Raw genomic sequence first — 115,343 nt, forward strand, 5'->3', positions numbered from 1 at the left:
TTAATACCACAACGGTAATATCATTTTGACCTGGTTTTATGTAGGCCGTTATATCAAATTCGCTGGTAGAATGCGATACCTGGCTGTAGCCTGCCAGTGTGCTGTTGATATAAACATAAAAACAGGAATCCACTCCTTCAAAGTTCAGATAGTATTTCTGACCTTCGGGCATCTGTTCCACAGGCAGGCTGCGATGGTAAACACAGGTCGGATTATCCAGCGGAACATGCGGAGGATCATAAGGAAAAGGAAAATTTATATTGGTATATTGATGGCGGTCATAGCCATACATCTGAATACATCCCGGAACCGGTATGGTATCGTAATCCTTATAAAGATATCCGCTCTCTGTAAAATCCTCCAGCTCAAAGGGGTTATTATAAAAACGGAAATCCCATTCTCCATTCAGAAGTTCCACCCGGGAGCTGTTCTCCCTTTCACCGGGAGCAAAGGGAATATAGTAGCTGCGGTTTTCTTCACAGCCTGCATGAAGAACAGAAGTATCTTCATGATATAAAGGTAATTTCAACTCTGACTTTAACATGATTATTCCTTTCATCAGCATAAAATTTATTTTCTTTCTAGAATATATCAAAACGGCATCAATATTACCATACATAAAATTGATATCTACATGCACAAAGTTTTCATTTTCGCTTTGACAGGAAAGGAAAATAAATATAAAATATATTTGCAGGATTTTACATCCTGGCTCCCATTGCATGCCGCAGCTGTTTGCAGATACGGCACTGCCACAAATCAGGGTGTGAAAGAAAATGGCATTAATGCCAGGAAAAGAGGACTTATGCTGACAGTAGTAGGATATTATGATTGGCAGTCCGATGAGAAATCCGTATCGGACCAGGATTTTTTCGTGCATTGCAGCGGCAGATACCGCTTGATCCGCAAAGAAGAATTTCAGACAGAAAGGCCTATGGGCGCTGCCAATTATCAGCTTATCTATATAGCTGAGGGAAAGGCCCATTTTAAAATAAACGGAAAAATCCAGATATTAGAGAAAGGTAATTGTGTACTTTTCCATCCCGGAGACCCTCAATTCTACTATTATTATCTGGAGGAGCATCCGGACATTTACTGGGTTCATTTTTCCTGTAAGAAAGACAATATATTTTTAAGCCAAACAGGATGGGGTGAAGAAAATATCTATTATGTAGGAGCTCATAGCAGCTATCTCCATCTGTTTGACGGAATTATCCAGGAGCTGCAATTAAAGCAGCCCCTTTGTGAAGAGCAGCTTAAATTGATGATGCAGGAGCTTCTGCTGAAAATGGGCAGAAACCGTATCAGGGAAAATAAGATTTTTGAAAATTACAATAAAGAAGTTGAGGAAGCACTGCGGATATTCCATAATTCTCCAGAAAAAGATTTTACGATCAAAAACTTTACCCAAAGCCGGGGATTGAATTATTACCGTTTCATTGATACCTTTACTAAACAGGTGGGAACCTCACCAAGGCAGTATATTATCAATATACGGATGACTACAGCTAGGGAGCTCCTGACTAACCCTCTCTTCCAGGTATCCGAGGTAGCAGAGCTCACGGGATATGAGAATCCCCTTTATTTCAGCAGGCTTTTTAAGAAAGTCTGGGGCGTTTCCCCAACGGAATTCAGACAGCAGAACAAAGGAAACTAGTGCCCTGTAAAGATTAAAACTGTATCAAAACAGGGCAACCTAAATAAATTCATTTATCCAATACCTATTCTTGAAAAAGAGGTTTTTGATATAGACGTTTTAACTTAATTCGGGCATCATCTGCTGTAAACTGCCAATTAACTCCGATTTGCCTTCGGTTCCTTAAAGTTTCCCAGTTGGCTATAGTAAAATTTAGTTCATCCACTGTATTGATTCTTCTATTTCCAAGACATTGAATACTCAATGAGCTGAGTTCTGTCTCAGCTATGTTCAGCCAACTGCCATGTTTTGGTGTGTAATGCATATCAAATTTTTGTGATAACCAGTATGCAGTTACTGGCGAAAATACCTCATAGAATGCAGCCTTGCTATGTGTATTTATATTATCGGATACCAGAATGATTTTTTCACAATCCGGATAATATTCTTCTGCAATTTGCTTCATCATCCTGGCATAATCACCCTTAGTACGATGCTGGAGTGCAGATACATGCCTCCATCCACCTAAGGGTTTGTCCCACATCTGACATATTCAGAGTCAATTTTCTGGCAATAACCGGGTCTGGGTAACTGAGTGTCAGCATCCAAATGCAATGGCTTGGCTGAAATTCGTTCTCTAACTTCACCAAGGAGTTGAAGTAAATATTTTGATACAGTTTTAATAATTACAAGGCACTAGTTACTTTAAACCCACCCTTATAAATTGCTCAGTCGGACAGCCTTAACTACTTTTTTCATTCATAGTATTTTAAGTATCTTCATTAGATGATGCATGGGAGATAATTCCTACCCATGCCACATCTTACTGATTTCTCTTGATACAAATTTCTTTTATGCTGCCTTGCATTGATAAGCAGAAAAACATTTCACATAGGTGGTAAATCTTGATTTCTTACCATCTGCATTTACTGCCAATAGTTCTGGTTGATATTTTATTTCTTTCTCAATATCTCGCAAAATCATAGAGCTATACTTTTTCGGCTATAAAACTTTTTGTATTATCTATATACTAACTGTTTTCAAATTTTCCGATAGAAACCAGGCTGGTGCATTTTCCTTTTTTTAAACCAGTTTTGGCGTTTATTCTGATTATAATTTCTGTAAATATGAACAATTTTAGTTTGATAAAGGGTGAGGAGAACACGGAAAGATATGCAATAGCGACGTCGCCGTCCTATTGCATCTTGTCAGGTGCTAAAATCCCCTGAAACCCCTAATATATTTTATATGGCTACACTTTCTATAGTCAAGTCGATAAAATGACTATACCAGTTGTAGCCAGATCATTTATTGATAAACTGAAATATTTATGGCGTTATGCTGTTGGCTTTTTATAGTTGCTTATTGACATTTTGTCAATAAGCAACTATAATCAAAATACTCAGTTAAACTACATAACGCATAAGTAATTAATGGAGGTATACAATTATGAGAATACTAGTTTATGGTGCTGGAGTATTAGGATGCAATTTAATCCATCTACTCAATAAATCCAATAAGAATGTAACTCTTCTTGCAAGAGGATGTTGGTATGATGAAATCAATCTAAACGGTCTAACAATTAGGCATAAATTTAGAATTAAAACTACAAATGACAAATTACATGTGATTAATTCTTTGACGAATGACGATTTTTATGACATTATTTTTGTAACCTTGCAATATACACAACTGGATAGTATCATTCCTGTTTTGAACGATAATCAGAGCAAGAATATTATTTTTATTGGAAACAACCCTAATGCGACAGGTTATTTAGAACTTATGAAAGATAAAAATGTATTTTTTGGTTTTTTTAGTGCGGGTGGGCAAAGAACCAGTAAATATGTCGATTCTTTTTATTTAAATGAAATGACTATTGGACGTATTGATAATTCTCACGAAAGTGATGAATGGATTAAGAACATTTTTCAGGGAACACGAATGAGGCTAACTATTGAAAACAGAATGGATGATTGGTTAAAGAGTCATGTCGCATTTATACTTCCGTTTGTATATGCAGCATATTACACAGGATATAATTATCGAAAAATCAAGAAAGATAAGGTCTTTTTATACACCATCATCAATTCTGTAAAAGAGTATTATGATGCCTTAAAAGAACTTGGATATGAGATATTACCTCATAGTGACTATGAATTCGTTACCTCCAAAAAATTAAGGTGTTATCTGTTTTTAAAATTGTGTTGCTATACTACGATAGGAGATCTTTGTGTCTGCGATCATGCAAAAAACGGAATTAATGAAATGATACAATTAAATGAAGAGTTTCGAAAATTAATCGCAAATGTAATAGTGAAAACTCCAAATGCGGATATTCTTGAAACATATATTCCATGTAAATAATTAGGAGTTTCTATGGCAAAACGAATTAATGATACCAAACAAAGAGAAAAACAAATAATACAAGCTGCTCAAAAAATGTTTCTAAAAAACGGATACTTTAGAACGACAATTGATGATATTGCAGCAGAAGTCGGAGTAGTTCGGGGAACAGTTCTTCACTACTATAATAGCAAAGAAAAGCTAATGGAAGCAGTTCTAAACTATGACGATGATCCTTTTATCCCATATATTACAAAGATAATTAAAAATCAGGATGTTTCTGTAACAGATCGCTTAAATAAAGTATTAGAACTATGCTCTGAGCAATTTTCAAATGTCAAACCGCAATTGATAAAATATCAGAACGATTATGAAAAATTTCGTTTTCTTCTCGACAACATGAGACTTCAGACATTTTATCAATTGTGTGAACCATTTCAACAGCTACTAGATGATGGTTGTAAAGAAGGAGTTTTTTCTATCCACGATACTCGTGCCAGAGCAAACAGTATTTTGTTTGCAATATTTGGAGTCACCAGCGCCGACATCTCAACGGAAGCACTCCTTGCGGAACTTCAAATTATCATTAAGCAATTTACTCAGTAATATATGTTAATTACTATAAACATGAACCAACGGACAACCCCAAAAGTGCCGACCTAAATTTTTATTATCCGGATTGTGAAAAAATCATTCTGGTATCCGATAATATAAATACAAATAGCAAGGCTGCATTCTATGAGGCATTTTCGCCAGTAACTGCATACTGGTTATCACAAAAATTTGATATGCATTACACACCAAAACATGGCAGTTGGCTGAACATAGCTGAGACAGAACTCAGTTCATTGAGTATTCAATGTCTTGGAATAGGTATTGGATAAATGAATTTATTTAGGTTGCCCTGTTTTGATACAGTTTTAATCTTTACAGGTCACTAGTGTGAAAATCAAAAAGAAAGAATCCCTTAAATCATTAAATGGTTTAAGGGATTCCCTCATTTCTTATAAATAAACTATATCCTTCAGTACAATGTTTTAATTACTGAAATACATTATCTGTCATTCATATTATCTAATGCTCTTCCAGGTTTCATACTGTTGCTGAGCATCTTTTAAAACATCCTGGTAACCGGCATTATCAAGTGCTTTCTGATAGTCTGTAATAGCTTTGTCTACATCACCGGGTTTATATCCACCATTTTCAAGAGCAAATCCGAATTCGTTAAATACCTGCTGGCAGGCTGCATATTTTGCATCAACTTTGGACTTATCAAATCTGAAGCCATTGGCAATTGAATCCTTTGAACTGTCATTGAAAGTAGTATATAGCTCAACCTTATTATCCGGTTCGCCAGCTTCAAGAGAAAGATTTGTTATAGATGTTGACTCCCATGCACTGTGGTTATACAGACCTGCATCTGATTTCTTAACCTTTCCGTCTTCTCTTGTGTAATCTGTTCCTTCAATACCAAAGGTATACAGATCTGCTAAAGATTTATCTGTGTATAAAAGACCTAAGAATTTCAGGCAGGCATCAACCTGTTCGTCCGTACAGGTAGAAGCAATGGTATAGCAGGAACCTAAAGTAGTATTGGACTGCTTCCAGTTATCTGTAATCTTAACCATTTCAACGTCTTGTTTATAACGTGTATTTGCTTCATCGTTGTTAGGAACGTCGGTCCACCAGGAAATTCCCCAATCCTTTGTCTGAGTGGTAGTATCTGTTGTTGTCTTTGTAAGGTCATCTTCACTGATATAGCCCTTAGATGCCCAGTCACCCATTAAGCTGCTAAATTCCTTGTACTCAGGTGTAGAAAGGGTATCAACAACCGCATCCTTATCTTTGTCAACAGCGATAAAACTATCCTGGCTGAAGAAATCAAATTTGTTCAGATAATAACGAAAGAACATAGATGTTTTCTGAGTTAAATAAGGATATTTCAGACCTTCTGTTTTACAATCCTTCAGCATAGGCTCAATATCTTTCAGCGATTTAACAGTGGATAAATCCCATTTATACTTATCAACTAAATCTTTACGGAACATGAGGTTATATCCTTCTGCTGATTCCTTGTAGCAGGGAATAAAATAATTCTTTCCGTTAAATGCTGAGGATTTCCATACCCAATCTGGCATAGCTTTGTAAATATCATAGTTAGGAAGTTTCTGTGTTATGTCGTAAACAGCGTTTTGCTTTACAAGATCATCTGTTCTGATTGTTTCAATCCAGTTTGCAGTCCAAAGAAGATTGATTTCACCATTGGCAAGTGCAAGGTTTGCTTTGTCTTTGTACTCACTGTTACTAATGTCATTGAGCTTAATCTGAACATTAATCTTATCCCCAATATAAGCATTGATTGCATCCTGAACTGCCTGTACCTCTTTTGTATCAGGCACTCCGACGTTAAAGCAATCCCTGTATACAGAAATGGTTGTCATAGCGGTATCTTTCTTGCCGCTGTCCGGTGTTGCCGCTTCTGTTGTTTTTGCCCCCGCGTCCTTGTTACCGCCTTCAGATGTGGTTTTTGTATTATTTGCACCACAACCTGTTGCAGTCAGCATTACTGTTGCTAATGTTACTGCAAGAACTTTTTTCCCAAATACCTTAACTTTAAACATATAATCCTCCCTTAATGATTATTATATTTCAAGATGCATAGCATCATGAATATCAGCCCTTTACAGAACCAACGGTAAGACCTTTAATAAAATACTTCTGAAAAAACGGATAAACCACCATAATAGGACCTACAACCGTAATAACTGTCGCCATTGTACAGGAATATTGTGGAATGCCTTGCTGTAATACTGCTAAAGCAGATCCTGTTATATTCTTATTATTGAGCAGGAACTCAATACTTCTTTGAATACGAACCAAAAGTAATTGCAAGGGCATCTTGTTTTCACTGCTAATGTAGAGCAATGCATTCTGCCAATCATTCCAGTATGCCGTTGCCAGCATGAAACCAACGGATGCAAGAGCAGGTTTCATTAACGGCAGAACAATTTGGAAAAATGTCCTGTATTCACTGGCACCATCAATTCGGGCAGATTCCATTAATTCATCCGGAATACTTGTTTGTATGTACGTTCGCAAAATGATTATATTCATGGTAGAGATAGTCAGCGGTAAGACGAGCAGCCAGATGCTGTCTTTTAAGTGGTACATAGAGGTATATACGATATAACTTGCAAGCTGACCTCCCGAAAAAAGCATTGGTACCATTACGAATATCGATAAAAACCTTCTTAAACGAAAATCTTTTCTGCTCATTGCATAAGCTAATAAGCTCATAAACATAAGGCCCATTAATGTTCCTGCTATGGTAATGAAGATAGTCACACCATAGGACACGGCAAGCTGCTTACCATACTTAAATACGTATTTAAAGCCTTCCAGCGAATATTTTTCCGGGAAATAGCTGAAACCGTTTGAAACAATACTTTTGTCATCCGAAAATGCAACTACAAAAACCAGTATGATGGGCAACAGGCAAAACAAAGTATATAGTCCAAGAAGTGCTGTTAAGATATACTGTCCGATTCCCTTTTTCTTCTTCTTGATCTTAATATTTGCCCTGTTATTAATATTTGATTTTGCTGCTAATGTACTCATTTTCATTCCTCCAGTTTTAAAACAATGCATTTTCCGGTGCTGCTTTACGGACGATACCATTGGCTCCCAAAATTAATAGTAATCCTACAATCGACTGATAGAAGGTTGTTGCAGCCGTGTATCCATAATCTGGTGTTGTCAGGATAGCATTTAAAATATAAGAATCAATAACCTGGGTCGTTGAATACAATATACCGCTGTTTCTGGTCACCTGATAGAACAAGCCTGTTTCCGAACGCATGATACCGCCAACGCTAAGCAAAATCATGATCGTAATCATTGGTACAAGTGAAGGTAATGTTATGTTACAGATTTGCTTCCACTTATTAGCACCATCAATCTGAGCTGCTTCATACATCTCCTGGTCAATACCTGCCAGAACCGACATATAGAGCACTGATCCGTAACCCACGCTATTCCATATCTTCACTACCGTTAAGATTATTGTCCAGTAGCCTGCAGTGGTGTACCAGCGAACGCCCTCTCCGCCGAAGTTCTGAATCATGCCATTGATCATTCCGTTATTGCTTAAAAATGCATATACGATAAATTGAACAGCAGCATAGGAAATAAAAACCGGAACAATCATAATACTCTGAAATAATTTACCCACTTTTTTAAATACAAGCTGGTCAATACCAATTGCAATAACAATATTAAGAATTGTACCAATGATGGTAAATATCAAATAGTAGAGTAATGTATTTTTTGTTATTCTCATGAATGTATCGCTGGAAACAAGCAGGAACTTAAAATTTTCCAAACCAGCCCATGGACTTTTCCATATGCCTAAACTATAATTAAATTTCTTAAATGCCATAACCAAACCTGCCATTGGCATATAACTGAACAAAAATATCACAAGAACTGCGGGAATACACATAACAAGATGTGCTCTGTGTTTCCATGTATTATGCAAAAAATCCTTCATCTTCTTCCCCCTAGTGTAATCTTATATAGTCTGAGTTCTCCTTTTTCCGTACAACTCTGTAACAAGCAGTAAGGTTGTACTTTCTGTGTTACTTATTCCTTCCTTTCTTTCTTATTTATTTCTTCCCTTCAGGTTATACACTGACTGCCCCGGCAATACCACTCCGGGTATTACCACTCGTTCAATAATAGTAGCCTTGGGATTATCAATGAGTGCAATCAGTTTCTCTGCCGCACTTCTTCCCATAGTTTTGGTATCCTGTTGTAAAGTAGTTAATTTAGGAACCAATACCTGAGAAAGGGTAATTCCATCGTAACCGGCAATTGAGATATCCTCCGGTATTCGAAGTCCCTGTTCCTTAATAGCATTAATACCTCCGAGACAGGAAAAGTCATCAGAAAATAAAATGCATGTTGGTCTATCCTTTAACTCCAGCAGCTCCCTTGTCAGAATCGCCGTAGTGTCTGGGTCATGGTAAATTCCGCTTTTTACATATTCATCGGGTACTGTTATTCCAAATTCGCCGAGGGTCTTGTAAAAACTCCCCACACGATTCTGGGTAACCGAGGAATTCGCACCGTGTATGTACGCTATCTTTCTATGCCCCATTTCATAGACATAGGTAATTAATTCTTTTATCCCTTTTACATTATCTGAAATGATTGCTGTCCGGTTATCAAATACATGATCGATGGTGACCACCGGCAGCTCTCCATTAATCAGCTCCACGACCTGAGGATCATTAAAGCGGATACATGCAATTACCACCCCGTCGACACCTCGGTATTTGCTATGTTCATAGTAGGACATATTCATACTGCCGGTGTGCTTGCTGATAAAGGTCATATCATAGCCATTTCTCTCCGCTTCCTGTTTGAAACTGTCCAAAACATTAGCAAAATATTCATGGGTCAAGCCGCTTTGCGCTTCATCCACAAATAAGACTCCCAGATTATAGGTTCTGTTGGTTTTTAAAGCTCTGGCAGAAGAATTAGGAAAGTAATCCATTTCTTTTGCAACTCTTCTTATATTCTCTTTTGTAGCCTCCGCAATATCCTTATGGTTATTTAAAGCCTTGCTGACAGTAGCTACTGATACTCCGCATCTTGTTGATATGTCTTTTAAAGAAACCAATGTAAAATCTCCTTACCCTATAGTGTTTAATTCACTTAATCGTTTTCTAAGATTAGTACAAACAATATTGTATATATTATTTATGACACAATTGCTATATTTGTATATTATGTCATGATTTTTAAACTCGCATAAGCGTTAATGGATATATCTAACTTTTTTGTTTAAATTTACTATATAAACTATATCTCTTTTTTCTAAATATTGCAAGTATTTTTTAAAAAATCTCATTTTTTTCTTAAACGTTTTCTATGTTTTAAAATCCTCTTATTATTTTAGTATTTAAAGGTTGATTTTTAGCATGGCACATATGTCTGGTAAAATGCTGCTTATTCTAGAAAAAAGTCTTTACACAGATTTTACAACCGCTAAAAATAACGATTAAGTACGAATGAGTGTTTTCAAATAGCTTCTACCCGGACTATGTTAACTGGGAATTTACATTAATTACTTTATTAATTACTCTCAACGAATAAGACTTCATAAATCGAGAGGTATTAAATAAAAAGTCCTGCAATTTCCTTAATTAATACGGAATTGCAGGACTTATATTATATTTGCTTTACAAGCTTCTTTCACTGAAGCTAGCTTATACGGCATGGTTATTTTTCTTGCCAATTATAAAACTTAAATAATCGTACTATAAAAGGTAATTTTTTACTAAAACTTAAAATTTCATCCATGATACCTTAGTAAAATTGGGGTTTACATTTCACTCTTTGTCTATTACTATATCCTCACAGCTAATAATAAGATCAAGCATTGCTTCCCCTGCCAAAAGCACATGGGCTTCATAACCGTTATCTCTGCGATACAGCTCCTCATAAAGCCAGACACTGCCCATAATGTGTTCTTCCTGTTTTATAATATCAGGCGAAACAAAAGTAATCTTGTTTAAATCGGTGAAACCTCCCCGGGTATCAAGCCTTATTACTATATTTTTATTTTTATCTATTGTAAACTCTTTTACCCTGCAATCGTGAAAACCGAAATTCTCTTTGATACTTTTAGGAATACTCTCAGCCATCCGGGCTTCAGAATTTTCACTTAAAACATGTTTCATTTTCTTTTCATTCTCATTGCTGTATCTTTTTAGCTGCTTCAGTACTTCCTTCGTGCAGTAACCCAGAGAGAAAACCCTCATATCTGCAATTTGCTGCAAAAGTTCATGAGGAATTTTCTCTTCCGCTTCTCTTATTTTTACCGTTTCCTGAATAGAGCGGAATTCTTCCCTGCATTTTAACACATCAAAGGGCGGGCGAACATCATATTCCTCTATTCGTTTCAGTATGTGCTCTCTTTCATCGGACGGCATGTGATATACTATTTTATCCTCTACGTCTATCTCTTCACCATTTGCAAATATATAAAAGGGAGTAATCGTACATCCGTCCTGCTCCAATGCAAAACGAGGGTCAGCATCGTAAATCTCACGCTGTATTTTTACAAATTCCTTTTCTTTTCTCCTATAGAGCCGCAAATAGAGAGCTTCGTCATAAACAGCAGCGCCATCGTTCACTTTCATGCCAAAATGCAGCCAGGTCCGCTGACATAATTCATACCATTCCTTTGTAAGATACTTCATAGTATATTCTCCTGTAAATTTCTGCTTGGCGGTTATGTGCTCTTCTCAGTTACAATTATGCCTTGTTATCCTGGGAGCAAAGGCAGAATGGATGCCCGGCAGGGTCTAGCATAGTGACCCATTCCTTCCCTCCGGATTGTAATGCCGCCTTCTTCGCACCAAGGGATTGTGCATATTCAACTGCCTCCGCAACATTTGCAACCTGGAAATCAAAATGCATTTGTTTTTGCTGTTTCCCCTCTTCTTCCGGCCATGCGGGCGGAACATAATCCTCTTCTTCCATAAATAAAAATACAATTCCATCTTTACTCAGTGCAGGACGTCCGAACATTATGCTTTTTTCCCATCCCAGCAGTTTGTGGTAAAACTCGCACAGACCTTGTTCATCGTTGCAATCCACCATGATATTTCCAAGGCATATTCCCTTAATCATTAAAATCCTCCTTGTTAATTCTATCCTCTTCTTTAAGCCCTGCCGCTAACGTCCAGAGTTATAAGGAATTATAGTTTTTTATTATAGGTTTTTATATAAATATAGCAAACAATAGTCTGTCCTTCTGCTTAATAAGACTGCTTTTAAGCTGTTTATAGACTGCCCAATAACTGCTTATAAGGCTTATAAGCTGCTTATTATATTACGATATCAGAGGCTATATCATTTCCTCATTTTATTATAATTGTTATATCAAAATATTTCCATTAATATTTAAAAAAGAGGTTAAGTTCATAAGCCTTAGTACCGGCCTATGTTAACTTAACCTGTCTGATTTAATCAGTTTTCACAAAATTGAGTCTACAAAAGTAGAATTTTAGTTTCCTCCAGCCTGAATGCCTCCATCAATCAACAAGGATCAGGAAGAAAAAAGCCGGAAACTATACAATAATCAGGTGCTTTTCTCCGTCATCTGTCAGCAGAACCCTGTTTCCCTGAATTAACAGGCCATCCACAGTAATTGTATCTGTTGTCAGCGTCCCCTTGCTTCTGCTCTCAACGCGGATTTCATAGAGGGAGCTCCCATACTTATATTCAATGGAAAAATCACCGAAGCCTGCCGGTGTTGCCGGATCAATGACAAGCTCATTCCCCTCTTTCCGAATGCCCAAAAACCAGCTTAAAAGCCCCTGATACATCCAGCCTGCGGAACCGGTGTACCAGCTCCAGCCGCCTCTTCCGGTATAGGGCGGACTGAGCGAGATATCCGCTGTCATTACATAGGGCTCCTTCTCATACCGGAGGGCATCCTTCCTGTTTTGCGTAATGTAAATCGGATTAAGTATGGTGAACAGGGTCTGGGCCATATTATAGTCCTGAAGCATCGACGCGGCAATTGCCAGCCAAACCGCCGCATGGGTATACTGGCCTCCGTTTTCCCGGATGCCGGGGATATAATTTTTGATATAACCCGGATTTTTGCTTGTTTTATTAAAGGGAGGTGCCAAAAGCAGGGATAGGGCATCCTCCTCCCTTACCAGATAACGCCATGCCGACTGCATTGCCGTTTTTGCCCGCTCCGTCTTTGCTCCTTTGGATATCACGCTCCAGGACTGGCTGATGGAATCTATCTTGCACTCGTCATTTTCCTTCGAGCCAAGCTTTGAGCCATCATCATAAAAGGCCCGGAGATACCACTCTCCATCCCAGGCATATTCTTCAAGGCTCTGAAGCAGGGCTTCCCGTTTCTGCTCCAGTTCCTGTCCATAGGTCCCGTCGCTTTCCTGATAGCACAAAGGAATGAAGTCGCCCAATACGGTATACAAGAACCAGCCCAGCCAGACACTCTCCCCCTTCCCCAGCATTCCAACCTCATTCATTCCATCATTCCAGTCGCCTCCCCCCATAAGAGGAAGCCCATGCTCTCCGAAGCAGGTCCTGTCGATGGCTTTTTTGCAATGCTCATAAACACTTTCTATACGCTCGGATATTTCCGGGGTAAACATGATATCCTGCTGATTCTCCTGTAGCACCGGGCCTTTGATGTAAGGTACCTGCTCCTTTAAGATTGCAGCGTCCCCGGTGCTTTTGACATACGCAGCAGTGCAGTAGGGCAGCCATAGCAAATCATCGGAGATTCTCGTTCTTACCCCGATACCCATGGGAGGATGCCACCAATGCTGGACATCCCCTTCCTCAAACTGCCTGCTGCAGGCAATCAGGATCTGCCTGCGCAGGATACCGGAGTCCGTAAAGAGAAGTGAAAGGGTATCCTGAAGCTGGTCCCGGTAGCCATAAGCTCCTCCGCACTGATAAAAGCCTGCCCTCGCATTAATACGGCAGGATATGGTCTGATAGAGCAGCCAGCCGTTAACCAGAATATCTAGTGCCCTGTCCTTCGTCTTCACCTGAACTGTCCCCAGCAACCGGTCCCAGTAGTCTTTCACCCTGTCCAGCTCCTTATCGGCAGCGGAGACATCCTTGTACTTATTTCTGATTTGATATATCTCATTTAGGTTGTTGCTCTGTCCGAGCCCAAAAAGCACAGTCTTGCTTTCCTGGGGCTGTATTGCTACGGATACCTGAATTGCTCCGCAGGAATCATAGCACACCCCTGTATTGCAGGATAGCTTGACTTCCGCTCCCCGGGGCTCCCGGATGCTGCCCTTCTGCCCCAGGAATTCCTGCCTGTCACCGGTATAACCGACGATCATCTCGCTGGAGAACAGGTAAGAGTAACTGTTTTGGAAGTTCAGAGTATAGATGTTCTTTGCATATAAATATTCATGCTCATTGTCGTAGGCAGTCAAAATATAGGGGTTGGTACTCTCCCTCTGGGTACCCAGAACCCATTCCACATAATAGGTCAGGCTCAAATATTTTACTTTATCCGAATGGTTTGTCAGCTTAAGGCTCCATAGCTTTAAGGACTCATCCAAAGGTGTAAAAACCGTCAGTTCCTGGTCAAGGAGTTCTTCCTCATGAAGGAACCTGCTATATCCAAAACCGTGTCTTGCCCGGTAAATGCCCCTGTCAGCTCTTCCCAGGGACATGGGCGTCATTACCTCACCGGTTATTTCATCCAGAATATAGATTGCCTCGGAGGCTCTGTCACTTACGGGGTCATTTGACCAGGGCGTAAGCTTATTCTCCCTGCTGTTATTGCTCCAGGTAAAGCCCGCACCCGACTCCGATATCTGAAAGCCAAAGCTCTTGTTTGAGACCACATTGATCCAGGGTGCCGGAGGTCTGTTATTACCCTCCAGCAGAATTTCATACTCTCTGCCCTCACAGGCAAATGCCCCGAAGCCGTTAAAAAATTCATAATTCTCTGTTTCTTTTTCCTGTGTCGTTGGTGCAGATGCTGTGCTCAAAGCCGATACCTCCTTAAAACTTAATCGCTTCCATTGCATATCGCAGACCAGTCTGCGAAAACCTCAATAGAAACCTGATAAATAGAAATTGATAAATGCATCACATTTTTCAACTAATCTTCAAGTAATTCATACTGATTATCTTTTAAATTATTAAAATAAATCCCTGTCTTCTCTGAAAAAACGACCCGCGCTACCGTATACAGCAAATCAATTTCTGCCGGTATCATCTGATACGTATGCAGCATAAAGAAGCTTGGCTTCTCACTTCCGGAATCATAAATCCGAAGAGAGCTTGTCATATCTTTGACTAATTCATCTACCTCCTGCATATAACCGTATTTGGAGTCAATCAGGATAACCAGATCCACCATAACATGGTTGATTCTCAGATATTCGTAGGCCTTTAATACATCCTTCACGATTCTTTCCTCTCCGATGGACCGGACCTTTAAGAGCAGGATGGGGTTATCTCCGGATACGCCGAATTTCCATAAAAAGCTCTGGTTCTTAAAGTTCCGTCTTATATTTTCATCCGGCCCACGGTAAACACCTTCGGAATAGAAGATCGGGCTGATCAGATCCTGAAAAGCGTTCAGCTGGGTTCTGGTAATCTCCAGATACTTTAACTCCAGGTTCTTTTGAAGCCTGAATTTTTCAAGGATATCATCGATCCGGTAGCTTACATTGAAATCACCTGCGATTTTTATTGCTTCCTCCTTGCTGCCGCATACTCCGGTAATGAAAGAAATACAGGCTGTTCCGCCCGGCTCTATGCAAAGCTGGGCCCGAAGGCTCATAATCGGATCATTGCAAAAGCCCGAATTATTGAAAAAGGTAATACTGTTAACCACAGAATCCGGATTCTCCAGAGTATTGTTTCTTCCGATAAACCGTTTTCTGTCATTTTCGTACTCCACTTTTTTGCATAGCTTTGCTCCTGTTCTTACCATATGCATAAGATAAGGATTGTCTTCCTCCTGCTTCCGCCGTCTTTTTGCAAGGAAGATTTCCTGCTCTTCCAGATACTCACTTTCCAGAAAGAGCTTATTGAAGGCAGGATGGCTTAACTCTGCCAGCTGGGCATCATCCACCACCTCCAGATAGCTGGTCACTTCCAGCTGTTTTTCCTCATTTCCGTGATTGGTCAGCGTAACCTTGCGAATCTCAAAATTATGGTCCGCATCCAGGCTGACAATCATGTGGGAGGAGATATCCCCGTCCCTGCGTTTAAATTCTGCCTTGTGGGGACAGAATACGACCTGGTAATCCTCCGGCTCCGTTCTTGTAGGATGATAAGTGGTACTCCAGAGCCTGCCCTGCTTCATATCCTTGATATAGATATAATTACCCGTATTGGCGTAGGTATCCGGCCGCCAGCGGTAAAGCATCCGGTCCTCATATTTACTGAAGCCGTCCCCATCGGAAGTTATCAGCAGTGAATACTTACCGTTTGACAGATAATTTACGACCGGCGAATTCACAGCCGTACTTATGACATACCGGTCACTGTAAATATCTTCTTTAAAGAGGGGCTTTCCGATTTTTATTGTATATCCCTGTTTGGCAATGGAAATCAAATGGGACTGGCGTTTTTCTTCCAGCAGGACTTCTGCGGACTTTATCATCATTTCCTCATGAAATCTCTCCCGAAGAATCCCTTCATTCAGATAATTATTAATCGCAGCCAGATTCATCCCCTGATGATGTGCCATATAGGATTTTACAATGCAATAAGGCGTCAGTTCCACAGAATTCGGCACATTAAAATCAACGGATTCGTAGAACCCATAATCGCCGAAGGCCCCTAATTCCTTCAGCCGCGTAAGGTTCTTCATACATTCCTCTTCTGCGACATCCAGTGCCAGCATCGTTGCATAAGGAGCAACCACCAGGGAGTTCTTGCGGACCGGCTGAAGTCTTATCTTTGGAACACCGAAGGCTTTGTACTGGTAATTTGAGTTCAAGTCAAACCGGTAATACTGGGATTCCGATATGCCCCAGGGTATCTCCGCCTCCTTTGCATACTTCATATGCTGGAGCACCGCTGCCCTGGAGGTCTGTGCGTATACGGAGCCCTCATATTCTTTGAATACAAGATTCGGCATTAAAAATTCGAACATTGTACCGCTCCAGGACACGAAGCATGGAATTCCCTTAACGATGGTCAATGGCCTTCCCAGCTTATCCCAATGCTTGAGCGGCACTTCCCCCATGGCAATGGCAAGGAGGCTTGTGAGGGCCGATTCCGATGCCATCAGGTCATAACAGCCGTCATCCAGGGTATGGGAAGAAACATGATATCCGATGTGGAACAGCATTCTCTTTTCGTTAAATAAAGCACGGAAATCAACACTTGTTAAAATACCGTCTATTTTACTGCTGAGTGCCCTGATTCGGCTGATCATACTATTGGCGCCCTTATTGTCCTCCGCAGCAATATGGCGGAGGGTAGGATAAGAAGAAAAGCTCTCTTCCTTCAGCTTTAAGGCAGAAACTTCGTTTACTATATTGTCAATGAGGCTTATCAGGTACCTGGTGTGACGGTAATCTTCGGCAGGACTGAGCTCCCTGCCGTTTAAGTTCTCCCAGATATCCGCAGCATCCTCCATCAGTTCACCTATCGCCCTGTACCCGTTCTTAAGCTTATTTCCGGCAGGAGTGCCCGTTTTTTGTTCAATTTCCTTATTGCTGTTCTTTACTGCCGCCTTAAGTTCGGACAGAAAGCTGTTAGGATAAACCGGCTTGTCGATTTGCTCCAGAAGGCCGTTTTTCAAAGTAACCAGGTGTCCCAGGAAATTTCCGCTGTCTACGGTCGATATATAGGCAGGCTCCAGCACCTCCAGGGTTCTGATTTGATACCAGTTATAGAGATGTCCCTTCCATTTCGGCATTATCCTTATCGTTTCCAGCAGTTTTTCCGCTGCCTCGACCGTAGAGCTCAAAGTTTCAAACCCCAAATCCCTGGCTGACAGGATTGCAAGAAACTGAAGTCCGATATTGGTGGGAGATGTTTTATCACTGACCTTTTCAACCATTGAAATCTGGTAATTATCCGGGCAGAGCCAGTTATTTTCCTTTACTGAAAGCTCCTTAAAAAACTGCCAGGTTCTGCGGGCAGTATCCAAAAGCAGCTCACTATCCTCTGCTTTATCCCTCGTATGAGGCTCTTTTTTCGGCTGGCTGATTCGGTATGCAATTTCAAAGGCAAAGCCCCAGTCGGCAATAAGGATTGCTGCCAGAATCATTCCTGCCGGAGTCAAATATCCCAAAAATAAAATTACCGCAAGGACAGCCGCCGGAAGAAGGGAACTCCACATGGTAAGAAAATATCCTTTTCTGGAATTGATAATGGAGGAATCCACTGCTTCCGCCGTATTCCAGCGAAGCAGGTTTTTTTTGCTGATAAAGAGCCGGTACATAGTTCTGACAATGGCATCCGAAGCGACATAGGCCCGGTAGGGAGTGATTGTAAACTCCAGGAATGCTCTTTCGAAAATTGTAACAATATCCTTTAAAAAGCTTTTATATACAAGGGCAAGCTGCGGCCGGACAAGCTTCTGGGTAATCACTGCAAGCAATAAAATAACCAGGTTAAAGATATCAGTAAAAAAGACCAGGGGCAGCCAAAGGTAATATGCTTTTGGCATCCAAGCCAGATTCAGCAGGATGAACAGAGTCTTACTCAGAGGGACCAGGCTTCGTCGCAGGTTGTCAAAGATTTTCCACTTTGCCAGGGCACTCAGGCTTTTCCCGTCCAGGGTCTTCTTCATAAACAGCCAGGGCAGCAGCTGCCAGTCCCCGCGCAGCCAACGGTGCTCTCTTTTTGTAAAGGATAAAACACTGTTGGGAAAACTGTCCATAATCTTGGCACTGCTGGAAAAAGCCGTTCGTGCATAACAGCTTTCAAAAAGGTCATGACTCAGAATCCGGTTTTCCGGTACCTTATTACGTAGCACCTGATGGAAGGCCTTTATATCATAGATGCCCTTTCCTGTATAGATACCCTCGTTGAAAATATCCTGGTAGATATCCGATATGACGGCTCCATAGTGGGAAAGGCCCGATTCTCCTTCAAAAATTTTTGTAAACCTGCTGCCGTTCTTACCGACAATATGATTTCTTACCGAGGGCTGAATAATGATATAGCCCTCCTTCACCTTTTGCCCTGCGGAATCCAGAATAGGTTTATTCAAAGGATGATCAAGGAGTCCGACCAGCTTCGCAGCATTGTCACGGATGAGATTCGTATCTGCATCCAGCGTAATGGCATACCGGAAAGTGGTTAGAAGCTCCTCGTCACAATAAATGGAGGAAAAGGTGGTATCCTCTTTTTTTGCTCCATTTAAAAGATTGTTGAACTCTTCCAGTTTTCCTCTTTTGCGTTCCCAGCCCATATAACAGTTCTCCGCCTTATTCCATTTACGGCAGCGGAAGAACAGGGAAAAGCGCTGGTGCTCCGACGGATAGAGCTCATTCAGTTCCTTCATCCGTGCAGCCAGGGCACTTTCAATCACCTGGTCCTTCGGCATAGACTGCTCCGCGGAATCCTCAAAATCAAAAAGTAATGCAAAGTACAGATTCGGCTGCCGGTTTGCCAGATAATGCTTTTGAAGACGGTCCATATATTCCAGTCCCTGTTTCTTCGAGGAGACGATAACCGGCATTACCACAAAGGTTCTTGCTTCCTCCGGTATTTCCTTCAAATAGTCCAGGGAAGGAATCTTCTTCACCTTAATTCTTCTGGTAAATATAAAATTTGTAACCTCTATGGATATACCCAGCAGCAGCGGCATTACCGCCAGAAGGGTAATTACATACCGGCTGGTATGCTCCATGCCTCCAAGGGTCCGGAAGGCATAAAGGAGACAGGCACTCAGTCCCAGAATAATAAGGAAAAGGGAAAGGAAATAAAGAAAGCCCTTTACGTTCCTTTTATTCTTAATGCTTTGGGGGGCTGTTTTCCCTAATGTCTTTGCTTTCAGAATCGGAAAACCCTTGCCCAAAAGATAGGCTCCCACATGATGGGAACAATGCAGGCCTTCCCTTCCCTGAATCGCCAGCTCCAGGCAGTCCTTTGCTATTTTTTCTTCCTGCAGCCGGTAACGAAGGGATAATTTAACGATAACCTCCCGGTACATTCCCCTGGCTTCCAAGTCCATCTTTGAATAGACACCATCCGGATCCTGTGACAAAATATGCTCCAGACAGGAATATTCCTCAAAGAATTTTTCCTCATCCAATTCATTGATATCCCTCAGACTGACAATTAAAGTCCTGATATTGGTCTCAAGAAAGGCTTCCAGCTTTCCCTCCTCCATGAATATGTCGGAGGTCTTTACCTGTCTGCCCAGGGAATTAAAATGATATTCCAGATATCTTTGAATGGAAGCTTCATCAAAGGACATATTCTTCAGCAGATATATTACATGGGCATGGAACGAGAAGTTCAGCCTCTGGTTATCCTCTGTATCACAAAGCAGTGCTGATATATCGTCCAGCCCCTGTTTATTATTAAGCTTATCCCGCAGAAATTTCTCCGCCTTTGACTTCACATCAATCATCTGTAGAATTTCATCCGCAATTACAATGATTTCTTCAAGGAGGCAAAAGCCCAGCACTTCCGGCAAGACCCAGATTTCCTTGTCCGTAAGCGGTATCTTCTGCTGGTAAGCCTTCAGCATCACGGAAATACTTTCTTCATTCAGATGTCCTCCGGAAAGTGCCACCATCTTCTTAGCCACAACATAGATACGGGGAAAGTTGCGGTATTCCTTTGCCTTCAGAATCGGCAGTACGGCATAGCTCGTTCCCGAGGTACGCACTTTTTTAATTTCACGGTACATCATCTGGAAATTGTCAAAGAGCCACCGAGCTGCCGGAATCATGGAAATGATATCGGTGGACAGGGCAGAGATGCTTTTCCTGATTTTATTCAGTTTTTTATAGGCCGCCTGATTATAGTCATTAAGAACAAAGCTGTATCCGATAAGTCTGGCCTGACTGTGGCTTTCCGCCAGATCAAGCATCTGTTTCTCCCATTCCCCCGGGCCCGGTTTATCTCCGTCTCCCAGGGAATAAATCGGAAACTTTACTTTCTTACCAAAGTGATAGAACCGATAATACAGCATCAATAGAACAAAACAGATCAATGCAAGCAGTATCAATAATACAACCAGCAGAAACGGTGAATTTATATAAAAATTTATTCCTTCCAACAAGATCAGCAATTGAAGCTCCTCCTTATTAAGAAATCCATCAGACAGAATGGCCTTTTTACAGATAGCATGTCTGTTTTATAATAAAAAAATAGCACAATATTATATTGTGCCATTTTTCATATTTTTTATTAATTTCCCGTCAGATTTGTTAAATTTTTATGAACTCCTTTTTCTGGAAGCTTCAGCTGCAATTTATATTTACTCCGCGTTTACAATTGGGCTGTATCTATTAACTGCACTTACATTGTTGTATCTGTTACTACCCCAAAACTATTATATTTTAACGAACTTAAGTGGCATTTCAATCTGTGCTTCAAGGTGCAAGGTCAGGTTTTTTCTCTCCTCACTGAAGGCAAATCTGAACTTTGTATTAACAGGAGTCTCATAGTGCCAAATGCTGGCTGCAAATTCTTCATGATTCCATTCACCATAGCAGACAGCTCTGTAATAGGCGCCTGGTTCCCAGAACGGTTTTGCGGTTTCCACCCATTGTTTTTGTACAAAACGAATCACATATAAGGGCTGATGGCTTTCATCGTTATAAATTGCAAGAAGACACTCCCCATTTTCAAAATCAAAATCGACTCTGTTTATCTTGAAATCATCCGGTGCCTTTGTATCGGAAGAAAGCCTGTAAGCCCCCCGGAAGGACGGATAGGGTTCGGCATTTTCGTTCACCTGCAGGTGTGTCTGCCTGGTCCCAAACTCAACCAATTTGCTGTAATCATCACATTGAGGCAAAACATTTCCTCCGCCCAGGCATGGAAGGAGTTCACTCCAGATAAGCTTCATAAATTTGCCCATGTCAACGTTGCTGGTTACGGCAATAACACTATTCTGATCAGGCATGACAATACAGTATTGTCCGTACATGCCATCCCCACGGTATACTCCTTCGGGTACACACCTCCAGAACTGGTAGCCGTAGCCCTGAGCCCAATCACTATCGGCTTCGTCTCCGTTATTGATTTGCTTGGAGGTCGCTTCTTCCACCCAGCTTTCAGGTACGAGCTGCCGGCCGTTGAATTTCCCCTTTTGCAGAAGCATTTGTCCGAAAACAGCAATGTCCTCAGTTTTGATATTTAGTCCAAAGCCGCCAAAACTGATTCCTAATTTATCCTCATCCCAGACAGGATCGATACCCAGAGGCTCAAATAACCTCGGTGTGAGGTAATCCACAAGCTTTTGCCCGGTCAGTCTGGTAATTATTGCAGAGCACATATATGTAGCAAGTGTATTGTAAAAAAAGGCGCTCCCCGGCTCATTTTTGACATGAGAGCTTAAAAATCCGAGAATGTTGTTAGACTTTTCATCATCCCATACCCAATTTTCATAGGTCATTCCAGTTCCCATTGTGAGGAGGTTTTTTACGGTCATTTTCCTCATCTTTTCGTCAACCTTTTCACCCAGTTCCTTCATTTCATCTGCGAAGATGTCAGCAATCAGCGTACCTGTGGTCAGCAAACCTTCCTCGATAGCCAAACCAATTGCCATGGAGGTAAAGCTTTTGCTGAGAGAAAACAATTGATGCCTGTACTGAGCTGCATATGGCTTCCACCAACAATCGGCGATATTTTTACCATTCTTGAGCAGCATAAACGAATGAACCTCAAAACCCTGCTCATTTACCCTGTTTAAAAAATTCAGAATCGCGGAGGATGGGATTCCCTGTGATTCCGGTGTAGCTTTTTCAAGTCTCATATTAATTACCATGCCTTTCTCACTGTTATAGTTCATTTCCTATTCAATTGTTCTGATAAGCTTAAAAGCTTAATTACTTTTATTATACATGCTTCTTCATAATATTTCCATTTATATTTAAATAGTAAATTTAAACACTGGCTTTCCTGCGGTTAAGTCAGCTTAACATCTATCTCATTTTCAAATCTCCGCAATCGTTCTATTTCGTCTCTCACTTCCATTAAAGCAAACCCTAAAAAATTCGTGCCTCTCCAATGATTGATATTACATGCCAAAGCTTCTTCAGCATTCATTCCTATGCCCCATATGGAATCATATGGACTGGCTTCGGCCAGTAAGCTGTCACCTGTGCCAAGCAGATATTTTCTTAACTCTTCCAATTGAGAAAACTTATAATAATTACCAGTTAGAACAATAGGAATCCTAAATCTGCTCCATAGCTCTTCATCAAATCCTTTAACCTCTCTTCCCAATTGTTTAATGACACTTTGTTCTTTCGCTTCCATTATTTTCTGAGATGTTTCATTATCGCCAAACAACAGTGCCTTCTTAGACATCATATACTGTTCCATACAGCAATACGCAATATGTCCCACATAAAATTCTGCCATATACCACTGGCTCAGACATTCCTTGCCTATGACACCCTTCTTATTGGGATGATGTCCCCAGAAGAAAATATTTTCTCGTTCGATGCCGGCTTCTTTTTCCTCCTGTATCCCAGCAGCAGAATATACCATCGAATCGTTGTTATGCCACTTATATGTCCAAAAATCATTGCAGCGCTTTAAGTTATACTCTGACAGGCTCCAGCAAACAGGTGCGGGAAACTTTTTATGAAATTCCGTTTTCTCCTCTTCGCTTAATGAATAAAACCAACTAAAAAATACTTCTCCATAGGATTCCCCATACCCCATTCTCCAGCCAATACTGCCATCTGGAATATGTGGATACTTTAGCCATAAAGGTGCCATAAATTTAGAGTTCATCCTATTTCCCCCTCAACATTCCGCTTGTTATTGTCTCATTTCATTGATAAGTCATTTCATTTAAGCATTCATTACATCTTGGTAAATCATATCCACTGCGCTATCCAGGCTAAAATCAGCAGTTATTATTTTTTCAGGAATTATGCCGATATAATCTTTTTCATTCCACCAATCTTTCATTTCTTCTTTTCCAAACTCATGGCAATTTGGCTTCGTTTGATGGCGTATCAGAGTTTCTTCAAAAGGTATTTCATAATAGTAAGCATAAATACGGAGATCAAATTCTATTTTGATTTGCTCAAACAGTTCTTTATACCAGGCTGCCTTTAAAATCCCTTCCAGTATAACAACATCACAATTTTCCCTGCCATACTTTACGAGTTCTAAAAGTAAAGGAAGTGCTTTTGTTCCTATTCCATCTTTTACCCATAACATTTCTCTTCTAATCACATCCTGTGATAGAAGTAACGTACCCTGTCCAAATTTATTCTGCAGAGATTTTGCTGCCGTTGATTTACCGCTTCCCGAGTTCCCTCTGAGAATGATTATTTTTGACTTATTCATAATTGCTACCTCTATAATAAACATAATGAAAAGTATACCGCTCCCTGCAATTGAAAAAGCTTGCAAATCCTTCAGCTTCTTCACATACTTATTTTCCTTCATTATACACGTTTCTACAAAATACTTCCATATATAATTAAAAAGGTTAAGATAGTCTTCTTAAATGCTATCGTGCCAAAAAAGACAGAACCAATAGAAAATAAACTGGCTCTGCCTTTTATTAAAATCAACAATATCCCTTCTTGACCTGAGAGTATTTGATATTTAATTTACTTCTCTTTATTTACCTAGCTTTTTCGCAGGTGATATTATTATTTCATCTACAGATGCGCTTTCCGGCTGACTTATGGCAAATAGCACTGCCTCTGCCACATCTTCCGGCGATAAACCTTTTGTTTTCGTAAATTCATTTAGTTCATCCCTCAAAGCAGTATCACTGATATGAGAAACCAGTTCCGTATCTACCGGTCCCGGTGCAACATTGGTAATCCGGATATTCTTATCGGTAGACTCTTCTTTCCTGAGTCCGTCAGAGATTGCCCTTACTGCAAATTTGGTGCCCGAATAAACCGCTGAATTTGCCATTACACGATAGCCGGCAGTGGAATTCGTATTTATAATGAGCCCATAATTTTGTTCTCTCATGACCGGAAGCACGGCTGCCATTCCATATAGCACTCCCTTTATATTAATATCAATCATTTTCATCCATTCATCCACCTTTAACTCATGCAAAGGTGACAACAGCATTACACCTGCATTGTTAAACAGCACATCCACTTTCCCATATGCCTTGACAGCTGTTTTTACCATCCGAAGCATATCTTCATACCGAGAGACATCAACTACTTCATAAATCGCCTCCTTACCGGATTTTCTGAGCTCCTCCGCAATCTTCTCCAGCCTGTCTTTTCTCCTGGCACCCAACACTACCTTAGCACCATGGGAAGCCAGCAATTTAGCAGTTGCCTCTCCAATACCGCTGGAAGCACCGGTTATCAGAACAACCTTTCCCTCTAAATCCTTCATATGAACTACTCCTTTGTTAAGTCTTCCCCATTACTGGCAATGACCTTTTTATACCAGTAAAAGGAATCCTTTTTATAACGCTGTAAGGTTCCGTTTCCGTAATCATCCTGATCAACATAAATATACCCATACCGCTTGCTCATTTCAGAAGTTCCCGCACTGATAAGATCAATACATCCCCAGGTAGTATAGCCTAGCAATTCTACCCCGTCTTTTACAGCTTCTTTCATTTGAGTGATATGTTTTGCAAGATAATCAATCCGGTAAGGATCATGTACCTTTCCATCTTCCAGCTTATCATATGCTCCCAGGCCATTTTCTACAATGAATAACGGAACATTATAACGGTCGTAAAGACGATTTAAAGTAATACGCAGGCCGATAGGATCAATGGGCCAATTCCATTCTGACAATTCTAAATAAGGATTCTTTAAAGTACCAATTAAATTTCCTGATGTTTCGGATTTTGCCGGCTCACTACTTGCCAGGTATGTCATATAATAGCTGAAAGCAACATAATCGGCGGTATAGCAGGCCAAAATTTCTTCATCCCCTTTTTCTGTTTGAAGATGGATATTATGCTCCTCAAAATATCTCGTCATATAGTTTGGATACTTTCCTCTTACCATGACATCCGTATAAAATACATTCAGCTGATCTTCCTGTATGGCTTTAAGCATATCCTCCGGTCTGCAGGTAGCCGGATAAGTTTCCAGTCTTGCAATCATACATCCGATTTTTGCATTGGGAGCAGCTTCACGGGCATATTTTGTTGTTAAAGCACTTGCCAGAAATTGATGATGGGTTGCCTGATATTTCACTTCCAGGTTACTTCTTGAGGATTTTTCCGGAAAGAGTCCTCCTCCTGTATAAGCACTGGCCAGCATCATATTAATTTCATTAAAGATTATCCAGTATTTCACTTTATCTTTAAAACGGTCCAGAAGCGTTTTTGTATATTTAACAAAATAATCTACCAGCTCCCGGCTTTCCCAGCCATTATATTTTTTGGTTAATTCAATTGGAATCTCATAATGAATCATTGTTACCAAAGGTTCAATCCCATTAGCTAAAAGTTCGTCAAATACGGCATCATAGAATTTAAGACCTTCCTCATTGGGCTCTTCCTCCATACCGGTCGGAAAAATACGCGGCCAGGATATGGACATTCTAAATGTCTTGAACCCCATTTCTGCCATAAGCTTAATATCTTCTTTATACTGATGATAAAAATCAATTCCTCTTCTTTTCGGAAAATTTATATTGGACTCATCTTCCAGGTATTGATTAAGCTGATCATAGGTTACGTCCATTGTTTGAATGTCATTCCTTCGGTCCTTTTTCTCTATGAATTTTACAAAATCCAGAGTTGATAATCCCTTACCGCCGACATTATAAGCGCCCTCACATTGATTGGATGCGGTTGCACCTCCCCACAAAAAATCCTTTGGAAATCCTTCCACTTTATTAAACATATTTTCTTCCTCCTTACTATCAAACCTTGTTTACTATTCATTTATTTCAAATCCCGAACCGGGATTATCCAACGAAAATTATTTTAAAATTGTTAATAGCTCATCCCCTGCCTGTACTGTTCTATTTTTGTTAGAAGCTAATACATCCAGGTAATCCCAGGTATTTGTAACAATTATAGGTGTCACCAAAGAATACTTTTCTTCTTCTATTGCTTTTTTATCAAATTGGATCAGCAAATCGCCCTTTGCTACCTCCTGGCCCTGTTTTACAAAGGCTTCAAAATATCTGCCCTTCAGATTTACGGTATCCATGCCTATATGGATCAATAACTCTGTACCTTCATTCGAAACAAGACCTATGGCATGCTTTGATTCTACAAGCGCAGCTACCTTACCATCAAATGGTGCGCAAATCCTTCCTTCCTCCGGAAGTACGGCAATCCCTTTTCCCATTTTTTCTTCGGCAAACGTCGCGTCGGGAACTTCCTTTAGTGATACAACCCTGCCTTTTAATGGGCTTGTAATACTAATTTTAGTATTCATACTTGCCTCTTCCAAAACTGCTCCTTTAAAGGAAGCTTCCTTTTTAATTTTCTCTGCTTCGGTATCTTTCTGGGTTTCCTGTACATCCTCAAATCCAAGTATCATAGTTAAAATAAAAGCAAGAATAAAGCTTGCCGCCACACCAATCACGGCAACCATAAGATTTGCCATAGTACCATCAGGGCTTACACATACGGATAATGCAATGAGTCCTGGGGCAACAAATCCATAATATTTAATACCTATGGTCAACGCTGCCGCACTGACTATACCGCCGGATATCATGGATGCAATCAGGGGTTTCTTCAATTTCAGATTTATGCCGTATAAGGCAGGTTCCGTAGTGCCCAGGGTAGCAGCAATACCTGAAGATATTGCCACACTCTTAAAGCTTTTATTTTTAGTCTTAAGTGCTACGGCAAAAGCAGCTCCCGCCTGTGCCAGATTCGAAAACAGACCAATGGGAAAGAATCCGTTATCATAACCATATTTACTGATATTTTGGAATAATACAGGAAAATACGCATAATGCATTCCTGTCATAATAATTAAAGGATAAACCGCTCCAACAATAAGTCCTGCAGCCAAAGGCCATCTGGTAAATAAGTAAGTACTGGCAATCGCAACATAATTACCGGCATAAGAACCTAACGGTCCTAAAATAATAAGCAGAACAGGTGTAGTAATCATCATTGACAATAGCGGAGTCAATACCAGCCTAAGTGCTTTTGGTATAAATTTATCAATTAAGCGATAAACATAACTCATTAGCCAAACGCCTAAAATAATCGGTATAACAGACGTTGAATAGGTTACGATGGGAATCTTAAAAACCCCCAGAAATTTAATAGGTTCCGTGGCATTTATAAGTGTCGGATATAACAGAATACCTGCCAGAGACAAGCCTAAAAATTCATTTAATTTAAACTTTCTGGATGCGGATACCGCCAGCAAAAAAGGCAGGAAATAAAAGGCCGCATCAGAGATCATATTTAAAACGGCATATGTACCGCTCGTATCGGTGAGTATCTTAAAATACAGGAGCAGAGCCATAATTCCTTTCATAACACCAGCTCCAACAACAGCCGGTACTACAGGCGTAAATATTTGGGATATCGTATCTATTATGGCATCCAGTATTTTGCCTTTTTTCTTATACTTTGAAGCATCCGATATATCATGAAAATGCAGTTCCTTATCTAAAATTTCAAAAACATTGTCTACATGAGGTCCTAAAATAATCTGAAACTGTCCATTTTGAAACTGTGCGCCAACTACACCGTCCACCTTTTTCATTCGTTCCACATTTGCTTTTTTTTCATCCTTTAAATACAGTCTGACTCTCGTTATACAATGCAGGCCATTTATTATATTTTCTTTACCGCCCGAATACTCAATTATCTTTCTAGCAATTTCATTATAATCCATATTCTTTTCCCTTCATGATTATTAGCAGCGAGCCTGATCAGACAGACTCAGAATAGTTTACGGGATAAATTTCTTTCAAATCAAAATAAAAAACCCGAAAAACATCTATCAATAAACTCATAGTTGTTTTCCGGGTTAAGCCTGTAAGTGTAACTCCCCTTTTAGCTGTGACAGCATCTTTTGTATATGAAGTACCAAATAAAATTCCTCACTGTCACTATAAACCATATTATATTTTTCTTTTAACAGAGTATTTATTTTCTGAACACAATAATATGCTTTTTCATATTTTGTTTTCACCATATCATACAGTTCAAGCACATCATCATCTATCATTTGCTCCTTGCTTAACTGCCGTATCACAAAATAACGAAGATGTACTACAAATCTGCAATAAGTCGTAGCGGATTCGTCTATTTTGATCCTCAGCTCATCTTTGACTACCTGTATAACTTCCTGCAATATCCTGCTCAGCTTTAAGGTGTCTGAAATATCCTCGTATTCTGTCTGAGAATTGACGAAATGCAAGGCAATAAAGATGGTTTCTTCTTTTGGGAGAATGACGTTCAGTGTACTTTTTATATAATCCAACGCCTTGGAACCCGCTTCATATTCCTTCGGATAAATGTATCTGATCTCATGTCCCAGGGGACTTGGCATCACCATATTTGTATTGGTTCTTTGTATGGCAAAATGTATATGGTCCGCCAAAGTAATCAACAGCATAGGGTTCAATTTTGTATTTAATACTGCCTGTGCCATTTCCATAATCTTATTAGTTACCTGTATTAGATCGATAGGAATATCTTTTAATATTTTAATCATTCTTTCTTCCTGCGAATTTTCAGCACAATAAAATATTTTAGATATCTTAGACTGATCGACCATATCTCCGGCTTTTTTCGAAAACCCTATTCCATTTCCGACAATAACCATTTCTTTTCCCTGTTCGTCAACAGCAGAAACAATATTATTATTGAAAGCTTTCTGAACCCTCAACAAAACCACCTCCACAAAAAAAATCCAAAGCAAATAAATGCACTTGACAGAATACATTTATCACTTTGGTTATGCCTTTCGTAACACCCCAATTTAATTATATATAAATGTTAACACTATATTATCTTTTTGTCAATACCATTACCCCTTGATTTCCTGCAGTTTTACTGTCCAAATCCTCTTACCAGTTACATTGTAAGAAACAACTTTTAGGACTAGGCAGCACAATAAGAACGAATAATAAATCCTATTCATTTTTAAAATGTCCGAGTCCAATTACATCAAATAATTACCCTTACATTTTTTATTACAGAAAAAACCTTCTCCATAGAGGCAGACAGATTCATTACCTGATTTGAAACATCTTCAATATTATCAAATATACTGTTAAAAGCTTCTCCCGCTATTGTAATCTGTGACTGCCCCAATTCCACATCATTGTTTACTACGTTTATAATTTCTCCCGTATGGTTTATTTCTGCCTGTATAGAATATATCAGTTCTCCGATTTCTTTCGCAGCATCGGACGATTGCTCTGCCAATTTTCTGACTTCACCGGCAACAACGGTAAAGCCTCTTCCCTGTTCGCCTGCCCGCGCAGCTTCTATGGCTGCATTAAGCGCTAAGAGATTCGTCTGCTTTGCAATCCTGGTAATCATTTCAACAATATTCATGATACCCTTCGATTTTACTTCCAGTACCTGAATTGCCTCTATGACCGACATGAAATTTTCCCTTATTGCAGTCATTTGATTAATTCCCTTATTAATGACCTGATTACCTTCTTCTGCTTTTGAGGAAGCTTCAACAAATGATTCCACCACCTCCTGTAAATTTGTATCAACTTCTGTTATTAACGAATATACAAGTTCATTTTGCTGTGTAACCTGAATCGATTCCGATTCCTTTGACTCCGCTTCCTCTGTTCTCATCCCGTCTGATACCACTATATTATTTTCAGGACTTTCCTGATTCATAACCTTAGCCTCCCCATTTTTCCACCAATTTATCTGCAGTGTTTTAAAGCTTCTTCTATTTCGTTTCCGGTACGTAATAAAAATATTTTTTTCACTAAATTCTCACAATCCGCTTTTGAAAGCCCTTGGATCTGTTCTCTTATGGGAAGAATAGAAACCGGTGACATACTAAGCTCATCCAGTCCCAGACCCACCCAAATTGGGAGCAGTGCCTTATCCGCTGCAGCTTCTCCGCAGATACCTGCCCATATTCCATTTTCGTGAGCACTATCCACGATCTTTTTAACCAATCGGAGTACCGCCGGATCATACTGGGAGTATAGATGAGCGACCTTCCCGTTCATACGGTCGACCGCCATGGTGTACTGAATCAGATCGTTGGTTCCGATGCTGAAAAAATCAACTTCCTTTGCAAAAACATCCGCCATCAGGGCAGCAGCAGGTGTTTCCATCATCATTCCGACCGGTACGCTTTCATTGAAAGCAGCACCTTCTCTTCTTAATTCCCCTTTTACTTCCTCCAGTATCTGTTTCGCCTGCACCAATTCCTCTATGGATACGATCATGGGAAACATAATATGGATATTGCCAAATTCACTTGCCCGGAGCAAGGCTCTTAGCTGGACTTTCCAGAATGGTACACGGTCCAGGCAGAGGCGGATGGCCCGATAACCCAAAAAAGGATTTTCTTCCTTGGGTATCCTAAGATAATCAACTTCCTTATCTCCTCCGATGTCCAAGGTCCGGATAACAACCGGTCTGCCCTGCATTTTTTCCGCAGTTTCTTTATATGCGGCAAACTGCTCCTCTTCTGTCGGTGAATCCTCCCTGTTCATATACAGGAATTCCGTCCGGAACAGTCCGATACTTTGTCCGTCCTGCTGCTGCACTTTATCCGCATCCTCCGGAGCCCCTATATTTCCTGCCAATAAAACCTCATAACCATCCTTCGTAATGGATTTTGTTCCTTTTAACTTTTCCAGCCGAAGCTTCTTTTGACGGAAAGTTTCCTGTTTCTCTCGGTAATCCTCAAGGATTTCTTCCGTTACCTCCAGCTCTATATTTCCTTCTTCTCCATCGAAAGCCAGCAGCTGTCCGTTATTTACAAGGGAAGTAATCCGGGGACAGATACAGAAAGGAATGCCAAGCATCCTGGCTATAATAGCTGCATGGGAAGTCGGACCTCCGGTTTCATTAATGATTCCCAAAACAAGCTCGGGTTTCATCTGCGCCGTGTCGGAGGGTGCCAAATCATCCGATATCATTATGGAGGGTTCCGTAAGCTTAAGAGAACCCGCATTTACATCCCCTTTCAGTATCCTGATTACCCTGCCGCTGATATCTTTAATATCCATTGCCCTTTCCCGCATGTATTCATCATCCATGGCTTCAAAAATCTTAACAAAGTTATCCCTTACCGTTTTGACCGCCCATTCCGAAGTACAGCCCGACTCTTCCAGAACACTTTCTACGCCCTTAACAAATTCCGTATCATTTAGCATTTCTATATGGGCTAAAAATATAGAAGCCTCCTGCTCCCCCTTCGAATGAAGCATTTCCTGATAAATTTCTTCCACTTGTTTTACTGCCAGCTCTCTGGAAGCCTGGAATCTTTTCTTTTCCTCGTCTTTGCTTTCCGCCTTTGTAAAGGTTATTTCCTCTGAAACTGCCTTTTTTAAATATACCTTACCGATTGCTATCCCAGATGAAATGGGAACTCCCTTTATGGTATTCATATCTGATCTCCTATTCCCCGCAACCACTCTTTACAAACTCTTCAATTGCTTTAATTGCTTCCTTTTCATCTTTTCCTTTCGCTTCAAAGGTCAGCTCATCACCCTTTACCGCTCCTAAAGCCATGACAGATAAAATGCTTTTTGGCTGGTGCTTTTCGGAAGCATTTCCATTTTTATAAAAATCAATATCACATTCAAATCCTTTTACCAGTTTGGTAAGTAAACTTGCCGGCCTTGCATGTAATCCTACCGGATTTGTTACGGTTACTGTTACTTTTTCCATAGTAATCTCTCCTCTTCCTCTTTGTATTAAATAAAGGTAACAACTGTTTCGTTCCTGTAAAATAAGTATAGATAGAAATAAAGTTTCTGTAAAGAAAAAGAAAATGAGTTATGTCCGGTTCGTATATGACATAACTCATTTAATATTGGCATCCAATACTTTACTTTGAATAAAATTATCTAAAATTGCATTTAATTCAATGATGATTTCTTCTCTGCCGCTTTGTTTTAAGGTTAAGGAAAAGTCACTGCTGATTATTTTTCTGGTAATTTCGTTTATTAATTCCAGTACACAACCTTCCGTATCCACAGGCATTGACAGAAAAATAAAGGTGTCCGCTTTTTGTATATTTCCATCTTTACCAATACTTCCAATGGAACTTTTAAGCCTCAGGACAGCCATACCGGGTTCTCTGACCGCCTCTGACCGGAGGTGATATAAAACCATTCTTTTCCTGCTTAGAATCGCAGACCCCTTCTGTTCCTTATTTTCCATGTTCTTTTCCATCTGAAACCTGTCCGCACCCGATACCGCCAGGGACCGGCTGACGAAATGACTTAGCATCTCCTCATTTTCCGCAGCAACCTGTTCGATAAACAGGAAATTATCTATAATCTGTAATATATAACGACTGTATTGTTTCAGTTTATTCAGCTTTTCCTTAAACTGGGCCGTTCTTATCCTGCCGTAATTCACATTTACCGGCAAAAAGTTATCCAATACATCCCGTATATGCCTCTTGTCAGCTTCATTCAGGATAGGATTTACCAGGATAAAAGGAAGTTTTGTAATCTGTAATTCTACCGTGGCAATAATGAGATCGATATGCTTTTGTGTTAACTGGGCAATGTCCATGTCCATAACAGAAATAATGGAGGAAATCCGGATACCAGGAAATACCCGTTCAATTTCTGATACCAGTAACTGCGCCGCACCAATGTCATTCGTGCATACAACTACCGCCCGGTATATCTGAAGAGTATTACTTTTTTCTTCTTTCACAGCTGCACCGATATGAGTGGCCAGATATGCGACTTCATCTTCCGGTATAGCAACCCCCTCTCTTTCTTCGATAAATTGCGCACATTTTCCGGCCGTCTGAAATAAATCCGGATACATGTCCTTAATATCCTCTAATAAGGGATTCATAATATCCAGATGCATTCTTATTCGGTATATAGCCATTTTAAGATGCCCTGCCAGACCCTTAAGCAATTTTTCATTATCCTCAAGATAGATACCGGTTTCCCTTTCGGCAATGTAAATAACTTCCTTGGTCAATTCCATAATCTCAAGGTCCTGCCTGTCCTGCCCGGAATCCATTCCTTGCCTTTCCTGTATTTCGGCACCTTTGATATGGATAACAAGGTACTTGATTTCTTCTTCCGGAACTGCATAGGACAAAGGGTTTTCATGGGAAATGAACCACTCTTTTACCAAGTTATATAATTTATCCTCAGGCACAGCTTTTACCTGCTCATCAATATCATGGATAAACATGCCTATAAAGCATCGGTGGATCGTTACACTGATTCTTATTACCAGAGCGATGTAAGAATTATCAGCGAACTGGCAGCCCATCTGGGTTTCCACCTTCTTAAGGAGCTGTTCGGCCAGTATCAGATTATTGACATCTATTATATCAAGTATCCCCTGGTTTATTCTGGTTTTAATCAGCTCCAGGTTAAAGGCCTCTTTTGCTTTATTAAATATGATATTGATCAACTCCGCTTCATGGACCTGATCATAAATAAGAGTAATGATTGCACTCCTGACAGATATTTCATTTCCTTCCACATACACCCCAAGCCCCGGTTTTTTATTAATCTTTAACCGGAATTTGTCCATCCAGGTATCAAGCTTGTCTAAATCCGCACTGATGGTACCTTCCGTAACCTCCAGTAACATGGTCAGGGTATACAGCTTGGTTATCCCGGGATTTTTCAAAAGCTCTGCTTTTAGTAAAGTGAGCCTTTGCTCCGGCGAATAGACCAGATTCGACTTCTCACTCTTTATTTCACTTTTTAAAGCTTCTCTCTCTTTATCTTTTAGACTGATTCGGATTCCGCTGCCCTTTTTCTTTTCCAGGGCAATGCCCTTGCTGTTCAGCCAGTTCTCTATAGGAATCAATTCCCGGAGGACTGTCCTCGAGCTTACCTTTACAGTCTCAGCAATATACCGTACCGTTATATAATTATCTTCTTCTAAAAGAAGTAATATCAGCTTTTTATTCCGTGGTGTCAGCTTCATGGACATCCCTCCCCTCTTCTTCCGGTCTTAAGTTTCTGAGATTTCTGTTATACTTAATTTCCTATGTTTTAGCGAAATGTTATTCTCTCCATTTTTACTTTTTCCGAATGTCTCCTATGTTACCGTCCAGCAGACAGTTAATCGCATACGCGACTCCGTGCTGATCACAGTCCGTTGTGACGTATTTTGCTGCTTTTTTTAATTGTTCCATAGCATTTTCCATAGCAACAGTAACTCCATAATCCATCGATATCATGGAATAATCATTCATACTGTCTCCTATGGTCATAACCTCCTTCATCTTATAACCACGCTGTTCGATAAAATCCCGAAGAACAAGTCCTTTCTGAGCCTTTGCGTGAGTTATTTCCAAATTTGTTATATAAGAGGACGCAGATGCTATATCTGGAATCTGCCGGATTTCACAGTCCAATTGATTTAAAATTTGTTGATTGCTGCCAATGATGAATAATTTATATACGGGGGCCCCTTTTAAAAACAATGTGTCCAATGTAGATACTGCCACAGTCCTCTTCTTCAGCATTTGAATCAGAGAGCGGCCATCCCTGTGACCTGTTTCCCTTTCGGCTCTCTTTTCTTCATGAAGTGCCATTTCCCGTAAACGCAGGCTTTCTTCCATTTCCAGCTGATTTCCAATCATATAGTCTTGTTCTATCGTATTGAGTATTACGGATACAGGATAAGACGAAGCACATTTCATAACCTTAAATATATTATCCCTGGTAAGTGGAATTGAACTTAGCAGCTCTCCCTGGCTGGATATTGTCTGTGCTCCGCTTAATGTAATATATCCATCTGCCAGATTTTCACTTTCCAATACAGTAATGGCATCCTTATATTTTCTCCCAGTTGAAATCAAAAACATAATTCCCGACTCTCTTGCTCTCATTATGGCCTTTTTATTCTCCAATGACAAACGATGTTCTCGATTTAATAGTGTTCCATCAATATCAGATGCAATAACTTTTATCATGCTTCATCCTCCAATGTCTAAAAAGCTAGTACAAATTGATACGGTATATTATTATTGTAAACTTTAAACTATATATACTGAGTAACGGCTTTACTCCTGACTAACAATATAATTTACCCAGTATAATAGGTTACCGTAAGAAAAGTATAAATAGAAATAACGTTTCTGTAAAGTGGAAGAAAATGAGTTATGTCCGTTCCGTATATGACAAAATTCCTTTTATAATTAAATAAGCCGCCCTTTCGTAGCCAAAAGTTACAAAAAAGCAGCTTTTATTTTATATTTCCTGGGAAGCTCCTGTATATTCGCAGAAACCATTCTTACTTGACAATGCTCAATAACTAAAAACATCCCTCAACTACACATTTGCTTTCAAATTACCAAACAGTTCTTTCAAAATTATTTCTGCACATTCCTCAGGTGTGTTACTATGAGTTTCCACCTTGCAGCTATACGTAATACCTTCTGCCATTATCGCATTTTGCTCCTCTGATTGGTTTTCATACCTATCTCCGCGCTGGATATTCCTTTTACGGCATATCTCTAAAGGACAATATACTTCAACAATATCAAGCGGGTTCTCCTTTAATATCGTTCTTAGCTGTTCATAATGCGGTTTTAGCTCAGGCTGTTCAACCAAAATACCATCTATAATAACATTTTTCCCTTGATCAGAGAATAATTTAGCGGTGTGATACATCATAATAATTACATCACTTAAATACTTCCAGTAATTCTCTCGAAGATATTTTTCACCAACCATTTCCTCAAATAAATCATTTGCCACAACATAAAAAAACACCTCTTTTCTTGATTGTAATGCATCTACAATTGAGGTCTTTCCTGCACTTGTAACTCCATTTAGGAATATAATTCTTCCCTTATCCATAGCATTTTCCCGCTTTCTATTTATGTATCACAAATTTAGAATACTTTTTCATTCCTCGTAATTTTCTTTCATTATACACGTTTTTACAGTACATTTCCATCTATAAATAAAAGGTTAAGACAGGCCCTTTTATCGACCAATCTCAACCCCCTGATTATGATGATACTCTCAAAAGAAGCAGCATAGACTCATTTATCTTCCTCTTCTGTTTTAGAGCTATCCGCTTTAACATCCAATTTATGAGCATTAATTGAAATATCCACTCTATTCATTAAAGCCTGCCATTGCTTTTCAGACATCTTAATATTTTTTTCTTGATCATTTTCTAAATCTTCATGAATCTTTTCCTTGATTTTTAACTTCCAATTCAATACCTCTTTTTTAAATACTTCAGACATATTTGTCTCTGTATCACTGCTATATTTTGTACCCACTTTTTTTGATGATGCATCCGTATAGCAGTATTCATCAAGTCCTGTTATATCCATAGCAATTTTCCTCCCCATATTATTAAAGACTACTTAATTCAAATCATTCTTGAATTAGAAATTTCATTGATTTTTCTTCATATAATATCGGCATAAATATAGTAAATTTTTATAAAACAATTAATTTAATTTTCTAATCCATATGCTTCCGTCATTCATTTTATTTGTATTTTTCAAATTCATCCCTATGCTTTACAAAAAAATCGTAAAAATATCTTACGTTTTCAAGCTCCGTCCATTTTGCAGTTTCCATTTCACTCGAATCCAAATTATATATTTTTGCATTTAAAGTTCCAAGCATGAACGGAGAGTGGGTTGAGATAATAAACTGGTTTCCCAGAAATCTGGCCATTTTATTTATATTCTCTGCCAGTAATACTTGATTGGCTGGAGATAACGATACTTCTGGTTCATCTAACAGATAAAGTGCGTCAGTTCCTATATAATCATCCAGCATCTGTAGTGTTGTTTCCCCATTAGAATACTTTTCCTGCGCAAACTTAAGGTACTCTATTTGTTCATACATTTTTTCTGAAGCTTTCAAGCTATGAATCTGCTCCTTTGCCATTCCCCTTCTAACGTGCTCGTATACATATCCATCTCTTAAAATCTGCTCCTGCTGGATTTTCTTAATTTCATATAAAATATCTTCACTCTTTATATATCTGCTGCCAAGTGGTATTTGTTCCAATTGCTTGCCTGCTTCATCTTCTCCTAATTCATAATCACATTCCTGAATAAAATCAGAAAAGTAACGTGTTATCCCATATTTGTTATTCGTAGCAAATTCGCTTCCTTCTATTTGTAACTTATTTGCTATAATATTAAGTACCGTAGATTTTCCAGAAGCATTATTTCCATACAAAAGAGTGATTGGCTGAAATAAAAATACCTTTTCAGATTTATTTGAAAATACGTTATAAGGATAGATATTGGGATTATTCACTCTCTTCTGAGATAGGGAAAAACTGCTTAAATATCTGATAATCTTCACCTTCCTTTCATCCTAATGGTTCAAGTATATACTATTTTTGCAAGCAGAACAAACCTTCCATGCAAAAATCGCCGGAAACACTGAGTTTTCGGCGGTCAAGCACTCTTTAAAGCATGAAATTAGCTACCCATTGGCTTTGAGAACTATTGAACCCAAATATTGCATATATACGATTGGCGGGATGTTAGATATCTACATAATTGGAATTATCTTTACAATTTCATCTCATAATCCATCAATTTTCCAGCATATTCTTGATTCCATTCGCTTTCACGCTTTTGTATAAACTTAAATCCAACGCTCTCGTAATTCTTTTGTGCAGGCACTAATTGCTCATCAGTCGTCACTATAATTTTTTTAACATTTTTATTAGTCATTCGTTTAACAGCTTCTTGTAACTGCTTTTTTCCGAAATCATTTCCTTTATACTTCGTTACAATGCAATTATGACCAATTTCTATGTATTCCGGAATATGTCTTGGATCCCAACATATAAAACCAATTGGAGTATTATTTAAAGTTGTAATAAAGCCACATTCATCTGCTATTTGTAGATTATCATAAAAAAATTCATCCGCTTCTTTCCAGTTTGTTATCCAATCCCTTTCATATCTGCTATCAAAGGAATATCCATCTTTTAGTAATTGGTATATAATTCCTCTATGAAATTCACTGAATTTTCTAAATTCAATATTCATCCCTATTACCTCCATAGCTTTATATTTGTCTTTACTCAATAGTAAAGCAAGATATATTTGTCTTTCTCTTTTATTATCTAAATATAATGGGTAGTACGTAGTCCCCTACAATATTGGATTTGCTATGAGCTTAATACTCACCATTATACTCATCATAATCAGAAACTGAAACAAAATCTATATGGTATGGGAAATAGACATTTCTACACTTAGGTAAGTTATCATTTAAGAAACCTATAATGTTTTCGGTCATATCTTTTGAAAAATATTTTTCGTTCAAAACTCCACCTAAAACAGCATCGTTACCTATGTATTGCACAAGTAAGAAACCATAACTCGGTTCAACGATTACCAAATCATGCAGGGACTTACCATATTCTTCATTTTTACTATCATAGAAACGAATCATACATGAGTTTTCAGTTTCAAAAAATTCCACATCATATGAACATCCGTGACTTATAAATTTCTTTTGCATTGGAACCTCCACAAATTTTCTCAAATTCACCTTCTTTGAAAATGTTTCTTATATGCTTACCGATTATACTTCTATCACGTTAAAATAATTCTGCCATTTGATCTATGGAGAGCCAAACAGTATCATTATTAAAGGTAGCTTCTATTTTCGTCAACTCATCCCTGGTCTGATATACTACAATTTCAGAGTTCCTACCACACCTTATATTCATGTTCTTTTATTATACATGTTTCAACTAAATACTTCCATTAGTATTTAAAGGAGGTTAGGTTTATAGAAAATATATCTATCTAACTTAATCTCCTGATATTTAGAAAACCGTCGGAAACATTAAGTTTCCGACGGTTAGCATTATTTTAATTATAAAATTACGGTCTACTCTGCTTTGCAATCTTCTCACGAAGAAGTTGCTTGCTACTCTTTGTCTAGTTTCCCATCTGCTTTGCAACTTCTTCGGCAAAGTTTTCGGATTTCTTTTCGATACCTTCACCGGTTTCGAAACGGACAAAGCTCTTAATTGCAATAGGAGCACCGATTTCTTTTGCTACTGTATCAAGATATTTCTGAACAGTTAAATCTCCGTCTTTTACATAAACCTGATCTACAAGGCAGATTTCCTTTAATTCCTTGTTTAAACGGCCTTCGATCATCTTCTCTATGATATTCTCAGGTTTTCCGGTATTCTCGTTCATAGCCTGAGCCTTTAAGATTTCTCTTTCGTGAGAAATGTAGTCTTCCGGAATTTCTGTTCTCTGAACATATTTAGGAGAAATTGCTGCAATCTGCATAGCAATATTCTTAGCTGCGTCTTTTGCGATATCATTGCATACAGTTGTTTCAACTTCAACTAATACACCGATTCTTCCGCCGCCATGGATATAGGACTCAACAAAGCCATTTTCAGCAACAACTTTCTGGAATCTTCTGATATTCATGTTTTCGCCGATTACTGCTATCTGGCTGGATAATTCCTCTTTTACTGTCTTGGAAGCATCAAGTGCCCAATTTTCAGCTAAAAATGCCTCAATATCAGTATTTGCAGTTGACATAGCCTGGTTTACGACTGCTGTAACAAAGCTTCTGAAAGTTTCATTCTTAGCTACGAAATCTGTTTCACTGTTAACTTCTACGATGGCAGCTACTTTACCGTCTTCGCTTACTGCAGTTTCGCAGATACCTTCTGCTGCAATTCTTCCTGCTTTTTTCTCAGCAGCAGCAAGTCCTTTTTCTCTTAAGAACTCAACTGCCTTGTCCATATCTCCATCGGTAGCCGCAAGTGCTTTCTTACAATCCATCATGCCGGCTCCGGTCATATCTCTTAAATCTTTAACCATTGCTGCTGTAATAGCCATGTTTGTATTCCTCCGTTTTTTGATTATATTAAGCTCCTATTGCATTTTTCAAACGAACCCCAAGCATACCGCAAGTCTCCTTGCGGTACTGCTTAATGGGTATTAAAAAATGCACTGCATTTTTATATTATGCTTCTACGAATGTTTCTGAGCTTTCTTCTGCTGCTTCTACTGTTTCGCTGGTAGCTTCTTCGGTATTGTCAGTCATCTGAACACCCTGGTTAGCTTCGATAACAGCGTCTGCCATCTTGGCAACAATTAATTTAACTGCTCTGATAGCATCATCATTACCAGGAATTACATAATCAAGTTCTTCGGGATCACAGTTTGTATCTGCAATACCGATTAAAGGAATACCTAATGCGTGAGCTTCCTGTACGCAGATTCTTTCCTTCTTGGGATCTACTATAAAAATAGCATCAGGAATATTCTTCATATTCTTAATTCCACCAAGGTTCTTCTCTAACTTCTCCCATTCTTTCTTTAACTCAATAACTTCTTTCTTGGGAAGAACTTCGAAAGTACCGTCCTGGGACATTGTTTCAATTTGTTTTAATCTTGCAATTCTGCTCTGGATGGTCTTAAAGTTTGTTAACATACCGCCTAACCATCTCTCGTTTACATAGAACATATCGCAGCGCTCTGCTTCGGACTTAACGGAATCCTGAGCCTGTTTCTTGGTTCCTACAAAAAGAATCTTTCCGCCCTCAGCAACGATATCCTTGATTGCATAATAAGCTTCATCTACTTTGCCAACAGATTTCTGCAGGTCAATGATGTAGATTCCGTTTCTTTCTGTGTAGATGTACTCAGCCATCTTAGGGTTCCATCTTCTTGTCTGGTGTCCGAAATGTACACCTGCTTCCAATAACTGCTTCATTGATATAACACTCATAATTTACCTCCATTTGGTTGTTTTCTTCCGTATGTCTCATTTTTCTGACAGACCGTAAAGGCACCAGGCCAGAAATCAACATACGTGCAATTTAGCATTAGAATTATAACACATCTTTTTCAATATGACAAGTATAATTTTTTATATTTGCCAGCAAATTCTTTATCTATCAGCAAATTATTATTATCTGCAATTCTTTGATTCTTCTGCTATCCGTTATTTCTTCTGCTCTCCTTCTTCCTGCCTGCCTGCATTTGTATTTTGGCCCGGACCGGAAAGCTGTCTCTTTTCTTTTTTATGATATACTTTCATAGTTATGAATATGGATAACCCTATTACAATTCCCCAGAATATGATATAGGGCAGATTAGCAATAAACCAGACAGCTGTTTCAACAAAGCCGTCCCTTATGTTAAAGAGGGAATTCGTAAGGCCTGTTTTCATTCTGCTTCCGGGACTCTTGTTTTCAACCGGTGAAATCCGGAGCACTTCATCCACGTTTAAGGTTATGGTGGCATACTCTACCAGATTATCATAGGTCCGAAGAGTTGATGTGTTTTGTTCCACCTGATATCTTACATCACTTAACCTTTCTTCCAGGGCAATAATATCCTCTATTTTATTAGCTTTCTCCAATAGGGCCAGCAGTCTTTCCTGCTCTATCTCCAAGGCCTTGACCTTGCTCTGGACATCAACATAATTCAGGGTGATATCTTCACTGCTTTCCTCCTCATGAATAAGGCTCATTTTGTTTCCCATGATTTTAATAAAGCTGTCTGCCTTGTCTGCCGGTATGCGCAGAACATACTGTGCACTTCTGGAACCCTTGTATTCCGTGCTGCTTCCGTTGATGGAGGAGCTTTCAACATAGCCGCCAGATTTTTGTATTTCCTCCGTAATAACCTTTAGACTTCCCTCAAATTCAACTGTTTCAAGAATTAAACTGATTTTTCTGATCCGCTTTCTGTTGGTATCGGAATTATTTGCAGCTTCTCCGGCACTGCTCTTTGGTTCTTCCGTAGCTGCTGTTGTCTCCGCTGAGGTGTCTGCAGTAAAGCCATTCCCACTGCCTGCCTGATTTGCCCCGCTTTGTCCTGTTCCCCTGTCATATTGAGCTTCTGTACTGTTTTTGCTGGCACTGCAGGCTGAGAGTAACAGCATCACTGCCATCACTAATGAATAATAAATCCTTCTCTTTTTCATAATTACCTCCTTAAACAATCAAAACACCGGTTGCCTAAACTTAACTTTTCCCCATATTAATATTATAAAGGACCAATGGAACTTTGACAACGAAAGAAAGGGGCATTAAGGAAAATGTAAGGAATTTTAGGAATTACAAAAGGGAACCAGCAGTAAAAATTTCCTTTTCTGCTGACTCCCTTTTATAATTTCGTTCCGTATTGATACCGCTTTTTCACCTTTGAAAATGCCGGTCTGTAAACCTGTCAGAAGTATTTTTTGTTACCCCACAAATTACTCTTCTTCAAATCCAGGTATTCATTGTAAGCGCGCTCCAATATCTGCTTCTCATTAGAGAACTTCAGCATATGGTACGCCTCATGAAATTTATAATATCCGGAATCCATAAAATATTCTTCTCTTTGCGGTTTGCTGTAATAGCTATCAGACATCATTAAATACCAATGAACATCCTTTATTACTGTATTCTGTGGTGTACTGAATGTATACTGGCTTTTTCCAATATATTTAATTATAGAAGCATCCGTCCCTGTTTCTTCCTTCACTTCACGTATGGCTGTCTCCTTAAATTCTTCGCCTTCCTCCACAGTTCCTTTCGGCAGAACCCAACCTTCGTATTTGTTTTTATAGTTCTTATACAGTAGTAAAATCTTCCCTCTGAAAATAACTACACCGCCACAGCTCGTTGCTTCAATCATCGCAATTCCTCCTGTATTATGGTGTGTCAAATAACTGTTTTCAGTATACATCATTTTACATAATTGTTCAACTGATATTTATGCAATACTAACAAATCTCTGTACAAAAAAGGCAAAATGATGATAATATGCTGTCCAAACGACAGGATTCTATCAATTTTTTATCTTATTTGTAGCTAAAATAGGTCTTAAAAATTTTATCTGCTATGGGAACTGCGTAATCACTTCCTGTTCCGACGCTTTCTACTATAATACTTACTGCTATTTCCGGATTCTCGGCAGGTGCAAAGCCTATAAACCAGGCATGGGCCGGCTTGCCCTCCATAAATTCCGCTGATCCGGTCTTTCCTGCTACCGTATAGTGGCTATTTTTAAGAGAACCGGCTGTTCCGTTCTCCACCGTTTCTGTCATAAAGGAGGTCAGTATTTCTGCTTCCTTTGGAGTCATAACGGTTTTATACATTTCCGGCAGGTATTTTTTAACCGTTTCCCCGCTCTGGCTTTCTAAACGGTCCACCACATAGGGCTTCATCATGATGCCGCCATTTGCGACGGAGGATATTATCATGGCATTATGAAGGGGGGAAATCTGCGTCTGCCCCTGCCCGATTACCGTCTGGGGAATCTGGTCCACGGGAGACTTTCCGTTTAATACAAAGCTGCTCTTATTATACAACATATCAACAGGAATACTCTGGTTAAATAAAAAAGTATCACATAACTTTCGAAATGCAGACATATTTAAGGTAATTCCGATATTTGCAAAGGAAGAATTACAGGATTTAGCTAAAGATTCCTTTAAATCCACCTTTCCATGTGCCTTGTTATTATAGCAGTTGATTGTGACACTGTTAAAAATGCCCTTTCCTGTACAGTCGTATTTATATTTCTTATAATCCGGGTTCTCTCTGATATATTCCAGAGCTGTAAGGATCTTAAAGGTGGAGCCCGGAGGATACAGTCCCTGGGCGGCACGGTTTAACAGGGGAGAATCCTTCTCTTCCTTTCCGGTATCCTCTTTGGTAAGCTCCTCCCATACCTTATCTATCTGGTTCGGGTCATAATCAGGCTTTGACACCATGGCAAGTATCCTGCCGGTGGAGGGCTCCATTACAACTACAGCCCCCTTATGGCTTCCCAAGGCATCATAGGCTGCTTTTTGCAGTCTGGTATCCAGGGTGGTCAAAACACTGTCCCCAATGTTTTTTCCTCCTGAGAGCTCTTTTACAATCTTACTGACCGTATTGGTATGGGAGGTTAAGAGGTGGAAGTTCTCGGAGGATTCAATGCCGGTTCTGCCCTTTGAAAACCTTCCCACCACATGGGCATATATATTTTCATAGGGGTAGTTCCTTGTTTCATTCCCCTTGGAATCCACAAGGGTATGGGCAAGGACCTTTCCATCAGCTGAGAGGATATCACCCCTGATTATTTGTTCTGCCAGTAAATCCTGCCGTTTATTATAGGGATTGTTAATTACCTCCTCACTGTCCCTTAGCATAAAATTCACAAAATAACCGATTACCAGCAGGAAAAGTCCTGCAAATACATAAGCAATCAGTATGATTTCCTTATTGCGGGTCTGTTTCTTTTCTTTTGTTATTTTATCCTTTTCTTTTGCTACTTTATTCTTTTCTTCTGCTGCTTTTTTCTTTTTCTGATCAGGCTTGGCTCTCAGTAAGGATTTCTTCTTTTTCTTTTTGTTTTCTTCTCTTTCCATCTTCATTCCTATCCTGACTCAGAACATAAAGTCCCTGAATCACACTAAACATAATCACGCTGCTTAATACCGAGCTTCCTCCGCTGCTGACAAAGGGAAGCGTAACACCGGTTGAAGGAATCAGCTTAATTGCACCGCCAAGGGAGAGGAACACCTGAAAGGCATACATAACTCCAAAACCAAGGGCTATCAGCTTGTAAAATTCCTTTTCAAACCGCATGGCAATATTAATTGTAAGGATAAAATAATTCAGACAAATCAGAACCAGACAGACTGCAAAAAAGCCTCCCATCTCCTCCGCAATGGCTGAGAAAATAAAATCACTGTCAGCAACCGGAATGCTTGTAGGGAGTCCCTTGGTAAGTCCCATTCCAAACCATCCTCCAGTCCCTATGGCAAAAAGTGACTGAGTCACCTGATAGCCCTCCTTATCAATTAAAGCCCATGGATTCTTCCACGCTTTTACTCTGACTCTGACATGGCCAAATAACCGGTATGCCAGGACAGATGCCATACCTATGGCAGCGACACCGGCAGCAAGGTAGAGGCCCTGGGAAGTTGCCGTATAAAGCATCATTAAATAAGTTAAAAAGAAAATGAAGGCTCCTCCCAAATCCTTTTCCGCCACCAGTATGACCACATGAACTGCCGCAAAGGCTGTTACTATTACAATGTATTTAAAATCCTTCCTTCTGGATAGAAGGGAGGCAAAACAGAATACAAACAATATCTTAACAAATTCCGACGGCTGAAAGGTAACTCCCTTAATATTAATCCAGTTGGTGGCGCCGTAATTTTCAACGCCCCAGAAGAGTACCACTAATAACAGCAGAATTCCAAGTATTCCGTATATCCAGCCCAAATGCCTCAAATATTCCAGCTTCTCTATGATAATCGGCACCACAAGACATAAAAGCAGGGCTGCCGATGCAATAATCAGCTGTTTAAAGGCCTTATCATAATAGGTTTTAGCAGAGAGCCTGGCTATCATAATGTATCCGGTTACTAAAAGAAATACCATATTGTATAAAAACGGCTTGGAAAGATTGACATACACCCACTGGTAGAAGCCCAAAATCATAAACAGCGAAATAATTTCCAGTACATAGAGTATTATCAGCCAATTGCTCTGCAGATTGATATATAAAATGGCATAGCTGATAAAATGAAAAACGAAAATCAAAAATATCATATTCGTATATATTCTGCCCTGTCTTTGTTTATCTGAAATGCCAAGTACCCGGTAAGATAAGTAAGTATAAATGGCTACCAGTATAATGATGATGTATTTTGACATTTCCGATAACAGATTAACCATCCTGTGTCACCTTCCTTCTGCCTGCATGCAAATTTAAACTTATTCAATCCCTCTCTTAAAGTGTCCCCTGGTAATGTCCGTCTCTGTCTCTTTCACGGCTCTTCCATATAAGTAAGCATCTATATAATTTTCTAAGACTCTTTTTGTTTCCTCTGCCCCCTCACCGGTAAAATCAAGCCGGATAAAGGCTGTATTCAAGGCTTTTACATCCTCCGCACAGGATAAAAGGGAGAAGGTCTTGCTGTTATAAATCACATTATAGCAATCCCTGCAATGCCTCATTACCGGAAAAGCATTTTGAAAACGGTCAAAAAGACAGGCACTCTTTGCATCCCGTAAACAACAGGCTTCTTCCGACCTTCCAGTCAATGGCTTTTTATCTCTGCGGCTATCCGTCAGATACAGGCACTGTGCAGATATCATGACCGGAAGTCTGGAATATACGGTGATATACTGGTAAATCTCCGAAATCTCTTTCAGCTCCTGGTAATTCAGCTCAAATGGCGCGGTAATCTCTCCCATTCCCAGCTCTTTCAGATACTCTGCTCCCTGGCGGTTCATTGCATAGAGGTAAGTATCCCCTATTAATCTTTTAGAAGTCCTGATATTTCCGCTAAGCAGTTCATATTCTTCCAGCGTTCTGATTAAATATCCGTTTATAGTATTATCTTCCAGAATGGATTTATTCTGCAAATACATCTCATAGCTTTTTCTTCTTAATACATGGGGAAGGGCAAGGATTGCCTGCTTTCCTCTTTTGCTTATTCCCTCTGTGTAAAAGTTCAGCTTATTCAGAGGGACCATATCACTTTCCAGGATGATTTCCTTTACATGCTTATTGTCCCATACAGCCTCCAGCTGCTCCGTTGTCTGTACAAGGACAGATAATGCCAATTCCTTCTGTTCATTCCTTCCGGAAAAGCTGTACTGCTTCTTTTCCAGGTTTCCTTTATCCCCGCTGTCACTGTTATTCCCATTTCTGCGGTAGCTTTCTGTTACTGCCTCAGTCAGGGCCTGCACCCCTTCCCTTCTCAGCTCATTAAGCTTTCCGGCCGGTATAAAGAGCTCTCCCTTCAGCTCTATTGTCAAGATTTCAAAGTAAACTTCACTATCACCCATTCTATTCAGCTGCTTAGAAAGACGTTCTTCTGAAATCGGCTGGTTCTCTGCTCTGTCTGGAATATCGCCATACACGCTGACCTGCTTATCATAACAGCTTAAAGTAAGGCATAAGGGCTTGTCCGATTCAGCCGTAAAGTGCCCCTTCACAGGTATCCTGTTCTTTTTCTCCAGATATTCTTCTTTTAATGTATTTATCAGCGCATTATTTCTGGTACGGTATACCATATCACCGGGACGGATTTTTATGCCCCGTTTATAATTTGCTGTTATTTTCCTGCCCTTCTTTTCTCCTGTTTTTACCGTATATTCGTAAAGGGCCTCCTGGGACTTTCTGACCTCTAAAACATCCTGGGCATTGATATCCTCTGCCAGCTCGATAGTCATTTGGGAATCCGTACATTTTATGACCTTTCCGATCAGGACGCCGCTGTGGTTCGGGCGTTCCGTGGATAGCATGGAAAAGCCATTCTGCAGCTCATAATATCCCCTGGAAAAGCCTCCCCGGTTATAAATATCAGAAAGATTTCTGATATCTCCCTTTAATTCTTCCCCGTGGCTTCTTCTGTATTCCTCATAGCCTGTGTCTCCAAGCTCGTAATACAAATCCTTATACTTCCGGTAAACGGAGGTCACTGCTGCGGTATATTCCGGGCTCTTCATCCTGCCCTCAATTTTGAAGGAGTTTATTCCGGCCTTAATTAACTCAGGCAGTATTTCCAGGGTTTCCATATCCTTTGGGCTTAAATAATAGCCAGTCCCCCTGTTTTCTCCGTCAATCTTCAGCTGATAGGGCATTCTGCAGGGCTGGGCACACCTGCCCCTGTTCCCGCTCCTTCCCCCAATCATACTGCTTAAGAGGCATTTACCGGAATAACAGTAGCATAATGCTCCATGGACAAAGGATTCGATTTCTAATTCTGTGGATTTCCTCAAATCCCTGATTTCCGGCAGGGTAAGTTCCCTTGCATTTACAATTCTTGTTACTCCCATATCCTTTAATACATTAGCACCCTCTCCCATGGTTATGGACATCTGGGTACTGGCATGAAGGGGAAGTTCCGGAAAGTTTGCATGAAGGAAATGCAGTACGCCCAGGTCCTGGACGATAAGGGCATCCACTCCCAGCTCATAGTAGCTTTTGATATATTCAAACAGCTCCTTCTCAAGCTCCGAATTCTTCAGCAGGGTATTCACTGTCATGTAAATTTTCTTCCCATGAAGATGTACGAAATCAATTGCTTCCTTCATGGTTTCGGGCGTAAAATTATCCGCATATGCCCTTGCTCCGAATTTGGCTCCGCCCACATAAACTGCATCACAGGAAGCATTCACTGCTGCCTTTAAGCTGTGGAAAGAGCCTGCCGGAGCCAATATCTCAACTGTATCCATAAAAACTCCAATCCGACATTAACATTTTGATTCTCTGAATGAAAACAGGCTGGTGCAACGATGGGCTTATTCCCCTGATGATTGCAGCAGCCTTTTAATTAACCTTTTGTGTGTTTGTTTCCTAACTCTGTTTCAAGCCTGATGACCTTCTTCTGATTCTCATTAAGCTCTTCCTTTAAGGCAGCTATTGTCTTTTCCGCCTCACTAAGCTTGGTATTTAAGGATACCAGCTCATGCTTCAAATCAAATATTTCCTTGGCTTTTTCTTCGTTTTCCTGTTCGATTTCCCGAACCTGCTCCCGAACCTTAAAGTAATCATCTGCTATATTAATCTCCATCAGGATACTTCTCATTTCGGAATCCAGCATTTTATAAAAATCCTGCTTCTTGAATTCACTGTTTTTATTATTAATATAAGATGCCACTTTCTGAAGATACTCTTCGCTTTCATAGCCGCGCAAGGTATATTTTTTATTATTTAAAATGACTTCAATATTGTTCATCTTATTCATGGGGCTGCCTCATTCTATCTGAACCTGTCCGGTACAGTAACCTTCCTTGTATTTCCTTATCTTCCTTCTATTTGTTTCATTATAATATATCCGCGAATTTAAGGCAAGCTTTTCTTAGCCTCCCCCCACGGCAAACGCATGAGACCAAATAATGGATATGCACAGATGACCAAGGAGGTTGTTTTGGAGTTTTGTCTCAAGAGGTTCCATATGACACTTAAGCGGCAGGAAACGTGACTAGGTAAATCAGTGCCACTGTTTGAGCTTAATAACTCACACAGCCATATTTGTTACAGCGAGTTTGGCACTGATTTACCTGCCAGTTACGTTTTCTGCCGCTTTAGTGGAATAAGGGTTCTCGCGTAACAAAATTCCAAAACAATCACCTTGGTCATCGTCCGTTTCCACATATTTCCTCCCTACATTTGCTGAGGGTGTTTGCCGTGTGCCTTACGGGGTTTCTGACGATTTTTCCGATAAACCGAAATGACGGTAGGCAAGTCCCGATACCATTCGTCCTCTGGGCGTACGAAGAATCAATCCGTTCTGGACAAGGTATGGCTCGTAAACCTCCTCTATGGTTCCCGGGTCCTCGCCTAAGGTAGCTGCCACTGTTTCAATCCCAACGGGACCTCCGTTGAACTTTTCAATCATGGAGAGGATTATGGCTCTGTCCATGTTATCCAGTCCAAGCTTGTCCACCTCCAGCAAATCCAGGGCAAAGTCGGCAACCTCTTTTGTAATGCGCCCGTCGTATTTTACCTGGGCAAAATCCCTCACCCTTTTTAAAAGCCTGTTGGCAAGCCTTGGGGTTCCTCTGGAGCGCCTTGCCAGCTCAAAGGCACCATCACTGTCAATCTCCACTTTAAGCACACCGGCAGAACGGCACACAATTTCCTTTAGTTCCTCGTTGGTGTAAAACTCCAAGCGGTTTACAACTCCAAATCGGTCCCTTAAAGGAGGGGTCAGCATTCCTGCCCTTGTGGTAGCTCCCACAAGGGTGAATTTGGGCAAATCCAGACGGATGGATTTGGCAGCGGCTCCCTTTCCAATCACGATATCAATTGCAAAGTCTTCCATTGCCGGATATAAAAGCTCCTCTACCTGGCGGTTCAAGCGGTGGATTTCGTCTACAAAGAGTACATCCCCTTCCTTTAAATTGCTTAGGATTGCCGCCATTTCTCCCGGCTTTTCAATAGCCGGACCGGAGGTTACCTTCATATTCACTTCCATTTCATTGGCTATAATTCCTGCCAGGGTAGTTTTTCCAAGCCCAGGAGGCCCGTAAAACAGCACATGGTCCAAGGATTCCCCTCTTTGCCTGGCAGCCTCGATATAGACCTTCAGATTTGCCTTTGCCTTCTCCTGCCCTATATAATTATCAAGAAGCTGGGGTCTCAATGAATTCTCTATTCTCTTGTCTTCTTCCGTTAATTCTGTGGTTATGATACGTCTTTCCATTTCCATCCCGCCTTAAAAACCAATATTCTTTAAGGACAGCTTCAGCACATCCTCAACAGTCATATCTTCTCTCAGTTCCACAGACCCTACCGTTTTGGCAGCTTCTGCCGCAGAATATCCAAGTGCCACCAAAGCTTCAATGGCCTCTTTCCGCACTTCATAAATGCCATTGCCTTCCCTTCCGGGGGCAACGCCTGGCTCCAGGTTCTTTGCAAATCTTTCCTCAAAGGCATCGCTTAATTTCAGCTTATCCTTTAGCTCCAATATCAGCTTACCGGCTGTTTTTGCACCGATTCCCGGAGCCTTGGCTATGGTTTTTACATCATCTGAAAGAACTGCAAATCTCAAGTCATCCGGCGTGATGGAGGAAAGGATTCCTAGTGCTCCCTTGGGACCAATTCCATTGACGGTAATCAACAGCTTGAAAATGTTCAAATCCTCCCTCGTTAAAAAACCAAATAGCCCGATATTATCTTCTCTCAGGTACAGATATGTATAAATTGTTACGGTATTTCCAATTCCGGGAAGATTACTTAAGCTGGAAAGAGGCATCCTGATGTCATAGCCCAGACCACTTGCCTCCACGACAACTCCCTCTTCCGTTACCAGAATAAGTTCACCCTTTACATATGCAATCATCGATACTACCCTTCTGTCACCGGCCAGTCATCATGCCGTATCCGGCCCTTTCTTATTATTAAAGGTATCTCAAAAGTCATTTAACCAACCATAATTCAGAAAACTTTTGGTACACCTGCTTCATTCCTTAATATCCTATAAATAATCCGCCAGACAAATCCCGTTTTACTCTACCAACAGGCAGTTTGCACAAAATAGAAAGAATGAATACGCCTATGGAAATGTATTAGAAGTCCTTTTCTCTGAAGCTTTTGTGCTATATCCTCAAACAGATTGTTTGAGCGATAGCGAGTTATCTGTTTGAGGATATGTCCTGCACAAAAGCTTCAGAGAATTAGGACTTCTTATACATTGGAATCGAAGTATTCATTCTTTCTATTTTGTGCAAACTGCCGTCCGATTGCGAAAAACTGCCCCGCAGTTACTCCCCTATATCATAAACTGAACGTATTCTAATCTTCTCCTTCGTGCCGGAAAGGACATCCACACAGACCTCTTCTCCATTGACATCAAAGTAATTGTCAGAAAGCTTTAAGTCCCCTTCTTCATTTGATATCTCCACGGATTTGGCATATGCTTTGGAATTAATATAGAGCTTGTCTCCTTCAACACGGCAGGAAAGCTCCGGATCTTCAAATTCAAAATGCTTTGGAGCGGTAAAGAGACAGCTTCCCTTCGATACCACTTCACCATTTGCAAGGAACTCAAAGGTTAAATAACTGTTTAATTCGTTATAACTGCTAAAATCAAGCTTATCCAGCCACAGGCTAGTAAGGGCAGGCACCTTGACCTCTTCTTCCCCTTTCAGGATAACCTCAGCTCTGGGATTGCGAAGGGCCCAGCGTACTGTTCCTGTGATATCCTTCCTGGTTTCATTGGCAACATTGAGTCTTGCCGTCTTTTCAATAGCATGGGGCTCTTCAATGCAGTGGGGCCTTTGTGTCATTTCCCCTTCTTCCTCACAGGATATCATAACCGGTGCAAAGAAGCGTTTTTCGGAATAATGAAGTGCCTTCCAGCGCCCATAATAATCAATACTTGCCCAGGAAGCAACAGGCCATATATCATTCAGCTGCCATACGATTGCTCCCATACATCTGCCCCTGTGCCTTCTCCAATGCTCCACTCCATAGCGGATGGCATCTGCCTGAAGAAGCTGGGAGGTATAGATCAGATGATCAAAATCCTTGGGATAGAGATAATTATCGGATATATAATTCAGTATCTTTCCGTTAGCGGCCGTATTTCTCTGATGCATCTCCATGACCCTGGAGAAAATATTTCTGTCCTTCTTTTCCGTGAAGCTTTCAATGGTCTTTAAGCATGGGAAGGACTGAAAGCCAAACTCGGAGGCATAGCGGAAATGGAATTTCCGATATTCAGAAAAGGGCTTATTTCCATGCCAGACATCCCAATAATGAGTATCCCCCTTGTCAGGATTCCAGGAATCCTCATAATTTCCGCCCGAGGATGGAGAGGATGGCCAGTAAAAGGTCACAGGGTCATACTCCTTTAAGATATTCGGTATGATATATTCATAAATTTTAATGTAGTCCATTACCTGCTTTGGTGAAGGCTTCCAGGCCTTATCCTGAACCTGGGTCTCCATCTCATTGTTTCCGCACCAGAGGGCAAGGGATGCATGATGTCTGATACGGATAACATTATCTATGGTTTCCTGCCTGATGTTGGCTTCAAATTCGTCGTTCAGCTCATAGCTTGCACAGGCATACATAAAGTCAACCCACACCATAAGCCCCAGCTCATCACAGAAATCAAAGAAAAAATCATCGGGATAGTATCCGCCGCCCCATATTCTGATGGCATTATGGTTCGCAGCAACACAGTCCGAAAGCAAAGCTTTCGTACGCTCTTTCGTTACCCTGCCAAGGATATTATCCTCCGGAATATAGTCAGCTCCCATGGCAAAGACAGGGACACCGTTTACTACATGGCAGAAGCTCTCGCCCCATTGATCCTTTTCACGCTTTACAGTAAGGGTGCGAAGACCGATTCTTCTTTCCCAGACATCAAGTATTTCACCCTTTTCATTCTTTACTTCTCCTCTTACGGTATATAAAGGCTGCTCACCGTAGCCGTTGGGCCACCAGAGCATGGGCTCCGTAATAAGAACCGTTCCTTCTTCCGTCTGGTTATATGCCTTCCCGTCAGGAGCTGTTACCTGAAATACTACTTCCGATAAGGTTTCCTCTCCGAATAATTCAAGGCTCCAGTCAATATCCAGAAGCACACTGCCGTTTTCGTGCTGCTGTCTGACATAGACCTCTTCAAAACGGCACTCCTTTATTCCCAGAATCTTAACGTCCCTGAATATTCCGGCATCCGGAAGCCTTGGACCCCAGTCCCAGCCAAACATACAGTGGGCTTTACGCAGATGGGGAAAGCCCTCCATACACTCATGGCTGCCGCCCGTATAGCATTTTTGCTGCTCTTCCCTGATATATTTTGTTGGTGAAGAAAGCACCACTCTTAAATCATTCTCACCTGCTTTTGCAAGCTCCTTTATATCAAATTCCCAAATGCGGTGCATATTGTCGGTCTTTCCCAGTAAGGTTCCGTTCAGATAAACCGCACCCAGGGTATCGATTCCGTCAAAATGAAGAAGCAGCCCGTCGCTCTCAAGGGCTTCCTGTTCCAGATTGAAAACTGTCTGATAGGTAAAATCCTGCTCCATCAGCTTTAAAGCATCCAGTTCATTATCCCTGTAATAGGGGTCCGGCATTTTTCCAAGCTGAAGTAAGGCTTCATAAACAGAGCCGGGAACCTTGGCTGGCATGAATTCATCAGCAATCCCATATACATTTTCCCCGTTTATCTTCATTGACCAAGAACCATTCAAGTTGATTGTTTTCATTTGTGTCTCCTTCATTTACATTAAAGTTGAAAATAGATTTAATACCTTTTGATGAACCTTTAAATACCATGGACGTGCTTTCCATTCCTCATAGGTTATCTCTTTGCTGATGTCCATTGTACCTACCAGATCTTCCTTTATTCCATTAATGACTTCTCTGTCGCACATCCATAAGCCGCACTCATAATGCAGGAAAAAGCTCCTGTAGTCCATATTAATGGTTCCTACAATACCGCAGTCTTCATTAATAATAGTCTTGGCATGTATAAAGCCGGGTGTATATTCATAGATTTTGACGCCGCCTTCCAGTAACTGCCCGTAATTAAAGTTGGTAAGCTTCTTGACATTCTTCTTATCGGGAATATTAGGCGTTATAATCCTAACGTCAATACCGCTCTGGGCAGCTTCAATCAGTGACTGTTTCATATCATCCTCAATTACCAGGTAGGGTGTTGTGATATATACGAACTTCTTCGCATAATGGATAATCTGCTTATAAATACTCTCAATGGGATTATTGGGTCTGTTGGCCGGGCCGTCAGAAATCACATGACAGTATACTTCATTTTCAGGAAATACCTTTGTGGGACGGTAAGGGGTATAATCCATCCATTCCCCGCTTCTGCAAATCTCCCACATCTGCAAAAAGGTCACCGTAAGTCCCCATACGGAATCACCTTCCACCCTGACAGCATTATCCTTCCACTTGCCAAAGCGCTCAATCAGGTTCACATATTCGTCCGCAAGGTTCATACCGCCGGTATATCCGATATTACCGTCAATTACAAGGATCTTCTGATGGCTGCGGTAATTCATATACAGCTTATCCGTATACCTGTGAATGGGGTTAAATACGGCTGTCTGTATTCCCTCTGCTTCAAGATTCCTCCTGAAGTTCTTGGAGGTACGAAGGGAAGCACCGAAATCGTCATACATAAACCGGATTTCCAAGCCTTCACTTCTTTTTTGGAGAAGGAGCTTTCGCATTCTCTCCCATAACACCCCTTCACCTACTATAAAGAAATTAATGAAGATGAAATGCTTTGCCTCTTCAATATCCTGAAAAATTGCTTCAAAGGTATCCTCTCCCATTGGATAATAGGATATCCGGTTATTTTTAAATAAGGGGAAATTCTGTGACTCCATATACCTTGACATTCTGCTCTTTGTCGGGTACTTCTTTGCATAAGCCTCTGCTGTATCGGCGTCATAGCTTAAAAAGGTATTTCCATGCTCAATGCATGTCAGTATCTTTTTTTCAATTTTCTTAGTGGAACCTGATTTGCCCCAAAGGGCGTACATAATATGTCCGGTCGCCGGAAGCAGGAGTACAATGCAGATCCATGCTATTTTATAGGAAGAATTCCGATTGTCATTTACCAAGCCTACTATTATAAAAATACTTGCGATTTCAATGAAAAGATAGATATAAACACCGGAGCCGCTAAGCCAGTATCCCAGTACAGCTATAATTGCCAACTGGATAAGAACCAGCAAGCCCACCAAAGAAACCCTCAAAAAACCGCTTAAATAGCTTTTCGTGGTGCCGATTAATTTCTCATTTGTACTCATATCTAACCACCTGAAATTTCTTTCTTCCTTCCTGCTCTTATTCTCCGCACTCTGAACTTCACTGCCGGCATTTAAGGACACTGCTTCTTTTCTATTCAGCCTTCTTACTATCTGCAAATCCGGGAATGCCCTTAACAGACGTCTCTGTACATGGCTGGCTGTGCCTGACATAGTCTGCAGCTTAGCAATATATTCCCTGATCTGATGCTCCACTTCCTGTCTTAGATTCTTAAAATCAAAATCCATCTGGTTACGGTTGCGTTCCAAAAGTTTTTCTTTATTATCATCCATGAACTGCCTTATCTTATCGGGCAATTCAAAAATCCTGTATCCGGCCAGCTTCTTTTTAAGCTCTTCCTTTGTTTCATAAATCCTCGTATTTTCAATATAATCGCTGAATTCATCCTTAAGGCGCAGCATTTCGGCAAATATCTTATCCATCTTCAAGGTCTGAACAACGGTTATCCATGTATCTATTATAAACAGGATGGATATAATGGATACGGCACAAATGCCTGCAATTCTTGGAATAATATCAAAAAGCCTGACAACTCTTGGCTGGAGAATTTCAATTACTAATAAGGACATAACTCCCCAGACAGATGCTGATAGCAGGCAGATTCTTCCCTGAATATTTAAACGCCTGCTGCTGTAATCCCACCATCTTGCATGAAAAAGCACTTCCATAATCCAGGAAGTGAAATACTCTAAAACACTGGCAAGTATCATCCCACCAAAAAAAATGACCGGATAGACGCCTCTTACCTGCCAGAAGGATATGTATATCAAGGTAGCTCCCACACCATAAATAGGAATTACAGGACCATTCAGAAATCCCCTGTTAACAAAAGAACCTTTTCTGACAGACACCAGTGTACTTTCATAAATCCATCCGATTATAGAATAAAGAAAAAAATTATAAATGACATCCAATAACTCAACACCAAAAATAGTAACATTCAACATGGCAATCCACCCTTGCATCAATAAGTACTGCTACCATTCTAACATAACCAAATAAGAAAATATAGCCTTATTTTACTCTTCTGCCTTCTAAATCCTACTTGTAAACCAGCATTCTTATGATAAAATAATTACAATAATAAAATTATTATGGCCTTTAACAGAAAATTTTTCACATTTTATTTTGGAAGTTTTACAAAATAATTTGTGATAGTGCATGGTAGTTAGTGTGAAAGTTTTTAAAAAATTCTCACTAAAGACTTATAATTAATTTAAGCTATATATTGACGAAAATCCAATATGGATTGGATTTTCAGGAAAGAGGTAAATATGCAAATAAAGCAATCTTTTCTTCAAATAGAGTACACCTATCCGCTTCATGAACCATATAAAAAAGAAGAAATTCTTTACTTTGATATCGAGACCACCGGATTTTCCCCGAAAACCTCCTATGTATATCTGATTGGCTGTATGTATTACAAGGATAATTCCTGGCAGATAACGCAATGGCTTAATGCGGAACCCCTCAGGGAATCGGAACTGCTTCTTGCATTTTCAGGTTTTCTAAAAGATTACCGGCGGATCATCCATTATAACGGCAGCGGCTTTGACATTCCTTTTTTGCAGAAGAAAGCGGCTGCTTATGGAATTTCCGACCCTTTTTCCCACTGTGAGAGCCTTGATTTGTACAAGCTGATACTGCCGCTGAAAAAGCTTCTCTCCCTGGAAAGCACTCGTCTAAAGGCAATGGAAAAATATCTGGGCCTTGAAAGAGAGGATACTTATTCCGGTGAAGAGCTTATCTCCGTTTATGCCAGCTATATAGGGAGGCTTTCCTATGAAAGGCTGGTAAGCCAGTCTTCTGCCGGAGCTGGAAAAAGCTCCTCAGGTCCAGATGCCAGTGAGCTGGAAAGCACCCTGTTACTCCATAATCTTGAAGATGTAAAAAATCTTCTTCCCCTGTCCGGCATGCTATATTTCAGAGATATTTTGGCAGAGGCATTTTTAACAGATTCCCAATTGCCCGTTTCCTTTCAATTACCCGAAGCGCAGAGCCTGGTATTGCTTACGTATCAATTGCCCTTTTCTTTTCCGGCCTCCTTCACAGTTCACTGCCCTCTGAAAGAAAGGATGTCCCTTAAGAGCGGTCTGGAAGCCATAGAGGATATGGAAATTAGGGCTGTATTTACAGGCAATACCCTGTCTCTTAAGCTCCCCCTATATAACGGCACTTTAAAATATTACCTTACTCCCCCATCCGACTACTACTATCTTCCTCTGGAGGATATGGCGGTACATAAAAGTGTGGCTCAGTATGTGGATAAGGAATACAGAAAGAAAGCAACTCCCTCCACCTGCTATTTAAAGAAGGACAGCCTGTTTGTTCCCCAGGGAGAGGCTTATCTGGAACCTGCTTTTAAAAAAAATTATGCCGATAAGATAACCTATATCGAGGCCGACAGATTAAATGCCATGACTCCCAAGGAACTTGCTGCCTTTGGCAGCGGTCTGCTTACTCTTATAAAAAATAATTACCATTTATAATTCATACATAAAAGCCGAATCACAGGTTATACTATCTTTGTTCGCTCATAAGCGTTTAGCAGTTATTAATAAAAATTATGGCTGATTTGCTGTAAATAATAAAATTTAACGTAGCGTTTATGTCAGGACCGTTCTTTAAAAGAACGTAAAAAGTCTCAGAAGGAGTTTATGTATGACAAACACTAAAAATTCTAAATCTAAAAACAGTACAAAGAATAAGACAACTGGTAAGATGCAGGATGTGGCTGTCAACACAACAAACACCAGCACGGAATCCTCTGCAAAAGACCTGCATACAATGTCTCAGACATCCGGTGTATCTTCGGATGATTCCGAGCGCAGAGACGGCCCGGGAGGAAACTAAATTTCCAACGGGAAAATAGCTTGCCTTTTATGGCAGACTAAAAATATAAGACCTTCAGGGAAACCTGAAGGTCTTATTTCATAGGTTATTATGAATCCAGCTGCTTTGAACAGGAATACTGATAAGGAGGCTCTGTCTGGATATAGTAACCATTCCTTACCTGTCCGACCCAATTCTGGAATATCGATTTCCAATCATTTTTGCTGAAAAAGCTGGTTATTGGATCCGGTACCGTAGAATCCCACTCCAATAGTAAGAACGGTCCGATGCCAAAGGACCAGATTCCATTCTGCTCAACACCTGTTTCTCTGATTAACAGCAATGGTAAACCGTATTGATAAGCCATAGCCGGTTCAATCTGTGCAAAGGGGCTTCCTTCCCAGGTCGTGCCTACCAATGGCTGGTTTAAGTTGTTTTCTATAAAGCTTACATTCCGCTGTCTTAAATTCAGCGCTACCATTCCGTAACTGGATAAAATCATCCGGCGGATATTCGTTAAGGGTGTTTCCGGATATTGTTCCGATATGGGAAGTGTTCTTGGAAATAGCAAAGCTTCCCGGATCTGCATGATTATCGCATCAACAAACATTTGCTGGACCGAATTCAATCGGCTGGGATGGCTTAAAAATACTGGAATACGGAATAAAAGACTGGATGCTTCTTTCATTAGAGCTGTTGGCTCCGTGTATTCACTATAGTTAATATTAGCTTCAATCATGCCCTCACCTCCTTTCATAATAATTTATGATAGGAAGTTAACCTTTGTTCCATATTTCGACAGGTTTCAACGGACGGCTTTCCAATAATTCACACTATCTTCTCCAGTGTTTCTCAGATGCCTGTCAGGTACATGGCGTCTAAAGCCCGGCCATATAAGCCATATCCCGGCCAGCCAGTCTCTCCCCATATCATCCTTCCGTGATTCTGACAAACGTAGCCTTCATAATGATTTTTATGAAGAGCTTTCATAATTTCTACAATATCCAGGGAGCTGCAGATTGAAAAATCGGCTGCTGTTCTGCTATGTATTTATTGCCCTTTGACTTGCAAAAATTGCTGTGATAAAATGGAGATAAATAAAATCCTTGGAGGAAATCATGATTAAATCCCATATTTATTTGACCCGTCAGAAAATGCTCTCCAGTGATTATGAAATCTATTACTACTCCGATACTGAACTGGAAAAAGTCAATCTGCACCATCATGATTTTTATGAATGCTATCTCTTTTTATACGGTGATGTGTCCTATATCATAGAAGGCCGGGACTATACCCTGCGGCCGGGGGATATTATATTAATCAATACCAAGGAGCTCCACCAGCCTATTATACACAGCAAGGCAGTGTCTTATGACCGGATAGTCCTCTGGCTCAATAAGGCCTTCCTGCACGGCTTATCCTCCGAATCGTTGGATTTGAGCAGCTGCTTTGAAGCCAATGAAAAGGGCAATGTCATCAGGACAAATGTGGATAACCAGCAGAATATAAAAACACTTCTTTACAAATTACTTCAGATGGAGGTATACGGCGGCCTGGGCAGGGAGCTGCTGTACAAAGCCTACATAACAGAGCTGCTGGTATTATTAAATACCCTGGTTTTTAAAAGCAGCACCCAGTTGGATATTGAAATAAAGAAAAGCAATTTAATTGAAGACATTATCGTATATATCAACCAGCACCTGGAAGAAGATATCCGTATTGAGGACTTATCCGAGCTTTTTTATATCAGCAAATTTCATTTGCTCAGGGAATTCAAGAAATTTACCGGTACTACCATTCATAAATTTATCATACAAAAAAAGCTCATTCTTTCCAAGGAGCTGATACTGGCAGGAAACCCTATTACTTCTGTCTACAGCCAGTGCGGCTTCGGAGATTATTCCAACTTTTTCAGAGCCTTTAAAAATGAGTACGGGGTAACGCCAAAGCAATTTTATACCATGATGATCACTCCGTGTGAAATCCAGGAATAGGAAACCCGGCTGTCTTATGGCATTGTCCGAAAAATCCATGAAATGCCCCCAGGGCAAAAGTCAGCCCATAGCTGCAATTCATGGATTTTGTAAAGCAGTAATAGAAAAGACTCCAAAGGTACTGCTTATTCCTTTATAGCCAGATATCTAATAATGTTCTTATAGCAAATTCCTTCCACTATTTCTTTCAGGACCTTCTCGTCCTTCCCGAATTCGCCGTTATCCACTAAGCCCCCGATATAGCTGCAGAGAATCCTCCTGAAATAATCATGTCTTACATAGGAGAGAAAGCTTCTGGAATCCGTCAGCATTCCTGTAAATTCTGCCAGCATTCCCTGGCTGGCAATGGTTTTCAGATGCGTGAGGATTCCCTCCTTATGATCACAGAACCACCAGGCCGGTCCAAACTGGATTTTACCGGGGATTCCTCCCTCCGTAAAGCAATGGGGCAAGGAAGCCAGTACCAGATTATCCTTCGGATTCAGGTTATACAGCACCATTTTCGGAAGTCCGCCCTTCTTTTCCATCTCATTCAGAAGATGAACCAGGGGGTCTGTAATTTCAAAATCATTCATGATATCAAAACCGGCATCCACGCCAAGCTTCTTATGCATGAGCTCGTTAGCATTCCGGTATGCTCCGATATGAAGCTGCATGACCCAGCCAGCCTTTTTATATTCTGCGGCAAGAAGTATCAGAGTATACAACTTGTATTTTTCTGCCTCTTCCTTCGAAATCTCTTTACCAAGCAGGAATTTTCGGAATATTTCTTCGGCCTCCTGACAGGAAACAGGCTCAAACTGAAGACTTTCAATGGAATGATCGGACATCCTGCAGCCGGCTTCTTTGAAAAAGCGGATTCTCTCCTGCAATACGGAAATCAGGTCTGAATAACAGGTAATCTCCTTCCCCCCTGTCTTGCCAAGCTTGTCTATATACTCCTTAAAATCCGGCTTTCGGATATTTAAGGCTTTGTCCGGACGAAAGGCGGGCAATACCCTGAATCCCAAGTCTGCTTTCCCAGCCAGCTGCTTATGGTATTCCAGGCCGTCAATGGGGTCATCCGTTGTACAAATAAGCTCAACCTTTGCTTTCCGAATCATTGTTACAGGAGACAGCTTCTCTCTGTCTATGGTTTCCTTGCATAAGTGGTATATTCTTTCGGCATTTTCTTCCCTCAGGATTTCACTTATGCCAAAGTAGGTCTTAAGCTCCATATTTGCCCAGTGATATAAAGGGCTGCCTATAAGCCTTTCACAGACCTTTGCCCAGGCTTTGAACTTATCCAGCCCCCCAGCCTCTCCCGTTATCAGCTCTTCCTTTACTCCTGCATAGCGCATGGCCCTCCATTTGTAATGGTCATGCTCCAGCCAAAGGGATGTAATATCCGTAAATACCCTGTCTTCACAGATTTCCCGGGCGGACAGATGGCAATGGTAATCATAAATCGGTGCATCCTTTGCAATGTCTTTATATAAATGCCCGGCTGTTTCCCCTTCCAGTAAAAAATTTTCTTCCAGCATGTTATACCTCCGATAATATATGATTTTATAATTGATACTCTAATTATAGCAAATGTATATTGCTCATAGTATGTGTTTATTGCTGTTTTACTTGTAGAAATTGCTGTGTAGGCCTGCCGGTTCCATCTATTAAAAGCTGATAGAAATACAGGCATAAAAACAGGTTCACATTACTGTTCTTATGCCATGACGACTATTAACCCTCTATTTTATTATGGGGAAGTACCACCGTAAATACCGTTCCCCTGCCTTCCTCACTATCCACTGATATTTCTGCCTTTATCATGTCCGCGACCCGTTTTACAAGAGAAAGCCCCAGGCCGTTGCCCTCGACGGAATGGGAGGTATCTCCCTGATAGAATCTGTCAAAGCTTCTTTTACAGGCTTCCTTGCTCATACCGCAGCCGGTATCCTTTACCAGGACTGTGCTCTTTTTATTATTCTGCCTTAATTCCACTCCTATCTGTCCATGGGGTTCCGTGAATTTCAGGGCATTGGTCAGCAGGTTATTCCATATGATTTCCAGCAGGCTTGCATCCGTGGTTATGAAGACCTCCTCCAGATTGGCATCTATTTCAATATCCTTTTCCAGGAATTTATCCTCCAAAGCAAGAATACAGCATCGAAGCTGCTCGTCCAGGGAAAAGGTCTCTTCCTTGATAATTTCCTGGTGCTCCAGCTTGTTGAGCTTCAGTACATTGGTAACCAGGGCGGATAATTTGCGGGAAGCATCGGTAATGGTGTCAATATACTCCTGCTTTTTTGACTGGGGCAGATCTTCCCTGCGCAGGGCTGCCGCATAGCTTTGAATGACTGCCAGAGGGGTTTTTATCTCATGGGATACATTGGATATAAAATCACCTTTTAAGATTTCCGTGGTAGCCAGTTCTTCGACCATTTTATTAAAGTCCTCTATCAGCACCTCTACCTCATCCTTTTTGCCGTCCTTTCTCTGAGAGCGGACTCTGACGGTAAAATCTCCCTCCGCTACCTTTCTGGCCGCCTTTCTGATTTCCATAACGGGTTTTGTGTAAGCTGCAAAAGCAATATACCTGGTTATCAGACTTACGATTAAGCCCACAAAAGCTACATAGGTACTATCCACAAAAACCATTATCCAGGGATTCGTATTCTCCCTCATTTGAAACAGAAAGAGCAGGACAGCGCCTGCACAGCAAAAAAGCACCACTGCCCAGATTATGGTGAATTCCTTTATAAAGGTTCTTTTCGCATCAATTCGCTTATCTTCCGGTTCTTCATAAAGGATTTTCATTATTTCAGCACCGCCTTATAGCCAAGCCCGCGGACTGTTATAATCTCCGCATCCTTACAGTCGGCAAGCTTGTCCCTAAGCTTTGTGATGGAAACATCCACGGTCCTTGGATTACTCTCACTGTCAAATCCCCAGAATTCATCCATAAGCTGAGTCCTGGTAAAGGTTCTCTTGGGATAGGACAACAGCTTGAATAATATATTAAATTCCCGGACAGTGAGGGGAATTTCCTTTCCGTCAAGATAGGCGGTCGTTTCCTCTTCATTTAACACAAGGGAGCCTGCCACCAGCTTCTTCTCATTTGCAATGCTTGCCCGCCGCAGCAGGGCGCTCACATGCAGTATCAGTTCCTCCATCTCAATAGGCTTCACCAGATAATCATCTATCCCTATATGGTAACCTTTCTGTTTCGAAGCAATATCATCTCTGGCCGTTAAAAACAGAATGGGAATCTTTTTATCATGCTTTCTCACTGCGGCTGAGAATTCAAAGCCGTCCATTTCCGGCATCATAACATCCGTAATAATCATATCCACCGTTTCCTCTTCCATACGGTCAAAGGCTTCTATGGCATCCTTACAGCTGATTGCCAGATAACCGTTATCGTTTAAAAAGGTGCATACAATATAATTTAATTTTTCATCATCTTCTGCCACAAGTATTTTTATCATCAATACCTCCCGTTAATCTTCCGGTTCAAATACAGTTCTGCCCAGTACTTTCATTATAAAGCCATTCCCTGCCATCCGCAAGCCGGATTGACAGCCAGTCTCCTATTTATACAGCAGCTGCTCTGCTTTTTCACAGGCTTCATAGATAATATCATAATTCCTTTCAATTAACGGGCTCACCTTTGCCATGCTTTCCCTCAGAAATTTTTTATATAGAAAATAGGCAGAGCCCCAGGCTGAAAATCCCGGTATGGCTAATATAACCCAAAGAGGCGCCAGATAACCGGTTATAGCAAAGATGGATACCGCTATAAGTGCAGTCCCTAAGAGCCCCACTCCAAGGGAACCTCCTATTGGTTTTGCCATTTTTATTTTTTCCAGCCGTTCAATCTGAATAAAAGCATCTTCACAGGTGCGCTGCAGTTCACACAGGGAAGAACGGTTTGGAATTTTTCTGTTCCTTTCCAGCTTTAGCGTAACCATATCCACGCCCAAACGTGTATCGGTAATAACCCAGCCCAATGCCTGATAGCAGTCGCTGCATAGCCTGACCAGATTCTGGCTGATTTTTACTTCCAGATAATCATTGATGGTAAATTTCTTTTCACTCACACAGGTTCCCCTTTCTGCCAGTACCCAGACCTTTTGCACGTATCATGTTATACGCACCAATTGCCCCAGATAGCCTCCAATGCAATACCTGAAGAAATGCCATTGTAAAAAGCGCACACCTTATAGGCAATGGAAAATGCCTGTAGGCTATCATACTCATTTCTTCCCAAGGGGATTCACTCCCGAAGCCACTAATCCTCCGTCGCAAAGAATATCCACGCCGGTCAGATATCCCGCACTTTCACTGGCACAATAGGCAAAGAGGCTTGCAATTTCACTTACTCTGCCAAAGCGTTTAATAGCACAGTGCTTTGTGTAGGCATCTGCCTCTTCCTTCTCCAATTCACCCATGGGGGTTTCAAAATTTCCGGGGGAAACGGATAGTACCCTGGCCCCTTTTTTGCCAAATCTGGCAGCGTCCTGCTTAGCAAACCATATTACAAAGTTCTTAGAAATTCCGTAGGCAACTCCGGCCTGTACGCTTTTAGGAAAAAATCCAATTCTTTTCATGATCTTTTTTATAAAAAGCTCCGGATTTATTATGCTGTATTTATATAATCCCACAGGCATAACAAGCTTCGGTGTCAGATAGGCTGACATGGATGATACATCAATGATACAGGAGCCTTCTCCCATAACCTTGAAAAAGGCATTATTCATATAAATAGTTCCCAGAGCATTTGCTTCCATAATGCTCTTTGCATCTCCCATATGGGGAGACATGCCCGCCGCATGAATAACTGCTGCTACCTTACCTTTTTCCTTTGCATAGGCAGCCAGCTTCTCAACGCTCTGATAATCGGATACATCACAGGGAAAGGCTTCTGCCTCGATTCCCTCTGCTTTGAGCTCATGAACCGCGCCCTCCAGCTTCTTTTCATTTCTGCCGCAGATGATAATATAATAGTCCTTTCCCATCTGTCTGGCTGTTTCAAATCCCATGCCGCTTCCGCCGCCGGTGATAACACATACTTTTTTCATATCGGTAATCATGCCCTTTCCAGTCTTATATTTTACCTTCTGCCTTCAGCCATTTAATTTCGTCGGATATGGTCACCTCAAAGGGCCTCACCTTATACCCCAATTCTTTAACTGCTTTGTCATAATTGAAATTATTGTTACGTGCCAGATTATAAATGGCAAAATCCGTCAGCATGGCAGGTTTACCGCTGATCCTGCTGATAACAGCCATGACCTTGGCCAGTACCTTAGCCAGGGGAACAGGAAGGATAGCTGGCTTATAATGAAGTCCTGCCGCTTGGTTTACGATCTGGAACATATCCTTCATGGATACCAGGCTGTTTCCCATGATATAGCATTCTCCCCTGCGTCCTTTTTCACAGCAGACAATTACACCGTCTGCCAGGTCCCTTACATCAACACTGTTAAAGGTTCCTTCTATTCCGGCCTTCATCTCACCCTTTGCATACTGTATCAGGAAGCTGCTGACCGGGCCGAAGGCATAATCATTAGGCCCGCAGATACCACTGGGATGAACAATCGAGGCATCCAATTCCGGATGTTTTTTTACCGCGTCCAATACCAGCTGGGTAGCTTCCGCCTTGGTCACCGAATAATACCCTACAACGGCACCAGGATCAAATTCCGTTACTTCCTTAATCGGCTGGCTGCCCGGCTTCTCCGGGATTGCTCCCGTGGAACTGATATAAACCAATTTCTTTACCTTATATTTCAGGCACATATCAAGGATGTTCCGTGTTCCGTCAACGTTGACCGCATGTACTTTTTTGCTGGGATTTGGATTCAGGGTTACGACGCTGGCTGAGTGGATTACAATGATTTCGCTGCCCTCCTCCACCGAAAAAAATCTGTCAAGGGACTCCCTATCCAGAATATCTCCCATAACAATTTCCGCCTCAGCGGGTATATATTTTTTTGCAGGGTCCCCATTAAGGACCAAGGTCCTTACCTTCTCCCCCCTGTCAATCAACTGCCTTGATACATTGCTTCCCAATAAACCTGCTGCTCCGGTCAATAAATATATTCTCTTATTCATACTTTACTCCTGTCTATTCTTTTTTGATGTTTTGTTGTTAAGGTGTTTTAATAGTAATGCTGATATATTCCTTCATGTTAATATTCTGTTAAAGTTATGTTAAAGTTCCAATCCGATGCATTTCAGCCCTGGCAGAAATCCCAGGCTCCTAATCCGACAGGCGATAATGCAAAGCAGGCCTTCCATTTCACTCTCCCATTGTTCATGAAGCAGCAACAAAGGAAAGCAATCTGAAGGCCTGCTTTTAGAAAGCGATTGAAGTTGAAATGACAGTTCTGGGAGCCACAGGATTATTTTTCAGGAACTCCATTGATGCTTTTTGCAAACTTTCTGGTAACCCGTCTTGTAAATAACCTCGAGCCAATATTCATCAGCCTGGTGGGAAGGCCGTGATATTGAACTGCTTTCCCCTTCATTAATGCCTGATATCCGCAGTCAGCAACATCCTTTGCCCTTGCCGCCCCAAAAGCCGTAAACATTTTGGAATTTTTCATTTCTGCCGCCGACTCGAAGCCTGTTAGGGTAGGGCCGGGACATAATGCTGTAACAGCAACGCCAGTTCCTTTTAATTCCTCTGCCACTGCTTCTGAAAAGGAAAGAACAAAGCCCTTGGTGGCATAATAAATTGGCATATAGGGACCTGCCGAAAACGCCGCTACGGATGACAGATTTAAAATTCTTCCATAGCCGCGTTTTTTCATATCATTTCCAAAGATATAAGTCATATGCATTAATGCCGTAATATTCAAATCCACCATATTTCTTTGCTTTTCCCAATTGGAATCCAAAAATCCGGCATAGTCACCAAATCCGGCATTATTCACCAATATGTCAATTATCAGTTTTCGTTTTTCCACTTCCTCATAAAGCTCCACTGCCGCTTTTTCCGGTATTAAATCTTTTTCTATAATTTCTGCTTTAACTTTATATTGCTTTTCAAGGCTGTCTTTCAGGGAAGATAGCTTATCAATATTTCGCGCAACTAAAACCAGGTTATGCTTTTTCTCCGCAAATACCTTTGCAAGCTCATATCCGATTCCTCCCGATGCACCTGTAATCAATGTATATGTTTCCATATTAACCGTCCTTTCCTTAATAACTGCTGGTCTTCCTGCTATTCCTGTGCTATAGGATGATTTCATGAGGTATCACATCTGGGTCATGGTTGGCCAGTGACTCCAGGCATGCTTCTTTCCGGCTCATCTCTTTAATCCATGCAATTGAAGCCATTGCCCCATCCCTGTCTAAGGCGGTTCCCGGCGCAATCATCTCCTTCCAGGACTTTTCCGCATATCCGCCATCTGCAAAAAGCAGTACATACTTGCCGTTATTATTAATCTTCATTGCTGCAATCCCATTTGTATGCCCCGGTATATTTATAAGTTCAATGGAGCCGTCGCCAAATAGATCATAGGATTTCCCCACCGGCCCCAGCCCTGTGTTTTTAAAACTAAAGGTATCTATTTGAACTCCATCCCACATACGCCTTGCATAGCGGACAGGATGCCTGACCGTATCCTCCATCTCTGTCTTGCTGACCATGATTTTTTTTGCCACCTTTACCAGCTTTAGCCCGGAAGCATGGTCCGTATGCATATGAGACAGGATTACATAATCAAGGTCAGATGGCTTGATACCCATCTCCTCCAACTGTTCATCAATGGCTTTCCCCTTTGGCAGCTTTGCCTGATTCAGCAAATAATGCCTGAGATACATGTGTTTTATTTGTGCTATTCTGCTGTATTTTCCCTCCGGACTTACTTCCCTGTGCCATCCCGTATCATATAAAATCAATCCATTCGGATGCTCAATCAAATAGACCGATACTGGCAGCCAAAGACGGTTTTTAGGATTTCTACCGATTCCCGTATAGGCAATTGGATTTTTGGATTTGCTTTTAAAGGGTAATGCAGGGTCAACACAAACCCTTCCTGTGTGTAATACATGTATTTTTATCTTCTCCATAAACACCTCCATCGCTGCATACCTGTTCGTTGTGGATTCTTTCATAGCTTTTACAGGTTTTTTTCCGCCATTCCATTAGCTTCTTTTATTCTAAGCTCTTTTCCTGCATTTTTCTGCGACAAAAACGGGCAAAGTGTCTAAACTTTGGCGGCGGTACGGCATGGGAAAAAGGGGCTGCCGCAAAAAGGCCATCCAATACCTGATATAGTGTACATAAATGAATTTATGTAAGAAATCTGGTATGAACTTTCTATTTTGCAACAACCCCTTTCGGGTTATCTATTGCTTTGAATATTTGGAAAAAGGTACAAAGTCCCCAGGCTTTGTCCATCCTTTAAAATATCTGCTGTATTTTCTCGGTCTTATAGTCCCATGCACGAATTGTGTTAACGATTATCCTGTTTACTCCTGAAATATCCACCTCATATGGATGCTGCAGCCAGAAAGTATAAGCTGCCATAATTTCGGAAGCCGCCATTTCAAGAAGCAATTTATTATTTTTTATTTCATTCCTTCCAAATCCTCGTTCCCAAACATGGTATTTTATAGCTTCTTTCCATTTTTCTATAAATCTAACATTTGGATAAGCTACTAAGAAACAATAAAATGTTTTTTTATATTCCTCCAGATAGAGCATCGTCTCTTCATAAAATGCAACACTGTTCTCATCATAGCATTTATTAACCATAATATCATGATTGAGTCCCAGTAATTTAATTATATGGTAATTCTCTATTTCCTCCAATAGCTCATCGACATTTTGGTAATACACATAAAATGTACTTCTTGCCACATGTGCCACCTGGCATAACTGTTTAACGCCTATCTCGTATACCGGTTTTTCTCTCATTAACAAGATAAGGCCTTCCCAAAGAGAATTTTGTGCTTCCGTGACTTTGCCGCATTTGATTTCTGTTATTTTTATAAATGGATTTTGCATTTATCTCAGGGTCCTTCCTATGGTAAGTTGCGGTATCAATATGCATCCATTAAAAGTCATGGACTGCCCTGTAATCGGACAGGTATTAACACTGTATTGTTTTTATTATACCATTAAATGGCGTGAAATGAATAACTCCCTGAATAAATTTAATACCCAAAATGCAGCGAATCGGAATACTTAACCCCTTTCCTACCGCTTTCACGTAACTTTCTTTTAATGTCCAAAAATCATAAAACAATTGCATTTACTTATCAATGGGTTCAGCTAGAATGACCTCATATATTAATATTTTCTCCGGCCTGTTCATGAAGCTGCATTTCTAAATAACCTTACTGGATTTCAGATTTATCCTGATAAGCCTTAGTTTCAGGTTTTCCGCCTCCTCATACAGCTTCACCATATCTTCCTTAAACATATCATAATTATTCCTGCATTCCTCCATATTGCACCTCATATACAAAGGCTCAAAATATTCTGCCATACGGTCGGCCAGCTTTACCTTCAATTCCTCCATAGCCTCATCAACCTTACCCAAATCACCTACGGTGGATTTCATACGGTAGAATAGATGGATGGTATCCCAGAACTCCAAATCCCTTACGGTCAATTCCTTTTTATCATGGAAATATTCCCTGGTAAAATCAAACACGGTCTTAACATAGGAATCTTCGAATTTATAATCGTAATATTCCTTGTAATCCATGGAGCCTTCCAGAAGTCCTTCGGATTTCAGCTGATGGAAAATAGGTGTATTATAGAAAATCCGCAGTGCATTGATATAATCATCCAAATGGAAATCCTTATACTTTACTAAAAACTCAAAGTTCTTTTTCATCTTATCCGCAGTTGTATGAGGATTTATCATAATGAATCCATAGATAGGGTCAATTCCGGCCTCCCGGAACAAACGGATGGCTTCTTCATTGTCCTTTGTTCTTGCACGCTTGTTATAATAAATCAAATCCTCATCATTGCCGGCTTCAATTCCAATAAGAATCACACGGAAGCCTGCTTCAAAAAGCAGTTTGATAATTTCCCTGTCTTCCGGAGTATCATGGAAGGATTCTGCACGGATGTAGCCCCGGAACCCAAAACGGACGGGATATTCCAGCAGGGCAAGACAGAGCTGCTTTAAACGTTCCTTTCCGATATCCCCCGGGTCCTCCATGCTGCAGTCTTTCAGGGCAAAGAATTTTACACCCTTTGTTTCATAGATATGGATAATTTCGTTTGCAATATCCTGGGGGCTTCTTCCGCTCCATTTCAGATTATGATTGGAAATTCGGCAGAAGCTGCAGTTGCCTAAGCATCCCTGAGAACCGCACAAATAGGCCGTCATACCATTCTCATATCTCAGATAGCTCCTGTCCGCCCAGGGAAACAAATTAATATCGGTATTGCAAAAGATCTTTCCCTCACGGTATTTCTGAGTCTTAATATGGGGATGCTCCTTGCCCAGCTCCTCTATGGTCTTTCCCTCTTCAATCCCCCTGATTAAATCCAGGAAGGGGTATTCCGGATATTCCATCAGTATAAAATCCATATCCCTGCAGTCATTTAATATGGGGTCTCCGGCTTCTGTGGCAAATCTGCCGGTAAGGCCTATCAAAGCATTGGGCTTTCTCTGCTTTAAATTTTCAGAGATGTAATAAGAGGCTTCCCTGCAGGTATTATCCCCATATAACAAAATGATGTCTGCCTCCGTATCCACCTTATGAAATTCCTCTTCGCAGGTCAGACAATTGATATACTCCAGCTGCACCGGAATGCGGTTCCGCCTGATAAAAGCATAGACTCTTCCGATATCGTTATTGTCAAGATTTTCATAATCGTTGTCAAAATCTTTTTTATCTTTTACTTTTTCGTAATATAAATTGATAATCTGCGTTCTCATTATATCTCTCCATTTCCATCAATATTTTGATTTCCTCCAGTGTTTTTCTTCTATGTACCAGGTCACTGACCCAGGTGACCAGCCTTCCGGGATTTTCGGACTGAAAAACATTTCTTCCTGCGGAAATACCGGATACACCGGCCTTCAATGCTTTATCCACATATTCCAGAAACTGCAGGTCCTCCATCTTTTCCCCGCCGGAGATTATGACAGGAATCTGAACCTTCTCTACTATTTCACCAAGCTCCTGTTCCTGCTTCGGACATGCGATTTTTACAATGTCAGCTCCAAGCTCCTGGGCAATTCTTGCTGCGTGGGCAATTTTCATCCAATCATTTGCATTCTGGTCTTCATCATTTCGGACATACATCATGGCCAGTACGGGCATGCCCCATTGATAGCAGGCATCAGCAATACACCCCAGGTCGGAAATCATTTCTGATTCATAGCGGTTTCCAAGATTCACATGAACGGATACGCCAATGGCCCCCAGGCGAACAGCATGTTCTACCGAGCTGACCAGGCATTTATGAGCGGCCAGACCTCCAAGATCCGTGGAAGCCGATATATGCAGCAGAAAATTGCCTCCCGCCAGCAGCTTCTTATTTCCTTCCAGCTGATAGAGGACTCCCTTATGAACGACAAAAGCATTGGTTTTTTCTACTCCAATCCTCCCAATTGATTGGATTACATGACTAAGGCCATCAATTGGCCCGGAAGTAACCGCGTGGTCCAAAGGAACTATGCAGGTCCGGCCCGTATCCGGCTGAATGATTTTACTGAAACGGATTTCTTTTCCTATCATGACCCTCACCTTCACTTTTCAATAATATCTTCCTCGATTTTTATTCCTACATGTCTTCCCGGCTCACAAACATAAGTCGCTAACTCGGTATTCTCTGTCAGAATGGATGCATTATAGGGCTCCCCCTTCATTCCAAGGACACGGATATGCCAGTCATCCTGTACAATGACATTAAAGAGCTGCCCTTCCGCTTCAACGGTAATTTTCAGCAGCGGCCTGGCTTCAATTTTAATTCTCCCAACAGAAACCTCCCTGGCATTTCCTTCATGATCAACAGCCAGCACCTTGCTTCCGGATTTTAAGTCGGTCAGATATTCCGTATTTCCACCGGGAGTCCATACATAAGAATGTACGGCTCCGGCATTTACACGGAAGGGCCTTAAATTCATGTAGGGCAGTTCATGCATTTCAGAACTGAGCAGGACTCCTCCCCTGGAAAATGAGCCAATGAGCATTCCTTCATTTTTTTTCAGCATGGAGGTCGTGTCAATACAGGCCCGATACCCCATTCCGATATGTTCCACCGCTTTTACCTTTCCCGGTACCAGCTTCAATTTTGTATGTTCCATACTTTCCACATAAGCATCCAATTCCAGTATTTCCCTGATATCCGTGGTGGACAGCAGCACGCCGTCTGCTCCGGCTTCCATTACATCAAAGGCTATTTTTCCATCCTGAGCCTTCTGCACTTCTTTCAACAGTATCGTCCTTTCATTTTGAAATGTGGCTATTAAAAGTTCCAGCGGAATATTGGTCACACAATCAAATTTAATGACGGCATAGTCATAATTTCCGCCCTCTTCATAGGCATAATCCAATCCAGGCCGGTCATTTACCAATACATAAATGGCAGTTTTATTGCCTCTTCTCTTTGCTTCCTCCAGCAATTCCTCCGAGCCGGACAGTACGACATCTCCCTCGGCCACAAAATCCATATCTTCCTGCTGCTCCACCTGAACAATGTAATGCATATTTTGTTTCATTTTATATGCGTTCCTGTTCTTCGCCTCCACCAGGATGTTCTCAATACCGGAATTGGATACCAGGGGCAAAACGGTTCCATCCTCCGGTGATAGCTTCCTTCCGTCAAACCATAATAACTTTTTCATTCTGCCACTCCTTTCTTTTCTGCTTAAAAAATACTGGTTAATTCATCTACAACACTTAAAAAGAATTTCTTTTCTCCATAATGAAAGGACTCAGCCTGAGCGATTGCCTTTAGATGCATGGATTTTCCCCGGTATACATTCAATGCCTCCGTTATTTCCCGGATATGCATGAATTTAAGCTGTGATTTATAATTTTCCAGCATCCTCATCTTTTCCGGAAATTCCTTTGTTATGTTAATCATTAGATTGGCATACAGGGGGCTCATTACCTCATACATGGCAACTGCCACTTCAAATTCCGGAAGCTGCTGCAGCGCTTTCTGCAAAAAGCCCGTTGTGTACTGGTGGTCAATATGCTGGTCCAGTACCCACGGTGTAAATATAATATCCGGCTGAAATTCCTCTATCACTGCCCGAAGGGAATGTATGGAATCGGACTCAAACAAATGGGAGTCCTCATGATTCAGGAAAATCTGCTCCACCTGCTTTCCTTCCCATACCTGTCTGGCTTCCTCATTCCGGATTTCCGGCTCGCCGCTCATAATCCCATAGCGCCCGTCCGTCATATACATAAGCTTTACCTGTGCATCTTCCTTCAGATATGCCAGGACCGTTCCGCCGCAGCCGATTAATTCATCATCCTGATGGGGTGATAGAACCAGAATTTTCTTTGCCGGAGGAAGTGCCCCAATTTTGGCCTGCACCTGGGTAATATTCCGTATCAGTAACTTTCCCTTTTCCATCTCATTCACCACTTTTTCATTATTTGACGTTAATTTAATGCCATATTTTTTATTTGCTTTACGACCTCACAATTGATATAAGCGCAGCTTTTTGTGGGGATGCAGCTCCTGATGGCCTCCTGTTCTTTCCTTCTTGCCTCCAGTATGCTTTCCATGCCATCCCTTTCAACATGTCCCAGTCCGAGGTGCTCCCCGTCCTTTATGTATACACAGGAGGAAGCATAGCCCTGACAATTGATATAAATGGCATCCTCCAGCCATACGCAATACCCTGCTTGTCCGGAATTTACTTTTACCGCTTCCTCAATCCTGGTAAAAAAATGCTCCGCAGTTTTATTTATCTGTATATGGCCCAGTCTGCGGAAATAATCCCTTCTTATCAGAAGCTGTTCCTTCCCGGTCAGATATTCTCCGTTTTCTTTTTCCGTATAGTGCCTGCTATACTCCCTGGAGGCATTTAAAAACTGAATGGAAATACCGCCGTCCATTCCCAGCTTCTCATACAGCATAAAAATATCATCCAGCTTTGAAGCCGTACTTTTTAGAACCGTAACGGAAAATCCAATGACCGGAGTCAATGTGCCTCTTTCTTCTTTTCTTTTTACCAGCCTTCTTATACCTTCCGTAATTTTATTCAAATCACCGCCGCGGATTTTTTTAAATTCCTCCGGCTCCGGTGATTCGATGGAAATATTCAGACTGTCCAGCCCGCAATCCAGCAGCTTCTCCACATTGGCAGCGGTTAAGAGGCTTCCGTTGGAAATACTTGAGACCTGGATGCCATGGTCCTTTGCATACCGGATCATATCGTAAATCCTCGGATGGAGAAACGGTTCACCCTCTCCCTGCAGTTCCATGCACTCAAGTTCCGGCATACGGTCAACAACGGTCTGAAAGCTGTGAAACTCAAGATCCCTCTGTTCCATATGTCTTCCGGAGCAAAAGGCACAGGTAAAATTACATCTGGTCGTCGGCTCAATCTGCACCAGTTTTACACTATTCATTTGCCAGAGCCCGTTTTTCCTCTATATAGTCGGCAATGTTTTTCAGAGTACGGAATAAATCCGTGCTTAAATCCTCGTCATCGATTTCAATATCAAATAAGGTCTCCATACGTACTACCAGTTCAATTGCAACAATGGAATTCAGGTTCAAGGACTCAATAATATCGGTATCTTCTGTAATACCGGTAAAGTCAACCTCCCTTCTTAATACGGAACTGATGGCCTGTTTGATTTTTTCATAGATTTCTTTTCTTTCCATAATTATCAATCTCCTTCATATTCATTTATTGTATGTGAATTTACATAATCCTTGTATTCCTCGATGCTCTTAATTTCTCCTGATAGCAGCTTCGGCAGAAAATATATTTTTTTGTCCGGGTGCATCCGGTAGAATTTATCATTGGATTTCCTCAGTGCATCCTGAAAATCCATGCGTGCATGCATCATGTGAAAATTGTAACCTTCTTCCAGATAAACAAAGGGGGTATGCTGCAGATAAAGCCGGTAACCCAGTTCAAAATCCTCTGCGCCCCACGCCTTACCAAACCCTTCGTCAAACATACCTGCCCTTTCCAGCAGCTCCTTTTCACAGGAAGAATTGGCTCCGGTAAAGGAAAGCCATTGGTATTGCGCCAGGTTATTCTTAAAGATACTTGCTATGTTCTTTTCAATTAATGTCTTTTTACTCAGACTTTTGATATAGGATATATCCTTTATTTCTTCTTTCCTGATACAATACCGCCTTATCAGGACCAGGGACTCCCCGTCCAATTCCTCATAGGCCTCTCCCGTAGAGGGGTTTTTAAAGAATTTTAGAAAAGGCAGATTATAAATCATTCCATGGGCCGCACAGGGCCGTTCCTGATGGGCTGCAATATGTGCTTCCACAAAGGTCGGTGCTGCAATCATGTCATCGTCACAAAAAATTATCAGCTCTGCCCTTGCTTCCTCGACCCCTCTGTTCCTGGCGGCGGAACGCCCTTTGTTATTTTGCTCTATGTAGCGGAGTGAAAATTCTCCTTCCCACTCCTGAAGCATTTCCCTGGTCCCATCCGCAGAACCGTCATCCACCAGAAGCACTTCAAAGGTATCCGGGCTTACGGTCTGATAACGGAAGGATTCCAGTGTCAGAAGAAGCCGTTCCTTTTTATTAAAGGTAGGTATCACAACGGCTGCTTTCAATTTATCCAAATAATCACCTCCTCTTGTATTAACTGCTCGCACTTGAATAGCTGCGAATCGCTTTTTTCCACACCAGCCTGACCAGAATGATACAGAAGACCGGTGCGGTAATTCCCCATAATATTGCCCTCTTATCCAGCTTTCCGACAACGAACAGAAAGGAATTATTACTGATTAATAAGATAGGGAACAAAAAGGTTCCGATGTTCCTCATCCACTTTTTATATATTTGCATTGGCATGGAATTTATATTCCACAGGGAATCCGATAATTCATGGACAGCGGAGCCGTTAATCGTCCAGAAGCACAATAGCTCCGGTATCAGGGTAACGCAATATGCCAGAATGATTCCCGTAAAGAGAAAGCCTATATAGCCCAGCAGATTTACTGCCGTCACCGGAATATGCGCTTTTTGCCATCCTATTACGGTGCAGATAATTCCTGCCAGAATATTCGGGATAGCGGTTGCAATGTCCACATTTCTGAGGGTAACCATAAACTGTAAGGAAACAGGCTTGGTAATGAACATATCCAGGGTTCCTTCCCTTATATATTGCTGTATCATGGAAAAATTGAAAAAGAACAGGGAAACATGAATTCCAGACATGATTATAAATGTTCCGGAATACAGCAAAATATCATCAGGGGTAAATCCCTTTATGGTAGAGCCGGCGTTATAAACAACCAGAACATACAGCAGCTTCGTAAATAAAAATGCAACCTCCACCGCCATGCTCATAAAGAAGTTCGTACGGTATATCATGAGTTTGATCAGGCAATTTTTCACGAATTTAAAGTAAATGGATATATGCCTGCCGATTTCTTTGAATATGTATTTCATCCCTCAGCCTCCTACCGCCTCATATTTTCTTAGCCCGATTTTCCAGAGAAGCTGAAGCATAAAGGCCAATATGACAATCCATGCCACCTGGATACAAAGACTCGGAAAAATATCTCCTATGACAATGTTTCCGTTTAAAATATTAATCGGGAAATATACCGTATACTGAAACGGAAGGAACTTTAGTACCGTAACCACCTTTTCACCGAAGATGTCAAGAGGAAAGACACCCCCGCTGGCAATGTTAATTGCCAATCCCAATATCAGAAAGGCTGACCATGCCTCGGTTATCCAGAAGGCAACGGCACTGACCATAAACCCTAAGAACATATTGATCAGAATCCCCAATACCACTGCTGCCGCAAAGTAGAGCAAGCGTACAGGAGCCACGGAAAAAAAGGAGTTTGCCTTCGCCACAACTAATATAATGGCAAGAATAACGGTAAATACGGCACTCTGCACCGACTTCTGTCCCAGAAAGCAGCAGAACTGATACCTGAAATAGCCAATGGGCTTCACAATATATTTATTCAGACCTCCGTCACGGATATCTGCCGCAACGCTCCACTCACAGCCGGCTGCCATGAGCTTGGAAACAACTCCTGCCAGAATGGTATACATAATCATGGATGAATAGGTATAGCCATAGACCCTTCCGGTCGCTGAGCTTTCAAACATTGCATTCCACAGGAACAGCTGGGTAATGGTAGGCACTATGGTGCTGAATATGCTTAATATAAAATTAAACCGGTATTCCATGGAATTCTGCAGTCCTATCTGAAAGGACCTGAGATACATTTCCTTCTTCTTCACTTATACCTCCTCCTTTTTATAGAGTAAGGTAATTCCTTCTTCCACCGGAATGTCTTCCACATTAAAATCATTGACGGGTAAATCCTGCAGCAGCTTTACAGCGCAGGCCTTTACCTCATCCTTTCCCACCTGTAAAGTAAAATTCATATTTTCATGTTTTATGATCCTTCCGTATTGTGCGATGGTATCCAAAGGGATATCAGAATCCAGCTGGAACTTCAGCAGCTTGTCATCTCCAAAGATACCGTTGACCTCCTTTAATTCCCCGTCATAGACAATGGAACCGTGATTCATGATAATCGTCCGCCTGCAAAGCTTCTCGATGTCATTCATGTAGTGGCTGGTGAGAATAACCGTTGTCTTGAATTCCTTATTGTATTCCCTGATAAAATCCTGAATATTTTTCTGAGAAATAATGTCCAGGCCTATGGTGGGCTCATCCAGAAATAAAACCTTGGGCCGGTAGATCAGAGAAGCAATCAGCTCCATTTTCATACGCTCCCCCAAAGAAAGCCGTCGTACCTGAACATTAAGCAGCTCCTTTACCTCTAAAAGCTCTGTCAGGTAATCAACCATTTCATCAAAATCCTTCCTGTCAATTTCATAAATGCACCGGTTCAATTCCAGCGATTCACTTGCCGGCAAATCCCACCAGAGCTGGTTTTTCTGTCCCATTACAATAGAGAACTGCCTTTTAAAATTTTTCTTCCTTTCCGACGGGCGGTATCCCATGACAGAAATTTCTCCCGCGGTTGGATATAAGATTCCCGAAAGCATTTTTAAAGTAGTCGTCTTCCCGGCACCGTTCGCTCCCAGAAATCCGACCACCTCTCCTTCCTTTACCTGAAAAGATATATCCTTTACGGCTTCTCGGACTAATTTTTTTCTGGTGAACAAGCCTTTGAAAGAATTTTTCAGCCCTGCCTCTTTCTCGTAGTAATTATATTGCTTATATAAATTCTTAACCGTAATAATCTCAGACATATCGTTTTCCCTTCACCCGTTGCTAGATTAGTGCTTTCATCAATTCTTCCATTTGTTTTATCCCCTGCTCCTCCAGTAATATTGCTTCCTCCAGCCTCTTACCGATGCGCTGCTGCAATCCAGGGTCTTTTGAAATACTTAGCTTAAAGGTCAGATTTGTAATTTTCGTCCACTTTTCCTCTAACTCCGCATAAAGTGATGCACAAGCCTGTCCTTCCCGGCTGGGCCATCTTTTTTCAAGCTCCTGTAAAAACAAGTGCAGGTTCCGCCTGGTTTTATATAAGCCTCCGCCCCGGTTCATTTCATAGAAATAATCATATATCACATTAAAATCCCGGCAGGCTTCAAAGACTTTCTTATATTCTCTCATTCCCTCAATGCCAAAATACTGCTCCTCCAAACTGCTGGTCTTCCGTAAATTATCCACCACCTGCCGTAGGCCTTTTACTGCCATTTCCTTCTCCGTATACTTCCAGCCAGGCCTTGAAGGTGCATACTGGATTTCAATTACTCCATCCCGGAATAGCAGCTCCTCCGATTTTTCTTTTTGCATAATACGCTTTTCATTATTAAAAATTTCAAAGCTTGCTTCTGTTTCCTTTTGTATTACCGCCATCACCCAAAGATGGTTCTTCCCATAGTTGTAAGCCAGGGGAAGATAATACTCATCCATCCACATCATAGGTACCATGCCGGCCCGAAGCAATACCCCTGCCCGTACCAGGGCCTCTTCTTTCCCGGTAAACCTCTCCGTTACCAGCGGTTCCTTAAGATATTCCACAAAATGTGCATACAGTCCTTCAAATTCGTCGCTTCTTCCATTGACCACCGAGGGAATCCCGGTCTTCAGGGTGGTAAAATAGAATCCCATGACACCGAGCATTCCACCCAGCCAATATTCTTCCTGCTGCATGTCAAAATTACTTAAAAAGGTTTTCACGTTTGCCAGAAAGCAAAAATCACCTTTCTCTTCACTTTCCTTCTGTGTTTCCATGTCTGCCTCCTTTTATAAGAACCTGGGCTTTCCAAGACCGGATTTTTCAATCTGCTCCACCCAGGTAATGCAGCTGGGCACCTTGTATGCCGCAAGATTCTTTCTGCAGTAATCCGCCAATTCTTTTTCTGTCAGGCTCTCCCGCTTCTTTACAACAAACGCTTCCACTGCTTCCTCGAAGTTCTCGCTCTTTCTGCCCTTTACAAAAGCATCCCCGATATCCGGGTGCTGCTTCAGGCACCGTTCCACCTCAACGGGATTGACCTTCAGCCCGGTTATATTAATCAGACGGTCTGCCCGTCCCTTTATGCGGATATATCCATCCTCTATCACACAGATGTCCTGGGTAAGATATCCTTCCCTTTCAAAGGGAAGCTCTCCCATATATCCGGCGGATATGCCCTTACTGATAATCATCAGGGTCTTATTACCGTCTTCGTCACAGGGTATTAATTTACAGTCTACATTCTGCAAAGGCTTTCCGACATAATTCACCGCTTTTTCCACATCATTGCTTAAATTAATGGCAATGGTTCCTGTCTCGGTGCTTCCATATTCCTGATGGATTACCCGTCCTGTCAGCTGGTTGAATTTTCTGAGGCAATCCGGATTCAGCCTGCTGCCTGCCGATATGCACACCCTGAGGCTGCTTAAATCATAATAGGAAGCATACAGCTGGTCATTCATTAGCTGGTACATAAACGGAACCCCATGAAAAACCGTAGCTTCTTCCTCCTGGATGGTCAAAAGCACCTTCGAGGGTACAAAACTGCTCATAAGCAGCAGCTGCGCTCCTCGGTAAAGGGCCACGAGCATGCAGGAATCAAAGGCATAGGAATGAAAAAAGGGCGTAACTCCAATAAATTTATCCTTCCATGTAAAATCCATGGTTTCCCCATAATTTTTCAATGCCTCTTCCAGATTCCTGTGGGTGTTTAATACCCCCTTGGGCTTTCCGGCGGAGCCTGAGGTGTACAGTACTGTTGACAGCTGGTCCTCCTGGAAATCCTGTCTTTCCAGATAGCTCTGCAGGTCAGCCGGAAACTCCTCCATCCCACCTGCCTCCTCTGCGAAAACAGTCTGCAGGGCATCTGCAACCTTCAGATTATCCCTCTGTTTTCTGGTGGTCAGTAAAAGAGTAATGTTATTATCTTTGATAATATCTTCCATTTCCTGCTTCAGTTTGGTATCTGCCAATACGGCAATACCTCCGATAAGATTTACCCCAAAGTAAGAAACCAGCTGTTCAATACTGTTATTCTGCCATATCAGTATCCGGTCACCGGCCCTGCATCCGCCGGATATCAGATAAGAGGCAAAGGCTTTTATCCTTTTTTTCAGTTCCCCATAGGTTATTGCTTCTTCTGCCGTTTTACAGGCAATCCGGCTGTCGTCAATAGCCGGATTCCTGAATATGATATCGCTAATCATGCCAGCTTCCCCTTTTGCTTAAGGCTTTCTAATACATAATCCGCAATGGCATCCACCGAATTCATCTTATCGTATTCCCAGTAATCATCCTCAATTTGAATCTGGTACTCCTTTTCCACCTCGGTCAACAGCTGTAAGAATACCAGAGAACCGACCTGCAGCAGGTCCCCGGCCGTATCCTTTGTGATTGCGATATCACCGGCCTCGGGTATTTTATGGTTCAATATGTACAGAATGTTTTCTACCACTATCTCTTTCTTCATACTAATAACCATACCTTTCTCATAGCCTGCAAACTTTGAGCCGCAGGCACAAATTTGCTTATGAAAATTGCTTCTTAATTTTCACATTAACTGTTATGCCTTCCCAGCACAATCTTGTGTGAAAATTGCTTCTTAATTTTCACATTAACTGTCATGCCTTCCCAGCACAATCTTGTGTGAAAATTGCTTCTTAATTTTCACACTAACTGTTATGCCTTCCCAGTATTTCTTTGATACATGCAGCAGTTTCCGCATCAAATGTGGAGAATACCGCTTTTTCATAGCCATCCCAGGTAACCGACGGCTCCATTGATTTCATCAACACGGCTCCTTCCAGCATCAGCTTCGGATACCTCTCCTTTTGCTGAAGGTTTGCCGGAGTGACCTCATATTCCTGATTCACGCAGTAACTGCTGCAATCCCTGCCCTTTACTGCCAATTTTCTGTCCCGGACAATCGGGCAGGCTCTTGAAATGGCTGCAATGGTCTGGTCCATATATCCGATAATTTCAAAGCCCTGTTCCTTGATTTTTTTCAGGCTATTTTCTTCCTTCTGAAATACGGTCGTTTCTATCCCTTTTATATTCCAGTTTCGGAACAGCTCCATTTTCTCCTGCTGATAAAAATTATTCTGGGCAAAATATTCCTTGGCCTTATCCTCCTCTTCCGCCACATGGAGGTCCCCCCATACCCAGCGGTTCACACTCTTTGTCAGCAGACGTCCCAGATATACCGGTGAAGCTTTCCCCAAATCCGGGCGCAGCTTATAGAGTAATCCCAGATCGTTAATGCTGACGGCAAGTCCCTGTTCCAGAAAGGATAGGACCTTTTTGTATTCATAATCCATCACTCCCATATTGACTTTCGGGCTGATATAATGAAATTTTACGTCCACGCCGCCGGCTGCCTGCTGTAACTCCTCTAATTCCGGAATCCGCTTATAGCATCCGTAATCCCCGAACATAATCCACTGAGGGTTAATCCCCCTCTCCAATGCTTCCTTCAGCTGCTCTGCACTTTTCACATAAAAGCCAATCTCCATGATTTTCGCTCCTTACAGTTCATCCAATCCTATATAAGAACCGGTCGTTAATCCAGGTAAGTATTTGCACTGCTGCTTCCGGCAGTATACTCTTCTCCACCATTCCGGCAATACTTCCCCTCGCAGGGCATTGTATTCCTCTGCCGTCATTTGCTTTTCCCTCAGGGCATGCAGCAGCTTTGAATAAACTGCCGTAATCTGATAATTCATATCCATATCCAAGTCCCGCCCAACCAGCTTCGTGGCATAGACTCCGGCTTCCTGCAGCCGCCGCATGGAGCAGACACTGCAAGCCAGGGAAGCATTTAAAAATTGGCAGGAATGAGTAAATGTGCCGTTTTCTGTAACATCATAAACATTTCTGCAGGGAACTCCCAATAAATCTGCCGTCTGCTCCCCGAAGTTATGCTTCAGGTTGCAGTCATCATAAAAGGAGCAGCCGTAATGTCCGAAGATTTCTATTTCCAGCTTCGTACTCTCTGTCAGCTCCATGATTTCCTCCATGGTCAGCTGATAAGACAGTACAACCCGGTTTACACCCAGCTCTTCCAGACAGGCAATCTGTTCCTTATTGATAATCTCAAAAAAGGTACTGGCTGCGATATGTATGTTAATTCCTTCTTTTCTTAATATCTGTACCGCACCTAAATCGGCAACAATGACAGAATCCACTCCGGCCTCCATGGCATCCGTAACATATTTTATAAACAGCTTTAAATATTCCCGTGAGCCGTCCGGGTTATTAGCCAGGAAGGGAAGATTGGCCGTGAACATGACCTGGACGTCCTTCTCATGGGCATACTGTACGATATCCTTTAATTCCTTAAAATCCGGACAGTTCCTTTCGCCCTTCGGATTCAATCTGCCCCTGCCGTTGAAGCTGAGATTATGAAAGGTGCTGCTGTCTGCTCCCAGGTACAGCTCTTCGCCTCCTGCTTCAATCTGTCTTACCGTTGATTCAAAATTGTTTACAGGTACCAGTAATTTCATGCTCATTTCTCCTTTCTTCACTGCTTATAGTTTCCAAACGACATAGCCAGAATGATAACATTGGGACAAACAGGAAGCTTGATATTTTCAACAGCTTTTTTCTGTATTTCATATGCCATTGCATATATGCCCACCTCCCAGGTGTGCTCCTCTATATCATCGATTAATCCGCAGCGTCCGCTCCAGATCATCGTCTCTTCCGCAAAGGGATTAGGAAGGGTGGAATCCGGGATTTGCACAGCAATTGCTTCACAGGTTCCATCCTGGTACTGTACCTCGATTTCTTCCTCAAAGAAACACAAATCCCCATAGCCCATTAGCAGTATGCAGTCATGAATGCCGCAATCGGTCTTTATCACCTGTCCATTGCACATGATACTGTCTTTTCCTTTTCCGGAAACCGGTTCATGGCTGAATTCCATGGTCCGAAGCTTCCACTGCCTTTCCTTTGCCTTATCGTTAACAAAGTAAAAATGCTTCATGCCGGAAATGCCCCTTATGGATTTCTTGTCCTGATACACTCCAAAGCACTGGTTATTAAAATAAGCCTCTACGGGAATGCTCTGGATGCTGGCAAATTCTTTTCCGGGCATTTTCTCCGTACTCTGTCTTAAATTTTCATGCTCTCTCTTTTCCTTCCAGTTTCCCAACAGTACTGCCGTTTCTTCCTCCAGGTCCGCCACCATTTCCACCCTTCTGATAATCCGCTTCATCAATTCATCGGTATGTTCCATGTAATGACCTTTTATGAGCATTCCGCGAATCTGGTTCCAGGAGTCTGCGGCCTTATCCATATGCTCCTTCACCTGTATAAGATTGGCATCCTGATTCTGCTCCAAAATGTAACTCAGAAGCCTTGCGAAATCCAGACGGTCTGCTAAAATACCACTGATATTGAAAATGATGGGCTCCACCCATATTCCTCCATGGAGGTCATTAATTTCCTTCTCCAGGTCAAAGTCTTCCTTCATAGCTATCCCAAGGCGCCTGATATCTTCAATATCCTTCCATTCATTGGTATTTCTTCTAAGCTTCCTGAGACAGTACTGTACCATTTCCTCTATGTCTACTTCCTCCGTATATTCCGGAAGGCTGGAAAATATCCAGTACTTTCCGTTATTCCCCGCAAGAAAGTCTTCAAAGGATATTTCCGAGTCCTTCTGGCCATACATATTATCCAGGCAGTAAATACACTGCTTTTCCCTATCCACACCGACAACCATGATTGCATGGGGAATATGGTTTTCGAACTTTTTATAGTGTTCATTCCAGGAATAGTAATAGCAGCTTATAAAAACCATTACCGGATTTTTACGGTTGGTCTCCCTTTCCAGAATCTCTATCAGATCATCATCTTTTCCCGCCTCGCTCCGGAATACATCAATTCCGTGATAACGTTTCAGATAATTCATGTTTAGTATGGCGCGGCTCTTAATCCGCTCTCCCACCATATCCTCGGAAGCCCCTTCCCGGTACTCAAAACCCCAGGAACCGGCAAAAAGCATCTCATACCGCCTCCCCAGTGACATGGCATAACAGGCAATATTCTGATCATAGCAAGGCATATCCTTAATTTTCTGCATAGGTATATCAATCATTTTTTTACCCTTCTTTTCTTATTATTCGGCAAGACAGAACAGCTTTCAGCAGCCCATGCCATCATTCCCCTCTCCTTCAACTTTCTTTACATTTGGAATATTTTGTGTTATTCTGTTAACAGCATACAATTATTTTGGCGCTTAATCTTGAATATTGTTGCTGTTTTCTAACACTATTTTGATAAATTTTTCCAAAAGGAGTTTTCATATGGTTCATGAGAAAGTATATGAGGAACAAATGCATCACAAAACAGCAGAGCTTCCCATTGCCCTTCACCGGCTGGAATACCCAGAAGGCACTGATATTCTGTTTTATCTGCACTGGCACCAGGAATTCGAATTTCTGGTCGTAACCGGCGGATACATAGAATTTACCATTGAAGACCGTACCTATACACTCTCACCAAATGACTGTGTATTTATCAATTCAAACTTCTATCACAGTGCTCGTGCTTCTGCCAAAAGCAAGTGCAGCTTTTTTGCCGTCGATTTTTCTTATGAATTTCTTATAGAAAATCTGAATACCCATTTTGCAAGGGAATATATCCGGCCTGTACTGAACGGCAATATCATATTTCCCGAAATGGTCCGTGGTAAGGCCGCTCCCCCAGACAGCTGGCAGGCACAGGCAATTGGTCATCTCCAGGATATCAACTGCTGCCCGGAAGATGCCCTGGCTGTCCATGAGTTAATGATTAAGACCCGTATCTACCAGGTATGGGAACTTTTTTATATCCATGCTGTCTGTAATAATAAGCAAAGCACAATGGAGCTGATGGAAAAGAACCGGCTGAAACCGGTACTGGATTTTATCCGAGAAAATTACTCATACGAAATCACCCTGTCCGAGCTTTCCGAACTGCTTCCTATGAGCGAAGGGCAATTCTGCCGTGTTTTTAAAGATGTCATGAGGCTCTCACCCTTCCAGTATCTGATGCGCTACCGTATCATGCAAAGCTGCAGCCTGCTCATTGAAACGGACAAAAAAATAGGAGAGATTGCGAATCTCTCCGGTTTCAATAATATCAGCTATTATAATCGGGTTTTTTATAAAATAATCCACTGCACGCCAAAGCAATACCGCCTGTACTACAATGAATAGGGACATTACCTGAATATTTACAGTTCCGCTGCCTCACATAACCATTCCTCCATCCACATGGATGACCTGTCCTGTTATGTAAGCTGCTTTCTCTGAAGCCAGAAATACAATTAAATCTGCTACTTCCTCCGGTGCTCCGAATCTTCGTAACGGAATTTCCTCCAGTGCCGATTCCCTGATCTGCAGGGGCAGGCGGTCGTTCATGTCCGTCTCAATAAATCCCGGTGCAATGGCATTTACCGTAATATTCCGATAGGCAAATTCCTTTGCCGCCGATTTCGTAAATCCGATAATACCCGCTTTGGAGGCGGCGTAATTTGCCTGTCCCGCTATACCTGTAATTCCGGCAATGGAAGAAAGATTGATGATCCTTCCTTTCCTCTGCTTCATCATCTGCTTTGAAACCAGCTTTGTCATATAAAAGGTTCCCTTCAGATTGATATCTATTACCGTATCAAAGTCTTCCACCGTCATATTCCGGATCAGCCTGTCCTCGGTTACTCCGGCATTGTTGACAAGAATATCGATTCGTCCGTATTTTTCCATTGCATATCCTGTCAAAGCTTCACACTGGGTAAAATCCTTCATATCGCACCGGACTGCAGATAGCTCATAGCCTGCGTCATTCATTTCCTTTTGGAACTCTTCTGCCTTTTCCCTGCTGCTGCGGTATGTTACGATTACCTTTCTATCAGCCTTTGCCAGGGCAATAGCTGCTGCCTTACCAATTCCTCTTACTCCGCCGGTGACGATGGCTGTTGTTATATCCGACATGCGGGACCTCCTTTGAAAGTTGATCTGAAATATCGTATTCTGAATTATGCAAGTATCTAGATTGAGTATTGATTATAATTTCCATTATATAGCATTTTAAATTGTTTTTCAAATATTTTACATATTATTCTACATAATTGCATTTATCTTCTATAAACTCATACAGTTGTTATACTTGTTATGCTTCCCGCTGTAAATTGAAAATAGGTTTGCTTTATGATATCCGAATTGCTTTAAGATATCCGGATTGCTTTAAGATATCTGGTTCGCTTTAAGATATCTGGTTCACTTTAAGATATCTGGTTCGCTTTAAGATATCTGGTTCGCTTTAAGATATCTGGTTCGCTTTAAGATATCTGGTTCGCTTTAAGATATCTGAATCGCTTTCAGATATCTGGATTCCATTTAAAATTAAGCTTCCTCTTTCTTTACAGGGTATATTTAAGCATTTGATTATTAATATCATGACAATCCAACAACACAAAAAGCTTATGAGTTCTAATGTATTTACTGAAAATATACGCCTTCTGTAACATTCTTATTTTCATCAATAAGCACCATAAGAACATTCATCCATGCAGCGGATTTTCAGCTTAATATCATATAAAACTCATAAGCTTTGCCTGTATGTTTCTTTTGTAACTGAACCTTACAACATTTCATAAATACCTGAAAATATCTCATTTACCAACACAGCCGCCGGGAAAAATCAGTGTGCTGATATCTGCTTGTCCGATAGGGCCCAGCCTTCTATGACTCTGGCACCAGCCGGTTCCGGATTATCTTTGAAATGAACAAATTCCATAGTGTGCTGTTCTATTTTCTCACCGGTCTGTTTGTTGGTAATGATAACGCTGTACCGGATTGCACACCAGTCATCTTTGATAATCATATTATCAAATTCCCCTAATTCCATATCGAATATGGTAAATAGTTTTCCCATGGCATCCTTATATTCCTGAAGAGTCCATCTCTGGCCATAGACATTATAATGGGCATCCGGCTCATACAGGGTATTACACCATTCCAGCCATCCGTCATAACCGCCGTTCCAATTTTTAAAACCATTCTCCAATCTTTCCTTAATTGCTTCCTCAAAATTCCTGCTCATATTTCTGCTCCTTTCAAAGTCAACTTATTTTAGAGATATTGCAGCCTCCCGGTAACTCAAACTGTTATGTTTACACCAGCCTCCTTCAATTTTCTTGCCAGTGCTTCCATATAGGGTTCCGGTCCTTGCTTAAACGGGCCATGAATGCCAATTGCGGCATCCAGAAAATCATTGTATTCCGGACTGACATGGGTTTCCCAATGTGTTATATAGCCCTGCTCATTGGTTTCTACAAACCCGTAAGAGTAAAAATCCATTAAGGTTCCGTCTTCCTTATGTCCTCCAAAATGGGTCTGCATCACGAAGCCATTATCCGAAGGCCAGCATTTGAAATTTAATGGACCCCAGTCCGGAAAAGTTACGGAATAAGCCTTTGCCTCCATTGTAGCCGAAGCCTTAACTGAAACCGGATGAGTACGAAGTTCTATTACGTTATCGCCAAAATAAGGTGACCAGTATAATGCATCCTCCGCAAATTTCCATTCCTCATAAGTTGCACCGTCTTTTACTGCCTTTTCATCATAGGCATTATAATAGCTTTCTGCCATCTTGCGATGCAGAGCTATTCTTTCCTCCAGACTTAAACTGATATTACTTACAGTACTCATTTTTTTAATCCTTCCTCACCACAGGCTTATCTATGGTGCTGCCGTTCTTACTGTGACTGAAAAATCCCGGCATCCTTTCTTTTATTCTTTCTTACTTTCATTCTTTCACTTTGTACTTTCCTTTGCTTTTTAGCTTAGATGACCCCAATTTACTGCTCTTAATTGCCTTCCTGCCCTTCTATTGTTTTATCTGCATTTTCCTCACCGCTTCCTGCATCACTGCTTTGTGTTTAACTGATAGGGACATTTTATCCTCCTAATATTCCACCAGGTTAATTTTCTGTTAAACTTTTATTAAATTGAAATTTTACTCAAAAGGCAGCAAAAAGCAGGCAGATACCCTTACAATGTATCTGCCTGCCTATTCTTTATAATCTATTAGTCTTTAGTTTTAATTGCTGCTTAACTTGTAAATATTGCTTTCACGCCCTATTGAATTACATAACAATGTCTGCCTCTCATCTATCAGATTGGCAGACAGCATTTGCTTCCTGTTATTTCATTATAGGGGAAGGTCTTTTTTGCAGAACCATGTACTGCCGATTACATATGTAACAACAGCAATTCCTATGGGAAAAATCATTTTGAATATCCAGTCATTGACTCCATATAATACCGATTCATAATCGTAGAAGGAACAGATTGTAAGGTATTTAAAGTTCTCCAGTCCGCCGACTCCAAGCTTGCCAAACATCGCCAGCATATTTGCAAGGACTGTAATTCCAATAAAGGTTCCGCTTAAGCCAACCGAATACTTTGATGCGCTGAATATCCCTGAAAATAAAAAGCAGGCGCCTGCCATTGCAATACATACTATAAGTGCCGATATATTTACCTGTAAAATCATAGTGCCTGATAGGTTTCCGGCTAGATCGGCATAGCCCAGCTTAGCCAAGGCTATGGGAGTAAAATTATTAACAATCAAATGTCCGATTGTCTGAACGGTAAACATAACAACAAGGGAACCTATCAGATATACTATTTGTGTAAATACCACCGTGGAACGTCTGGTCGGCGTTGACAGCACATATGCCATTGAGCCGCTGTCCACCTGGCTGGATAACAGTTTATTTGCCGTAACCAGTACATAGATTCCAGGAAGGATTGTTGTCATCATTCCATAGAATATAACGAATAGCAGCTCCTGTGTCATATCCATGGCTGCAAACTGAATGCACAGCACTGTCATGACCAATGTCATTGCACTCCATATTACGGAATTTGATTTTACTGTCTGTTTGAATAAGGGAAAACTGAACATATTTATTAAACCTCCTGCTTTTCTACAATATTTGTGTAATACCATTCCAGAGTATATGGCTGATAATTGATATATCTAATATTATGCGGCTTCAAGCTTCTAAAGAGCCCGTTCATTTCCTTATCGTTCACTGCAATTGTCAAATGCTTATAGTCATCATTTTTAGTTAGTATTTTATAGCCGCCCTGCAGGAACTGCTGGTATTCCTTTTTCTCCGCGAAACCGATTTTATATTGCTTATCCATATTTGCGTCATACTGTGAGCGGCCTACCGTGTTAATCATTTTGCCATTATGAATAAATACAACCCGGTCACAGGTATCTTCCAGCTCTTTAAAAATATGGCTGCTCAAAAAAACCGTTTTGCCTTTTTTCTTCTGGCGCAGAATCAACTCAATCAGCTTATCCCTCATCATAGGGTCCAGGCCTGTTGACGGTTCATCCAGAATCAGGATATCAGGTTCTGACATAAAGGCTGCAACGATAGCGGTTTTCTGCTTCATTCCTTTACTCATCCGTTTTAAGCCGGCATCCGTATCAAGCTTAAATATGTCGATCAGCTCATTCATATAGGTTAAATCCTTGATTCCCCAGAAATCAGCCTGTATCTTAAGAAAGTTCGTTCCTGTCCCCACATCGGGAAAATCGATTTGCCCGGGAATATATCCGACGGACTTTTTTATTTCAAAGGCATCCTTCCAGCTGTCATACCCATTGATTGTAATTTTGCCATTACGGGGCTTTATGAAACCCATCATATTTCTTATGGTCGTTGTCTTTCCGCTTCCGTTGGTTCCCACAAGGCCTACGACTTCTCCGCGCTTAACATCGAAGGAAAAATCAAATACGCCCCGTCCCTCTCCGTAATCCTTCGTCAGATTGCAGATACTAATGATTTTTTCCATTGGATACACCTCCAAACTTCCTGTCGTTCTTATAAAAATGCATAAAATATTCTTCTAAGGTCACCGGATTCTCCACAAAACTTTCCACCTCATAATCCACGATAACAGCAAGGAACTCATTCACATCAGAATCTTCCATCACGATGTCGACCTTTAATTGTTCCTCAGCCATTCTTTCAAATTCAAACTTTTCATGAAGGAATCTTTTGTAGTCTTCTTTCCCTTTAAATGTAATTTCAACTATTTTCCGCAATCCATGTTTTACTTCGGCTGCCTCAACAACTGAGACAATCCTGCCATCCTTTATAATAGCAATCCGGTCACACAGGGCTTCTACTTCCGCGAACATGTGGCTGGACAGCAGTATTGTTTTTCCCCTTTTCTTTTCCTCCCTTATAAATTCTATAAATTTCTCCTGCATCACCGGATCCAGTCCGCTGGTCGGCTCATCAAGCAGAAGTATCTCCGGGTCATTTATAAATGCGGCAATTACTGCAAGCTTTCTTTTTTCACCAATACTCATCCGCTTGACCTTTTGCTGTAAATCAACTTCAAAAATACAGGTCAGTTTTTTTAAGTTCTCCTGATTTCCGGCTTTTCGAAGTCCCTGCATCATATCGATAAATCCATATCCATTCAGGCCTTCCGGAAGTGTGACCTCTCCCGGAAGATATCCGATATTCTCCAGAATCTTCGCATATTCTTTTCTGCAGCCCATCCCCAATATTTTTGCATTTCCTTTTTGGGGAGCTGCAAAGCCCATAAGATGTCTCATTGTTGTTGACTTTCCTGCTCCATTTGGTCCAAGAAAGCCTAAGGTTTCTCCTTTATTAACTTCAAAGGAAACATCATAGATGCCCCTTCCGTGATCATAATCCTTTGTCAAATTATTTACTTCGATTACGGCCATTTCTTTTCCTCCTTTGTTGTTGATAAACGCATTATATTTGTCCAAAGTAACATGAAGGTAAACATGTCATGACAAATTTAATCCTTTTTGATGTCAAAATACCCAATGGTACAGAACACGAAAGTACCGACGAGATTAAAGAAAAGGTCACCCATGGTATCATACAGTCCAATATCCAGATAACCGCCAAGATTATAATTTGTGCCATCTATCGTCACATTGGTAACATCCTTAAGTACAGTCAGAGAATGCTCCTCCTGATTTAATTTCACCGATTTAATTGTATGTATAATCGTATCCTTCTGCATATCACGATTGCAAAGGCTGTCCATACCAAATTCATAAAATTCCCACATAACACTGATGGTCATGGATAAGCAAAAAGCAAATACCGCTATGTAAATGGGATTTATGTATGCTTTACTGTCTATCTTTTGCCCGAAAATCAGTTTAACCAGCATAAATCCAACGTAAGCACACAGAAATCCGCTTATGGTATGGAGCATGTTATCCCAGAAAGGATATTTTAAATAATAGGAATCTAATTCTCCGAGTATGATTGCCGCATACATAAACACCTGTACACCTGTAATAAATACCGTGGATAGCTCAATTTTTAACTTCCATTCAACCAGCCAGGGTATCATCAATAATATTAAGACCTTTAGGCAGGCCAATACATGCCTGGTGTCGCCTTGAAAGACAGAAACCAGCATTGCAGCCGCCACAAAGATATTTAATAAGAAACAGATTGCTGCCGACAGCTTTCCCCCAGGCTTTGCAAGCTGTGCAGACAGAATGTCTTTTATGATATTTGGGTGTGTCCCTTTCATAATCCCTCCTCTTTTGTTTACCTCAAATTTATTTCACCATATTCTTTCGCACCTAAGGCAGCAGCTATTGTTATAGCTTCCCTGCAGTTCTTAATACGTACTGTCTGCATTTCTCCGCCGAACTCTCCGTCTATGCACCAGGGGATTGATTCTTCCGAGATTATGCAAACATTCTTTATAGGAAGGGCCAGTACCAAGCCACTATTATATTTTCCTCTCAATAAATCCTTTATAATATTCTGCAAATCCAATATATTGCGGGGCATCTTAATAAAAATGCCTTCAAATTCACCGTCATTCAATAATACATTTTTTCCGGTAATTCCCCGAAAGCCCCCTACCGAGTAGGAATTTGCCACCATGCCATAGATAAAGTCCTCCGATATGACCTGATCTTCAAATACCAACTCAAGATGATAAGCTTTTATATTTGATAATCCCTTTATTCCTTCAACAAAATAGGCCAGCCTCCCCAGCGTATTTTTCAAAGACTGGGAGGTTTGATAAGCCGCCTCCGTAAACAGTCCAAAGGAAACGTTGTAGGCAAAATACCTGTCATTCATTAAACCAATATCACAGGAAAACAGGTTTTCATCCAATACTAACCGGGCGGCCTTCAGCATATTCCTCGGAACTTTTAAACTATATGCGTAATCATTCATGGTACCCGATGGAATATATCCGATTTTTGGCCTATAGCAGCAACTCATTATTCCGTTGATTACTTCATGCAAGGTCCCATCTCCGCCGGAGCATAGCACATATTCATACTTCTGGCTCATCAGGCATTCTTTAACAATCGCTTCCGCATCCTGTTTAAATTTTGTGGAGTATATGACAACTTCATAATTCTTACTAAGCAATTCAATAATATTGGATAATATCTTTTTTATCTTTCCTTTACCGGCTTGAGGATTATATATAAATAATATCTTTTTCTTAATCATTATTTTATCTAACCCTCCTTAAGTTGCTGATTTTTTAAATTTCATCTGAATGAAATAAATGAGAACATACCATTATGTATTTATTTCATCTAATCTCTTCATATATATTGCCCTCTTCCCAATAAACTATCATTTTTGAATTATCTTTACGGTAATACCAAAAAGCAAACATGGTTTTCCTGCCCATTTTATACCCTAGTATTTGATACCGGTTGTATAACCGGCTTATTATTTCCGGGACCGTTACAACCTCCCTGTGTTCCATTATTACCTTTCGCTGCTCATTCATTTTAGGATACCTTTCTTATCTGCTGTCTACTTCTCTCTGCTATCACCTTTGAAAGCTTCATATATTATTTCTGACAAGCCTAAAACAATAATATAAAGCTCTATTACATTCAGATATTTTTCTATGCTGTAATAAGGAATTCCCAATATCAGAAGCCCTGCAATAATTGAAGTGACAGTCTGTATCCTGGATAATTTCACAGCATTTATATTAATAAGCTCTCCCCGCTTTTTCAGATTCGTCTTTAATTTCATAATTCCATATATAAAAATACTGAATCCTAAAATAATATTGATGGACAATTTTAAAGCGTTAACATGAACTGCCAGTAAAACAAGCATTAAAACACCTAGAAAATATGCCGTGCTGACATAGAAATTCTTATTTCTGAATTTCGATTTTACCTTATAGTGATGTACCAGCCTGATGATTGCAAAAACAAATACGGCAAAGACAAGCCCTGTTCCAATGATCTGAAATCCATCTCCCGGTAAAATATACAACAGCATTCCAAGGGCAATCATAAACATTCCCAGGAAGGATTCCCGTTTACGGAGTAATTCAACTATATTGATATTTTTGACACTATCGAGTATGGTTTTCATCAGATTATGAAGCACCTTTTTGTCTTATGCCCGGAATAAAGAATCTCAATGATAGCATCTTCAATGCTATTCAGACCATTTGTTACTTCTCCTATTTCATTTGCTCCCGTGGATTCCATGGCATCAAACACCTGTTTCACAAAAATCTCACGGTGCTCCATGTCCTCCTCTTCAATCCATTTATTCAGTATTTTATTTAAATATTGTGCCTGGGGATTTAATTTATCACACAACAGGAATTTCTCCCCTTCGACCTGCCATGAAAATGCATCATGCTGATTTATTCCCTTTTCATTGCTCATTACTATTTGATAAGGCACATCCAGCTCAAACAGCATTCCAATTACACAATACTCCGGTACAATTCTGTGAATCCGACTCCTAATACTGCCCAGCAGTTCCTCCTGCATGATTTCCCTGCAGAAGCCAGGTCCGTCATTATCGTATATTTCAAGAATTTTATTCTGATTATTCCCCTTGCATCTTGCACTGGCATAAACAGCAAGGTTACCGCCCTTACTGTGCCCCCCTATTCTATATCCGATATCCTCTTTCCCTATCACATCATTGATATAAGCCATTGCCTCCAGTTGTGCTTCCGTTTCTTTAAAGCTCATCATAAAGTTTTCACGCCATCCGACAATTGTTTTGTCCGTCCCGCGAAAAGCAATATAAGCAGTACCATCCTCCAGGGAATATTTAATTGCCGCAAACTGGCAGTTCTTCTTTTTATCATAGATATCCCTGTAATCCGAAATGCTAATATTGCCAAATCTTTTGGAATTGCTGATTAAATTTAAGAATTCAGGCTTGATTTCCAATAAGCAATTGGAGGTATAGCCTCTGTCCAGCAGCTCCTCCAGTGCTCTTGAAAGCTGCATTTTATTCCCGCACCTGATTTCCGTCCTTATTTTGTAAAAATCAATGTATATCAGCATTGATAGAATTAAATTATCAATATCATTAAAAGGACGTTCCAGCATCGTAAGATCGCCCCTCCATTTAAGATAATTAATAACAGTTCCCATACACTCATTCATTCCCTTCTAATAGTCCCTTCCTCTTTCGTATCTCTCACTCCTTCTAATATTGTTATCAAATTCATTTTGCTTCAAACAAATCATAGATTAATAAAGTAACACCAACGTAAACAAATAATAAGAAAATAAAGAAAGCCCTGGACAGGAAAGCACTATCTTTGCTGCATAAAATTCAGTATGACAAACTAATGAATGACCATTTTAAGGTTGATTTTATGAAGCAGAATGCTTTTCTTTTCCGGAACTTTCTTTCATTCAATTATGATTCGGGTGTCAGAATGTTATGAATATTGGGATTAATTTATGACGCCTGAATCAATTGTAGTTTTAAACTACGAAAATCTAAGAGTCAGAAGAGATTTTATAGAATTATTCCAGCTGAATAAATGCGAAACCATCAAATCAGAAACGTTATCTTTCAACATCAAATAGGATGAAGATAGCTAATTTCGAATATTTTTAAGAATCCAATACCTCACTATGTTTTGTAAAGTTTTTTCTAACTATCACTGCAATAACACTGAGCAGAGCCAATACCGCTGTAAAAATCGCAAACGTTTTTTTCATAATCACTTCACCTTTCTATTACAACTAAATTTTAAAAAGCTTCTTGCTTAATATAAGCCTGTAAAGTAAACTACCGTCTTATGATACATTCTTATATCTTTTTAACGGCAGCAATACTGAAAAGGTACTGCCGTTTCCTGGCGCACTCTTTACTGAGATTTTTCCCCCGCATAGCTTAACTATCCTTTCTACAATAGACAGTCCCAGACCAAACCCTCTAGTTGCATGGGAATCATCACCCTGGTAATATTTTTCAAAGATGTGGTTTACCGTTTCACTGTCCATGCCGGCACCTGTATCCGATATGTTTACGGTAATATAGTATTTGGCAGGGATTATCCGAATAGTGACTGCCCCGTTCTGCGGAGTAAATTTAATGGCATTATTGATAAGATTCATCCACAGCTGGCACATCAGCTCCTCATTGCCAAAATACTTTACATTTGGAAGGGCCATATTCAGTGTAATCTGCTTTTTTTCCAATTCTCTGAATAACAGAATGGTACATTTTTTTATCTGCTCATCAAGGGCAAATCCTTTTTTATCCGTTATTACCTCCTGGGCATCCAGCTTAGACAGGAGTAAGGTGTTTTGTGAAAGTCCCGCCAGCCTCGCGGATTCATCTGCAATGATTTGAAGATATTGCTTTTTCTCTTCCTCCTCGACGTTCTTATCCAGAAGAAGTTCGGCAAATCCTTGTATGGATGTTATCGGCGTTTTGAATTCATGGGAAAAATCATTCATAAAATTCTGCATTTCTATTTTTGTATTCTTTAATTCCTTGACCATCTTATTAAAGTTATCATAAATTTCTTTATACTCACCTGCATTTTCCAAATCAAGCTCAATATCCAGGTTACCTTCCGCAACATGATTAATGGCATCTGAAATTTTTTCCATGCGGGTATATAAGCTATTAAGTATTAAATTAATTGTAAACCCTACCACGGAGCCCATAATAGGAATCATGCCCAGCATATATATCGCATGATTTCTATCCATATCAAACTCCAAAAAGTTAAGCAGCCCAAATGACATAACCGAACTTATTATTACCACTGCATAGAGCCATGTAACCCAGCGAAAAACTCTTATTTTCGAAAAGGAGGTCAGTCCCCTGGATTTCTTCCTGTCTTTCTTCAGCATTCGTGTACCTCTGCCTTGTAACCTAAGCCTCTGATAGTGACGATATCGAATTCATCATAATCCTCAAATTTATTTCTTATTCGGTTTATATGAGTCTTAATAGTCATCTCGTCACTTTCCGTATCATACCCCCATATTTCATCCAGAAGCTGTGACTTTGTAAAAATAATTCCTGGATAGGACAGAAGTTTATAGAGCAGCTCGAACTCTTTTTTCGCCAGTTCTATGGATTCCTTTCCCCTGCTTGCAGTATACGAAGCAGAATCCAGGGTCAGTCCGCCTACTTTTATCATCTTTTCATTGGCTATGTTAGAGCGTCTTAACAATGCCTTAATCCGCCAGAGAAGCTCTTCGTAATTAATTGGCTTTGTCATATAATCGTCTGTTCCTGAAGCAAAGCCTGTTCTTTTATCATCAAAAGCATGCATTGCTGTCAACATAATAACAGGAATGTTCATACCCGCTTCACGCATTTCTCTGACCATACCATAACCATTTAATACCGGCATCTGTACGTCTGCAATAATTAAGTCAATATGCATCCGGTCTAAGACATCAAGTGCCTTCTCTCCATTTTCTGCTTCTGCCACCGTATAATAAGGACTCAGCCTGGCACTGGTGAGAATCCTTGTATTTTTATCGTCTTCCACTATAAGTATCACAGCCAAAATATATTTGCCTCCTACTATTTATTTCATTTTAATATTAACAACAGCAAGGTAAACTGCATGTAAACTTTTGATGGTTATCAATGAAATCCATGAGATATTTCTTTTCAGAGCATATATTTACTGCAAGCTCTACCTTAGCATTTTACCTCTTTAATATTCCTCCGTGTTAATCCAATGTTAAACTTTTGTTAATGTGAAGATTTCCAGGAATTAAATGCTTTTCTCCACAGATGATAAATAGAAATAAAATAAGGCCGGATATATCATTCTTAAAATGATAAAATCCGACCATTATATAAGTATAGTAATTGCATTTGGTGTAAATCACAAAAAAATAAGGCCCCCGGAATACCGGGAACCTTATATTATCATTACTGTTCTACAGAAATGATTTCTTTCTTGTTATAAGAACCACAAGCTTTGCAAACTCTGTGAGGCATCATTAATTCACCGCACTTGCTGCACTTTACTAAATTAGGTGCAGACATTTTCCAGTTTGCCCTACGGCTGTCTCTTCTCGCTTTGGAATGTTTATTCTTCGGACAGATAGCTCCCATGATTACACCTCCTTAAAATTATTGAATATATCTTGGATAACTGACATTCTGGGGTCGAGTGCCTGCTTTTCACAAGAACAGTCACCTTTATTCAAATCAGCACCGCATATCTTGCAAAATCCTTTACAATTCTCGTCGCACAGAACCTTCATGGGAAAGTCTACTAATATTTCGTCATAGACCAGTAAATCTACATCCAGATTATATCCACTAATATAGTTTGTTTCATCCAATTCCTTAATACGTTCCTCCGAATCCTTCATCAAATCCAATTCCTTGGAAAATTCCAGATTAAAAGAGGTTTTTACGTCTTTAAGGCATCTGTTGCACGGAATTAAAAGAGAGGCCTTTATATTGCCTTCCAGCTTTATTCTCCGGTCACCTAAATGGGTTAACTTCAAGTCTACCGGCTCCTTTTCTGCAAAAGGATAGCACAAGCCTTCCATACAAAACTCCTCTGCTTCGATGGGAGCTTGTATGGAAACGACATTGCCTTTGATAGACATAATCTCGGACAAATTAATAAGCATAACAATCTCCTATCATCAAAAATTCGCACTGTTACTATTATAATCAGTGGTATAAACTTTGTCAACGTATATTTTAACTTTTCCGCATATATTTATATAATATGTTTCTTCCTTATCCGTTTTACGCCGGTAACAATGTAACTGTAAGCTTTCCTGCGGTACATTTTTCTTATGCTAACAGTTCAACTGTCTCTCTTGCAATTGCAAGCTCTTCATTAGTCGGAATGATGTATACCTTCACCTTGGAATCAGGAGTAGAAAGCTCTATCTCTTTGCCTCTGGTGTTGTTATTTTCCTCATTAATCTTTACACCCAGATATCCTAAATAGTTCATGGTGCCTTTTCTTACTGCTTTATCATTTTCTCCAAGACCTGCTGTAAATACAATAGCATCCACACCATTCATGGCTGCAACATATGAACCGATGGTTTTAGCTACATGGTAATTGAATACGTCAACTGCCAGGATTGCCTTCTCATTGCCCTCTGCAGTTGCATCCTCCAAGTCTCTGAAATCGCTGGAGATACCGGAAAGGCCAAAAACGCCGGATTTCTTATTTAAAACTTCCATTACCTGGTCAATGTTCATGCCTTCTTTTTTCATAAGGTATTCAATAATAGCAGGATCTATGCTTCCGCTTCTCGTACCCATGATAAGACCTTCAAGAGGGGTAAGTCCCATACTGGTGTCTACTGACTTGCCGTTTAAAACAGCTGTAACGCTGGAGCCGTTTCCAAGGTGGCAGACAATTACCTTTGAATTATTGGGGTCCAGACCTAATAATTCAACTGCTCTTTTTGACACAAAGCTATGGCTGGTTCCATGAAAGCCATATCTTCTGATTTTATAATTTTCATAATATTCATAAGGCAGGCCATATAGATATGCTCTTTGCGGCATTGTCTGATGGAAAGCAGTATCAAATACGGCAACCATAGGTACTCCGGGCATTAAGTGCTGGCAGGCACGGATTCCGATTAAGTTAGCAGGGTTATGAAGAGGTGCCAAATCGTTGCATTCTTCAATTCCGTTAATCACTTCTTCTGTAATAATTGTGGAGGAAGCAAATTTTTCACCGCCGTGTACTACACGGTGACCTACTGCTCCGATTTCATCAAGATGCTTGATAACACCATATTCACTGTTTGTCAGAGCATCCAGTACGTATTGAATGGCAGCCTTATGGTCCTTCATATCTGCATCCATACGAATCTTCTCACCACCTGCCGGGGTATGAACAAGTCTTCCGTCAATTCCGATTCTTTCGCAAATACCTACGGCAAGAGCCTTTTCTGTCACTGAGTCAATTAACTGATACTTTAATGATGAGCTTCCACAATTTACCACTAATATTTTCATACTCGTTCTCCTTTTTTCTGGTCTATGCCTTAGTTAGCAGCAGCCTGAACAGCAGTAATGGCAATAACACCTACGATGTCTTCTGCCGTACAGCCTCTGGATAAATCATTAACCGGTTTTGCAATACCCTGAGTAATAGGACCATAAGCTTCTGCCTTTGCAAGTCTTTGTGTAAGCTTATAACCAATGTTTCCTGCATCCAGATCAGGGAAAATAAGAACATTTGCCTTGCCGGCAATATCACTTCCGGGTGCCTTCTGAGTTCCTACGCTTGGAACAATGGCAGCATCCAGCTGAAATTCACCGTCTATTTTAACTTCCGGATAAGCTTCCTTTGCAAGTCTTGTTGCCTCAACCACCTTGTCCACATCTGCATGCTTTGCACTGCCCTTTGTGGAATGGGAAAGCATGGCAACAACAGGCTCTTCACCAACTAACAGCTTAAAGCTTTTAGCTGAGCTTCCTGCAATAGCAGCCAGTTCTTCTGCATTAGGATTCTGGTTCAATCCGGAATCGGAGAAGATGAAGGTACCATTTGCACCATAATCGCAATCAGGTACGACCATTACGAAGAAAGCAGAAACCAACTTCGTTCCGGGTGCTGTTTTTAAAATCTGAAGAGAAGGTCTTAATACATTGGCTGTTGCATTGATAGCACCGGCTACCATACCATCAGCATCACCGGCTTTAACCATGGTAACACCAAAGGTCAGATAATCCTTTGTAAGTGCTTCCTTTGCTGACTCCGGTGTCATGCCCTTGCTTTTTCTCAATTCAACCAACAAATCAATATAGGTGCTAAGTTTTTCAGTAGTAAAAGGATCTACGATAGCAGCTTTCGATATGTCAAGGCCCTGTGCACCTTTTTCGATATCTTCCTTCCTACCTACCAAAATGATATTAGCAATCTCTTCCTTCAAAATTTTTGCGGCAGCTTCCAGTGTTCTTCTGTCGCTTGTCTCAGGCAGAACAATGGTTTTTTTACTCTGTTTTGCCCTTTCCTTAATAGTGTCAATGAATCCCATTACAAAAATCTCCTTTCGTAACACAACATAAATTCTTTGCATACTCCTGCCCAATTGCATACACCTGCCAGGTATATTATTCCATGGGAAATGAGCTATAACATCTCAGCATACATTATAGACTAAAACTTTTTTCGTTACAAGTAACAATTCCATCATTTTTTTTATTTATTTTAAAGCACTTTTGTACTATTTATGGTATGCTTTTCATTTTTCCCAGTTTTAATGGTGCTTAAACTTGCAGCAGTTAAGATAAAATCAGACATATAGTAACATAGTCCTAGTTTATAATATTTGGTGCTATTTTTCAAATTTTTATTTGTACAGTAATCGCAAGCGGACATGCGATAATGCATTAGAGTGTAAAAGTTCTATCGATATACTTTCGTTTAATTTAAATATTTTCCCCACAAAAAAAGATACTGTTAAGCCTATTGGCTTAACAGTACCTTCGTTGCTAAAAATTGTAGGAGTGAATTTTGTAGCAAATCAGAATTTCCTTAAGTTTTTCACTGACTCTGGAAGTTTAGCCTGGTAACAGAAAAATACGCAAGCAGAATTAGCTGTTTTTTTTGCACTGTCCAAAGCTATCTTTGATACTGCATTTAATACTTTTTTCTCAAGCTGGATTTTCATGACAAACCTCCTATTCAATTGTCTGTGACTTAACTATTACAATCGTTATTATAATTGACATTGCTGTTTATATCAATATATCTTGTCTATTCTACATGTTTTTTGTCTATTCTACGTCATAATAGTATCAATTATATCCATGTTGCAATTTTGTCTACTATTTAATACCCTTCTCCATGCTTCCCGGTAATCAACGAAAGCTTGCCGATTACTGCTGCAATCAGCTCATAAAACAGGCTCAAGGCCAGTATAAAACTAAGAAGTCGCTGATTGACCATAAAGAGAAACAGGGAAAGTATCAGCAGCAAAACAATGGTAAAGCCCGCCTTGCTTTTATAGTATGTCTTCTCTGAATCATCCAAAGGCTTTGTTTTTGCTTCCACCGGAACCAAAAACAGGAGTATGGCCCCTGAAAACATTGCTAAATATATACTGACATTATAATAAGCTGCCGGTATAAATCTCACAGTTAACAGCATTGAAAGAACTACCATGCAGGATACAATATAACAGCCAAGCTTCGAGGCTGCATGATACCCTCCCGAATATTCCCGTAATGGAATAAAGACAATAAGAAATAAAATAAGCTCCGGTATCTTTCCAAGTAAAAGCCCCAGAATGACATAGGATAGCAGGTGCAGCCCCTTCAAAATCGATGTTTCGATTCCAAAACAGTACAGCTCACATTCTCCTGCTTCAATTATTCCTTTTTTAACCAGCTTATTCACCAGACCATTTGCAGCCTTATAAAGCACCAGTATCCCCCCTGATTCATATGTATACAGCTTCATTATAGATGGGTGTCCTACAAAATCAAGTGCTTATGCCTAATCGACAGTTTTTTTGTCTATTCTACATTTCCCTGTGCCTTTTCCCCTTCTTGGATAGAACAATACTTACGTTAAATGTCCCCTCTTCCTTTTGTAAGCTCAAATCCCCGTTATATTTTTCTATTACCGTAATAACATTTGGTATACCTATTCCTTCCTGCGTAAGCCTGCGGCTATGCTCAATTACACTGACACCGGCATGGCCTTCATTCGAATCCTCCATGGTATTTCTGATTGTAATAGCGACCAGGTTGTTAAAAGCCCCCACCTTTAAGTCAATACATCTACTGCCTGTTACATTGGTACAGGCTTCTATTGCATTATCCAAAAGATTGGCAAATATGGTGGTAAGGTCCATGTTATCGATAAAGCTTAAATCAATATCGTCTATCTTACATTGAAATTCAATTTTATGGCTTTCCCCAAGCTTGATCTTATCATTCAGTATAATATTCAGCATGCGGTTTGAAGTGTACTCGTTTAACCGAAATGCATCCAGACGGTTATTGATGGTAATTGCATATTCCCTGGCCGCTTCTGTTTCCTGATGCTTATAAAGCTCCTCGATAGAACGGATATGCCGTTTCACATCATGAATAATGCTTAAGGATTCCCTGTATTGAAGCTCCAGGGCATCGTAATACTGGTACTGCATTTTCGACTGCTGCCCAAACAGCCGGTTCTCATATATCAGACGGTTATTTTCCGATTCATATTCCAGTATATTCAGAAAATAAATATTTATTATGACAATTCCCACACAGGTTATCATTACACAGATAAATTCCGTCTGGTTCTTGATATCCCTCATCTGGACAGAAAGACTGTAAATATTCAATATGCTGAAGGCCGCATAAACAAAGGTAAACAGGTACTGTCTTACAGTCAGATGGCTGATATCCTTCTTCTTGGCAAACCGGATAATTACCATATGGCTGACCAGAATAACAAATACCTGCCCAATAGTCAGATCGTAAAAGCTTTTTAATTTAACGGATTCAATGGTAACATCGGTCAGATGGTAAAAGCCGTGTATTAACGCCATCCCCAGAGATTCGCAGGCACTCATACCTAAAATAAGGATTACTACAAAGAGCAGATTATGTACGAACTTGCCGCTATACATCCTGACAGCCAGAAATCCCGCTGCTGCAAATACTGTAATCAGATTGAGCCACTCATTTCCCAGGGCATTGGCACCGGCAAGTACAAGAACAAACAGGGCTTCATAAAGAACATATACACCCTGCTTATGCTTTTTTTCAAAACACGTCCCCATAAAATCCATTATGATATGTACTGACACAAAGCTTGACAGCAATATACCTACCACATATATTATCTCATTCATTTATACACCCACTGGATACCCAGGCCTACCATCTTCTGCCTGAAGTACTGCCACATGGCACCTTTCCATCATTGAATTTTACATTAAATAAAAATTGCTTTTTAATTTTCACACCTTTTTATAAGTTATTATCCATCTGTCTTTGCAAAAAATCTCTCATTACCCTTTTAAATTCCGAGGACCTCTTCTGGGCAACAGGTATGATATCATTATTTGTCATTACTATTTCATCTTTAAAATAATCCTGCATATGATTTATATTGACTACAAAGCTCTGATGGGGCATAACAAAATCATAAGCTTTTAGCTTTTGTTCCAGTGATGATATGGTTTCGTTCACTACATAATTTCCCCTTTTTGTAACCGCACGTATTTTGCGGTCATTTCTTTCAAAGTAATAAATATCATCCACTGCAAAGCGGATTGTACTTTTGCCGGTATTGATTTCTACCATATCTTTTCTTTTTGTATAAATCTGCTTGTTCTGAGAAATTTTCTCCAGCACCTCATCCAGCTGCTGATAAATGGTTTCCGTCCTGACCGGTTTCTCAAGATACTCAAAGGCATGCACGGATAATGCCTCCTTCGTCAGCCCGATATGACTGGTGATGAAGATAATTTCTACCTGCTTATCCTTCTTTCGGATATTTTTGGCAGCCTCCATACCGTCCATTCCTCCCATCCGGATATCCAGAAAAACGATATCAAAGTTCTCCCAGCCTGTTATGAGCTCCTCCCCGTTCCGAAAGGAAGAAATCCTGAATGAAAGATTTCTTTCTTCTTCATATTGCTTTATGACATTTTCCAATATGCTGAGCTCGTCCAGTTCATCATCGCATAATGCAATTCTAATCATATAATCCCCCCTAACAGTTATCAGCTCTATTATATCAATTACTCTGTGAAAATACATCCCTTTTTGCTGCCGGGCTTCCATTTTTTTCTGTATACAATGCAAAATTTCCTCTTACCGGTATTCGCTCCTTTACATCTTCCCCTTTTTCCTCTATAGTATTTATTATGCTATGCATGGAGGATGCAATGAAAGTTGTAGGATTAATAACCGAATACAATCCCTTTCACAATGGCCACTATCATCATATAACGGAAGCCAGAAGCCTGACAGGCGCTGACTATTGTGTTGTTGTTATGAGCGGCAATTATGTACAAAGAGGGGCCCCGGCCCTTCTGGATAAATACACCAGAGCAAAGATGGCCCTGGCCTGCGGTGCCGATCTGGTGCTGGAGCTTCCCGTCTGCTTTTCCAGTGCAAGCGCCGAATATTTTTCCATGGGAGCTGTCTCCATCCTGGAAAATATAGGTGTCATAGACTACCTGTGCTTTGGAAGTGAGTGCGGCAAAATTGATACTCTGAAAGAAGCCTCCGACATCCTGTTAACGGAACCGCCCTTATTCAAAAAAATATTGAATGAATCCCTGAAGGCAGGTAAGACCTTTCCCCAGGCCAGGATGGAAGCTTTAAGAATGTTTATGCCCCAAGCGGATATTTCCATCTTTTCTTCTCCCAATAATATTCTTGGCATGGAATATATAAAAGCCCTTACCTCACTGAACAGCAGGATTATACCAGTGACCATTCCCAGGATAGCTTCCGGTTACCATAAGGAAGCCCTAAATGAAGGAGTCGATTCCGTCATTAGCAGTGCTACTGCCATTAGGCGGGCTGTCAGAAATAAAACGCCCATAACTGACCTCATAAATCATGTTCCAAAGGAGGTCTTTCCATTACTTAGCAGTACCTATAACAAAACCTGGCCGGTCTTTGAAGAGGATTTCTCCCTTTTGCTCCAGTATAAGCTAATGGCTGAAACAAGTGCCTCCCTTACAAAATATCTGGATGTGACCCCGGACCTGGCTAACAGAATCAAGGGCCTGATGGAGCCGGGCTTCAGCTATGTTGAAGCTGCCAAAGCAATGAAATCAAGGCAATGGACACTCACCCGCATAAACCGCTCTCTTCTTCATATCCTTCTTAATATAACGGAGGATTCCATGAAGCAGTATAAGGCCAACGGTTATGCCCAGTATGGAAGAATCCTTGGAATTAAGAGGACCTCCTCACCACTTTTACGCACAATGGCAAAGAAAAGCAAGCTGCCCCTGATAACAAAGGTAGGCGGTACTGCCAATAAGCTTTCAAAGACAGCCCAATCCATGTTAAATGAAGAGCTCTGCTCCACCGCCCTTTATAACGAAGTGGTGTACAACAAATTCGGCATACTGCCAAAGAGTGAATATAAACAGGGAATCGTCCTGCAGGATTAATTTCTGCCGGACGATTCCCTGTTATTAATTATGTCTTAAATAATAGTTTAAATAATTTATGCCATTAAGCCTTCCATCTCATCAAGAAGCTCCTCAAACAAATCAAGTGCCTGCCTTACAGGCTCCTTGCTGCCCATGTCAACTCCGGCCTTTTTTAAGAGTTCAATAGGGTAATCGGAGTTTCCGCCTGAAAGGAATTTTCCAATATAATCCTCTACCGCACTTTCTCCTTCTTTTAATATCTTTCTTGAGAGGGCAATCGCCGCAGAATAACCTGTCGCATACTGGTAAACATAAAAAGGAGTATAAAAATGCGGTATCCTGGACCACTCAAAGGAAATCTCCTCATCCAGGGCAAGCTCTTCTCCATAATACTGCCTTACCAGCTCTCTGTACTGGGCACTTAAGGTTTCCGCCGTCAAAGCTTCTCCTCTTTGGGTCTTTTCATGAGTCAGCATCTCAAATTCCGCAAACATCGTCTGGCGGTAAAGAGTCGTGCGGAACTGCTCCAGAAAATGATTGATCAGGTATGCCTTCTGCTTTTTATCATCGGTGCGGGACAGCATATATTCCATCAGCAGGGCTTCATTACAGGTGGAAGCCACCTCTGCCACAAAAATCTTGTAATCAGCATAGATTATGGGCTGGGTTTTATTGGAGTAATAGCTGTGCATTGCATGCCCCATCTCATGAGCCAGCGTAAATACATTATCCAGGCTGTTGTTATAATTTAACAGGACATAAGGATGTGTTCCATAGGCTCCCCAGGAATAAGCACCGCTCCTCTTCCCCTGGTTTTCATATACATCAATCCATCTGTCCCTGAAGCCCTCCAGCAGTACCTCCCTGTACTTTTCACCAAGGGGAGCAAGGCCTTTTATGACAAGCTCTTTTGCTTCTTCAAAGGAATATTTGATATCCACATCCTTTACGATAGGGGTATATAAATCATATACATGAAGCTCCTCAAGCTCCATGAGCTTCTTTCTTAAAGCCACGTAGCGGTGCATAAGGGACATCTTTTCATGGACCGTTTCGATGAGATTTTTATATACCTCCACGGGTATGTTGCTGTTATATAATTTCATTGCCATGGTAGAAGGGAATTTTCTTGCCTTGGCATAAAAAGCTTCCTTCTTCACATTGGCACTATAGACGGCTGCCAGTGTATTCTTATTTTTCATATAGGTGGCATAAAGACTCTGAAAGGCTTCTTTTCTAACCCTTCTGTCAGGGCTTTCCAGAAACAGAATAAAACTGCCATGGGTAATTTCCCTCAGCTCTCCATTTTCATCCCTGATAGACGGAAACTTGATATCGGCATTATTAAACATGGAAAATATGGTTTTAGGTGAGGATGCCATATCTCCTGCCAGAGCTAAAAGCTCCTCCATCTCACCGCTTAAAGTATAGGGCTTATTCCGGAGAATTTCATTCAGGGCAAATTCATATTCGGAAAGTCCGGCGGTATTCTTAACAAAGTTAAACAGTACTTCCTCTGGCATGGATAAGATTTCCGCATTTGCAAAGGATACCGCTGATTCATATGCCACGATCAGATTCCCAGCCTGCTCGGAAAATCCCTGATAGATACTATTGCCGGTGTCTTCATGATATTTCTGATTGGCATATACATATACTCTCTGCAGGTGATAGGATAAATCATCCTGAAGCTTTAAAAAATCATAGAGCAGCTTACCTGACTGGCAGAGCTTTCCCTGATAGGCCTTTACTTTCTCTATCTCTTCTTTTGTTCTGATATATTCTTCTTTCCATAACTCATCATTTGCAAATAAATCCTCTATGGACCATTTATACTTTGAATCCATTTCACTACGCTTTTTTAATTTGACCTGTTCCATAAATTTTTGTCCTTTCCTTATATATCTTAGTCCAAGTAACCTTATTATACCATACTATGGCTGTAAAATTATACCTGTTTTTGAGATAATAAATGATTTGCTTTTAAGGTATATACAGCCTCTTCCTAAAATAGATTATAGTAATACTAAAGGAGGTAGATTCGCATCTAACATCATACCATGCTTCATAAATATATGAATAAAAAAAACCTGCCCAAAGCAGGAGTACTGCTCTTTCTTGCATTGATACTTGCCTTTCCGGCTTCTTCCTATCAGGGAGCCAAGAAGGGACTGCTGCTTTGGTTCAACACCCTGCTTCCGACCTTGCTGCCCTTTATGATATTATCAAATTTAATCGTTTATATGCGGATTACTGCCCCCTTGAGCCGGATACTATATCCGGTATTCCACCGAATCTTCCGGGTATCAAAAAACGGGTGCTATCCGGTGCTTATCGGATTCCTCTCAGGAATCCCGGTAGGTGCAAAAACAACGGCGGATATGATGGAACGGGGCGAACTCTCCGCTTCGGAGGGGCAATACCTCCTGGGCCTCTGCAACAATGCCAGCCCCATGTTCATTATGAGCTATATCTCCCTTACACAGCTTAACAAGCCGGATATCCGCTTAATCCTGCTCTTAATCCTCTATTCCTCCGCCCTGGTTTCCGCACTGCTATGGAAAGCCTTAACAGGCAGTAAAAGGAAAGTATCAGCCTTAAGCCTTTCTTCGGAAAACCCGGCACCGGTGGATACCGGCAGCCGCTTTGACTTTAAAAAAGTGGATAAAAGTATAATGGATGCCTTTGATATTATAACCCGTGTGGGAGGCTATGTTATTCTTTTTTCCATATCCGCACAGATTTTTTCAGATATAGGCTCCCATAATGGCTTATTTAAACTGCTGATTCTGGGATTCTTAGAGATTACGACGGGAATAAACAAAATCAGTACCTCCGCCCTTTCCATGGATATGAAAATAGCCCTGATTACAATGATTACGGCATTCGGGGGCTTGTCCGGCATGGCACAAACCAATAGCGTAATCAGCAATACAAGGCTATCCATTCATACATATATGTTTCAAAAGCTGCTGCATATGATTGTTGCTCTTATAATGGCAGCTGTTTATGTATATTTCACTTAATTAATTCCATTCAGGAAAGTATCTTCATCAAAGCCGAATTCTTCGAATTCCTCCTGCGTTACACCTTCCCTGGTCTGTGCCGCTTCCTGTATGGAGCTTTGTACCTCTGCATTTGCCTGCCCGTAATTATCATTGACCAGTTCTCTTTTATTGCTGGCGATTATCTCCAGATTCCCTTTTAGGGTATTTAAAAGGCTGTCGTATTTGGACTTACTGCTCTGGTAAGCATTCTCAAGCACCTGCTCTGCATCTGTCAGCATATCGGCTGTATAAGATAAGGCACCCTGACGGATCTGCAGAGCATCTCCATTGGCTTCATTTACAATGCCTGCTGCCTCTTCCTCTGCTTTCTTTACCAGGGCATCCGCCTGATAATATGCCTGCTGCATGATTTCACTTTCTTCCAGCAGCGAATTGGCTCTCTCTCCTGCTTCTGCCAGGATAGCAGCGGCTTTTTCTTCTGCATCTGCAATAATGGCATCTCTATTTGCAATTATTTTCTGGTATCTTTTAATCTCATCCGGTGTCCGAAGCCGTAATTCATCCAATAAATCATATAATTCATCCTTGGGAACAATTACCTTTGTGGATGACAAAGGCTGCATCCTGCAGCTTTCTACGAACTCGTAGATATCTTCAATTAATTGTTCTATTCTACTAGCACCCATTCTATACTCTCCTTAATTCTTGATATTTATCGTAAATAGACTGAACAATGGGAGCCGGAACAAATTTCTCAATATTGCCTCCATAGCTGGCTATTTCTTTTACCGTACTGGAGCTTAAATAAGCATATTCCACGCTGGTCGTAAGAAATACCGTATCCACAACCGGATTCAATATATGGTTCGTCTGTGCCAGCTGTAGTTCATATTCGAAATCCGTTACCGCCCTTAATCCTCTGAATATTACATTTGCCTCTTTCTCTCTGGCATAGTCCACTAACAGTCCTTGATACTCTTCAATCTGCACGTTGTCTAAATTCCCTGTTGCTGTTCTCAAGAAATCGATGCGTTCTTTTGTAGTAAATAAGGGTGACTTGCTGCTGTTTTTTAAAACACCTATAATTAAGGTATCCACTAATCTGGATGCACGGTTGATGATATCTATGTGCCCCAATGTAACCGGATCAAAGCTGCCCGGATATATCCCAATTCTCATAATATCCCCTTTCCAAGCTGTGCCGGTTCTATAAATATATGCTTATTGGTCTTATAAACTTTTTCTTTTGTAATTTGAAAGGGTGATTCTTTTAAATAATCAAAGTCTGTCTCTTTGGATGCTTCTACTACTATGAGGGTATCACAATATACAATCCCTGAATTTTTCAGTGCATTTAACACCTGCTGCTCATAAAGGTGATTATAGGGAGGATCCATAAAAATAATATCAAATACCTTTCCCTGCACCTCAAGAGCACGGATGGCAGAAACCGCATCCATTAAGAGCAATTGCCCTTTATCGGCAAGCTTTGTGACATTTAGGTTATGCCTTATGCATTCCATGGCATTTTTATTATTTTCTACAAAGACGGCAGAATTGGCGCCTCTGCTTAAGGCTTCAATCCCTATGGCACCGCTTCCGCTGAACAAGTCCAAAAAGTCGCAGTCAGCCAGCCTGTTATTTACCATATTAAACAGTGTCTCTTTGATTCTGTCCGTGGTCGGCCTTGTTTCCAGTCCTTCTACAGTTCTTAACAGTATTCTTTTGGCTTTTCCTGCAATAACTCTCATATAAACTCCTGTAACAAGCACTTCGTTTTCAAATTATAGAATTGTAAAACAGAAAGCGCTAGAATCCACTAAAATATCTATTAATATTTTATATTATTATATTGTTTTGTCAACCCAATTTTACCTCCTAGTACAAGTTTCCTAGGACATCTTTACCCTGTTATTCTACTCCATAATTATAAAATTTTCAATAAATCAATTAAAAAACCAATTATTGGTAGAGGCATATGTTATCAAAAGAAGAAGGGTCCTAAGCCAATTGGCTTAGAGCCCTTCTTCCTACCCTCTATATTACTGCTGACCTGACATTCTCTTTTCCTGCTCGGCTATCATCTTTTTAACCATCATACCACCAACGCTGCCGTTCTGGTAGGAAGTTAAATCTCCGTTATAACCCTGTTTTAAAGGTACACCGATTTCACCGGCTACTTCATACTTAAATTTGTTTAAGGCTTCTTTTGCCTGAGGTACTTCTGCTCTGTTTCTACTTGCCATAATAAACTCCTCCATTTTCTTATTTGTCGCTTCGCTTTTTTGCGGCTTCAAATAATCTTTGTTGTTGTTTGTTACACTATTATTATGTTCCGTAAATTCTGAAATACTCAGGTAAATTATTCAAGTTTGAATTTAATGCCTTAATTATAAACCCATTAATTATAAAACGTAGTTTAAAATTATTTTTATTTTAATATTTCTGCGGCCGCATCCTGCCTAAATGCTGCAAAATAATTTTAAAATTTGCTCTTACTCCGAAACTTTTATTAGAAAAGATTCATAATTTTTATCGTCTCTTTCCGGGTACTCAAGAACAACCGAGCCAAGGCTCTTTACAAAGTCCAGCTTCATTTCAGGGTATTTATCCTGCTCCAGCTTGCCGACATAGACATATTGAATATGGTATTTCTTAATAATATCCTTTGCTGCTCCGGCATCATCAGTGGTATACAGGGTCTTTATATCTTCTATTCTCTCATTTAATACACCGGTATCTCCCCGCCAGAGCCATTCGTGCACATACCAGCCAAGAACCGTGGGAAGTCCAGTTGCCATGGATATCCGTTCGTTATCGGAATAACTGTCCCCATTTGCTTCCAGAACAACCGGAGTGCCGGTTACATTCTTATTAAGCCACTTAACTGTCTCGTAATCATCCGGCATGTTTTTTTCCATAAAGGCAACTGCATCCAGTCCTTTATAATTCTTTGTTTCAAAGATATTCCCATACCAGGCCTTAACGGACACCTCACTGTACCACAGGGTACACAGGAAGAGAATCAGGGTAATAACCGTAAATTTCTTCTGCCAGGTAAAGGCGGGTTTATGAATAAATTTTGTAAAAATAAAACCACTGGCGGTACCAAAGAGGATAAATGCCTGATAGGTCAGTTTAAACATGGTATTGGCTCTTTTATAATCCCCGGTATAGATGTCCTTTATATAGATGACCTCCGGAATCAAGACAAGTCCGATGGCACATAAACCAATGGTTACGGCAAACAGCTCCGATATTGTAAGATTTTTCAAAAAGCCTTTTAAACCTGTATAAGCCTTTTCCTCCCTGTCAGTTAAGGAAGCATCGTTTTCATAAGAAATTTGTGCTTTGAGCTCCCTGTCCCTTCTTCTTTGAAGCATTATCAGCTCGATCAGCAGAGCCAGTACAATAGAAACCGGTAATCCCCATAGGATTATCAATTGATAAATCGGCGTGTGTGTTTCAGCCAGATTGATTTCCGTCGATATCTGGTCAAAATTCAAAGTAAAGGGAAGCGCTGTTATTTCGGAAATTATCAAAACAGCCGCTCCCTGCAGAGCCGTCACGGCATACGCTCTCCTCTTAAAATCATAGAACACCAGGTTAAAGAATAAGATTATGGCACCCGAGACCACAAAATAAATAGGATAATCCCAGAAATTCGTGGTATGGAACACTCCGATAAAAAACCCGATTAATATAATATAAGGATTGATAACCTCCGTTAACAGCTTTGGCTTCTTATCCGGTCCGCAGCCTTCCTCCATCAGCTTCCTGCGCTTTAAAAGCCAGGCAAAGAGTGCGGCTGTTACAGTAAGCACCAGCATGATATTTAATACATGTGCATGCAGGTCACCCAGCACAAAGGAGTAGCTTGGAAACTCATGGATTGTTTTATCATGGGTATCCGGATTGTAGCCAATGTACCTGGTGGAATTGGGAAACCAGTAGTTCTTAAAATCTCCCGTAATTCCAAGGAAGGACCTGAGGCCCGGAACTACCCAGTAAAAAATCACAAAATGAATATTTCCGGCAAGGGATACGCCCGCACCGGATAGTATTCCGGCAAAGGGGGCTTTCCATCTGCTAAAGGATGCCTTATCCTTTAAATATTGCAGGGTCACATTGTAAGCAATGGCATAGGGAAGTACAAATCCAAAAGCTGCCAGAGTCATCAGCATGAGATTATACCCTTCGTTGGCTCTGACAAAGGACAGCTTTGTTAAAAAGGTTGCCAGAAACTGTCCAACGTAATAATAATTAATGGTGCCGCCGGCAAACCACATATCCTTTGGCGGCATATAATCCGCCCTCATCATAGCTGCCATAAACCCAAAATCCATAAACTTCTCAGTACCGCTGGCTTCCGGCTTAAAGCCTCTGATATAGGTCCATACAAGGAAAAACAGAAGAAATAAAAGCTCCTCGGTAAGAACTGCTTTTATATTTTCTTTGCCAAAGGAAATACCTTTTTTCTTCCATCTTGTTAGCACATAAACATTGGCCGCCAGCAAAAGAGCAGCTATTACCACACAGGATAACGATGTAAACTTCAGGATTCTCATAGACGATAGCAGCCATACAAAATATCCTGCAACAGCAATTCCTATAGTTTTAGAAAATAAATACCCTTTATCGTGAAAGCCGTCAAAAATAATTCCGGTGACAGGCATAAATGCCCCACCTAACAGCAGAAGTACGAACCACCATTTAAAAAATGGGGTAAAATCCTTTCCCAGCAGGAAAAACCCGGCCAGGAATACAGCCAATATCAAGATTATTGTAATCGTTATTTTAAGGATATTTCCTATCCCGGTATGTTTTGAATCCATTGCATGCCTGTCCTTCCCATCAGAATTTTTGTCAGCCAATATATTTATTAATAGCTGAGAAGTCCTTAAGTGCCTGTTTGCCGATACGGAATATTTTCTTCATATTAATAGAATTTACTCCTCCCTGCCTTGGACGGAAGGTGATGGGAATATATTTAACCTTTTTCTGCTTTTTCGCATATATCACCGATATTATCACATTGGATAAATTATAATTTTTCGGTATAAGCTTTATATTTTCTTCCAAAACCTTACTTTCCATCAGGCGGAAGGGAGTATTGGCATCCTTCACGGACACATGGAACACCAGCTGCAGCACAAACTTTAAGGTCTTAGTTACAAATACTCTTGAAAACCCATCCTGTCTGCCCTTGCGGTGTCCGATAATCATATCGTACTTTTTCCTGTTCTCCCAGAACTCCCAGAATTCCGACGGTAAGGTCTGTCCGTCCGAATCTGTCTGAAAGATATAATCTGCGCCTTCCTTTATGGCATAATGATAACCGTAAAGAATGGTGGCACCATGTCCGCCGTTTGGCTTGGTAAGAGGAATAAAAGCCTCTTTGCCCTCAGCAGCCTTCTGC

The 115,343-nt window shown here is 40.8% G+C and carries 104 protein-coding genes and 1 pseudogene (2 of these 105 only partly in view); 10 read left to right on the forward strand and 95 right to left on the reverse strand.

All coding sequences use genetic code 11. The features are described from left to right. On the reverse strand, window positions 1-544 hold the 5' end (the start) of the coding sequence (locus BUB77_RS07150) for a glycoside hydrolase family 2 TIM barrel-domain containing protein (protein WP_139241129.1). Its footprint begins 2,474 nt before the window's first position; the window shows 544 of its 3,018 coding nt (coding positions 1-544); its start codon is at window positions 542-544; the stop codon falls past the left edge of the window. Window positions 545-805: 261 nt separating this feature from the next. Between BUB77_RS07150 and BUB77_RS07155 the strand changes: the two genes are divergently transcribed. Next, window positions 806-1,657 (forward strand): AraC family transcriptional regulator, encoded by an 852-nt coding sequence (locus BUB77_RS07155; protein ID WP_170866603.1) that lies wholly within the window; start codon window positions 806-808, stop codon window positions 1,655-1,657. A 64-nt stretch (window positions 1,658-1,721) separates the two neighbouring features. Here the strand turns inward: BUB77_RS07155 and BUB77_RS07160 are convergent, their stop codons facing one another. Next, window positions 1,722-2,180 carry a transposase gene (locus tag BUB77_RS07160; RefSeq protein WP_073274286.1) on the reverse strand — a complete coding sequence of 153 codons (459 nt, stop codon included), beginning with the start codon at window positions 2,178-2,180 and terminating at the stop codon, window positions 1,722-1,724. Window positions 2,181-3,085: 905 nt separating this feature from the next. Between BUB77_RS07160 and BUB77_RS07165 the strand changes: the two genes are divergently transcribed. From BUB77_RS07165 to BUB77_RS30975, 3 genes are all read left to right on the forward strand, one after another. Continuing rightward, window positions 3,086-4,003: a ketopantoate reductase family protein gene (locus tag BUB77_RS07165; protein WP_073274288.1), complete on the forward strand. Its 918-nt coding sequence runs from the start codon at window positions 3,086-3,088 to the stop codon at window positions 4,001-4,003. A 12-nt stretch (window positions 4,004-4,015) separates the two neighbouring features. Beyond that, entirely contained in the window at window positions 4,016-4,588 is a 573-nt protein-coding gene (locus BUB77_RS07170; protein ID WP_073274290.1) for a TetR/AcrR family transcriptional regulator, read from the forward strand. A gap of 83 nt (window positions 4,589-4,671) precedes the next feature. After that, complete coding sequence (locus BUB77_RS30975; RefSeq protein WP_408606387.1) at window positions 4,672-4,866, forward strand: transposase; 195 nt, start codon at window positions 4,672-4,674, stop codon at window positions 4,864-4,866. Window positions 4,867-5,052: 186 nt separating this feature from the next. Here the strand turns inward: BUB77_RS30975 and BUB77_RS07180 are convergent, their stop codons facing one another. The 37 genes from BUB77_RS07180 to cls all read right to left on the reverse strand — a co-directional run bounded on the left by BUB77_RS07180 (window position 5,053) and on the right by cls (window position 57,014). Continuing rightward, the gene (locus BUB77_RS07180; protein WP_073274291.1) at window positions 5,053-6,603 is read right to left on the reverse strand and encodes an ABC transporter substrate-binding protein; all 1,551 of its coding nucleotides are present in this window, start codon (window positions 6,601-6,603) and stop codon (window positions 5,053-5,055) included. 52 nt (window positions 6,604-6,655) lie between these two features. Then, entirely contained in the window at window positions 6,656-7,600 is a 945-nt protein-coding gene (locus BUB77_RS07185; protein ID WP_073274294.1) for a carbohydrate ABC transporter permease, read from the reverse strand. 16 nt (window positions 7,601-7,616) lie between these two features. Continuing rightward, the gene (locus BUB77_RS07190; RefSeq protein ID WP_170866604.1) at window positions 7,617-8,420 is read right to left on the reverse strand and encodes an ABC transporter permease subunit; all 804 of its coding nucleotides are present in this window, start codon (window positions 8,418-8,420) and stop codon (window positions 7,617-7,619) included. Window positions 8,421-8,642: 222 nt separating this feature from the next. Then, window positions 8,643-9,665 (reverse strand): LacI family DNA-binding transcriptional regulator, encoded by a 1,023-nt coding sequence (locus BUB77_RS07195; protein WP_073274298.1) that lies wholly within the window; start codon window positions 9,663-9,665, stop codon window positions 8,643-8,645. A gap of 712 nt (window positions 9,666-10,377) precedes the next feature. Then, window positions 10,378-11,250 (reverse strand): DUF4085 family protein, encoded by an 873-nt coding sequence (locus BUB77_RS07200; protein WP_073274300.1) that lies wholly within the window; start codon window positions 11,248-11,250, stop codon window positions 10,378-10,380. 55 nt (window positions 11,251-11,305) lie between these two features. Next, window positions 11,306-11,683: a VOC family protein gene (locus BUB77_RS07205; RefSeq protein WP_073274301.1), complete on the reverse strand. Its 378-nt coding sequence runs from the start codon at window positions 11,681-11,683 to the stop codon at window positions 11,306-11,308. A 440-nt stretch (window positions 11,684-12,123) separates the two neighbouring features. Beyond that, window positions 12,124-14,556, reverse strand: coding sequence for a glycoside hydrolase family 94 protein (locus BUB77_RS07210; protein WP_073274303.1), 2,433 nt, complete (start codon window positions 14,554-14,556; stop codon window positions 12,124-12,126). A 113-nt stretch (window positions 14,557-14,669) separates the two neighbouring features. Further along, window positions 14,670-20,786 carry a glucoamylase family protein gene (locus tag BUB77_RS07215; protein WP_073274305.1) on the reverse strand — a complete coding sequence of 2,039 codons (6,117 nt, stop codon included), beginning with the start codon at window positions 20,784-20,786 and terminating at the stop codon, window positions 14,670-14,672. 264 nt (window positions 20,787-21,050) lie between these two features. Then, window positions 21,051-22,490 (reverse strand): serine hydrolase domain-containing protein, encoded by a 1,440-nt coding sequence (locus tag BUB77_RS07220; protein ID WP_073274307.1) that lies wholly within the window; start codon window positions 22,488-22,490, stop codon window positions 21,051-21,053. Window positions 22,491-22,630: 140 nt separating this feature from the next. Beyond that, window positions 22,631-23,467, reverse strand: coding sequence for an NADAR family protein (locus BUB77_RS07225; RefSeq protein ID WP_073274309.1), 837 nt, complete (start codon window positions 23,465-23,467; stop codon window positions 22,631-22,633). Between the two features lie 60 nt (window positions 23,468-23,527). After that, on the reverse strand, window positions 23,528-24,031 hold the full coding sequence (locus tag BUB77_RS07230) for a kinase (RefSeq protein WP_073274601.1): 504 nt from the start codon (window positions 24,029-24,031) through the stop codon (window positions 23,528-23,530). 279 nt (window positions 24,032-24,310) lie between these two features. Further along, window positions 24,311-25,060, reverse strand: coding sequence for an SDR family oxidoreductase (locus BUB77_RS07235; protein WP_073274311.1), 750 nt, complete (start codon window positions 25,058-25,060; stop codon window positions 24,311-24,313). Window positions 25,061-25,065: 5 nt separating this feature from the next. Next, window positions 25,066-26,535, reverse strand: coding sequence for a glycoside hydrolase family 1 protein (locus tag BUB77_RS07240; RefSeq protein ID WP_073274313.1), 1,470 nt, complete (start codon window positions 26,533-26,535; stop codon window positions 25,066-25,068). Between the two features lie 78 nt (window positions 26,536-26,613). Then, window positions 26,614-28,506 (reverse strand): beta-glucoside-specific PTS transporter subunit IIABC, encoded by a 1,893-nt coding sequence (locus BUB77_RS07245; protein WP_073274315.1) that lies wholly within the window; start codon window positions 28,504-28,506, stop codon window positions 26,614-26,616. 135 nt (window positions 28,507-28,641) lie between these two features. Further along, window positions 28,642-29,508, reverse strand: a complete 867-nt coding sequence (locus tag BUB77_RS07250; protein WP_170866605.1) for a PRD domain-containing protein — start codon at window positions 29,506-29,508, stop codon at window positions 28,642-28,644. A gap of 278 nt (window positions 29,509-29,786) precedes the next feature. Next, a complete protein-coding gene (locus tag BUB77_RS07255) occupies window positions 29,787-30,482 on the reverse strand; it encodes a methyl-accepting chemotaxis protein (RefSeq protein WP_073274319.1) in 696 nt (231 codons plus the stop codon). A gap of 29 nt (window positions 30,483-30,511) precedes the next feature. Continuing rightward, window positions 30,512-32,218, reverse strand: a complete 1,707-nt coding sequence (gene ptsP, locus BUB77_RS07260; RefSeq protein WP_073274321.1) for a phosphoenolpyruvate--protein phosphotransferase — start codon at window positions 32,216-32,218, stop codon at window positions 30,512-30,514. A gap of 10 nt (window positions 32,219-32,228) precedes the next feature. After that, window positions 32,229-32,501, reverse strand: a complete 273-nt coding sequence (locus BUB77_RS07265) for an HPr family phosphocarrier protein (protein WP_073274323.1) — start codon at window positions 32,499-32,501, stop codon at window positions 32,229-32,231. A 135-nt stretch (window positions 32,502-32,636) separates the two neighbouring features. Further along, window positions 32,637-34,751, reverse strand: coding sequence for a BglG family transcription antiterminator (locus BUB77_RS07270; RefSeq protein WP_073274325.1), 2,115 nt, complete (start codon window positions 34,749-34,751; stop codon window positions 32,637-32,639). A 94-nt stretch (window positions 34,752-34,845) separates the two neighbouring features. Then, entirely contained in the window at window positions 34,846-35,745 is a 900-nt protein-coding gene (locus BUB77_RS07275) for a Cof-type HAD-IIB family hydrolase (protein ID WP_073274326.1), read from the reverse strand. Between the two features lie 358 nt (window positions 35,746-36,103). Then, the gene (locus BUB77_RS07280) at window positions 36,104-36,634 is read right to left on the reverse strand and encodes a phosphotransferase-like protein (protein WP_073274327.1); all 531 of its coding nucleotides are present in this window, start codon (window positions 36,632-36,634) and stop codon (window positions 36,104-36,106) included. Window positions 36,635-36,822: 188 nt separating this feature from the next. Beyond that, window positions 36,823-37,122 carry a hypothetical protein gene (locus BUB77_RS07285; protein WP_073274329.1) on the reverse strand — a complete coding sequence of 100 codons (300 nt, stop codon included), beginning with the start codon at window positions 37,120-37,122 and terminating at the stop codon, window positions 36,823-36,825. A 160-nt stretch (window positions 37,123-37,282) separates the two neighbouring features. After that, entirely contained in the window at window positions 37,283-38,116 is an 834-nt protein-coding gene (locus BUB77_RS07290; RefSeq protein ID WP_330392516.1) for an AAA family ATPase, read from the reverse strand. 212 nt (window positions 38,117-38,328) lie between these two features. Continuing rightward, the gene (locus BUB77_RS07295) at window positions 38,329-38,814 is read right to left on the reverse strand and encodes a GNAT family N-acetyltransferase (protein WP_073274331.1); all 486 of its coding nucleotides are present in this window, start codon (window positions 38,812-38,814) and stop codon (window positions 38,329-38,331) included. A gap of 130 nt (window positions 38,815-38,944) precedes the next feature. Beyond that, window positions 38,945-39,292, reverse strand: a complete 348-nt coding sequence (locus BUB77_RS07300; RefSeq protein ID WP_073274333.1) for a hypothetical protein — start codon at window positions 39,290-39,292, stop codon at window positions 38,945-38,947. A gap of 425 nt (window positions 39,293-39,717) precedes the next feature. Next, window positions 39,718-40,644, reverse strand: a complete 927-nt coding sequence (gene tsf / locus BUB77_RS07305; RefSeq protein WP_073274335.1) for a translation elongation factor Ts — start codon at window positions 40,642-40,644, stop codon at window positions 39,718-39,720. Window positions 40,645-40,771: 127 nt separating this feature from the next. Next, window positions 40,772-41,539 carry a 30S ribosomal protein S2 gene (rpsB, locus tag BUB77_RS07310; RefSeq protein WP_073274337.1) on the reverse strand — a complete coding sequence of 256 codons (768 nt, stop codon included), beginning with the start codon at window positions 41,537-41,539 and terminating at the stop codon, window positions 40,772-40,774. A 216-nt stretch (window positions 41,540-41,755) separates the two neighbouring features. After that, the gene (locus BUB77_RS07315) at window positions 41,756-42,742 is read right to left on the reverse strand and encodes a DUF4349 domain-containing protein (protein WP_073274339.1); all 987 of its coding nucleotides are present in this window, start codon (window positions 42,740-42,742) and stop codon (window positions 41,756-41,758) included. Between the two features lie 245 nt (window positions 42,743-42,987). After that, window positions 42,988-43,440, reverse strand: a complete 453-nt coding sequence (locus tag BUB77_RS07320; protein ID WP_073274341.1) for an NUDIX hydrolase — start codon at window positions 43,438-43,440, stop codon at window positions 42,988-42,990. 166 nt (window positions 43,441-43,606) lie between these two features. Next, window positions 43,607-45,160: a peptidoglycan D,D-transpeptidase FtsI family protein gene (locus BUB77_RS07325; protein WP_073274604.1), complete on the reverse strand. Its 1,554-nt coding sequence runs from the start codon at window positions 45,158-45,160 to the stop codon at window positions 43,607-43,609. After that, window positions 45,102-46,478, reverse strand: a complete 1,377-nt coding sequence (locus BUB77_RS07330) for an FtsW/RodA/SpoVE family cell cycle protein (RefSeq protein ID WP_073274343.1) — start codon at window positions 46,476-46,478, stop codon at window positions 45,102-45,104. Before BUB77_RS07330 ends, BUB77_RS07325 begins: the two co-directional genes overlap by 59 nt. Window positions 46,479-46,517: 39 nt before the next feature. Then, window positions 46,518-48,989: a peptidase U32 family protein gene (locus tag BUB77_RS07335; protein WP_073274344.1), complete on the reverse strand. Its 2,472-nt coding sequence runs from the start codon at window positions 48,987-48,989 to the stop codon at window positions 46,518-46,520. Between the two features lie 98 nt (window positions 48,990-49,087). Next, window positions 49,088-49,501: a cell division protein ZapA gene (zapA, locus tag BUB77_RS07340; protein WP_073274346.1), complete on the reverse strand. Its 414-nt coding sequence runs from the start codon at window positions 49,499-49,501 to the stop codon at window positions 49,088-49,090. 450 nt (window positions 49,502-49,951) lie between these two features. Then, window positions 49,952-50,962: a Holliday junction branch migration DNA helicase RuvB gene (gene ruvB, locus BUB77_RS07345; protein ID WP_073274348.1), complete on the reverse strand. Its 1,011-nt coding sequence runs from the start codon at window positions 50,960-50,962 to the stop codon at window positions 49,952-49,954. Window positions 50,963-50,974: 12 nt separating this feature from the next. Beyond that, window positions 50,975-51,601, reverse strand: a complete 627-nt coding sequence (gene ruvA, locus BUB77_RS07350) for a Holliday junction branch migration protein RuvA (RefSeq protein ID WP_073274350.1) — start codon at window positions 51,599-51,601, stop codon at window positions 50,975-50,977. Between the two features lie 421 nt (window positions 51,602-52,022). Next, window positions 52,023-54,476: a beta-mannosidase gene (locus tag BUB77_RS07355; protein WP_073274351.1), complete on the reverse strand. Its 2,454-nt coding sequence runs from the start codon at window positions 54,474-54,476 to the stop codon at window positions 52,023-52,025. 15 nt (window positions 54,477-54,491) lie between these two features. Beyond that, complete coding sequence (cls, locus tag BUB77_RS29080) at window positions 54,492-57,014, reverse strand: cardiolipin synthase (protein ID WP_170866606.1); 2,523 nt, start codon at window positions 57,012-57,014, stop codon at window positions 54,492-54,494. A gap of 327 nt (window positions 57,015-57,341) precedes the next feature. Between cls and BUB77_RS07370 the strand changes: the two genes are divergently transcribed. Both BUB77_RS07370 and BUB77_RS07375 read left to right on the forward strand, forming a co-directional pair. After that, complete coding sequence (locus BUB77_RS07370) at window positions 57,342-58,556, forward strand: ribonuclease H-like domain-containing protein (protein ID WP_073274352.1); 1,215 nt, start codon at window positions 57,342-57,344, stop codon at window positions 58,554-58,556. Between the two features lie 172 nt (window positions 58,557-58,728). Beyond that, window positions 58,729-58,920: a hypothetical protein gene (locus BUB77_RS07375; protein WP_073274354.1), complete on the forward strand. Its 192-nt coding sequence runs from the start codon at window positions 58,729-58,731 to the stop codon at window positions 58,918-58,920. An 88-nt stretch (window positions 58,921-59,008) separates the two neighbouring features. On the opposite strand, the gene BUB77_RS07380 is transcribed toward BUB77_RS07375, so the two are convergent. Together BUB77_RS07380 and BUB77_RS30875 are read right to left on the reverse strand one after the other, a co-directional pair. Then, on the reverse strand, window positions 59,009-59,638 hold the full coding sequence (locus BUB77_RS07380) for a hypothetical protein (protein ID WP_139241130.1): 630 nt from the start codon (window positions 59,636-59,638) through the stop codon (window positions 59,009-59,011). Window positions 59,639-59,751: 113 nt separating this feature from the next. Then, window positions 59,752-59,931 (reverse strand): annotated as a pseudogene (locus BUB77_RS30875) (mannonate dehydratase); the annotation flags it as partial. An 86-nt stretch (window positions 59,932-60,017) separates the two neighbouring features. Between BUB77_RS30875 and BUB77_RS07390 the strand changes: the two are divergent. Continuing rightward, a complete protein-coding gene (locus BUB77_RS07390) occupies window positions 60,018-60,893 on the forward strand; it encodes an AraC family transcriptional regulator (RefSeq protein WP_073274358.1) in 876 nt (291 codons plus the stop codon). A 125-nt stretch (window positions 60,894-61,018) separates the two neighbouring features. On the opposite strand, the gene uxaC is transcribed toward BUB77_RS07390, so the two are convergent. The 26 genes from uxaC to BUB77_RS07520 form a co-directional block, all read right to left on the reverse strand. Further along, window positions 61,019-62,416: a glucuronate isomerase gene (gene uxaC / locus BUB77_RS07395; RefSeq protein ID WP_073274360.1), complete on the reverse strand. Its 1,398-nt coding sequence runs from the start codon at window positions 62,414-62,416 to the stop codon at window positions 61,019-61,021. A 196-nt stretch (window positions 62,417-62,612) separates the two neighbouring features. Beyond that, window positions 62,613-63,689 (reverse strand): HAMP domain-containing sensor histidine kinase, encoded by a 1,077-nt coding sequence (locus BUB77_RS07400; protein ID WP_073274362.1) that lies wholly within the window; start codon window positions 63,687-63,689, stop codon window positions 62,613-62,615. Then, complete coding sequence (locus tag BUB77_RS07405; RefSeq protein ID WP_073274364.1) at window positions 63,689-64,360, reverse strand: response regulator transcription factor; 672 nt, start codon at window positions 64,358-64,360, stop codon at window positions 63,689-63,691. Before BUB77_RS07405 ends, BUB77_RS07400 begins: the two co-directional genes overlap by 1 nt. A 102-nt stretch (window positions 64,361-64,462) precedes the next feature. Then, window positions 64,463-64,972 carry a hypothetical protein gene (locus tag BUB77_RS07410; RefSeq protein ID WP_139241131.1) on the reverse strand — a complete coding sequence of 170 codons (510 nt, stop codon included), beginning with the start codon at window positions 64,970-64,972 and terminating at the stop codon, window positions 64,463-64,465. A 156-nt stretch (window positions 64,973-65,128) separates the two neighbouring features. Further along, on the reverse strand, window positions 65,129-65,953 hold the full coding sequence (locus tag BUB77_RS07415) for an SDR family NAD(P)-dependent oxidoreductase (RefSeq protein WP_073274610.1): 825 nt from the start codon (window positions 65,951-65,953) through the stop codon (window positions 65,129-65,131). Window positions 65,954-65,978: 25 nt separating this feature from the next. Next, window positions 65,979-66,989: an NAD-dependent epimerase/dehydratase family protein gene (locus BUB77_RS07420; RefSeq protein WP_073274366.1), complete on the reverse strand. Its 1,011-nt coding sequence runs from the start codon at window positions 66,987-66,989 to the stop codon at window positions 65,979-65,981. A 290-nt stretch (window positions 66,990-67,279) separates the two neighbouring features. Next, window positions 67,280-68,065: an SDR family NAD(P)-dependent oxidoreductase gene (locus BUB77_RS07425; protein ID WP_073274612.1), complete on the reverse strand. Its 786-nt coding sequence runs from the start codon at window positions 68,063-68,065 to the stop codon at window positions 67,280-67,282. 49 nt (window positions 68,066-68,114) lie between these two features. Then, window positions 68,115-68,954: an N-acyl homoserine lactonase family protein gene (locus BUB77_RS07430; RefSeq protein WP_073274368.1), complete on the reverse strand. Its 840-nt coding sequence runs from the start codon at window positions 68,952-68,954 to the stop codon at window positions 68,115-68,117. A 334-nt stretch (window positions 68,955-69,288) separates the two neighbouring features. Continuing rightward, on the reverse strand, window positions 69,289-69,894 hold the full coding sequence (locus tag BUB77_RS07435; RefSeq protein WP_073274370.1) for a TetR/AcrR family transcriptional regulator: 606 nt from the start codon (window positions 69,892-69,894) through the stop codon (window positions 69,289-69,291). An 85-nt stretch (window positions 69,895-69,979) separates the two neighbouring features. Next, window positions 69,980-70,141 carry a 4'-phosphopantetheinyl transferase superfamily protein gene (locus BUB77_RS30980; RefSeq protein ID WP_408606385.1) on the reverse strand — a complete coding sequence of 54 codons (162 nt, stop codon included), beginning with the start codon at window positions 70,139-70,141 and terminating at the stop codon, window positions 69,980-69,982. A gap of 75 nt (window positions 70,142-70,216) precedes the next feature. After that, window positions 70,217-71,791: a B12-binding domain-containing radical SAM protein gene (locus tag BUB77_RS07445; protein WP_073274372.1), complete on the reverse strand. Its 1,575-nt coding sequence runs from the start codon at window positions 71,789-71,791 to the stop codon at window positions 70,217-70,219. Continuing rightward, window positions 71,745-72,596, reverse strand: a complete 852-nt coding sequence (locus BUB77_RS07450) for a class I fructose-bisphosphate aldolase (protein WP_073274374.1) — start codon at window positions 72,594-72,596, stop codon at window positions 71,745-71,747. The genes BUB77_RS07445 and BUB77_RS07450 overlap by 47 nt, the downstream gene beginning before the upstream one ends. Before the next feature lie 11 nt (window positions 72,597-72,607). Next, a complete protein-coding gene (locus BUB77_RS07455; RefSeq protein ID WP_073274376.1) occupies window positions 72,608-73,705 on the reverse strand; it encodes a 3-dehydroquinate synthase II domain-containing protein in 1,098 nt (365 codons plus the stop codon). 23 nt (window positions 73,706-73,728) lie between these two features. Continuing rightward, complete coding sequence (locus BUB77_RS07460) at window positions 73,729-74,448, reverse strand: PIG-L deacetylase family protein (RefSeq protein ID WP_073274378.1); 720 nt, start codon at window positions 74,446-74,448, stop codon at window positions 73,729-73,731. 29 nt (window positions 74,449-74,477) lie between these two features. Then, window positions 74,478-75,452: a radical SAM protein gene (locus tag BUB77_RS07465; RefSeq protein WP_073274379.1), complete on the reverse strand. Its 975-nt coding sequence runs from the start codon at window positions 75,450-75,452 to the stop codon at window positions 74,478-74,480. After that, entirely contained in the window at window positions 75,445-75,711 is a 267-nt protein-coding gene (locus tag BUB77_RS07470; protein ID WP_073274381.1) for an acyl carrier protein, read from the reverse strand. The genes BUB77_RS07465 and BUB77_RS07470 overlap by 8 nt, the downstream gene beginning before the upstream one ends. A 5-nt stretch (window positions 75,712-75,716) precedes the next feature. Further along, a complete protein-coding gene (locus BUB77_RS07475; RefSeq protein ID WP_073274383.1) occupies window positions 75,717-76,643 on the reverse strand; it encodes a glycosyltransferase family 2 protein in 927 nt (308 codons plus the stop codon). A 19-nt stretch (window positions 76,644-76,662) separates the two neighbouring features. Then, window positions 76,663-77,475 carry an ABC transporter permease gene (locus BUB77_RS07480; protein ID WP_073274385.1) on the reverse strand — a complete coding sequence of 271 codons (813 nt, stop codon included), beginning with the start codon at window positions 77,473-77,475 and terminating at the stop codon, window positions 76,663-76,665. A gap of 3 nt (window positions 77,476-77,478) precedes the next feature. Next, window positions 77,479-78,288 (reverse strand): ABC transporter permease, encoded by an 810-nt coding sequence (locus tag BUB77_RS07485; RefSeq protein WP_084123979.1) that lies wholly within the window; start codon window positions 78,286-78,288, stop codon window positions 77,479-77,481. Beyond that, the gene (locus BUB77_RS07490) at window positions 78,289-79,272 is read right to left on the reverse strand and encodes an ABC transporter ATP-binding protein (RefSeq protein WP_073274387.1); all 984 of its coding nucleotides are present in this window, start codon (window positions 79,270-79,272) and stop codon (window positions 78,289-78,291) included. Window positions 79,273-79,294: 22 nt separating this feature from the next. Next, window positions 79,295-80,266, reverse strand: coding sequence for a cysteine peptidase family C39 domain-containing protein (locus BUB77_RS07495; protein ID WP_073274389.1), 972 nt, complete (start codon window positions 80,264-80,266; stop codon window positions 79,295-79,297). 12 nt (window positions 80,267-80,278) lie between these two features. Next, entirely contained in the window at window positions 80,279-81,697 is a 1,419-nt protein-coding gene (locus BUB77_RS07500) for a class I adenylate-forming enzyme family protein (protein WP_073274391.1), read from the reverse strand. After that, window positions 81,694-81,972: a hypothetical protein gene (locus tag BUB77_RS07505; RefSeq protein WP_073274393.1), complete on the reverse strand. Its 279-nt coding sequence runs from the start codon at window positions 81,970-81,972 to the stop codon at window positions 81,694-81,696. Before BUB77_RS07505 ends, BUB77_RS07500 begins: the two co-directional genes overlap by 4 nt. A 190-nt stretch (window positions 81,973-82,162) precedes the next feature. After that, window positions 82,163-83,002 (reverse strand): hypothetical protein, encoded by an 840-nt coding sequence (locus BUB77_RS07510; protein ID WP_073274395.1) that lies wholly within the window; start codon window positions 83,000-83,002, stop codon window positions 82,163-82,165. 12 nt (window positions 83,003-83,014) lie between these two features. Then, window positions 83,015-83,992, reverse strand: a complete 978-nt coding sequence (locus BUB77_RS07515; protein ID WP_073274397.1) for a peptidase U32 family protein — start codon at window positions 83,990-83,992, stop codon at window positions 83,015-83,017. Between the two features lie 17 nt (window positions 83,993-84,009). Next, the gene (locus BUB77_RS07520; RefSeq protein WP_073274399.1) at window positions 84,010-85,590 is read right to left on the reverse strand and encodes a cysteine peptidase family C39 domain-containing protein; all 1,581 of its coding nucleotides are present in this window, start codon (window positions 85,588-85,590) and stop codon (window positions 84,010-84,012) included. Window positions 85,591-85,798: 208 nt separating this feature from the next. Between BUB77_RS07520 and BUB77_RS07525 the strand changes: the two genes are divergently transcribed. Then, window positions 85,799-86,692: an AraC family transcriptional regulator gene (locus tag BUB77_RS07525; protein WP_073274401.1), complete on the forward strand. Its 894-nt coding sequence runs from the start codon at window positions 85,799-85,801 to the stop codon at window positions 86,690-86,692. A gap of 33 nt (window positions 86,693-86,725) precedes the next feature. On the opposite strand, the gene fabG is transcribed toward BUB77_RS07525, so the two are convergent. From fabG to BUB77_RS07630, 21 genes are all read right to left on the reverse strand, one after another. Beyond that, entirely contained in the window at window positions 86,726-87,466 is a 741-nt protein-coding gene (gene fabG, locus BUB77_RS07530) for a 3-oxoacyl-[acyl-carrier-protein] reductase (protein WP_073274403.1), read from the reverse strand. 709 nt (window positions 87,467-88,175) lie between these two features. Further along, window positions 88,176-88,577, reverse strand: coding sequence for a nuclear transport factor 2 family protein (locus BUB77_RS07535; protein WP_073274405.1), 402 nt, complete (start codon window positions 88,575-88,577; stop codon window positions 88,176-88,178). Window positions 88,578-88,633: 56 nt separating this feature from the next. Next, window positions 88,634-89,185 (reverse strand): hypothetical protein, encoded by a 552-nt coding sequence (locus BUB77_RS07540; RefSeq protein WP_073274407.1) that lies wholly within the window; start codon window positions 89,183-89,185, stop codon window positions 88,634-88,636. A gap of 502 nt (window positions 89,186-89,687) precedes the next feature. Beyond that, window positions 89,688-90,446: an ABC transporter permease subunit gene (locus tag BUB77_RS07545; protein WP_073274409.1), complete on the reverse strand. Its 759-nt coding sequence runs from the start codon at window positions 90,444-90,446 to the stop codon at window positions 89,688-89,690. A gap of 5 nt (window positions 90,447-90,451) precedes the next feature. Next, window positions 90,452-91,351 (reverse strand): ABC transporter ATP-binding protein, encoded by a 900-nt coding sequence (locus tag BUB77_RS07550; protein ID WP_073274411.1) that lies wholly within the window; start codon window positions 91,349-91,351, stop codon window positions 90,452-90,454. Then, window positions 91,335-92,261, reverse strand: a complete 927-nt coding sequence (locus BUB77_RS07555; protein WP_073274412.1) for an ABC transporter ATP-binding protein — start codon at window positions 92,259-92,261, stop codon at window positions 91,335-91,337. The genes BUB77_RS07550 and BUB77_RS07555 overlap by 17 nt, the downstream gene beginning before the upstream one ends. 77 nt (window positions 92,262-92,338) lie before the next feature. Further along, window positions 92,339-93,094, reverse strand: a complete 756-nt coding sequence (locus tag BUB77_RS07560; protein WP_073274414.1) for a DUF2238 domain-containing protein — start codon at window positions 93,092-93,094, stop codon at window positions 92,339-92,341. A gap of 17 nt (window positions 93,095-93,111) precedes the next feature. Beyond that, window positions 93,112-94,041 carry a diacylglycerol/lipid kinase family protein gene (locus tag BUB77_RS07565; protein WP_073274416.1) on the reverse strand — a complete coding sequence of 310 codons (930 nt, stop codon included), beginning with the start codon at window positions 94,039-94,041 and terminating at the stop codon, window positions 93,112-93,114. An 85-nt stretch (window positions 94,042-94,126) separates the two neighbouring features. Then, window positions 94,127-94,330: a hypothetical protein gene (locus BUB77_RS07570; RefSeq protein ID WP_073274418.1), complete on the reverse strand. Its 204-nt coding sequence runs from the start codon at window positions 94,328-94,330 to the stop codon at window positions 94,127-94,129. A 26-nt stretch (window positions 94,331-94,356) separates the two neighbouring features. Further along, window positions 94,357-94,935: a DUF308 domain-containing protein gene (locus BUB77_RS07575; RefSeq protein WP_073274420.1), complete on the reverse strand. Its 579-nt coding sequence runs from the start codon at window positions 94,933-94,935 to the stop codon at window positions 94,357-94,359. Continuing rightward, on the reverse strand, window positions 94,935-95,963 hold the full coding sequence (locus BUB77_RS07580; RefSeq protein ID WP_170866607.1) for an Mbeg1-like protein: 1,029 nt from the start codon (window positions 95,961-95,963) through the stop codon (window positions 94,935-94,937). Before BUB77_RS07580 ends, BUB77_RS07575 begins: the two co-directional genes overlap by 1 nt. Window positions 95,964-96,620: 657 nt before the next feature. Next, on the reverse strand, window positions 96,621-97,688 hold the full coding sequence (locus BUB77_RS07585; protein WP_073274424.1) for a sensor histidine kinase: 1,068 nt from the start codon (window positions 97,686-97,688) through the stop codon (window positions 96,621-96,623). Next, the gene (locus BUB77_RS07590) at window positions 97,682-98,356 is read right to left on the reverse strand and encodes a response regulator transcription factor (protein ID WP_073274426.1); all 675 of its coding nucleotides are present in this window, start codon (window positions 98,354-98,356) and stop codon (window positions 97,682-97,684) included. The genes BUB77_RS07585 and BUB77_RS07590 overlap by 7 nt, the downstream gene beginning before the upstream one ends. A 374-nt stretch (window positions 98,357-98,730) precedes the next feature. Next, entirely contained in the window at window positions 98,731-98,916 is a 186-nt protein-coding gene (gene rpmF / locus BUB77_RS07595) for a 50S ribosomal protein L32 (protein ID WP_073274428.1), read from the reverse strand. 2 nt (window positions 98,917-98,918) lie between these two features. After that, window positions 98,919-99,446: a YceD family protein gene (locus BUB77_RS07600; RefSeq protein ID WP_073274430.1), complete on the reverse strand. Its 528-nt coding sequence runs from the start codon at window positions 99,444-99,446 to the stop codon at window positions 98,919-98,921. A gap of 169 nt (window positions 99,447-99,615) precedes the next feature. Next, on the reverse strand, window positions 99,616-100,806 hold the full coding sequence (locus BUB77_RS07605; protein ID WP_073274432.1) for an acetate/propionate family kinase: 1,191 nt from the start codon (window positions 100,804-100,806) through the stop codon (window positions 99,616-99,618). A 29-nt stretch (window positions 100,807-100,835) separates the two neighbouring features. Continuing rightward, on the reverse strand, window positions 100,836-101,831 hold the full coding sequence (gene pta, locus BUB77_RS07610; protein WP_073274434.1) for a phosphate acetyltransferase: 996 nt from the start codon (window positions 101,829-101,831) through the stop codon (window positions 100,836-100,838). 489 nt (window positions 101,832-102,320) lie between these two features. Further along, entirely contained in the window at window positions 102,321-102,467 is a 147-nt protein-coding gene (locus BUB77_RS29090; protein ID WP_084123982.1) for a cyclic lactone autoinducer peptide, read from the reverse strand. Between the two features lie 161 nt (window positions 102,468-102,628). Then, window positions 102,629-103,222 (reverse strand): accessory gene regulator ArgB-like protein, encoded by a 594-nt coding sequence (locus BUB77_RS07620; RefSeq protein ID WP_170866608.1) that lies wholly within the window; start codon window positions 103,220-103,222, stop codon window positions 102,629-102,631. Between the two features lie 97 nt (window positions 103,223-103,319). After that, window positions 103,320-104,648: an ATP-binding protein gene (locus BUB77_RS07625; protein ID WP_073274438.1), complete on the reverse strand. Its 1,329-nt coding sequence runs from the start codon at window positions 104,646-104,648 to the stop codon at window positions 103,320-103,322. 118 nt (window positions 104,649-104,766) lie between these two features. After that, window positions 104,767-105,504 (reverse strand): LytR/AlgR family response regulator transcription factor, encoded by a 738-nt coding sequence (locus tag BUB77_RS07630; protein WP_170866609.1) that lies wholly within the window; start codon window positions 105,502-105,504, stop codon window positions 104,767-104,769. Between the two features lie 185 nt (window positions 105,505-105,689). Here BUB77_RS07630 and BUB77_RS07635 point away from each other — a divergent pair, with 185 nt between their 5' ends. Beyond that, window positions 105,690-106,934: a nucleotidyltransferase gene (locus BUB77_RS07635; RefSeq protein ID WP_073274442.1), complete on the forward strand. Its 1,245-nt coding sequence runs from the start codon at window positions 105,690-105,692 to the stop codon at window positions 106,932-106,934. Between the two features lie 56 nt (window positions 106,935-106,990). On the opposite strand, the gene pepF is transcribed toward BUB77_RS07635, so the two are convergent. Beyond that, window positions 106,991-108,796 (reverse strand): oligoendopeptidase F, encoded by a 1,806-nt coding sequence (pepF, locus tag BUB77_RS07640; RefSeq protein ID WP_073274444.1) that lies wholly within the window; start codon window positions 108,794-108,796, stop codon window positions 106,991-106,993. A 195-nt stretch (window positions 108,797-108,991) separates the two neighbouring features. Between pepF and BUB77_RS07645 the strand changes: the two genes are divergently transcribed. After that, the gene (locus tag BUB77_RS07645; RefSeq protein WP_139241132.1) at window positions 108,992-109,942 is read left to right on the forward strand and encodes a transporter; all 951 of its coding nucleotides are present in this window, start codon (window positions 108,992-108,994) and stop codon (window positions 109,940-109,942) included. Here BUB77_RS07645 and BUB77_RS07650 read toward each other — a convergent pair. From BUB77_RS07650 to BUB77_RS07675, 6 genes are all read right to left on the reverse strand, one after another. Then, window positions 109,939-110,610 (reverse strand): FliH/SctL family protein, encoded by a 672-nt coding sequence (locus BUB77_RS07650; RefSeq protein ID WP_073274445.1) that lies wholly within the window; start codon window positions 110,608-110,610, stop codon window positions 109,939-109,941. The genes BUB77_RS07645 and BUB77_RS07650 overlap by 4 nt on opposite strands. Before the next feature lies 1 nt (window position 110,611). After that, on the reverse strand, window positions 110,612-111,103 hold the full coding sequence (coaD, locus tag BUB77_RS07655) for a pantetheine-phosphate adenylyltransferase (protein WP_073274447.1): 492 nt from the start codon (window positions 111,101-111,103) through the stop codon (window positions 110,612-110,614). Further along, window positions 111,100-111,675 carry a 16S rRNA (guanine(966)-N(2))-methyltransferase RsmD gene (gene rsmD / locus BUB77_RS07660; protein ID WP_073274449.1) on the reverse strand — a complete coding sequence of 192 codons (576 nt, stop codon included), beginning with the start codon at window positions 111,673-111,675 and terminating at the stop codon, window positions 111,100-111,102. Before rsmD ends, coaD begins: the two co-directional genes overlap by 4 nt. Window positions 111,676-111,966: 291 nt before the next feature. After that, a complete protein-coding gene (locus tag BUB77_RS07665) occupies window positions 111,967-112,170 on the reverse strand; it encodes an alpha/beta-type small acid-soluble spore protein (protein ID WP_084123985.1) in 204 nt (67 codons plus the stop codon). A 249-nt stretch (window positions 112,171-112,419) separates the two neighbouring features. After that, a complete protein-coding gene (locus tag BUB77_RS07670; RefSeq protein ID WP_073274620.1) occupies window positions 112,420-114,759 on the reverse strand; it encodes a DUF2298 domain-containing protein in 2,340 nt (779 codons plus the stop codon). Between the two features lie 31 nt (window positions 114,760-114,790). Next, window positions 114,791-115,343, reverse strand: the 3' portion of a protein-coding gene (locus tag BUB77_RS07675; protein ID WP_242962415.1) for a glycosyltransferase family 2 protein. Its footprint extends 155 nt past the window's final position; 553 of the gene's 708 nt are visible here — the last part of the coding sequence; the start codon falls outside the window, past its right edge — the gene reads right to left on this strand; its stop codon occupies window positions 114,791-114,793.

This window comes from Anaerocolumna jejuensis DSM 15929 (assembly GCF_900142215.1).
Taxonomy (GTDB): domain Bacteria; phylum Bacillota; class Clostridia; order Lachnospirales; family Lachnospiraceae; genus Anaerocolumna; species Anaerocolumna jejuensis.

What these genes read in the sequence shown, in the direction of transcription:
- cls (WP_170866606.1), bottom strand. Translation starts at nt 57,014, where the DNA reads ATGTTGAATGTTACTATTTTTGGTGTTGAGTTATTGGATGTCATTTAT.
- fabG (WP_073274403.1), bottom strand. Translation starts at nt 87,466, where the DNA reads ATGTCGGATATAACAACAGCCATCGTCACCGGCGGAGTAAGAGGAATT.
- ptsP (WP_073274321.1), bottom strand. Translation starts at nt 32,218, where the DNA reads ATGAATACCATAAAGGGAGTTCCCATTTCATCTGGGATAGCAATCGGT.
- BUB77_RS07650 (WP_073274445.1), bottom strand. Translation starts at nt 110,610, where the DNA reads ATGGGTGCTAGTAGAATAGAACAATTAATTGAAGATATCTACGAGTTC.
- BUB77_RS07545 (WP_073274409.1), bottom strand. Translation starts at nt 90,446, where the DNA reads ATGTTCAGTTTTCCCTTATTCAAACAGACAGTAAAATCAAATTCCGTA.
- BUB77_RS07520 (WP_073274399.1), bottom strand. Translation starts at nt 85,590, where the DNA reads ATGATTGATATACCTATGCAGAAAATTAAGGATATGCCTTGCTATGAT.
- BUB77_RS07665 (WP_084123985.1), bottom strand. Translation starts at nt 112,170, where the DNA reads ATGGCAAGTAGAAACAGAGCAGAAGTACCTCAGGCAAAAGAAGCCTTA.
- BUB77_RS29090 (WP_084123982.1), bottom strand. Translation starts at nt 102,467, where the DNA reads ATGAAAATCCAGCTTGAGAAAAAAGTATTAAATGCAGTATCAAAGATA.
- BUB77_RS07235 (WP_073274311.1), bottom strand. Translation starts at nt 25,060, where the DNA reads ATGAAGGATTTAGAGGGAAAGGTTGTTCTGATAACCGGTGCTTCCAGC.
- BUB77_RS07205 (WP_073274301.1), bottom strand. Translation starts at nt 11,683, where the DNA reads ATGATTAAGGGAATATGCCTTGGAAATATCATGGTGGATTGCAACGAT.
- BUB77_RS07630 (WP_170866609.1), bottom strand. Translation starts at nt 105,504, where the DNA reads ATGATTAGAATTGCATTATGCGATGATGAACTGGACGAGCTCAGCATA.
- BUB77_RS07505 (WP_073274393.1), bottom strand. Translation starts at nt 81,972, where the DNA reads ATGGTTATTAGTATGAAGAAAGAGATAGTGGTAGAAAACATTCTGTAC.
- ruvA (WP_073274350.1), bottom strand. Translation starts at nt 51,601, where the DNA reads ATGATTGCATATGTAAAGGGTGAACTTATTCTGGTAACGGAAGAGGGA.
- BUB77_RS07230 (WP_073274601.1), bottom strand. Translation starts at nt 24,031, where the DNA reads ATGAATAAGTCAAAAATAATCATTCTCAGAGGGAACTCGGGAAGCGGT.
- BUB77_RS07155 (WP_170866603.1), top strand. Translation starts at nt 806, where the DNA reads ATGCTGACAGTAGTAGGATATTATGATTGGCAGTCCGATGAGAAATCC.
- BUB77_RS07300 (WP_073274333.1), bottom strand. Translation starts at nt 39,292, where the DNA reads ATGCAAAAGAAATTTATAAGTCACGGATGTTCATATGATGTGGAATTT.
- BUB77_RS07420 (WP_073274366.1), bottom strand. Translation starts at nt 66,989, where the DNA reads ATGAATAAGAGAATATATTTATTGACCGGAGCAGCAGGTTTATTGGGA.
- BUB77_RS07190 (WP_170866604.1), bottom strand. Translation starts at nt 8,420, where the DNA reads ATGGCATTTAAGAAATTTAATTATAGTTTAGGCATATGGAAAAGTCCA.
- BUB77_RS07625 (WP_073274438.1), bottom strand. Translation starts at nt 104,648, where the DNA reads ATGAATGAGATAATATATGTGGTAGGTATATTGCTGTCAAGCTTTGTG.
- BUB77_RS07450 (WP_073274374.1), bottom strand. Translation starts at nt 72,596, where the DNA reads ATGATAGGAAAAGAAATCCGTTTCAGTAAAATCATTCAGCCGGATACG.
- BUB77_RS07500 (WP_073274391.1), bottom strand. Translation starts at nt 81,697, where the DNA reads ATGATTAGCGATATCATATTCAGGAATCCGGCTATTGACGACAGCCGG.
- BUB77_RS07245 (WP_073274315.1), bottom strand. Translation starts at nt 28,506, where the DNA reads ATGGATTATAATGAAATTGCTAGAAAGATAATTGAGTATTCGGGCGGT.
- BUB77_RS07635 (WP_073274442.1), top strand. Translation starts at nt 105,690, where the DNA reads ATGAAAGTTGTAGGATTAATAACCGAATACAATCCCTTTCACAATGGC.
- zapA (WP_073274346.1), bottom strand. Translation starts at nt 49,501, where the DNA reads ATGAATAAGATGAACAATATTGAAGTCATTTTAAATAATAAAAAATAT.
- BUB77_RS07295 (WP_073274331.1), bottom strand. Translation starts at nt 38,814, where the DNA reads ATGAATATTGAATTTAGAAAATTCAGTGAATTTCATAGAGGAATTATA.
- BUB77_RS07460 (WP_073274378.1), bottom strand. Translation starts at nt 74,448, where the DNA reads ATGGAAAAGGGAAAGTTACTGATACGGAATATTACCCAGGTGCAGGCC.
- rpsB (WP_073274337.1), bottom strand. Translation starts at nt 41,539, where the DNA reads ATGAGTGTTATATCAATGAAGCAGTTATTGGAAGCAGGTGTACATTTC.
- BUB77_RS07465 (WP_073274379.1), bottom strand. Translation starts at nt 75,452, where the DNA reads ATGAATAGTGTAAAACTGGTGCAGATTGAGCCGACGACCAGATGTAAT.
- BUB77_RS07515 (WP_073274397.1), bottom strand. Translation starts at nt 83,992, where the DNA reads ATGAAATTACTGGTACCTGTAAACAATTTTGAATCAACGGTAAGACAG.
- BUB77_RS07600 (WP_073274430.1), bottom strand. Translation starts at nt 99,446, where the DNA reads ATGCTTATTAATTTGTCCGAGATTATGTCTATCAAAGGCAATGTCGTT.
- BUB77_RS07605 (WP_073274432.1), bottom strand. Translation starts at nt 100,806, where the DNA reads ATGAAAATATTAGTGGTAAATTGTGGAAGCTCATCATTAAAGTATCAG.
- BUB77_RS07400 (WP_073274362.1), bottom strand. Translation starts at nt 63,689, where the DNA reads ATGAAAATCCTTTATGAAGAACCGGAAGATAAGCGAATTGATGCGAAA.
- BUB77_RS07495 (WP_073274389.1), bottom strand. Translation starts at nt 80,266, where the DNA reads ATGGAAACACAGAAGGAAAGTGAAGAGAAAGGTGATTTTTGCTTTCTG.
- BUB77_RS07560 (WP_073274414.1), bottom strand. Translation starts at nt 93,094, where the DNA reads ATGAAAGGGACACACCCAAATATCATAAAAGACATTCTGTCTGCACAG.
- BUB77_RS07645 (WP_139241132.1), top strand. Translation starts at nt 108,992, where the DNA reads ATGAATAAAAAAAACCTGCCCAAAGCAGGAGTACTGCTCTTTCTTGCA.
- BUB77_RS07510 (WP_073274395.1), bottom strand. Translation starts at nt 83,002, where the DNA reads ATGGAGATTGGCTTTTATGTGAAAAGTGCAGAGCAGCTGAAGGAAGCA.
- BUB77_RS07570 (WP_073274418.1), bottom strand. Translation starts at nt 94,330, where the DNA reads ATGAATGAGCAGCGAAAGGTAATAATGGAACACAGGGAGGTTGTAACG.
- BUB77_RS07470 (WP_073274381.1), bottom strand. Translation starts at nt 75,711, where the DNA reads ATGGAAAGAAAAGAAATCTATGAAAAAATCAAACAGGCCATCAGTTCC.
- uxaC (WP_073274360.1), bottom strand. Translation starts at nt 62,416, where the DNA reads ATGCTGGAAGAAAATTTTTTACTGGAAGGGGAAACAGCCGGGCATTTA.
- BUB77_RS07375 (WP_073274354.1), top strand. Translation starts at nt 58,729, where the DNA reads ATGACAAACACTAAAAATTCTAAATCTAAAAACAGTACAAAGAATAAG.
- BUB77_RS07575 (WP_073274420.1), bottom strand. Translation starts at nt 94,935, where the DNA reads ATGAAAACCATACTCGATAGTGTCAAAAATATCAATATAGTTGAATTA.
- BUB77_RS07270 (WP_073274325.1), bottom strand. Translation starts at nt 34,751, where the DNA reads ATGAAGCTGACACCACGGAATAAAAAGCTGATATTACTTCTTTTAGAA.
- BUB77_RS07490 (WP_073274387.1), bottom strand. Translation starts at nt 79,272, where the DNA reads ATGTCTGAGATTATTACGGTTAAGAATTTATATAAGCAATATAATTAC.
- BUB77_RS07415 (WP_073274610.1), bottom strand. Translation starts at nt 65,953, where the DNA reads ATGAAAAAAGTATGTGTTATCACCGGCGGCGGAAGCGGCATGGGATTT.
- BUB77_RS07285 (WP_073274329.1), bottom strand. Translation starts at nt 37,122, where the DNA reads ATGGATATAACAGGACTTGATGAATACTGCTATACGGATGCATCATCA.
- BUB77_RS07320 (WP_073274341.1), bottom strand. Translation starts at nt 43,440, where the DNA reads ATGATTGAAGCAACGAGCTGTGGCGGTGTAGTTATTTTCAGAGGGAAG.
- BUB77_RS07335 (WP_073274344.1), bottom strand. Translation starts at nt 48,989, where the DNA reads ATGGATACAGTTGAGATATTGGCTCCGGCAGGCTCTTTCCACAGCTTA.
- coaD (WP_073274447.1), bottom strand. Translation starts at nt 111,103, where the DNA reads ATGAGAATTGGGATATATCCGGGCAGCTTTGATCCGGTTACATTGGGG.
- BUB77_RS30980 (WP_408606385.1), bottom strand. Translation starts at nt 70,141, where the DNA reads ATGCAATTGTTTTATGATTTTTGGACATTAAAAGAAAGTTACGTGAAA.
- BUB77_RS07160 (WP_073274286.1), bottom strand. Translation starts at nt 2,180, where the DNA reads ATGTGGGACAAACCCTTAGGTGGATGGAGGCATGTATCTGCACTCCAG.
- BUB77_RS07380 (WP_139241130.1), bottom strand. Translation starts at nt 59,638, where the DNA reads ATGATTGAAGCTAATATTAACTATAGTGAATACACGGAGCCAACAGCT.
- BUB77_RS07585 (WP_073274424.1), bottom strand. Translation starts at nt 97,688, where the DNA reads ATGCTGAAGAAAGACAGGAAGAAATCCAGGGGACTGACCTCCTTTTCG.
- BUB77_RS07565 (WP_073274416.1), bottom strand. Translation starts at nt 94,041, where the DNA reads ATGATTAAGAAAAAGATATTATTTATATATAATCCTCAAGCCGGTAAA.
- BUB77_RS07430 (WP_073274368.1), bottom strand. Translation starts at nt 68,954, where the DNA reads ATGGAGAAGATAAAAATACATGTATTACACACAGGAAGGGTTTGTGTT.
- pta (WP_073274434.1), bottom strand. Translation starts at nt 101,831, where the DNA reads ATGGGATTCATTGACACTATTAAGGAAAGGGCAAAACAGAGTAAAAAA.
- BUB77_RS07180 (WP_073274291.1), bottom strand. Translation starts at nt 6,603, where the DNA reads ATGTTTAAAGTTAAGGTATTTGGGAAAAAAGTTCTTGCAGTAACATTA.
- BUB77_RS07275 (WP_073274326.1), bottom strand. Translation starts at nt 35,745, where the DNA reads ATGATAAAAGTTATTGCATCTGATATTGATGGAACACTATTAAATCGA.
- BUB77_RS07240 (WP_073274313.1), bottom strand. Translation starts at nt 26,535, where the DNA reads ATGTTTAATAAAGTGGAAGGATTTCCAAAGGATTTTTTGTGGGGAGGT.
- tsf (WP_073274335.1), bottom strand. Translation starts at nt 40,644, where the DNA reads ATGGCTATTACAGCAGCAATGGTTAAAGATTTAAGAGATATGACCGGA.
- rpmF (WP_073274428.1), bottom strand. Translation starts at nt 98,916, where the DNA reads ATGGGAGCTATCTGTCCGAAGAATAAACATTCCAAAGCGAGAAGAGAC.
- pepF (WP_073274444.1), bottom strand. Translation starts at nt 108,796, where the DNA reads ATGGAACAGGTCAAATTAAAAAAGCGTAGTGAAATGGATTCAAAGTAT.
- BUB77_RS07220 (WP_073274307.1), bottom strand. Translation starts at nt 22,490, where the DNA reads ATGGTAATTAATATGAGACTTGAAAAAGCTACACCGGAATCACAGGGA.
- ruvB (WP_073274348.1), bottom strand. Translation starts at nt 50,962, where the DNA reads ATGGAAAGACGTATCATAACCACAGAATTAACGGAAGAAGACAAGAGA.
- BUB77_RS07555 (WP_073274412.1), bottom strand. Translation starts at nt 92,261, where the DNA reads ATGGCCGTAATCGAAGTAAATAATTTGACAAAGGATTATGATCACGGA.
- rsmD (WP_073274449.1), bottom strand. Translation starts at nt 111,675, where the DNA reads ATGAGAGTTATTGCAGGAAAAGCCAAAAGAATACTGTTAAGAACTGTA.
- BUB77_RS07540 (WP_073274407.1), bottom strand. Translation starts at nt 89,185, where the DNA reads ATGAGTACTGTAAGTAATATCAGTTTAAGTCTGGAGGAAAGAATAGCT.
- BUB77_RS07330 (WP_073274343.1), bottom strand. Translation starts at nt 46,478, where the DNA reads ATGGTTAATCTGTTATCGGAAATGTCAAAATACATCATCATTATACTG.
- BUB77_RS07425 (WP_073274612.1), bottom strand. Translation starts at nt 68,065, where the DNA reads ATGGAAACATATACATTGATTACAGGTGCATCGGGAGGAATCGGATAT.
- BUB77_RS07445 (WP_073274372.1), bottom strand. Translation starts at nt 71,791, where the DNA reads ATGAGAACGCAGATTATCAATTTATATTACGAAAAAGTAAAAGATAAA.
- BUB77_RS07170 (WP_073274290.1), top strand. Translation starts at nt 4,016, where the DNA reads ATGGCAAAACGAATTAATGATACCAAACAAAGAGAAAAACAAATAATA.
- BUB77_RS07255 (WP_073274319.1), bottom strand. Translation starts at nt 30,482, where the DNA reads ATGAATCAGGAAAGTCCTGAAAATAATATAGTGGTATCAGACGGGATG.
- BUB77_RS07550 (WP_073274411.1), bottom strand. Translation starts at nt 91,351, where the DNA reads ATGGAAAAAATCATTAGTATCTGCAATCTGACGAAGGATTACGGAGAG.
- BUB77_RS07315 (WP_073274339.1), bottom strand. Translation starts at nt 42,742, where the DNA reads ATGAAAAAGAGAAGGATTTATTATTCATTAGTGATGGCAGTGATGCTG.
- BUB77_RS07525 (WP_073274401.1), top strand. Translation starts at nt 85,799, where the DNA reads ATGGTTCATGAGAAAGTATATGAGGAACAAATGCATCACAAAACAGCA.
- BUB77_RS07580 (WP_170866607.1), bottom strand. Translation starts at nt 95,963, where the DNA reads ATGGGAACTGTTATTAATTATCTTAAATGGAGGGGCGATCTTACGATG.
- BUB77_RS07390 (WP_073274358.1), top strand. Translation starts at nt 60,018, where the DNA reads ATGATTAAATCCCATATTTATTTGACCCGTCAGAAAATGCTCTCCAGT.
- BUB77_RS07435 (WP_073274370.1), bottom strand. Translation starts at nt 69,894, where the DNA reads ATGCAAAATCCATTTATAAAAATAACAGAAATCAAATGCGGCAAAGTC.
- BUB77_RS07405 (WP_073274364.1), bottom strand. Translation starts at nt 64,360, where the DNA reads ATGATAAAAATACTTGTGGCAGAAGATGATGAAAAATTAAATTATATT.
- BUB77_RS07455 (WP_073274376.1), bottom strand. Translation starts at nt 73,705, where the DNA reads ATGAAAAAGTTATTATGGTTTGACGGAAGGAAGCTATCACCGGAGGAT.
- BUB77_RS07355 (WP_073274351.1), bottom strand. Translation starts at nt 54,476, where the DNA reads ATGAAAACAATCAACTTGAATGGTTCTTGGTCAATGAAGATAAACGGG.
- BUB77_RS07325 (WP_073274604.1), bottom strand. Translation starts at nt 45,160, where the DNA reads ATGGAAAGAGAAGAAAACAAAAAGAAAAAGAAGAAATCCTTACTGAGA.
- BUB77_RS07165 (WP_073274288.1), top strand. Translation starts at nt 3,086, where the DNA reads ATGAGAATACTAGTTTATGGTGCTGGAGTATTAGGATGCAATTTAATC.
- BUB77_RS07370 (WP_073274352.1), top strand. Translation starts at nt 57,342, where the DNA reads ATGCAAATAAAGCAATCTTTTCTTCAAATAGAGTACACCTATCCGCTT.
- BUB77_RS07225 (WP_073274309.1), bottom strand. Translation starts at nt 23,467, where the DNA reads ATGAACTCTAAATTTATGGCACCTTTATGGCTAAAGTATCCACATATT.
- BUB77_RS07670 (WP_073274620.1), bottom strand. Translation starts at nt 114,759, where the DNA reads ATGGATTCAAAACATACCGGGATAGGAAATATCCTTAAAATAACGATT.
- BUB77_RS07535 (WP_073274405.1), bottom strand. Translation starts at nt 88,577, where the DNA reads ATGAGCAGGAATTTTGAGGAAGCAATTAAGGAAAGATTGGAGAATGGT.
- BUB77_RS07480 (WP_073274385.1), bottom strand. Translation starts at nt 77,475, where the DNA reads ATGAAATACATATTCAAAGAAATCGGCAGGCATATATCCATTTACTTT.
- BUB77_RS07265 (WP_073274323.1), bottom strand. Translation starts at nt 32,501, where the DNA reads ATGGAAAAAGTAACAGTAACCGTAACAAATCCGGTAGGATTACATGCA.
- BUB77_RS07200 (WP_073274300.1), bottom strand. Translation starts at nt 11,250, where the DNA reads ATGAAGTATCTTACAAAGGAATGGTATGAATTATGTCAGCGGACCTGG.
- BUB77_RS07185 (WP_073274294.1), bottom strand. Translation starts at nt 7,600, where the DNA reads ATGAGTACATTAGCAGCAAAATCAAATATTAATAACAGGGCAAATATT.
- BUB77_RS07280 (WP_073274327.1), bottom strand. Translation starts at nt 36,634, where the DNA reads ATGGATAAGGGAAGAATTATATTCCTAAATGGAGTTACAAGTGCAGGA.